The organism is Variovorax sp. UC122_21, from assembly GCF_044056785.1.
Classification (GTDB): Bacteria; Pseudomonadota; Gammaproteobacteria; order Burkholderiales; family Burkholderiaceae_C; genus Variovorax.
On sequence record NZ_CP172004.1, the window covers coordinates 5,508,266 to 5,620,812 of the forward strand.

Annotated in this window: 96 protein-coding genes, 13 pseudogenes and 1 riboswitch (2 of these 110 running past the window's edge); of the genes and pseudogenes, 47 read left to right on the forward strand and 62 right to left on the reverse strand. The window is 68.6% G+C overall.

The annotated features are described in order from the left end of the window. The 17 genes from ACHMXE_RS38680 to ACHMXE_RS38760 form a co-directional block, all read right to left on the reverse strand. Window positions 1-545: the 5' portion of a cysteine hydrolase family protein gene (locus ACHMXE_RS38680; RefSeq protein WP_395348961.1), read on the reverse strand. It extends 70 nt beyond the left edge of the window; only the first 545 of its 615 coding nucleotides appear in the window; it begins with the start codon at window positions 543-545; its stop codon lies off the left edge, out of view. After that, window positions 542-2,596, reverse strand: a complete 2,055-nt coding sequence (locus tag ACHMXE_RS38685; protein ID WP_395348962.1) for a hydantoinase/oxoprolinase family protein — start codon at window positions 2,594-2,596, stop codon at window positions 542-544. The genes ACHMXE_RS38680 and ACHMXE_RS38685 overlap by 4 nt, the downstream gene beginning before the upstream one ends. Beyond that, complete coding sequence (locus tag ACHMXE_RS38690; RefSeq protein ID WP_395348963.1) at window positions 2,593-4,287, reverse strand: hydantoinase B/oxoprolinase family protein; 1,695 nt, start codon at window positions 4,285-4,287, stop codon at window positions 2,593-2,595. The genes ACHMXE_RS38685 and ACHMXE_RS38690 overlap by 4 nt, the downstream gene beginning before the upstream one ends. A 200-nt stretch (window positions 4,288-4,487) precedes the next feature. Continuing rightward, complete coding sequence (locus ACHMXE_RS38695; RefSeq protein ID WP_395348964.1) at window positions 4,488-5,456, reverse strand: Bug family tripartite tricarboxylate transporter substrate binding protein; 969 nt, start codon at window positions 5,454-5,456, stop codon at window positions 4,488-4,490. Between the two features lie 37 nt (window positions 5,457-5,493). Then, window positions 5,494-6,819: an MmgE/PrpD family protein gene (locus tag ACHMXE_RS38700; RefSeq protein ID WP_395348965.1), complete on the reverse strand. Its 1,326-nt coding sequence runs from the start codon at window positions 6,817-6,819 to the stop codon at window positions 5,494-5,496. After that, window positions 6,809-7,330 (reverse strand): 3-isopropylmalate dehydratase, encoded by a 522-nt coding sequence (locus tag ACHMXE_RS38705; protein WP_395348966.1) that lies wholly within the window; start codon window positions 7,328-7,330, stop codon window positions 6,809-6,811. The genes ACHMXE_RS38700 and ACHMXE_RS38705 overlap by 11 nt, the downstream gene beginning before the upstream one ends. After that, window positions 7,327-8,601, reverse strand: a complete 1,275-nt coding sequence (locus ACHMXE_RS38710; RefSeq protein ID WP_093353990.1) for a 3-isopropylmalate dehydratase large subunit — start codon at window positions 8,599-8,601, stop codon at window positions 7,327-7,329. Before ACHMXE_RS38710 ends, ACHMXE_RS38705 begins: the two co-directional genes overlap by 4 nt. Continuing rightward, window positions 8,598-9,554 carry a tripartite tricarboxylate transporter substrate binding protein gene (locus ACHMXE_RS38715; RefSeq protein ID WP_093353988.1) on the reverse strand — a complete coding sequence of 319 codons (957 nt, stop codon included), beginning with the start codon at window positions 9,552-9,554 and terminating at the stop codon, window positions 8,598-8,600. The genes ACHMXE_RS38710 and ACHMXE_RS38715 overlap by 4 nt, the downstream gene beginning before the upstream one ends. A gap of 37 nt (window positions 9,555-9,591) precedes the next feature. Next, window positions 9,592-10,302 (reverse strand): ABC transporter ATP-binding protein, encoded by a 711-nt coding sequence (locus ACHMXE_RS38720; RefSeq protein WP_208509324.1) that lies wholly within the window; start codon window positions 10,300-10,302, stop codon window positions 9,592-9,594. Continuing rightward, a complete protein-coding gene (locus ACHMXE_RS38725; protein WP_395348967.1) occupies window positions 10,299-11,063 on the reverse strand; it encodes an ABC transporter ATP-binding protein in 765 nt (254 codons plus the stop codon). The genes ACHMXE_RS38720 and ACHMXE_RS38725 overlap by 4 nt, the downstream gene beginning before the upstream one ends. Then, a complete protein-coding gene (locus ACHMXE_RS38730) occupies window positions 11,056-12,033 on the reverse strand; it encodes a branched-chain amino acid ABC transporter permease (protein ID WP_395348968.1) in 978 nt (325 codons plus the stop codon). Before ACHMXE_RS38730 ends, ACHMXE_RS38725 begins: the two co-directional genes overlap by 8 nt. Next, a complete protein-coding gene (locus ACHMXE_RS38735) occupies window positions 12,030-12,902 on the reverse strand; it encodes a branched-chain amino acid ABC transporter permease (protein WP_203204273.1) in 873 nt (290 codons plus the stop codon). Before ACHMXE_RS38735 ends, ACHMXE_RS38730 begins: the two co-directional genes overlap by 4 nt. A gap of 268 nt (window positions 12,903-13,170) precedes the next feature. Then, on the reverse strand, window positions 13,171-14,373 hold the full coding sequence (locus ACHMXE_RS38740; RefSeq protein WP_395348969.1) for an ABC transporter substrate-binding protein: 1,203 nt from the start codon (window positions 14,371-14,373) through the stop codon (window positions 13,171-13,173). A 23-nt stretch (window positions 14,374-14,396) separates the two neighbouring features. Beyond that, complete coding sequence (locus ACHMXE_RS38745; protein ID WP_209542615.1) at window positions 14,397-15,179, reverse strand: GntR family transcriptional regulator; 783 nt, start codon at window positions 15,177-15,179, stop codon at window positions 14,397-14,399. Between the two features lie 132 nt (window positions 15,180-15,311). Beyond that, window positions 15,312-16,160, reverse strand: coding sequence for a fumarylacetoacetate hydrolase family protein (locus ACHMXE_RS38750; protein ID WP_395348970.1), 849 nt, complete (start codon window positions 16,158-16,160; stop codon window positions 15,312-15,314). Between the two features lie 46 nt (window positions 16,161-16,206). Next, entirely contained in the window at window positions 16,207-16,959 is a 753-nt protein-coding gene (locus ACHMXE_RS38755; protein ID WP_203204270.1) for an SDR family NAD(P)-dependent oxidoreductase, read from the reverse strand. After that, window positions 16,956-17,690, reverse strand: coding sequence for an SDR family oxidoreductase (locus ACHMXE_RS38760; RefSeq protein WP_395348971.1), 735 nt, complete (start codon window positions 17,688-17,690; stop codon window positions 16,956-16,958). Before ACHMXE_RS38760 ends, ACHMXE_RS38755 begins: the two co-directional genes overlap by 4 nt. A gap of 122 nt (window positions 17,691-17,812) precedes the next feature. Here ACHMXE_RS38760 and ACHMXE_RS38765 point away from each other — a divergent pair, with 122 nt between their 5' ends. From ACHMXE_RS38765 to ACHMXE_RS38795, 7 genes and pseudogenes are all read left to right on the forward strand, one after another. Further along, window positions 17,813-18,520 carry a FadR/GntR family transcriptional regulator gene (locus ACHMXE_RS38765; protein WP_203204268.1) on the forward strand — a complete coding sequence of 236 codons (708 nt, stop codon included), beginning with the start codon at window positions 17,813-17,815 and terminating at the stop codon, window positions 18,518-18,520. 55 nt (window positions 18,521-18,575) lie between these two features. Next, window positions 18,576-19,586, forward strand: coding sequence for a sialic acid TRAP transporter substrate-binding protein SiaP (locus tag ACHMXE_RS38770; protein WP_395348972.1), 1,011 nt, complete (start codon window positions 18,576-18,578; stop codon window positions 19,584-19,586). 58 nt (window positions 19,587-19,644) lie between these two features. Then, a complete protein-coding gene (locus ACHMXE_RS38775) occupies window positions 19,645-20,202 on the forward strand; it encodes a TRAP transporter small permease (RefSeq protein ID WP_203204266.1) in 558 nt (185 codons plus the stop codon). Window positions 20,203-20,223: 21 nt separating this feature from the next. Next, a complete protein-coding gene (locus ACHMXE_RS38780; protein WP_209542479.1) occupies window positions 20,224-21,618 on the forward strand; it encodes a TRAP transporter large permease in 1,395 nt (464 codons plus the stop codon). A gap of 34 nt (window positions 21,619-21,652) precedes the next feature. Then, window positions 21,653-23,180, forward strand: a pseudogene (locus ACHMXE_RS38785) (UxaA family hydrolase). A 13-nt stretch (window positions 23,181-23,193) separates the two neighbouring features. Then, a complete protein-coding gene (locus ACHMXE_RS38790) occupies window positions 23,194-24,126 on the forward strand; it encodes an SMP-30/gluconolactonase/LRE family protein (protein ID WP_395348973.1) in 933 nt (310 codons plus the stop codon). A gap of 3 nt (window positions 24,127-24,129) precedes the next feature. Continuing rightward, window positions 24,130-25,191 (forward strand): malate/lactate/ureidoglycolate dehydrogenase, encoded by a 1,062-nt coding sequence (locus ACHMXE_RS38795; protein WP_395348974.1) that lies wholly within the window; start codon window positions 24,130-24,132, stop codon window positions 25,189-25,191. Between the two features lie 5 nt (window positions 25,192-25,196). On the opposite strand, the gene ACHMXE_RS38800 is transcribed toward ACHMXE_RS38795, so the two are convergent. The 4 genes from ACHMXE_RS38800 to ACHMXE_RS38815 form a co-directional block, all read right to left on the reverse strand. Continuing rightward, window positions 25,197-26,720, reverse strand: coding sequence for a catalase (locus tag ACHMXE_RS38800; protein WP_395348975.1), 1,524 nt, complete (start codon window positions 26,718-26,720; stop codon window positions 25,197-25,199). A 122-nt stretch (window positions 26,721-26,842) separates the two neighbouring features. Beyond that, window positions 26,843-27,490, reverse strand: coding sequence for a nucleoid occlusion factor SlmA (slmA, locus tag ACHMXE_RS38805; protein ID WP_057590933.1), 648 nt, complete (start codon window positions 27,488-27,490; stop codon window positions 26,843-26,845). Between the two features lie 119 nt (window positions 27,491-27,609). Continuing rightward, window positions 27,610-28,503: an acetylglutamate kinase gene (gene argB, locus ACHMXE_RS38810; RefSeq protein WP_203204260.1), complete on the reverse strand. Its 894-nt coding sequence runs from the start codon at window positions 28,501-28,503 to the stop codon at window positions 27,610-27,612. A gap of 58 nt (window positions 28,504-28,561) precedes the next feature. Then, a complete protein-coding gene (locus tag ACHMXE_RS38815) occupies window positions 28,562-29,659 on the reverse strand; it encodes a glycosyltransferase (RefSeq protein WP_209542474.1) in 1,098 nt (365 codons plus the stop codon). A 43-nt stretch (window positions 29,660-29,702) separates the two neighbouring features. Here ACHMXE_RS38815 and ACHMXE_RS38820 point away from each other — a divergent pair, with 43 nt between their 5' ends. From ACHMXE_RS38820 to ACHMXE_RS38830, 3 genes and pseudogenes are all read left to right on the forward strand, one after another. Continuing rightward, a complete protein-coding gene (locus tag ACHMXE_RS38820) occupies window positions 29,703-30,461 on the forward strand; it encodes a glycosyltransferase family 2 protein (RefSeq protein ID WP_395348976.1) in 759 nt (252 codons plus the stop codon). A 66-nt stretch (window positions 30,462-30,527) separates the two neighbouring features. Further along, window positions 30,528-31,151, forward strand: a pseudogene (locus tag ACHMXE_RS38825) (acyltransferase family protein); the annotation flags it as partial. Between the two features lie 88 nt (window positions 31,152-31,239). Beyond that, a complete protein-coding gene (locus ACHMXE_RS38830) occupies window positions 31,240-32,553 on the forward strand; it encodes an acyltransferase family protein (protein ID WP_395348977.1) in 1,314 nt (437 codons plus the stop codon). Window positions 32,554-32,605: 52 nt separating this feature from the next. On the opposite strand, the gene ACHMXE_RS38835 is transcribed toward ACHMXE_RS38830, so the two are convergent. Further along, on the reverse strand, window positions 32,606-33,661 hold the full coding sequence (locus ACHMXE_RS38835; RefSeq protein WP_281081079.1) for a glycosyltransferase family A protein: 1,056 nt from the start codon (window positions 33,659-33,661) through the stop codon (window positions 32,606-32,608). A 37-nt stretch (window positions 33,662-33,698) separates the two neighbouring features. Beyond that, the gene (locus tag ACHMXE_RS38840) at window positions 33,699-34,826 is read right to left on the reverse strand and encodes a glycosyltransferase family 2 protein (RefSeq protein ID WP_395348978.1); all 1,128 of its coding nucleotides are present in this window, start codon (window positions 34,824-34,826) and stop codon (window positions 33,699-33,701) included. A 261-nt stretch (window positions 34,827-35,087) separates the two neighbouring features. Here ACHMXE_RS38840 and ACHMXE_RS38845 point away from each other — a divergent pair, with 261 nt between their 5' ends. Next, window positions 35,088-35,843: an ABC transporter permease gene (locus ACHMXE_RS38845; RefSeq protein WP_395348979.1), complete on the forward strand. Its 756-nt coding sequence runs from the start codon at window positions 35,088-35,090 to the stop codon at window positions 35,841-35,843. Between the two features lie 3 nt (window positions 35,844-35,846). Continuing rightward, window positions 35,847-36,548, forward strand: coding sequence for an ABC transporter ATP-binding protein (locus ACHMXE_RS38850; protein ID WP_395348980.1), 702 nt, complete (start codon window positions 35,847-35,849; stop codon window positions 36,546-36,548). 73 nt (window positions 36,549-36,621) lie between these two features. Here ACHMXE_RS38850 and ACHMXE_RS38855 read toward each other — a convergent pair whose 3' ends face one another. Further along, window positions 36,622-37,377 carry an N-acetyltransferase gene (locus ACHMXE_RS38855; protein WP_395348981.1) on the reverse strand — a complete coding sequence of 252 codons (756 nt, stop codon included), beginning with the start codon at window positions 37,375-37,377 and terminating at the stop codon, window positions 36,622-36,624. 181 nt (window positions 37,378-37,558) lie between these two features. After that, entirely contained in the window at window positions 37,559-38,038 is a 480-nt protein-coding gene (locus ACHMXE_RS38860) for a DapH/DapD/GlmU-related protein (protein WP_395348982.1), read from the reverse strand. Between the two features lie 63 nt (window positions 38,039-38,101). Here ACHMXE_RS38860 and ACHMXE_RS38865 point away from each other — a divergent pair, with 63 nt between their 5' ends. Continuing rightward, the gene (locus tag ACHMXE_RS38865; RefSeq protein ID WP_395348983.1) at window positions 38,102-39,787 is read left to right on the forward strand and encodes a glycosyltransferase family 61 protein; all 1,686 of its coding nucleotides are present in this window, start codon (window positions 38,102-38,104) and stop codon (window positions 39,785-39,787) included. Between the two features lie 2 nt (window positions 39,788-39,789). Here the strand turns inward: ACHMXE_RS38865 and ACHMXE_RS38870 are convergent, their stop codons facing one another. The 20 genes and pseudogenes from ACHMXE_RS38870 to rfbB form a co-directional block, all read right to left on the reverse strand. Beyond that, window positions 39,790-41,538 (reverse strand): hypothetical protein, encoded by a 1,749-nt coding sequence (locus tag ACHMXE_RS38870; protein WP_395348984.1) that lies wholly within the window; start codon window positions 41,536-41,538, stop codon window positions 39,790-39,792. Then, a complete protein-coding gene (locus ACHMXE_RS38875; protein ID WP_203204249.1) occupies window positions 41,535-41,948 on the reverse strand; it encodes a GtrA family protein in 414 nt (137 codons plus the stop codon). The genes ACHMXE_RS38870 and ACHMXE_RS38875 overlap by 4 nt, the downstream gene beginning before the upstream one ends. A 10-nt stretch (window positions 41,949-41,958) precedes the next feature. After that, a complete protein-coding gene (locus ACHMXE_RS38880; RefSeq protein ID WP_203204248.1) occupies window positions 41,959-42,876 on the reverse strand; it encodes a glycosyltransferase family 2 protein in 918 nt (305 codons plus the stop codon). Beyond that, window positions 42,873-43,622, reverse strand: coding sequence for a bifunctional 2-polyprenyl-6-hydroxyphenol methylase/3-demethylubiquinol 3-O-methyltransferase UbiG (locus ACHMXE_RS38885; protein WP_203204247.1), 750 nt, complete (start codon window positions 43,620-43,622; stop codon window positions 42,873-42,875). Before ACHMXE_RS38885 ends, ACHMXE_RS38880 begins: the two co-directional genes overlap by 4 nt. Then, window positions 43,619-44,083, reverse strand: coding sequence for a GNAT family N-acetyltransferase (locus ACHMXE_RS38890; RefSeq protein ID WP_395348985.1), 465 nt, complete (start codon window positions 44,081-44,083; stop codon window positions 43,619-43,621). The genes ACHMXE_RS38885 and ACHMXE_RS38890 overlap by 4 nt, the downstream gene beginning before the upstream one ends. Window positions 44,084-44,094: 11 nt before the next feature. Next, on the reverse strand, window positions 44,095-45,051 hold the full coding sequence (locus tag ACHMXE_RS38895) for a hypothetical protein (protein WP_395348986.1): 957 nt from the start codon (window positions 45,049-45,051) through the stop codon (window positions 44,095-44,097). A gap of 10 nt (window positions 45,052-45,061) precedes the next feature. Beyond that, on the reverse strand, window positions 45,062-46,015 hold the full coding sequence (locus tag ACHMXE_RS38900; protein ID WP_395348987.1) for a hypothetical protein: 954 nt from the start codon (window positions 46,013-46,015) through the stop codon (window positions 45,062-45,064). A gap of 10 nt (window positions 46,016-46,025) precedes the next feature. Continuing rightward, window positions 46,026-46,376: a WbqC family protein gene (locus tag ACHMXE_RS38905; protein WP_395352992.1), complete on the reverse strand. Its 351-nt coding sequence runs from the start codon at window positions 46,374-46,376 to the stop codon at window positions 46,026-46,028. Then, window positions 46,258-46,743: pseudogene (locus tag ACHMXE_RS38910) on the reverse strand (WbqC family protein); the annotation flags it as partial. The gene ACHMXE_RS38905 and the pseudogene ACHMXE_RS38910, both read right to left, overlap by 119 nt. A gap of 13 nt (window positions 46,744-46,756) precedes the next feature. After that, entirely contained in the window at window positions 46,757-47,869 is a 1,113-nt protein-coding gene (locus tag ACHMXE_RS38915; protein ID WP_281081074.1) for a DegT/DnrJ/EryC1/StrS family aminotransferase, read from the reverse strand. Between the two features lie 14 nt (window positions 47,870-47,883). Continuing rightward, a complete protein-coding gene (locus ACHMXE_RS38920; RefSeq protein ID WP_395348988.1) occupies window positions 47,884-49,659 on the reverse strand; it encodes a glycosyltransferase 61 family protein in 1,776 nt (591 codons plus the stop codon). Between the two features lie 70 nt (window positions 49,660-49,729). After that, a pseudogene (locus ACHMXE_RS38925) lies at window positions 49,730-50,673 on the reverse strand (glycosyltransferase family 2 protein). Between the two features lie 14 nt (window positions 50,674-50,687). Then, the gene (locus ACHMXE_RS38930; RefSeq protein ID WP_395348989.1) at window positions 50,688-51,788 is read right to left on the reverse strand and encodes a DegT/DnrJ/EryC1/StrS family aminotransferase; all 1,101 of its coding nucleotides are present in this window, start codon (window positions 51,786-51,788) and stop codon (window positions 50,688-50,690) included. A gap of 3 nt (window positions 51,789-51,791) precedes the next feature. Continuing rightward, window positions 51,792-52,228: pseudogene (locus tag ACHMXE_RS38935) on the reverse strand (sugar 3,4-ketoisomerase). 19 nt (window positions 52,229-52,247) lie between these two features. Next, window positions 52,248-53,153 (reverse strand): glycosyltransferase family 61 protein, encoded by a 906-nt coding sequence (locus tag ACHMXE_RS38940; RefSeq protein ID WP_395348990.1) that lies wholly within the window; start codon window positions 53,151-53,153, stop codon window positions 52,248-52,250. Then, window positions 53,146-53,781 carry a hypothetical protein gene (locus ACHMXE_RS38945; RefSeq protein ID WP_395348991.1) on the reverse strand — a complete coding sequence of 212 codons (636 nt, stop codon included), beginning with the start codon at window positions 53,779-53,781 and terminating at the stop codon, window positions 53,146-53,148. The genes ACHMXE_RS38940 and ACHMXE_RS38945 overlap by 8 nt, the downstream gene beginning before the upstream one ends. Before the next feature lie 281 nt (window positions 53,782-54,062). Further along, window positions 54,063-54,611, reverse strand: a complete 549-nt coding sequence (rfbC, locus tag ACHMXE_RS38950) for a dTDP-4-dehydrorhamnose 3,5-epimerase (protein WP_395348992.1) — start codon at window positions 54,609-54,611, stop codon at window positions 54,063-54,065. Further along, window positions 54,608-55,495 (reverse strand): glucose-1-phosphate thymidylyltransferase RfbA, encoded by an 888-nt coding sequence (rfbA, locus tag ACHMXE_RS38955; RefSeq protein WP_395348993.1) that lies wholly within the window; start codon window positions 55,493-55,495, stop codon window positions 54,608-54,610. The genes rfbC and rfbA overlap by 4 nt, the downstream gene beginning before the upstream one ends. A gap of 22 nt (window positions 55,496-55,517) precedes the next feature. Then, window positions 55,518-56,409 (reverse strand): annotated as a pseudogene (gene rfbD, locus ACHMXE_RS38960) (dTDP-4-dehydrorhamnose reductase). Then, window positions 56,406-57,476 carry a dTDP-glucose 4,6-dehydratase gene (gene rfbB, locus ACHMXE_RS38965; RefSeq protein WP_203204233.1) on the reverse strand — a complete coding sequence of 357 codons (1,071 nt, stop codon included), beginning with the start codon at window positions 57,474-57,476 and terminating at the stop codon, window positions 56,406-56,408. The pseudogene rfbD and the gene rfbB overlap by 4 nt, the downstream one beginning before the upstream one ends. Before the next feature lie 252 nt (window positions 57,477-57,728). Then, window positions 57,729-57,847: riboswitch (glycine riboswitch) on the forward strand. 88 nt (window positions 57,848-57,935) lie between these two features. On the opposite strand from rfbB, the gene ACHMXE_RS38970 reads away from it, so the two are divergent. Further along, entirely contained in the window at window positions 57,936-59,243 is a 1,308-nt protein-coding gene (locus ACHMXE_RS38970; RefSeq protein ID WP_395348994.1) for a D-amino acid dehydrogenase, read from the forward strand. A gap of 149 nt (window positions 59,244-59,392) precedes the next feature. Here ACHMXE_RS38970 and ACHMXE_RS38975 read toward each other — a convergent pair whose 3' ends face one another. The 3 genes and pseudogenes from ACHMXE_RS38975 to ACHMXE_RS38985 form a co-directional block, all read right to left on the reverse strand. Then, window positions 59,393-60,673, reverse strand: a complete 1,281-nt coding sequence (locus tag ACHMXE_RS38975; RefSeq protein WP_395348995.1) for an FIST N-terminal domain-containing protein — start codon at window positions 60,671-60,673, stop codon at window positions 59,393-59,395. Between the two features lie 40 nt (window positions 60,674-60,713). Next, entirely contained in the window at window positions 60,714-61,484 is a 771-nt protein-coding gene (locus tag ACHMXE_RS38980) for a PhaM family polyhydroxyalkanoate granule multifunctional regulatory protein (RefSeq protein WP_395348996.1), read from the reverse strand. Between the two features lie 69 nt (window positions 61,485-61,553). Continuing rightward, window positions 61,554-62,997: pseudogene (locus tag ACHMXE_RS38985) on the reverse strand (PLP-dependent aminotransferase family protein). Window positions 62,998-63,097: 100 nt separating this feature from the next. Here ACHMXE_RS38985 and ACHMXE_RS38990 point away from each other — a divergent pair. The 10 genes and pseudogenes from ACHMXE_RS38990 to ACHMXE_RS39035 all read left to right on the forward strand — a co-directional run bounded on the left by ACHMXE_RS38990 (window position 63,098) and on the right by ACHMXE_RS39035 (window position 71,380). Next, window positions 63,098-63,697 carry a LysE family translocator gene (locus tag ACHMXE_RS38990; protein ID WP_395348997.1) on the forward strand — a complete coding sequence of 200 codons (600 nt, stop codon included), beginning with the start codon at window positions 63,098-63,100 and terminating at the stop codon, window positions 63,695-63,697. 7 nt (window positions 63,698-63,704) lie between these two features. Further along, a complete protein-coding gene (locus ACHMXE_RS38995; RefSeq protein ID WP_395348998.1) occupies window positions 63,705-64,649 on the forward strand; it encodes a DMT family transporter in 945 nt (314 codons plus the stop codon). A gap of 76 nt (window positions 64,650-64,725) precedes the next feature. After that, window positions 64,726-65,928, forward strand: a complete 1,203-nt coding sequence (locus ACHMXE_RS39000; RefSeq protein WP_203204226.1) for a PLP-dependent aminotransferase family protein — start codon at window positions 64,726-64,728, stop codon at window positions 65,926-65,928. A gap of 25 nt (window positions 65,929-65,953) precedes the next feature. Then, window positions 65,954-66,592: a LysE family translocator gene (locus ACHMXE_RS39005; RefSeq protein WP_395348999.1), complete on the forward strand. Its 639-nt coding sequence runs from the start codon at window positions 65,954-65,956 to the stop codon at window positions 66,590-66,592. A 10-nt stretch (window positions 66,593-66,602) separates the two neighbouring features. Further along, a pseudogene (locus tag ACHMXE_RS39010) lies at window positions 66,603-67,437 on the forward strand (PhzF family phenazine biosynthesis protein). 40 nt (window positions 67,438-67,477) lie between these two features. Continuing rightward, window positions 67,478-68,119, forward strand: coding sequence for a glutathione S-transferase family protein (locus ACHMXE_RS39015; RefSeq protein ID WP_395349000.1), 642 nt, complete (start codon window positions 67,478-67,480; stop codon window positions 68,117-68,119). Window positions 68,120-68,122: 3 nt separating this feature from the next. After that, complete coding sequence (locus tag ACHMXE_RS39020) at window positions 68,123-69,067, forward strand: PhzF family phenazine biosynthesis protein (RefSeq protein WP_395349001.1); 945 nt, start codon at window positions 68,123-68,125, stop codon at window positions 69,065-69,067. Between the two features lie 14 nt (window positions 69,068-69,081). Next, a pseudogene (locus ACHMXE_RS39025) lies at window positions 69,082-69,775 on the forward strand (VOC family protein). A gap of 1 nt (window position 69,776) precedes the next feature. Beyond that, window positions 69,777-70,409, forward strand: coding sequence for a LysE family translocator (locus ACHMXE_RS39030; RefSeq protein WP_395349002.1), 633 nt, complete (start codon window positions 69,777-69,779; stop codon window positions 70,407-70,409). A 5-nt stretch (window positions 70,410-70,414) separates the two neighbouring features. Beyond that, window positions 70,415-71,380: a threonine dehydratase gene (locus tag ACHMXE_RS39035; protein WP_395349003.1), complete on the forward strand. Its 966-nt coding sequence runs from the start codon at window positions 70,415-70,417 to the stop codon at window positions 71,378-71,380. 16 nt (window positions 71,381-71,396) lie between these two features. On the opposite strand, the pseudogene ACHMXE_RS39040 reads toward ACHMXE_RS39035, so the two are convergent. Then, a pseudogene (locus tag ACHMXE_RS39040) lies at window positions 71,397-72,224 on the reverse strand (creatininase family protein). A gap of 63 nt (window positions 72,225-72,287) precedes the next feature. On the opposite strand from ACHMXE_RS39040, the gene ACHMXE_RS39045 reads away from it, so the two are divergent. Next, window positions 72,288-73,085: an SDR family oxidoreductase gene (locus ACHMXE_RS39045; RefSeq protein WP_395349004.1), complete on the forward strand. Its 798-nt coding sequence runs from the start codon at window positions 72,288-72,290 to the stop codon at window positions 73,083-73,085. Between the two features lie 167 nt (window positions 73,086-73,252). On the opposite strand, the gene ACHMXE_RS39050 is transcribed toward ACHMXE_RS39045, so the two are convergent. Together ACHMXE_RS39050 and ACHMXE_RS39055 are read right to left on the reverse strand one after the other, a co-directional pair. Further along, window positions 73,253-74,383 (reverse strand): IS481 family transposase, encoded by a 1,131-nt coding sequence (locus tag ACHMXE_RS39050; protein WP_395346795.1) that lies wholly within the window; start codon window positions 74,381-74,383, stop codon window positions 73,253-73,255. 703 nt (window positions 74,384-75,086) lie between these two features. Continuing rightward, window positions 75,087-75,995, reverse strand: coding sequence for a LysR family transcriptional regulator (locus tag ACHMXE_RS39055; RefSeq protein WP_395349005.1), 909 nt, complete (start codon window positions 75,993-75,995; stop codon window positions 75,087-75,089). Window positions 75,996-76,086: 91 nt separating this feature from the next. Here ACHMXE_RS39055 and ACHMXE_RS39060 point away from each other — a divergent pair, with 91 nt between their 5' ends. After that, on the forward strand, window positions 76,087-77,097 hold the full coding sequence (locus ACHMXE_RS39060) for a zinc-binding alcohol dehydrogenase family protein (protein WP_395349006.1): 1,011 nt from the start codon (window positions 76,087-76,089) through the stop codon (window positions 77,095-77,097). Window positions 77,098-77,104: 7 nt separating this feature from the next. On the opposite strand, the gene ACHMXE_RS39065 is transcribed toward ACHMXE_RS39060, so the two are convergent. Further along, window positions 77,105-78,847 (reverse strand): chloride channel protein, encoded by a 1,743-nt coding sequence (locus ACHMXE_RS39065; protein ID WP_395349007.1) that lies wholly within the window; start codon window positions 78,845-78,847, stop codon window positions 77,105-77,107. 99 nt (window positions 78,848-78,946) lie between these two features. On the opposite strand from ACHMXE_RS39065, the gene ACHMXE_RS39070 reads away from it, so the two are divergent. Further along, entirely contained in the window at window positions 78,947-79,519 is a 573-nt protein-coding gene (locus ACHMXE_RS39070) for a GNAT family N-acetyltransferase (RefSeq protein WP_395349008.1), read from the forward strand. A 2-nt stretch (window positions 79,520-79,521) separates the two neighbouring features. Here the strand turns inward: ACHMXE_RS39070 and ACHMXE_RS39075 are convergent, their stop codons facing one another. From ACHMXE_RS39075 to ACHMXE_RS39090, 4 genes and pseudogenes are all read right to left on the reverse strand, one after another. Beyond that, the gene (locus ACHMXE_RS39075) at window positions 79,522-80,235 is read right to left on the reverse strand and encodes a sulfite exporter TauE/SafE family protein (protein WP_296795525.1); all 714 of its coding nucleotides are present in this window, start codon (window positions 80,233-80,235) and stop codon (window positions 79,522-79,524) included. After that, on the reverse strand, window positions 80,232-80,660 hold the full coding sequence (locus tag ACHMXE_RS39080) for an amidohydrolase family protein (protein ID WP_395352994.1): 429 nt from the start codon (window positions 80,658-80,660) through the stop codon (window positions 80,232-80,234). Before ACHMXE_RS39080 ends, ACHMXE_RS39075 begins: the two co-directional genes overlap by 4 nt. 88 nt (window positions 80,661-80,748) lie before the next feature. Beyond that, a pseudogene (locus ACHMXE_RS39085) lies at window positions 80,749-81,633 on the reverse strand (amidohydrolase family protein); the annotation flags it as partial. Between the two features lie 39 nt (window positions 81,634-81,672). Then, window positions 81,673-83,025, reverse strand: a complete 1,353-nt coding sequence (locus ACHMXE_RS39090; protein ID WP_395349009.1) for a uracil-xanthine permease family protein — start codon at window positions 83,023-83,025, stop codon at window positions 81,673-81,675. A gap of 148 nt (window positions 83,026-83,173) precedes the next feature. Here ACHMXE_RS39090 and ACHMXE_RS39095 point away from each other — a divergent pair, with 148 nt between their 5' ends. Further along, window positions 83,174-84,199 carry a LacI family DNA-binding transcriptional regulator gene (locus ACHMXE_RS39095; protein WP_395349010.1) on the forward strand — a complete coding sequence of 342 codons (1,026 nt, stop codon included), beginning with the start codon at window positions 83,174-83,176 and terminating at the stop codon, window positions 84,197-84,199. Window positions 84,200-84,205: 6 nt separating this feature from the next. On the opposite strand, the gene ACHMXE_RS39100 is transcribed toward ACHMXE_RS39095, so the two are convergent. After that, entirely contained in the window at window positions 84,206-85,576 is a 1,371-nt protein-coding gene (locus ACHMXE_RS39100; RefSeq protein WP_395349011.1) for a PQQ-dependent sugar dehydrogenase, read from the reverse strand. Between the two features lie 143 nt (window positions 85,577-85,719). Here ACHMXE_RS39100 and ACHMXE_RS39105 point away from each other — a divergent pair, with 143 nt between their 5' ends. The 6 genes from ACHMXE_RS39105 (at window position 85,720) to ACHMXE_RS39130 (ending at window position 94,785) form a co-directional block, all read left to right on the forward strand. Further along, window positions 85,720-86,475, forward strand: a complete 756-nt coding sequence (locus ACHMXE_RS39105) for an alanyl-tRNA editing protein (RefSeq protein ID WP_395349012.1) — start codon at window positions 85,720-85,722, stop codon at window positions 86,473-86,475. A gap of 44 nt (window positions 86,476-86,519) precedes the next feature. Beyond that, on the forward strand, window positions 86,520-88,760 hold the full coding sequence (locus tag ACHMXE_RS39110) for a protein-disulfide reductase DsbD family protein (protein ID WP_395349013.1): 2,241 nt from the start codon (window positions 86,520-86,522) through the stop codon (window positions 88,758-88,760). Window positions 88,761-88,855: 95 nt separating this feature from the next. Beyond that, window positions 88,856-89,560, forward strand: coding sequence for a redoxin domain-containing protein (locus tag ACHMXE_RS39115; protein ID WP_281081071.1), 705 nt, complete (start codon window positions 88,856-88,858; stop codon window positions 89,558-89,560). A gap of 165 nt (window positions 89,561-89,725) precedes the next feature. Continuing rightward, window positions 89,726-91,042 (forward strand): MFS transporter, encoded by a 1,317-nt coding sequence (locus tag ACHMXE_RS39120; protein ID WP_209542433.1) that lies wholly within the window; start codon window positions 89,726-89,728, stop codon window positions 91,040-91,042. A gap of 35 nt (window positions 91,043-91,077) precedes the next feature. Continuing rightward, window positions 91,078-92,193, forward strand: coding sequence for a uroporphyrinogen decarboxylase (hemE, locus tag ACHMXE_RS39125; RefSeq protein ID WP_395349014.1), 1,116 nt, complete (start codon window positions 91,078-91,080; stop codon window positions 92,191-92,193). Between the two features lie 510 nt (window positions 92,194-92,703). Beyond that, entirely contained in the window at window positions 92,704-94,785 is a 2,082-nt protein-coding gene (locus ACHMXE_RS39130) for a primosomal protein N' (RefSeq protein WP_395352996.1), read from the forward strand. A gap of 23 nt (window positions 94,786-94,808) precedes the next feature. Here ACHMXE_RS39130 and ACHMXE_RS39135 read toward each other — a convergent pair whose 3' ends face one another. After that, a complete protein-coding gene (locus ACHMXE_RS39135) occupies window positions 94,809-95,027 on the reverse strand; it encodes a hypothetical protein (protein ID WP_281077749.1) in 219 nt (72 codons plus the stop codon). Window positions 95,028-95,342: 315 nt separating this feature from the next. Here ACHMXE_RS39135 and ACHMXE_RS39140 point away from each other — a divergent pair, with 315 nt between their 5' ends. Then, window positions 95,343-95,963 (forward strand): hypothetical protein, encoded by a 621-nt coding sequence (locus ACHMXE_RS39140; protein ID WP_203206076.1) that lies wholly within the window; start codon window positions 95,343-95,345, stop codon window positions 95,961-95,963. A gap of 6 nt (window positions 95,964-95,969) precedes the next feature. Here ACHMXE_RS39140 and ACHMXE_RS39145 read toward each other — a convergent pair whose 3' ends face one another. Continuing rightward, window positions 95,970-96,992 (reverse strand): AEC family transporter, encoded by a 1,023-nt coding sequence (locus ACHMXE_RS39145; RefSeq protein ID WP_395349015.1) that lies wholly within the window; start codon window positions 96,990-96,992, stop codon window positions 95,970-95,972. Window positions 96,993-97,175: 183 nt separating this feature from the next. Here ACHMXE_RS39145 and ACHMXE_RS39150 point away from each other — a divergent pair, with 183 nt between their 5' ends. The 4 genes and pseudogenes from ACHMXE_RS39150 (at window position 97,176) to nadE (ending at window position 101,745) form a co-directional block, all read left to right on the forward strand. Next, window positions 97,176-99,257, forward strand: coding sequence for an ATP-dependent helicase (locus ACHMXE_RS39150; RefSeq protein ID WP_093353807.1), 2,082 nt, complete (start codon window positions 97,176-97,178; stop codon window positions 99,255-99,257). After that, window positions 99,254-99,706: a hypothetical protein gene (locus ACHMXE_RS39155; protein ID WP_203204201.1), complete on the forward strand. Its 453-nt coding sequence runs from the start codon at window positions 99,254-99,256 to the stop codon at window positions 99,704-99,706. The genes ACHMXE_RS39150 and ACHMXE_RS39155 overlap by 4 nt, the downstream gene beginning before the upstream one ends. A gap of 8 nt (window positions 99,707-99,714) precedes the next feature. Further along, window positions 99,715-100,871 (forward strand): annotated as a pseudogene (locus ACHMXE_RS39160) (phospholipase A). A 28-nt stretch (window positions 100,872-100,899) separates the two neighbouring features. Next, window positions 100,900-101,745, forward strand: a complete 846-nt coding sequence (nadE, locus tag ACHMXE_RS39165; protein ID WP_395349016.1) for an ammonia-dependent NAD(+) synthetase — start codon at window positions 100,900-100,902, stop codon at window positions 101,743-101,745. A gap of 75 nt (window positions 101,746-101,820) precedes the next feature. Here the strand turns inward: nadE and ACHMXE_RS39170 are convergent, their stop codons facing one another. Beyond that, on the reverse strand, window positions 101,821-102,729 hold the full coding sequence (locus tag ACHMXE_RS39170; RefSeq protein WP_395352998.1) for an AraC family transcriptional regulator: 909 nt from the start codon (window positions 102,727-102,729) through the stop codon (window positions 101,821-101,823). Between the two features lie 156 nt (window positions 102,730-102,885). Here ACHMXE_RS39170 and ACHMXE_RS39175 point away from each other — a divergent pair, with 156 nt between their 5' ends. Both ACHMXE_RS39175 and ACHMXE_RS39180 read left to right on the forward strand, forming a co-directional pair. Next, window positions 102,886-103,677: a fumarylacetoacetate hydrolase family protein gene (locus ACHMXE_RS39175; RefSeq protein ID WP_395349017.1), complete on the forward strand. Its 792-nt coding sequence runs from the start codon at window positions 102,886-102,888 to the stop codon at window positions 103,675-103,677. Between the two features lie 4 nt (window positions 103,678-103,681). After that, window positions 103,682-104,227 (forward strand): YbhB/YbcL family Raf kinase inhibitor-like protein, encoded by a 546-nt coding sequence (locus tag ACHMXE_RS39180; RefSeq protein WP_395349018.1) that lies wholly within the window; start codon window positions 103,682-103,684, stop codon window positions 104,225-104,227. Window positions 104,228-104,242: 15 nt separating this feature from the next. Here the strand turns inward: ACHMXE_RS39180 and ACHMXE_RS39185 are convergent. Then, window positions 104,243-105,281, reverse strand: a pseudogene (locus ACHMXE_RS39185) (LacI family DNA-binding transcriptional regulator). A 185-nt stretch (window positions 105,282-105,466) separates the two neighbouring features. Between ACHMXE_RS39185 and ACHMXE_RS39190 the strand changes: the two are divergent. From ACHMXE_RS39190 to ACHMXE_RS39205, 4 genes are all read left to right on the forward strand, one after another. Next, window positions 105,467-106,819, forward strand: coding sequence for a GntP family permease (locus tag ACHMXE_RS39190; RefSeq protein WP_395349019.1), 1,353 nt, complete (start codon window positions 105,467-105,469; stop codon window positions 106,817-106,819). A gap of 13 nt (window positions 106,820-106,832) precedes the next feature. Beyond that, a complete protein-coding gene (gene gntK, locus ACHMXE_RS39195) occupies window positions 106,833-108,392 on the forward strand; it encodes a gluconokinase (protein ID WP_395349020.1) in 1,560 nt (519 codons plus the stop codon). 35 nt (window positions 108,393-108,427) lie between these two features. Next, complete coding sequence (locus tag ACHMXE_RS39200; RefSeq protein ID WP_281081066.1) at window positions 108,428-109,441, forward strand: AraC family transcriptional regulator; 1,014 nt, start codon at window positions 108,428-108,430, stop codon at window positions 109,439-109,441. Between the two features lie 61 nt (window positions 109,442-109,502). Next, window positions 109,503-109,706, forward strand: coding sequence for a hypothetical protein (locus ACHMXE_RS39205; RefSeq protein WP_209542426.1), 204 nt, complete (start codon window positions 109,503-109,505; stop codon window positions 109,704-109,706). A gap of 21 nt (window positions 109,707-109,727) precedes the next feature. On the opposite strand, the gene ACHMXE_RS39210 is transcribed toward ACHMXE_RS39205, so the two are convergent. Continuing rightward, window positions 109,728-110,021 (reverse strand): hypothetical protein, encoded by a 294-nt coding sequence (locus ACHMXE_RS39210; RefSeq protein ID WP_395349021.1) that lies wholly within the window; start codon window positions 110,019-110,021, stop codon window positions 109,728-109,730. Window positions 110,022-110,291: 270 nt separating this feature from the next. Here ACHMXE_RS39210 and ACHMXE_RS39215 point away from each other — a divergent pair, with 270 nt between their 5' ends. Together ACHMXE_RS39215 and ACHMXE_RS39220 are read left to right on the forward strand one after the other, a co-directional pair. Further along, window positions 110,292-110,792 (forward strand): pyridoxamine 5'-phosphate oxidase family protein, encoded by a 501-nt coding sequence (locus ACHMXE_RS39215; RefSeq protein WP_395349022.1) that lies wholly within the window; start codon window positions 110,292-110,294, stop codon window positions 110,790-110,792. Window positions 110,793-110,806: 14 nt separating this feature from the next. Next, window positions 110,807-112,547 carry the 5' portion of a hypothetical protein gene (locus ACHMXE_RS39220; protein WP_395349023.1) on the forward strand. The gene runs 503 nt beyond the window's last position, so the window shows 1,741 of its 2,244 coding nt (coding positions 1-1,741); it begins with the start codon at window positions 110,807-110,809; its stop codon lies off the right edge, out of view.

Here is a 112,547-nt window from a genome sequence, read left to right on the forward strand (position 1 = left end):
GTCTGGTGGCGCTCCTCGCCGAAGGCCGCGCAGCCGTCGGCCAGCACCAGCGTGCGGTAGTCGCGCATGTGCGCATCGCGCACCGTGCTCGCGACGCCGCCGTTGGTGACGATGCCGCAGACCGCCACCGTGTCGATGCCCGCACGGCGCAGCACCCAGTCGAGCTGGGTGTTGAAGAAGGCCGAGTACGCGACCTTGCTCACGTTCACGTCGACCAGCCCGGCCAGCGCGTCGACGTTGGCCTGGCCCCAGCTGCCGGGCGCGAAGTCGCCCTTGGCGAGGTACGGGCGCAGCGCCTTCAGGTGCGGCGACACCATCGGCTCGCCCGCTGCATCGGGCCACAGCGTGAACTGGCTCGCCACCACCATGCCGCCCGCGGCCTTGAGCGCGCGCGCCACCGCGGCCACGCGCGCCGGCAACAGCAGCGCCGGCGGGTTGGTGTCGCCGCCGCGCGCATAGGCGCCCCTCGGGTCGAGGAAGTCGTTCTGCAGGTCGATGACGACCAGCGCGGTGCGTGCCGCGATCGGTTGCCTGCTTTCGCTCATGACAGCCTCACGAGAAGGTTGCCGTGCGCATCGACCTCGGCATGGAAGCCGGGTTCGAGCCACACGGTGGTGTCGGCCTGCTCGAGGATCGCGGGCCCCTCGATGCGCGCGGCCACCGGCAGCTCCAGGCGCGCATAGCGTTGCGCCTCGTGCCAGCGGCCGTCGTGGAACACGCGCTGCGTGCCCAGCGGCGCGGTGCCGCCCTGCCCCTCGGGCGCGAGCACCTTGAGGTCGAACTTGGGCCGCACGCCGATGCGCGCATAGCGCAGGTTCATCACGCGGATCGCGATGCCCTCGAGCACGCGGCCGAAGGCAGCCGTGTAGCTGGCCTCGAAGGCGGCGCGGATGGCCGCGGCCGTGAGCGGCGCGCTGCCGAGCACCACGGGCAGCGTGTGCGTCTGGCCCGCGTAGAGCATGTCGAGCGCGATCACCTCGCGCACCTCCTCGAAGCGCACGCCCGAGGAATCGAGGCGCTGCTGGCAGCTCGCGGCCAGCTCGTCGATGCGGCGCTGGACCTCCGCCACGTCGAGTTCGGCCAGCGGCTTGTTGAGGGTCTGCACCGCGTCGTGGCGCATGTCGGCGATCACGCAGCCCAGCGCCGAGGTCACGCCGGGATAGCGCGGCACGATGCCGGTGGCCACGCCGACCTCGCGCATCATCGCGCACACGTGGAGCGCGCCGCCGCCGCCGAAGGGCATGTAGGCGAAGCGGCGTGGGTCGTGGCCGCGCTCGATCGACACCAGGCGAATGGCGCCGGCCATGCGTGCGTTGGCGACCGTGAGGATGGCCTCGGCGGCCGCATGCACCTCCAGGCCCAGCGGGCGCGCGACGTGTTCCTCGATGGCCTGGCGCGACTTCTCGCCGTCGAGCGCCGCGAGCAGGCCGCCGCCCAGTGGCCGGTCCGCCGCGATGCGGCCCAGCAGCACGTTGGCGTCGGTCACGGTCGGGCGCATGTTGCCGCGCCCGTAGCAGGCCGGACCCGGCACGCTGCCGGCCGACTCGGGGCCCACCTGCAGCATGCCGCTCGCATCCACCGAGGCGATCGAGCCGCCGCCCGCGCCGATGGTCTCGATCTGGATCATCGGCGAGCGGATCACCATGCCGAACTCGATCGCGGTCTGCGCGGCCAGCGCGGCCTCGCCGTTGGCCACCAGCGAGACATCGAACGAGGTGCCGCCCATGTCGCCGGTGATCGCGTTCGGGAAGCCGGCCGCGCGCGCGATGGCCGCGCAGGCGATCACACCGGCCGCCGGGCCCGACAGCGCGGTGCGCACCGGCAGGTCGCTCGCGGTCTGGCGCGACATCACGCCGCCGTTGCTCTGCACCACCAGCAGCTCGCCCGCGAAGCCCTGCGCGCGCAGGTCCGACTCGAGCCGGCCGAGGTAGCTGCCCACCACCGGCTGCAGCGCGGCATTGAGCGTGGCGGTCGAGCAGCGCTCGAACTCGCGGATCTCGGGCAGCACCTCGCTGGCCGAGGTGACGTGCGGATTCGGCCAGAGCTCGCGCACCGCCGCGACCGCGAGGCGTTCGTTCGCCGGGTTGGCGTAGGTGTTGATGAAGAACACGCAGACCGCCTCGCAGCCGGCCTCGAGCAGCGCGCGCGCCTCGGCGCGCACCTGGTCGAGATCGACCGCGGTGTGCAGGGTGCCGTCGGCCAGCACGCGCTCGTCGACCTCGCGGCGCAGGTCGCGCGGCACCACGGGCAGGAAGCTGCCGCGCAGGCCCCAGGTCTGGGGCCGGTCGCGGCGGCGCATCTCGAGCACGTCGCGGAAGCCGCGCGTGGTGATGATGCCGGTGCGCGCCACCTTGCGCTCGAGCAGCGCATTGGTGCCGACGGTGGTGCCGTGCACGATGGTGGCGATGGCCACGGCCGAATCGGCCACGCGTGCCACGCCGTTCATGAAGCCGCGCGCTTCCTCGCCGCGCGTGGACGGCACCTTGACGATGCGCGCCGTGCCCTTCGCCTCGTCGAGCACGAACAGGTCGGTGAAGGTGCCGCCGACGTCGACGCCGACGACCAGGGAATTGCGGGAGTTGCCAGGGGAGCTCATTCGGATGCCTCGTCCTTGTCGTTCTTGTCGTTGCCGGTCGTCACATAGCCCATCGCGCGGTCGGCCGCGCGCTGCGCCGCGGGCCGCTCGGCGGCCTCGCCCCAGCCGCCGCCGCCCGGCGTCTCGAGCCGCACGCGCTCGCCGCGCTCCAGCCGGATGCCGCGCATCTTCGAGACCATCGGCGGCACGTGCCATTCGCCCGCGTTCTCGTAGCGGAACACGTTGACCGCGCCTGCGCCGCCGCCCGCGATGCCCTTGGGCGGCGAGGTGCCGCGCTCGCCGAACACGAAGACCTCGGCGTCCTGCTCGAGCAGCTCGATCTCGTAGACGGCGCCGAGGCCGCCGCGGTGCCGGCCGTCGCCGCCCGAATCGGCGCGCAGCGACCATTCGGTGAAGCGCACCGGATAGGCCGCCTCGAGGATCTCCAGCGGCGGAATGGTCGCGGTCGAGATCGGCGCGTTGCCGTGCGAGAGCCCGTCGCCGCCCGAGTGGCCGCCATGGCCGCCGCCGAAGAAGCTGAACATCACCCAGCGCTGGCCCTCGCGGCCCTTGTCGCTGCGGTGGCCCGCGATCGACAGCGCATTGATGGTGCCGTAGGCCTGCGCGACGGCGCGCGTGGGATCGGCCTGCGCGGCGGCGCTGAAGATCACGTCGATCATGCGCAGGATGGTCTCGGTGTAGCCGCCGACCGGGCGCGGGCGCTCGGCGCTGATCACCAGCCGGTCGGGGATATCGAAGTCCACCGCGTCGAGCACGCCGGCATTGGCGGGCACGTCGGGGAACAGGTGCTTGAGCGCGACGTAGCAGGCCGCCACGGCGGTGGCGCGCGAGATGTTGACCGGCCCCGCGCATTGCGCCGAGGTGCGCGAGAAGTCGAGCAGCAGCCGGTCGCCGGCCACCGTCATGTCGAGCGCGATGGTCAGCGGCTCGTTCACGATGCCGTCGTTGTCGAGCAGGTCCTCGAAGCTGTAGCGGCCGTCGGGCAGCGAGGCGATGTGCGAGCGCATCAGCCGCAGCGCGCGGCCGCGCAGCTCGCCGAGCGCGGCCAGCACCAGGTCGTCGCCGTACTCGTCGAGCAGGCCGTTCAGCCGCTTGGCGCCGAGCTCGAGCGCCGCGAGCTGGCCGTTGAGGTCACCCCAGAGGCTGTCGGGCAGGCGCGTGTTGGCCTGCAGGATCGCGAGCACGTCGGCATCGAGCTTGCCGTCGCGCACGATGCGCACGGGCGGGATCTGCACCGCCTCCTGCCAGCACTCGGTGGCCGCGGGGTTGTAGTTGCCGGGCACCGCGCCGCCCACGTCGTGCCAGTGCGCGGCCGAGGCCATGTGGCAGTAGAGCTTGCCGTGGCGGAAGAAGGGCTTGACCAGCTTGAAGTCGTTGGCGTGCGTGCCGCCGTCGTAGGCATCGTTGCTGATCCAGATGTCGCCGTCCTTCATGCCGCCGCGCGGCTCGGCCGCGGCGACGGTGGCGCGCACCGCGAAGGCCATGGCGCCCACGAACACCGGCAGGCCCGACTTGCCCTGCACCAGCGTGTCGCCGCTGGTCGCGTCGTAGAGGCCGTGGCAGGCGTCGTGCGCCTCGGCGATGATGGGATTGAACGCGCTGCGGTAGAGCGTGGCGTCCATCTCGTCGGCCACCTGCTCGAGGCGGCCGCGCAGCACGGCGAGCGTGACGGGGTCGAGTGTGTCGTTCATGTCAGTTTTCCATTGCACTGAGTGCCACCCGCATCGCACGAGGCGACGGATGGGCACGAAACGGGATCGGACTTCCGGACGCAGAGGACGCGAAGGTTCCGCGAAGGTCGCGAAAGAAAACCTCGAAAGTTTTCCTGAATCCCTTTTGCGTTCTTCGCGAAACCTTCGCGTCCTCCGCGTCCGGCTGTTCGTGTTTCATTTCAATCCACCTTGGCGCCGCTGGTCTTCACGACCTTGGCCCACTTGTCGATTTCCTTTTTCACGTGGGCGGCGAATTCCGCCTGCGTGGAACCCACCGGCTCGGCGCCGAGCGCGGCCAGCTTCTCGCGCACCTCGGGCAGCTTGAGAATGCGCTGCACCTCGGCCGAGAGCTTGTCGACCACCGGCTGCGGCGTGCCCTTGGGCGCGAACAGGCCCGACCAGGCATCGGCATAGAAGCCCGGGTAGCTCTCGGCGATGGTCGGCAGATCGGGCAGCGAGGGCGAGCGGCGCAGGCTGGTGAGCGCGATCGCGCGCAGCTTGCCGGCCTTGACGTGCGGCAGCGCCGAGGGCAGCCCGTCGACCATCATCTGAACCTGGCCGGCCAGCAGGTCGGACACCGCGGGCGCGCTGCCCTTGTAGGGCACGTGCGTGATGTCGACGCCGGCCTCGGCCTTGAGCATCTCCATGCCCAGGTGCGCGGCCGTGCCGTTGCCCAGCGACGCGTAGTTGAGCTTGCCGGGCTCCTTCTTCGCGAGCGCGACCAGCTCGGCCAGGTTCTTCGCAGGCACCGAGGGATGCACCACCAGAACGTTGGGCACCACGGCCACCTGGCTGATGGCGACGAAGTCGGCCACCGGGTCGTAGGGCATCCGGCTGTAGAGCGAGGTGTTGATGGCATGCGAGCCGGTCACGCCCATCACCAGCGTGTAGCCGTCGGCCGGCGCCTTGGCCACGAGGTCCGAGCCCACGTTGCCGCCCGCGCCCGCGCGGTTGTCGACCACCACGGGCTGGTCCCAGTGCTCGCTCATCTTCACCGCGACCAGCCGCGCCGCGGCATCGGTGGCGCCGCCCGGCGGGAAGGGCACGACGATGCGGATCGCCTTGTCGGGAAAGCCGCCGGCCTGGGCGGCGGCGACGAGCGGCAGGCACACGAGCAGCGTGCTGGCGAGGTAGCGCAGGAGTTTCATGGTGGGTGGGGCGTGAAGGTGGTGAAGAGGAATCGGGTCAGAGCCGTTGCCACAGCGCGCCGAGCGCGGTGCCGGCGGGCGCGTCGAGCACGCCGTCGCAGAAGGCCTGGGCGCGCGCGGGTGCGACGGGCTGCGCGGCGTAGTGCGCGAACTTGGCGATCAGGGCCGCGCGGTCCAGCGGGTTCTGGGCGTCGCCCGCGATGGTGGTCACGGTCTCTTCGTGCGTGACGCCGTCGTGCGTCAGCGCGAGCGTGGCGCCGCGCTGGCGGCGCGCCGTGAGGTCGGCATCGACCTCGAGCTCGACCAGTGCCTCGAGCCGGCGCAGCTCGGCGTCGTCGAAGCGCGGCGCGGCATAGACCGAGGGATCGACGTCGCCGAAGCGCAGCATCGCCGCGAGGCCGAAGCTCAGGCTGAACTGCGCCTGGATCGGCGTGCGCGGCGCGCGATTTCCGCAGTAGACGATCGCCTCCTCGTAGACCGTGAGCACGATCCGGCGGATGCCCGTGGTGTCGCCGGCCAGCCGTTCGCGCAGGGCGCGCGCGGCGGTCGCGCCGTAGTGCACGTGGCGCACGGCCGCGAAGGGCTTGAGGTAGGCGTCGCGCAGCAGCAGCGTCGACGCGTCGAGCAAAGGCTGCGCGCCGGCCGCCGCATGATTCGCCGCGTAGTGCGCCAGCGCGCCCTCGGGCGCGTCGATGCCGGCCGCGCTCGCGAAGGCCGCCTGCAGCCCCAGCGAGGCGCTGTGGCCCAGGTAGGTGTTGCGGGCGGTGCGCCCCTGCGCCACCGGCAGGTAGAGGCTGGTGGCGAGCTGGCAGGCCGCGATGTCGATGGCCTGCACGATGGCCTCGGGCGCCAGGCCCAGCAGCCGGGCCGCGCCCGCCGCCACGCCGAGCGCGGGCCAGTTGGCATCGACGTGCATGCCGGGGCGGATGCGCAGCCAGGCGCCGCAGCGCGCGCCGACCTCGTAGCCGAGCACGAAGGCATCGACGAACTCGCCGAGGCTGGCGTCGCGCCGCAATGCGAGCGGCAGCAGCGCCGCCACCAGCGGCACGCCGGGCCGGCCGTGCGCGAGCGCGTGGCCTTCGCAGGCCTCGTCCCAGGTCGCGGCCATGGCGATGACCTGCGCGGCCGCCTGCACGGCCAGCGACGGGCCGGCGGGAAAGGCGAAGCCACCGGGTTCGCAGGCGGCGAGCGCGGCCTCGAGCCGGCGCACCTCATCCGCCTGCCGGCCCGCGAGCGCGCAGCCGACGGTGTCGACCAGCAGCCGGCGCGCCTGCGAGGCGCCTTCGGCATCGGCCGGCCGCGCCGCATGCAGCGCCACCACGGCCTGCAGCCCCGCGCGTTGCGCATCGATGTCAGACGGCATCGGCTTCCTTCTTCGCCGCCATGCGACGGCGCAGCAGCGGCAGCAGGCCACCGGCCTCGACCATCTCGGTCAGGAAGCCCGGCACGGGCTCGCAGGCCAGCGTGCGCCCGTCGGCGCCGCGCAGCGCGGGCGTGCCGATGTCGAGCGCGATGCGCTCGCCGTCGTGCAGCGATTCGGCCTCGGCGCAGGTCAGCAGCAGCAGGCCGACATTGAAGGCATTGCGGAAGAAGAGCCCGCTGTACGAGGGCGCGATCACCGCGGCCACGCCCAGTTGCACGAGCACGGCCGCGGCCTGCTCGCGCGAGGAGCCGATGCCGAAGTTGGGGCCGGCCACGATCACGTCGCCCGCCTGGACCTCGCGCGCGAACTCGGGGCGGATGGCTTCGAGGCAGTGTTGCGCGATGCGGTCGATGCCATGCTTCATCGCATGACCGGGCGCGAGCGCGTCGGTGTCGATGTCGGCGCCCAGGCGCCATACCCGGTGCAGGCGGTGCAGCTCCTGATCACTCATGCCAGCACCTCGCGCGGATCGGTCACGCAGCCGCGCAGCGCGGCGGCCGCCACCGTGTAGGGCGAGCCCAGGTAGACCTGCGCGGTCGGCGAGCCCATGCGGCCCTTGAAGTTGCGCGCGGTGGTCGAGATGACGGTGATGTCGTCGCCCATCGGATCGCCATAGCCCGAGCAGGCGCCGCAGGCGGTGGGGAACAGCTCGGCGCCGGCCTCCATCAGCACCTGCAGCACGCCCTCCTCGCGCGCCTGTTCCTGGTCGCGCAGGCTCGCGGGCGCCACGATCAGGCGGATGCCGTTCGCGACCTTGTGGCCGCGCAGCACCTGCGCGGCGGCGCGCAGGTCGTCGAGCTTGGCGCCGGTGCAGGCGCCGATGTAGGCCACGTCGACCGGCGTGCCGACGAAGCGGCTCACGCCATGCGCATTGGCCGGGCTGTGCGGCGCGGCCACGTGGGGTTCGAGCGTGGCGGCATCGAAGCGGTGATCCGTGAGCGCGGCATCGGCGTCGGTGAACCACGGCGCCATGTCGACCGGCGGCGCGCCGGCACCGGCCAGGAACGCGGCCGTGGTGGCATCGGGCGCGATCAGCCCGGCCTGCGCGCCGAGTTCGGCGCTCATGTTCGAGAGCGTCATGCGCTCCTGCATCGACAGCGCGACCACCGCCGGCCCCGCGAACTCCACGGCCTGGTAGCGGCCGCCGTTCATGCCGAAGCGGCCGATCATGTGCAGCATCATGTCCTTGGCGGTCACGCCCGCGGGCAGCGCGCCGTCCCACCACATGCGCAGGGTCTCGGGCACGCGCAGCCAGATCTCGCCCGTGACCACCACGCCGAGCATCTCGGTGCTGCCGACGCCGAACATGTAGGCACCGAAGGCGCCGCCCGTGGGCGAGTGCGAGTCGCCGCCCACGCACAGCATGCCGGGGCGGATGTGGCCGTGCTGCGGCACCACCACGTGGCAGATGCCCTGGCTGTCGTAGACGTGCGGCAGCTTCTGGTCGCGCGCCCAGTCGCGCGCGATGCGCACGATGCGGCGCGAGTCGTCGTCGCGCTCGGGCACGTAGTGGTCCATCACGAGCACCACGCGCGAGCGGTCCCAGATCTGCGCGCCGAGCTCCTCGAGCATGGGCTGCAGGCGGCGCGGTCCCGAGGAGTCGTGGAACATCGCGAGGTCGACGCCGCAGGTCACGATCTCGCCCACCGCCACCCGCTCGCGGCCGCTGGCGCGCGCGATGAGCTTCTGCGCCAGGGTCTGTGCTGAAGCCGTCGCGCTCATTCGGGCTTGGCTCCCGAGAACTTGACCACCTTGGCCCAGCGCACGATCTCGCTCTGCACGAAGGCCGAGAACTGCTCGCTCGAATTGCCGACGGGGATCGCGCCCTCGATCTCGAGGCGCTGGCGCATGTCGGCCTGCTGCAGCGCATGGCGTGCGGCATCGCCGATCTGTTTGATGCGCTCGGCCGGCATGCGCGCCGGGCCGAACAGGCCGAACCAGGCGCTCGATTCGTAGCCGGGCAACGCCTCGGCGATGGCCGGCACCTCGGGGAAGGCCGGCAGCCGCTTCGCCGTGGTCACGCCCAGCGCCTTGAGCTTGCCGGCCTGGATGTGGGCCTTGACGTTGCCCACGGCCGCGAACATCAGCTGCACCTGGCCCGCGAGCACGTCCTGCACCGCGGGCGAGGTGCCCTTGTAGGGGATGTTCACGATGTCCACGCCCGACTGCATCTTGAAGGCCTCGCCCGCCATGTGCAGCGACGAGCCCACGGCGCCGATCGCGAAGTTGAGCTGGCCCGGCTTGGCCTTGGCGAGCGCGATCAGCTCGCGCACGTCCTTCGCGGGCAGCGAGGGATGGGCCACGAGGATCGAGGGCGAGGTCGCGACGCAGGTCAGCGCGGTGAAGTCCTTGACCGGATCGAAGGGCAGGCTCGGATAGAGCGTGGCATTGATCGCATGGCTGGTGAAGCTCATCAGCAGCGTGTTGCCGTCGGGCGCGGCCTTGGCCACGGCATCGGCCGCGATGTTGCCGCCCGCGCCGGGCTTGTTCTCGACGATGACGTTACGGCCCAGCGCCGGGCCCATGCTCACGGCCAGCGAGCGCGCCAGCGTGTCGGTGGAGCCGCCCGCGGGCGCGCCGACCAGGATGCGCACCGGCGCGCCGCCGATCTGCGCCAGGCTGTTGCCGGCCCATGCCGCGGCCAGCGACGAGAGAAGGATGTCGCGTCTTTTCATGTGTTGTTCTCCGGAAGGGATCGTGGGGAAGAGCGCCTCAAAGCCCCAGGTAGGCACGCCGCAATTCGTCGCTCACGAGCAGCTCGCCGGGCAGGCCCGAGAAGCGCACGCTGCCGTTCTCGAGCACGTAGGCGCGGTCGGCGATCTCGAGCGACTGGCCGACGTTCTGCTCGACCAGCAGCACGGCCAGGCCGCCGTCGCGCAGTTCGCGGATCAGCGTGAACATCTCCTCGACCAGCAGCGGCGAGAGGCCCAGCGAAGGCTCGTCGAGGATCAGCAGCACGGGCTCGGCCATGAGGCCGCGCGCGATGGCCAGCATCTGCTGCTCGCCGCCGCTCATGGTGCCGGCATGCTGGTCCATGCGTTCGCGCAGGCGCGGGAACAGCGCGAACGACTTCTCGAGGTTCCGCGCCCGGCGCTCGCGTGCCCGCGTGAACGAGCCGAGCTCGAGGTTCTCGCGCACGCTGAGGTTGGGAAACACCTTGCGGCCCTCGGGCACCTGGATCAGGCCGGCCTTGACGACGTCGCGGTAGTGCGCGCCGCTCAGGTCCTTGCCGTCGAAACGCACCGTGCCGCCCCAGGCCGGGCAGAGGCCGCAGACCATCTTGTTGAGGGTGGACTTGCCCGCGCCGTTGCTGCCGAGCAGCGCGACCATCTCGCCGGCGTTCACCTTCAGGTCGACGCCGCGCAGCACCTCGACGCGGCCATAGCCGCCGCGCAGGCCTTCGATTTCAAGCAATGCGCTCATGCTGCGGCTCCCGTTGCGGCCTTGCGCAGCCGCGCCGCGGTGCCATGGCCCAGGTAGGCCTCGACCACCCGGTCGTCGGAGGTCACCTGCGCCGGGCTGCCCTCGGCGATCAGCTGGCCCTGCGCCAGCACCCAGACATGCTCGGCGAGGTTCATCACGGCCTGCATCACGTGTTCGATCATCAGCACGGTCACGCCGCTCGCGGCGATGCCGCGCACCACCGGCATCATCTCGGCGATCTCCTGCGGGTTGAGGCCGGCGAGCACTTCGTCGAGCAGCATCAGGCGCGGCCTCGTGGCCAGCGCGCGCGCGAGCTCGAGGCGCTTGCGGCCGGCCACGGTGAGGTCGGAAGCGGGCTTGTCGAGCTGCGGCGCGAGGCCCACGCGCTGCGCCACGGCCTCGGCCTCGCGCAGTGCCTCGGTGCGGCCGCGCAGGTGCAGGTGCGCGCCGACCGCGATGTTCTCGCGCACGGTCTGCGCCGCGAAGGGCTTCACGATCTGGAAGGTGCGGGTCATGCCGAGCGCGGCATTGCGGTGCGGCTCGCGGCCGGTGATGTCCTGGCCCGCGAAGCGCACGCTGCCGGCGTCGGGCTTGAGGAAGCCCGACATCAGCGCGAACAGCGTGGTCTTGCCCGCGCCGTTCGGCCCGATCAGCGCGCTGAGGCTGCCCTCGCGCACGGAGAGACTGACGTTCTGCACCGCCTTGAGCCCGCCGAAGGAACGCGAGACGCCCTCGAGCACCAGCAGGGACGATTCACTCATCGCGGCCTCCCTTCGCGCTCCAGAGCTGCCGCACCGATTGGCCGATGCCCGCGATGCCGCGCGGCACGAAGATCACGATCAGCACGAGCACGGTGCCGTAGATCACCATGTTGATGCCCGGCAGCTCGCCGAACAGGTTGCGCGTGAAGTCCGACAGCAGGTGCAGCACGACCGCGCCGAGCACCGGGCCCCACACGGTGCCCATGCCGCCGACGATGGCCGCCACCAGCGCCTCGACCGACACGCCCGCGCCGTAGGCGATGCCGGCATCGATGTACTGGAACACCTGCACGTAGAAGGCACCGGCCGCGCCCATGAAGGCGGCCGACAGGCCAATGGCCGCGAGCTTGACGCGGAAGGGGTTGACGCCGACGGCGCGCGCCGCGTCCTCGTTGTCGCGCACCGCCTGCAGGTAGGCGCCGAAGCGGCCGTTGCGCAGCCAGCAGGTGACGAGCAGCGCCACCACGACCATCGCGAGCACCACCCACAGGAAGCCGGCGCGCGTGGCGAACTGCAGGTTGGCGACCGATTCGCGCAGCGGCACCATCAGGCCGACGCCGCCGCCCGTGAAGTCGACCGACAGCGCGAGGATGCGGAACACCTCGGCGAAGGCCAGCGTGACCAGCGCGAAGTACGAGCCCTTGAGGCCGTAGCGGAAGCTCAGCGCGCCGATGAACAGGCCCACCAGCGCGGCACCGGCGATGGCCAGCGGCAGCGCGATCCAGGCATTGATGCCGCCCTGCAGCTGCGCGATGGCCTGGATGTAGGCACCGGTGCCGAAGAACAGCGCATGACCGAACGAGAACTGGCCGCCGAAGCCGCCGAGGATGTTCCAGGCCTGCGCGATCAGCGTGGCATAGAGCGCCATCATCACGAAGTTGAGCGTGACGCCCGAGGTCGTGACCAGCGGCACGCACGCCACCAATGCCGCGAACATCGCGATGCCAGCGAGTTGCTTCGCGGCGCTCATGCCTTGGCTCCGAACATGCCCTGCGGCCGGAACAGCACCACGCCGATGAAGATCGCGAAGATGCCGATCTGCCCCAGCGATTCGCCGAGGTAGAGGCCGCCGAGCGACTCCACCACGCCGACCAGGAAGCCGCCGATCAGCGCGCCGACGAAGCTGCCCATGCCGCCGAGCACGACGATGGTGAAGGCCACGAGCACGAAGCCGCCGCCGACCTGCGGGTTGACGTAATAGGCCGGCAGCAGGAAGCAGGCGGCCGCGCCGAGGCAGGCCAGGCCGATGCCGAAGCTCATGGCGTAGACGTGGTCGACGTCGATGCCCATGAGCTTGGCGCCCTCCTTCTCCTTGGCAACGGCGCGGATGGCGCGGCCGAGGTCGGTGCGGCCCATGATCCAGAACAGGATGCCCGAGACCACGAGCGCGCCCGCGAAGGCCACCAGCTTGGGCACGGCGATCATCGCGGGGCCGATGGCCACGGTGCTCAGCGAATAGGCGGTGTCGATGTTGCGCGTGTCGGACTTGAAGAACAGCAGCGCGAGGTTCTCCATCACGATCGCGATGCCGAGCGTGGCGAGCAGGATGTTCTCGTCCTTGCCGTGGCCCGCGCGGTTGATGACCACGCGCTGCAGCGCATAGCCGAGCGCGAACATGCCCAGCACGACCACGGGCAGCGCGAGGTAGGGATCGATGCCCAGCCGCTCCTTGAGGAAGTACACCGCGTACAGCGCCACCATCAGGCAGGCGCCGTGCGCGAAGTTGATGATGTGCAGCACGCCGTAGATCAGCGTGAGGCCCAAGGCGATCAGTGCGTAGACGGCGCCTGTCGTCAGGCCGTTGAGCACCGACGGAAAAAGGATGCTGGGGTCTAGCATTTTGGGAACGTGCTCTCGTTTTGGAGGCCGCCCGGCATGCGGTGCGGGTCGAGCGACCCCACTGCGCCGGCCGCTTCGCGGCTGCCCTGCGGTGCTCGCGTTTCGCGGGGTCTCGCAGAACTCGCTTCGCTCAGACAGCTGCGAGCCCTGATCCGCGAAACGCTGCGCTCCTCGGCGGCGCAGAGGGGATCGCCCGCCCCGCACCGCACGCCGGGCTTCGCGCCTGATCGACGGCTGCCTGAATACCGTGACATGGTGCGTCGCACGCTCATGCCTTCAGCGGGAACAGCGGCTCCACCTCGCGGTAGTCGCGCGGGATGATGACCTTGATGTCGTTCTTCACCACCTGCGTCATCAGCGGCTGCGCGCCCTCGTTCTGGCCGTTGACGAACTTGGTGGGGCCATAGGGCATGAAGTGGTTCGAGAAGGTGCTCTTCTCGAGCGCGTCGACGATCGCGGCGCGCTCGCCCGACCTGGCGCGCTCCAGTGCATCGGCCAGCAGCCACATCGAGGCATAGGTCATGAAGACCTCGTAGCTGAAGAACTGGCCCTTGGCCTCGACGCGCTTGCGCAGGTCCTGCGCGCGCTTGTCCTTGGGGTTGAACCAGTGGTTGCAGTCGATGATGCCGTTGGCCGCGTCGGGAAACTCCTTCACGAACTTGTAGCTCGAGGCCGCGCCGCCGAGCACCGAGAAGATCGCCTTGGGCACCACCTTCTGCTGCTGCATGGTGCGCACCAGCAGCGCGTACTCGTTGTAGTAGTTGGCCGGGATCACGATGTCGGGGTTGATCGACTTCATGCGCAGCACGATGTTGTTGAAGTCGCGCGTGGGGTTGGCGTGCTTCACCACCTCCTTCACCTCGAAGCCGTAGCCGGGCAGCTCGCGCGACAGCAGCTGCGCGGTGCCGGCGCCGAACAGCGACTCCTCGTGGATCACCATCACCGTCTTGGCCGGGTTGCCCGCGGCCTTGTTGAGCACCAGCAGGTTGGCCATCGCGACCTCGGTCGACTTGCGGTAGCCGGGGCCGAAGCGGAAGGTGTTCTTCAGGCCGCGCTCGACGATCTGGTCGGCCACGCCGACGTCGACCACGTGCGGCAGGTTGTACTTGGCCGCGGCCTGCGTGGTGGCCAGGCAGATCGCCGAGGCGAAGGCGCCGACGATGGCGCTGACGCCGGCCTCGTTCATCTTCTCGACCTCGGCCGCGCCCGCCTGCGGCTGCGACTGCGCGTCGCCCAGCAGGGCCTCGAGCTTCGCGCCGCCGAGCGACTTGATACCGCCCGCGGCGTTGATGTCCTCGATCGCGAGCTGCGCGCCGAGCCGGCACTGCTGGCCCGAGTAGGCGAGCGCGCCCGTCACCGGGTGCAGCACGCCCACCTTCAGCGGCTTGGGTTGGGCCCCGCCGATCAGCGGGAAGGCGAGCGCGGAGGCCAGGGTGGCGGACTGCGAAACGAAGCGGCGACGGGTCTGCATGGGGCGTTTCCTTTTCTTTGTCTTCAGTTGAACTTGGCCGACACGTCCCGGCTGACCCAGACCTTGGCGTCGATGCTGCCGACACGGGACAGTTGCATCTCGTAGGTGTAGCGGTCGGGACGGTAGAAGCCGTGCAGCCACTGCACCGGGCGCTCGTCTTCGTCGTAGATCAGGCGGCGCACCGCGAGCAGGGCCGAGCCGACCGAGACGTCGAGGTGCTGCGCGAGCACGTTGTCGGCCAGGCGCGCGGAGAGGGTCTGGTGGGCCCGGCCCACCTTCACGCCCGACTCCTCGAGCAGCACCAGGATCGGTTTCTTCGAGAGCTCGCGGCGGCCGAAGCGGCGCGCGATCGTGTCGGGCACGTAGGTGGTGATGTGCGAGAGCGGGCCTTCGCGCGTGGCGCGCACGCGCACCGCCTTCTGCACCGGGTCGCCGAGCTGCAACTGCAGCGCCTCGGCCACCTGCGAGGAGGCCGTGATGGTCGCGACCTCGAGCACCTTGACCGAGGTGTGCAGGCCCATGGTCACGAGGTTCTCGAGCAGGCCGCGCAGGTTGGCGCGCTCGGTGGCCGGCGCGCTCGGCGCCTCGCCCGCGACCGGGCCGATGGGCCGCGTGCGGCGGCCCGGCGTGCGCGAGATCAGCCCTTCGGCGGCGAGCTGCTCGAGCGCGCGCCGCACGGTGACGCGCGCCACGCCGAACTGCTGCATGAGCGCGAGCTCGCCCGGCAGCCCGTCGGCGGCGAAGCGGCCCTCATGCAACTGCTCCCGCAGCACCAGGTAGATCTGGTGGTACTTGGGCAAGGGCATCTGCGACATGCAGGCGATGTTTTTGCAGTTTCAATGTTCTGTCAATGGGACATTTGAATGCGCGCGGAAACGAAAACGGCCCCCGAAGGGGCCGTCGATGGCAGGAAGCGAGAGGCTCGGCTGCCGCCGGACTCAGAGCTTGAAGGGCAGCACTTCCTGGCGCTGCTCGCCAAGGCCCTCGATGCCGAGCGCCATCACGTCGCCCTTCTTGAGGAACAGCGGCGGCTTCATGCCCATGCCCACGCCGGGCGGGGTGCCGGTGGTGATCACGTCGCCGGGTTCCAGCGTCATGAACTGGCTCACGTAGCTCACGATCTTCGCCACGCTGAAGATCATGGTCTTGGTGCTGCCGGTCTGCACGCGCTGGCCGTTGAGGTCGAGCCACATCGCGAGCTTCTGCGGGTTCTCGACCTCGTCGCGCGTCACCAGCCAGGGGCCGATGGGGCCGAAGGTGTCGCAGCCCTTGCCCTTGTCCCAGGTGCCGCCGCGCTCGATCTGGAACTCGCGTTCGCTGACGTCGTTGATGACGCAGTAGCCGGCCACGTGGTCGAGCGCGCTCTTCTGCGAGACGTAGCGCGCGCGCGTGCCGATGACCACGCCGAGCTCGACCTCCCAGTCGCTCTTGACCGAGCCCTTGGGCAGCATCACGGGATCGTTCGGTCCCTGGATGCAGCTCGTGGCCTTCATGAACACCACGGGTTCCTTGGGCACCGGCAGGCCGGACTCGGCCGCATGGTCGGCGTAGTTGAGGCCGATGGCGATGAACTTGCCGACGCGGGCCACGGGGCTGCCGTAGCGCGGCTTGCCCTTGACCAGCGGCAGCTTGTCGGTCTTGAGCTTGCGCAGCTTGGCGATGGCGGCATCGCCGAGCTGCTCGGGACCGATGTCCTTGACGACGGCGCTCAGGTCGCGCAGCTGGCCGTTGGCGTCGACGAGGCCCGGCTTCTCCTTGCCGGGGTTGCCGTAGCGGACGAGTTTCATGCTTGCTTTTCCTTGGGTGGTTGGATGGTTCTGTGGGAAGGGGCGATCAGTAGGTCGAGCGGCCGCCCGAGAGGTCGAACACCGCGCCGGTCGAGAACGAGCAGTCGTCGGTGCACAGCCAGCCTACCAGCGCCGCGACCTCCTCGACGGTGCCGAAGCGGCCCTGCGGGATCTTCGACAGCATGAAGGCGATGTGGTCGGGCGTCATCTGGTCGAAGATCGCGGTCTTGACCGCGGCCGGCGTCACGCAGTTGACGCGGATGCCGGTGTCGGCGAGCTCCTTGCCGAGCGACTTGGTGAGGCCGATCACCGCGGCCTTGCTGGCGCTGTAGGCGCTGGCGTTGGGATTGCCGTCCTTGCCGGCCACCGAGGCGATGTTGACGATGCGGCCCTGGCCTCCCTGCGCGCGCATCTGCGCCACCACCTCGCGGCAGCACAGGAACACGCCGTTGACGTTGACCTCCATCACCTGGCGCCAGTCGTCCACCGGGTAGTCCCAGAGCTTGGCGTTGGGGCCGGTGATGCCGGCGCTGTTGACCAGCGCATCGATGCGCGGTGCCTGCGCGAGCGTGGCCGCCACCGCCTTGGCCACCGAGGGCTGCTGCGAGACATCGACCTTGAGCGCGCGCGCCTTGCCCGGTCCCAGCGACTCGGCGGCGCGCGCGGCCGCGGCCTCGTCGCGGTCCCACAGCGTGACCGTGCCGCCCGAGGCGACCAGCCGCTGCGCGATGCCGAAGCCCAGCCCGGTGGCGCCGCCGGTGACCACCGCGTGGCGGCCGGCGAAGTCGAGCTGGTTCATATGGTGATGCCGCCGTCGACCGTGAAGGCCTGGCCGGTCGCGAAGATGGATTCGTCGCTGGCGAGGAACACGACCACGGGCGCGATCTCCTCGGCGCGCGCGAGCCGGCCCATGGGCTGGCGCGCGACGAAGGCCTTGCGCGCGGCCTCGGGGTCGGCGTTGGCGTTGATGCGGTCGCCGAGCGAGGGCGTGTCGACCGTGCCGGGGCACACCGCATTGCAGCGGATGCCGCGCGTGACGTAGTCGGCCGCCACGCTCTTGGTGAGGCCCAGCACCGCGGCCTTGGTGGTGCCGTAGACGAAGCGGTTGGGCAGGCCCTTCATGCTCGAGCACACGCTCGCCATGTTGATGATGCTGCCGCGGCCCGCCGCGAGCATGCCGGGCAGCACGGCCTGGATGGTCCACATCTGGGCGCGCACGTTGAGCGCGAAGGCGAAAGCGAGGTCGTCGTCGCTGGCCTGCTCGATGGTGCCGTTGTGCACCACGCCCGCGCAGTTGAACAGCACGTCGAGCGGCGGCAGGGTCGACACCAGCGCGCCGATGGCGGCCTTGTCGAGCACGTCGAGCTTGGCGGCCGTGACGTTCGGCACGCCGGCGTAGCGCTCGAGCAGTTGCGCATTGACGTCGGTGGCCCAGACCTGCGCGCCCTCGGCCGCGAGCGCGAGCACGCTCGCATGGCCGATGCCCTGGCCGGCCGCGGTGACGAGCGCGGTCTTTCCCTTCAATCTCATGGTGTCTCCGATTCGGGTTTGGCCCGATGGGTGGCACGGGCCGCGCATCGTATTCTGAATTGGCCTTACCACTTGTCCAATTCAGGACAACCCTTAAACCCGCTCGCCTTCTTCTCTTACCTGTGCCCCTGCAGACCGTCGAACCCCAACGCCTCTATCGCCAGATCGCCGACCAGCTGCGTGCACTGATCGGCCAGGGCGAGTTCGCCGTGGGCGCGCGCCTGCCGGCCGAACGCGACCTGGCCAAGCAGCTCGGCGTGAGCCGCCCCTCGGTGCGCGAGGCGCTGATCGCGCTCGAGGTCGAGGGCTGGGTCGAGGTGCGCACCGGCTCGGGCGTCTACGTGCTCGACCGCTCGCACCGCGCGAGCGCGCCGGTGGCGCCCACCGAATGGGGACCGCTCGAGCTGATCCGCGCGCGCCGCGTGATCGAGGGCGAGACCGCGGCCATCGCGGCGCAGACGGGCAAGCGCAAGGACGTCGACGCGATGACGCGCGCCATCGAGGTCATGCGCGAACTGGCCGACCGCACGGTGATGCCGCTCGAGGGCGACCGTGCCTTCCACCTCGCGATCGTCGGCGCCAGCGGCAACGCGGTGCTGATCGAGACGGTGCAGAACTTCTGGGACTCGCGCAAGGGCCCGATCTTCACGCGCCTGGGCGGCTACTTCGAGACGGTGTCCTCGTGGCGCTCGGCCATCGCCGAGCACGAGGCGATCCGCGACGCGGTGGCCGCGCGCGACGCCGAGGCCGCGCGCGCCGCGATGCACGAACACATGGACAAGTCCCATCAGCGATTCAGCGCGAGCTGGCGACGCGCGAAGCCTTCCTGACACCTCGCCAGCATTCCTGCCAACTGCCCCAACGAATACAACGGAGACAAGCCACATGATCAGAGACAGCAAGAACAGCAAGCGCACCGCCCTCAAGGCCCTGGCCGCCTGCGCCCTCGCGGCCGGCGCGCTCGGCGTGTCGGGCCTCGCCTCGGCCCAGACCAAGCTCAAGTGGGCCCACGTCTACGAGACCTCGGAGCCCTTCCACAAGTACTCGGTGTGGGCCGCCGAGGAGATCAAGAAGCGCAGCAACGGCAAGTACGACATCCAGGTCTTCCCGGCCTCCAGCCTCGGCAAGGAAGCCGACATCAACCAGGGCCTGACGCTCGGCACGGTCGACATCGTGCTGACCGGCGCGAGCTTCGCGGGCAACAGCTACAAGCCGCTGGCCATCACCTACTTCCCGTTCATCTTCCGCGACGCCGAGCACCAGCTCAAGTACGCCAAGAGCGACGTGTTCAAGGAGCTCGCCAAGGGCTATGACGACAAGACCGGCAACCACATCACGGCGCTCAACTACTACGGCGCGCGCCACGTGACCTCGAGCGCGGCGCGGCCGGTGGCCAAGCCGGAAGACATGAAGGGCCTGAAGATCCGCGTGCCCGACGCGCCGGCCTACCTGGCCTTCCCCAAGTCGCTGGGCGCGAACGCCACGCCGATCGCCTTCGCCGAGGTCTACCTCGCGCTGCAGAGCGGCACGGTGGACGCGCAGGAGAACCCGCTGCCCACCATCGAGGCGAAGAAGTTCTTCGAGGTGCAGAAGAACATCTCGCTGACCGGCCACATCGTCGACTCGCTGCTGACCGTGGTCTCGGGCCAACTCTGGGGCAAGCTCAGCGCCGACGAGAAGAAGATGTTCAGCGACGTGATGCAGGAAGCGGCCGAGAAGACCGGCCGCGAGATCATCGCCTCCGAGGCCCGGCTGGTGGAGGAGTTCAAGAAGAAGGGCAACAACGTGATCGTGGTCGACAAGAACGCGTTCCGCGAGGCCGTGCTCAAGAACACCAAGCCGACCGACCACGGCTACCGCCAGCAGGACTACGACCGGATCATCGCCATCCAGTGAAGCCGCGCGCGGCCGGCCGTCATGGCCGGCTGCCCTTGCACGACAACGAGGAGACACGATGAGCGATGAAAAGCTGCTGGGCGACGACGGCGAGTTCCACGTCACCGACGAGGCCGTCGACCTGTCCGGCACCACGATCGAGGGCTGGGTCGCGCTGGGCCTGTTCTGGGTGCTGGGACTGACCGTCCTCTACCAGTTCATCACGCGCTACGTGCTGAACGACTCGGCCTCCTGGACCGAGGAGATCGCGCGCTACCTGCTCGTGGGCACGGTGTTCGTCGGCGCCGCGATCGGCGTGGCGCGCAACAACCACATCCAGGTCGACTTCTTCTACCGCCACCTGCCGCTCAAGGTGGGCCGCGCGCTGGGCCTGCTGGTCGACGTGCTGCGCACCGCCTTCTTCGCGGCCGCGGTGGTGATGACGGTGCAGATGATGATCAAGATCGGCAACAACGCCAGCATGACCATCGTCGACCTGCCGATGAACATCGTCTACGGCGTCTGCCTGCTGGGCTTCGCCGCCATGCTGGTCCGCTCGGTGCAGGTCAGCGTGGTGCACTGGCGCCGCGGCTACTGCGTGCTGGAACGGCCCGAATCCACGATCGACGACCGCTGAGGTCAGAACCATTCCCACGACATGCTGAAGATCGTCTTTCTGCTGTTCATGAGCGCCGGTATTCCGGTCGCCGTGGCCATGGCCGGCGCCTCGCTGGTCTACATCCTCTGGAGCGGCAACCTGCCGGGCTTCGTCGTCATCCACCGCATGGTGAGCGGCGTCGACAGTTTCCCGCTCTTGGCCGTTCCCTTCTTCATCCTCGCCGGCAACCTGATGAACAACGCCGGCATCACCAATCGCATCTACAACTTCGCGCTCGCGCTGGTGGGCTGGCTCAAGGGCGGGCTGGGCCACGTCAACATCCTCGGCTCGGTGATCTTCTCGGGCATGAGCGGCACCGCGATCGCGGACGCTGCAGGCCTGGGCACGATCGAGATCAAGGCCATGAAGGAACACGGCTACTCGACCGAGTTCGCGGTCGGCGTGACCGCGGCCTCGGCCACGCTGGGCCCGATCATTCCGCCGAGCCTGCCCTTCGTGATCTACGGGATGATGGCCAACGTGTCGGTGGGCGCGCTGTTCATCGCGGGCCTGATGCCGGGCCTGATCATGACCCTGCTGATGATGCTCACGGTGGCCTACTACGCGCACAAGAACGGCTGGGGCGCCGACGTGAAGTTCCAGTGGCCGCGGCTCATGAAGGCGCTGGTCGAGCTGCTGGTGGTGTGCCTGTGGCCCACGCTGCTGTGGTTCGCGGTCGACAGGTTCGGCGCGCCGGCGCAGCCCGCGGTGCTGATCGCGCTGGCGATCCTGTTCGTGGCCGACAAGGTCTTCAGGTTCGAGGCGGTGCTTCCGATCATGACGCCGGTGCTGCTGATCGGCGGCATGGCGACCGGCCTGTTCACCGCCACCGAGGGCGCGATCGCGGCCTGCGTGTGGGCGATGGTGCTGGGCTTCTTCTGGTATCGCACGCTCAAGTGGAAGATGTTCGTCAAGGTCTGCCTCGAGACGGTGGAATCGACCTCGACCGTGCTCTTCATCGTGGCGGCGGCCTCGATCTTCGGCTGGATGCTGACCGCCACCGGCGTCACGGCCGACATCGCGAGCTGGGTGCTCAACTTCACGAAGGAGGCCTGGGTCTTCCTGCTGCTCGCGAACCTGCTGATGCTGTTCGTCGGCTGCTTCCTCGAGACCACGGCCGCGATCACGATCCTGGTGCCGATCCTGCTGCCGATCTCGAACCAGCTCGGCATCGACCCGGTGCACTTCGGCGTGGTGATGGTGCTCAACCTCATGATCGGCGTGCTGCATCCGCCGATGGGCATGGTGCTGTTCGTGCTCGCGCGCATCGCCAACCTCAGCATCGAGCGCACGACGATGGCGATCCTGCCCTGGCTGGTGCCGCTGCTGCTGAGCCTGGGCATCATCACCTACTGGCCCGCCACGGTGCTGTGGCTGCCGAAGATCATGCAATGACCCCGACCGGCGATCCCGCGCCGGCCCCCACACGATGAATCCCTACATAAGACTCCACCCCGCCGACGACGTCGTCATCGCGCGCTCGCAACTGCTCGGCGGCACCGTCGTCGAGGACGTCAAGGTCCATGGCCTGATACCGCCGGGCCACAAGGTCGCGATGCGCGCCATCGCGGCCGGCGAACCGGTGCGCCGCTACAACCAGATCATCGGCTTCGCGAGCAAGCCGATCGCGCCCGGCGAGCACGTGCACGTGCACAACCTCGACATGGGGCCCGACAAGGGCGACTTCGAGCGCGACTACGCCTTCGGCGCCGACGTGAAGCCCGCGCCCGCGAAACGCGAGGCCACCTTCATGGGCATCAAGCGCGCCGACGGCCGCGTGGCCACGCGCAACTACATCGGCGTGCTGACCAGCGTGAACTGCTCGGCCACGGCCGCGCGCGCGATCGCCGACCACTTCTCGCGCAAGACCAACCCGGCGGCGCTCGCGGCCTTCCCCAACGTCGACGGCGTGATCGCGCTGACGCACGGCACCGGCTGCGGCATGGACACGCAGGGCACGGGCATGCAGATCCTCGAGCGCACGCTGACCGGCTATGCCACGCATGCCAACTTCGCGGCGGTGCTGGTGGTGGGCCTGGGCTGCGAGGCCAACCAGATCAACGCCTGGCTCGCGACCGGCAACCTCGCCGAGGGCGAGAACCTGCGCGTCTTCAACATCCAGGACACGGGCGGCACGCGCAAGACGGTCGACAAGGGCGTGGCGCTGATCGAGGAGATGCTGCCACGCGCCAATGCCGTGACGCGCGAACCCTGCAGCGCGGCCCACATCACGATCGGGCTGCAGTGCGGCGGCTCCGACGGCTACTCGGGCATCAGCGCCAACCCCGCGCTGGGCGTGGCCGTCGACCTGCTGGTGGCGCACGGCGGCACCGCGATCCTCAGCGAGACGCCCGAGGTCTACGGCGCCGAGCACCTGCTGACGCGGCGCGCGGTACGGCGCGAGGTGGGCCAGAAGCTGGTGGACCGCATCAAGTGGTGGGAGCACTACACGGCCATCAACGAGGGCGAGATGAACAGACAACCCTTCGCCGGGCAACAAGGCCGGCGGCCTCACCACCATCCTCGAGAAGTCGCTGGGCGCGGTGGCCAAGGGCGGCACCAGCAACCTCGAGGCGGTCTACGAATACGCCGAGCCGGTGACGGCGCACGGCTTCGTCTACATGGACACGCCGGGCTACGACCCGGTGAGTGCCACGGGCCAGGTGGCCGGCGGCGCCAACCTGATCTGCTTCACCACCGGCCGCGGCTCGGCCTACGGCTGCGCGCCCTCGCCTTCGCTCAAGCTCGCGACCAACTCGGCGCTGTGGAAGCGGCAGGAAGAGGACATGGACATCAACTGCGGCGAGATCGTCGACGGCACGGCCTCGATCCAGGAGATGGGCCAGCGCATCTTCGAGCTGGTGCTGGCCACGGCCTCGGGCACGCCCTCGAAGAGCGAGCAGCACGGCTACGGGCAGAACGAGTTCGTGCCCTGGCAGGTCGGCGCGGTGATGTAGGAGCGCACGGCCGATGACGACGCTTCCCTTCGGTGCGCTGGAAGGCACCGGCTTCGAGACGCTGGATCCGCGCTTCACGGGCCTGGTGCCCAAGCCCGAGCGGCTCGAGCGGCTGTGGACCGGCGGGCGCTGGTGCGAGGGCCCGGCCTGGTTCGGCGCGCTGCGCACGCTGGTGTGGTCCGACATTCCGAACGACCGCCTGCTGCGCTGGGACGAGCGCAACGGCCAGGCCGCGGTGCTGCGCGAACCCGCGAACAACACCAACGGCAACACCGTCGACCGCCAGGGCCGGCTCGTGAGCTGCGAGCACCTGGCGCGCCGCGTGGTGCGCACCGAGCACGACGGCTCGATCACGGTGCTGGCCTCGCACTGGCAGGGCCGGCGGCTCAACTCGCCGAACGACGTGGTGGTGCATTCGGACGGCGGCGTGTGGTTCACCGACCCGAGCTACGGCATCCTGTCGGACTACGAGGGCCTGCGCGCCGAGAGCGAGATCGGGGCCTGCCATGTCTATCGCATCGACCCGGCCAACGGCGCGGTCGAGCGCGTGGCCGACGACTTCGTGAAGCCCAACGGGCTGGCCTTCTCGCCCGATGAGCACATGCTCTACATCGCCGACACCGGCGCGAGCCATGATGCGAACGGGCCGCGGCACATCCGCCGCTTTCTCGTCAACCCCGACAACAAGAGCCTGCGTGGCGGCGAGGTGTTCGCCGAATGCACCGCGGGCCTGTTCGACGGCTTCCGGCTCGACACCGAAGGCCGCATCTGGACCAGCGCCGCCGACGGCGTGCATGTCTACCACCCCGACGGCACGCTGCTGGGCAAGCTGCTCGTGCCCGAGCGCGTGGCCAACGTCTGCTTCGGCGGGCCCAGGCGCAACCGCCTGTTCGTCTGCGCCACCAGCTCGCTCTACGCCATCACCGTGAACGCCAAAGGAATCTGAACCATGCCGAGAACACTGCAGGCCGACAGCCTGCAATCCACCGTCGCGAGCATCCTGCGCGCGGCGGGCAGCCAGCAGGCCGAGGCCGAACAGGTCGCGGCCAACCTCGTGATGGCCAACCTCAGCGGCCACGACTCCCACGGCGTGGGCATGCTGCCGCGCTACATCGACGCGGTGGCCGAAGGCGGCCTGCATCCCAACGCGGCGGTGCGCATCAACCTCGACATCGGCACCATGCTGTCGCTCGACGGCCAGCACGGCTACGGGCAGGTGGTGGGCGTGCAGGCGATGGAGCTCGGCATCGAGCGCGCGCGCCGCCACGGCAGCTGCATCCTCACGCTCGCGCATGCGCACCACCTGGGCCGCATCGGCCACTTCGCCGAGATGGCGACCTCGCACGGGCTGGTGTCGATGCACTTCGTCAACGTGCTCTCGCGCCCGGTGGTCGCGCCCTGGGGCGGCGGCGACGGGCGCTTCGGCACCAACCCCTGCTGCATCGGCATACCGCTCGCGGGGGCCGAGCCCTTCGTGCTCGACTACGCCACCAGCCGCGTGGCGCAGGGAAAGATGCGCGTGGCCCACAACAAGGGCGAGCGCGTGCCGCCGGGCTACCTCATCGACGAGAAGGGCGCGCCCACCGACGACCCCGGCGTGGTGGTGGTGCCGCAGGGCAACGGCCTGTTCGGCGCGCTCATGACCTTCGGCGAGCACAAGGGCTACGGCATGGCGCTGGCCTGCGAGCTGCTGGGCGGCGCGCTGACCGGCGGCGGCACCTGGCACCGGCCGGCCGACACCAGCCGCAGCGTGATCAACGGCATGCTCACTGTGCTGATCGATCCCGAGCGCCTGGGCACCCAGGCCAGCTTCGACCAGGAGGCGCGCGAGTTCGTCGAGTGGCTGCGCCGCAGCCCGCCGGGGCAGGGCTTCGACGCGGTGCAGATCGCGGGCGAGCCCGAGCGCCAGGCGCGCGCGGCGCGGCGGCGCGACGGGATCTGGGTCGACGATGCGACCTGGGGCGAGATCGTGGCGGCGGGCGCGAAGGTGGGGGTCGCGGTCGCCGGCTGAGTTCGCTAGCTCTTGCTGGCCTCGTGCGCGGGCTGGCCGACCTGCACGCTGTTGTCGTCGCCCTTGATCCTGGCCTGCACCGCCTTGATCGCCTTCTCGAGCCGCGCGCCGTAGTCGGCATCGGCCTGGCGGAAATAGCTCACCGAGCGGTCGATGATGTCCTGCCGCCGGACCGCGCCCAGGCCACCCGCGATGTTGTTCACCAGGCGCTCCTTCGCGGCCTCGTCCATCAGACGGTAGAGGTCGCCGGCCTGCGCGAAGTCGGTGTCGGCCTCGTGCTGCTGCCACTGGTGGCTGCCGGTCCAGCCGTGGATCTGCAGCGGCGCATACACCGGCTCGTTGCTCTGCTTGGGCGCATCGCTGAAGCTGTTGGGCTCGTAGTTCGGGCCGCGGCCGCCGTTGCCGTCGCCACGCATCGCGCCGTCGCGGCCGTAGTTCCGTGCCGTGGTCGCGTGCGGCCGGTTCACGGGCAGCTGCGTGTGGTTGATGCCCAGACGGTAGCGCTGCGTGTCGCCGTAGCTGAACAGGCGACCCTGCAGCATCTTGTCGGGCGAGGGGCCGATGCCGGGCACGAAGTTGGCCGGGTTGAACGCGGCCTGCTCGATCTCGGCGAAGTAGTTGTCGGGGTTGCGGTTGAGCGTGAGGATGCCGATGTCGATCTTCGGGTAGTCCTTGTGCGACCAGACCTTGGTCAGGTCGAAGGGATTGAAGCGGTAGCTCTGCGCCTCGGCCACCGGCATGATCTGCACCTGCACGCGCCAGCTCGGGAACTCGCCGCGCTCGATCGAGTGCAGCAGGTCGAGATGGTGGTGGTTCGGGTTCTCGCCGCCCACGCGCTGCGCTTCTTCCGCGACGAAGATCTCGATGCCCTGGTTGGTCTTGAAGTGGTACTTGACCCAGAAGGCCTCGCCCTGCGCGTTCACCCACTGGAAGGTGTGCGAGCCGAAGCCGTCCATGTGGCGGTAGCTCTTCGGAATGCCGCGGTCGCCGAACAGCCAGGTGAACTGGTGCGTGGCCTCGGGCGAGTGCGAGAAGAAGTCCCAGGCGTTGTCGGGCTCCTGCACGTGGCTGTAGGGGTCGCGCTTCTGCGAATGGATGAAGTCGGGGAACTTGAGCGGATCGCGGATGAAGAAGATCGGCGTGTTGTTGCCCACCAGGTCGTAGTTGCCTTCCTCGGTGTAGAACTTGAGCGCGAAGCCGCGCGGATCGCGCACCGTGTCGGCCGAGCCGAGCTCGAGCGCGACGGTCGAGAAGCGCGCGAGCACCTCCGTCTTCTTGCCGACCTGGCCGAGGAACTTCGCCTTGGTCCATTTCGTGACGTCGGCCGTCACCTCGAAGGTACCGAAGGCACCCGAGCCACGCGCATGCACCACGCGCTCGGGGATGCGCTCGCGGTCGAAGCGCGCGAGCTTCTCGATCAGGTGGTGGTCCTGCATCAGCACGGGGCCGTTCACGCCCGCGGTCTGCGACTGCTGGTTGTTCTCGACGGGCGCGCCGTTCTCGGTGGTGAGCGTGCGGGATTCGGTCATTGGGCTTTTCCTATCGGTTATGGGAGCCCGTTTATTTTCAACAATCGAATGACCAGCTTCGATTGCGATTGCCTATGTCGACGATAAGCCGGGGCCGCGGCGCGGCCCCGTGCCTCAGCGGCTCAGAGCACCAGCGCGAGCAATGCGTCGAGGTGTTCGGAAGGTTCGCGGCGAAAGCCCGAGCGCGCGAAGCGCTGCAGGCGGCCGACCGCGAGCGAGGTCAGCGCCGAGGCGCGCACCTGCGCATCGACGCTCGGCGTGGCCGAGCCTTCGGCGGCGCGGTCTTCGCGCAGCGCCTGGCGGATGCTGGCTTCGATCTTGTCGAAGAACTGGTTCATGCGCTGCTGCAGCCGCTCGTTCTCGTAGACCAGCGCATCGCCGACCATGACGCGCGTCATGCCGGGGTTGCGCTCGGCGAACTGCACCAGCATCGCGATGATGCGGGCCGCCTGTTCCTTGCCCGTGGATTCGCGCTCGAGGATCTGGTTGACCAGGGTGAACACGCTCTGCTCGATGAAGTCGATCAGGCCCTCGAACATCTGCGCCTTGCTCGCGAAGTGGCGGTAGAGCGCGGCCTCGCTGACTTCGAGGCGGGCGGCCAGCGCCGCGGTGGTCACGCGCTCGGCGCCGGGCTGCTCGAGCATCGCGGCCAGGGCCTGCAGGATCTGCACGCGCCGCTCGCCGGGCTTGGGACGCTTGCGCGCCGGAGCGGCCGGCGCGGTCTCGGCCTGGGTCTCTGCACCGGGGACGACTGTCTCTTCGTTTTGCATGGGAGGCGCGTGCGGAAGATGTAAACAATTGATTCTCGCACAGCAGTGAGCGCGCGCCTCCCCGCGCGCCCGCTGGCCGCCGGCCCGCCTCGGTACCGGCCTTCGAGGGTGCAACGCGCTCAGCGCGCGCGGATCATCGTGCCGTAAGCCTGGTCGGTCAGGATCTCGAGCAGCATCGCGTGCGGCACGCGGCCGTCGATGATGTGCACGGCGTTGACGCCGCTCTTGGCCGCGTCGAGCGCGCCCTCGATCTTCGGCAGCATGCCGCCCGAGATCGTGCCGTCGGCGAACAGGTCGTCGATCTCGCGCGCGCTCAGATTGGTGAGCAGCTTGCCGTTCTTGTCGAGCACGCCGGGGGTGTTGGTCAGCAGCATCAGCTTCTCGGCCTTGAGCACGGTGGCCAGCTTGCCGGCCACCACGTCGGCGTTGATGTTGTAGCTCTCGTTCTCCTCGCCGAAGCCGATCGGGCTCACGACCGGGATGAAGGCATCGTCCTGCAGCGCCTTGACCACGCTCGGGTCGATCGAGACGATGTCGCCGACCTGGCCCACGTCGTGGTGCACGCTGGGATCGGCGCGGTCGGCCAGCTTGAGCTTCTGCGCGCGGATCAGGCCGCCGTCGCGACCGGTCAGGCCCACGGCCTTGCCGCCGGCCTGGTTGATCAGGCCCACGATGTCCTGCTGCACCTCGCCGGCCAGCACCCATTCGACGACTTCCATGGTCTCGGCGTCGGTCACGCGCATGCCCTGGATGAAGCTGCCCTTCTTGCCCAGGCGGTTGAGCGCGGCCTCGATCTGCGGGCCGCCGCCGTGCACCACCACCGGATTCATGCCGACCAGCTTGAGCAGCACCACGTCTTCCGCGAAGTCGGCCTGCAGCGCCGGGTCGGTCATGGCGTTGCCGCCGTACTTGATGACGATGGTCTTGCCGTGGAACTTGCGGATGTACGGCAGCGCCTGGGCCAGGATCTCGGCCTTGTCGCGCGGGGGAATGTTGAGGACGGGGTCGGTCATGGGCGGTCAGGCTCCGGGACGGTGAACGATGGGACGGGATTCTCGCAAAGAGAAACGATCAGGGGCGCAGCCAGCGCGGCACCTTGAATCGCACGATCATGAGGTAGGCGCCGACGTAGGTCGTGACGAACAGAAGACAGAAGAACATCAGCACCCAGGTGTTGTTCCAGAACAGCACCGCGGGCACCACCGACATCGCGGCGAAGATCCACAGGTAGGGCGAGGTGCGGTTGTTGCGCGCGAGCAGCTGGCGCGCCTCGTCGTCGGCGAAGGCCACGCGCACGATGCGGCGGAAGATCAGCTGGTGGAAGTGCAGCGCGTCGGCCGTGCCCGGCGACTGGCCGCGCGCGAGCTTGCGGTAGATGGAGAACAGGGTCTCCCACACCGGATAGATGAGCAGCAGCATCGGGAACCAGGGCGAGACCACGCGGTGGCGCTGCACCAGCGTCACGCAGGCCACCGCGATCACCATGCCCCAGACGTAGGCGCCGCCGTCGCCCGCGAAGATCTTGCCGCGCGGATAGTTCCAGATCAGGAAGCCGAAGGTCGCGCCGACCAGGCAGACCATCATGGCCGCGAGCTGGCGGTCGCCGAGCTGCAGCGCCACATGCGAGATCGCGAGGCAGACCAGCACCGCCACCGTGCCCGCGAGGCCGTTGTAGCCGTCGATGATGTTGAAGGCATGCGGCAGGCCGCCGATGGCGAGCGCGGCGAACAGCACCGAGGCGTAGGGCACGGCCGCGAGCCAGCCGTCGAGCAGCGGGATGCCGGTGCGCGCGAGGCTCAGGCCATGCACCCAGCACACCAGCAGCGCCGCGCCCAGGGTGAGCATCAGCCGCCAGCGTACCTGCACGCGCTGCGTGACGTCCTCGACGATGCCGCCGAGCACGGCCGGCAGGATGCAGACCAGCATCAGCATCGAGGCCGACACGGGCCACGAGACATTGAACGGATCGGTGCCCGTGATGCCGGCCGCGAGCCAGGCCACGCCCATGCCGAGGATGATGCCCGCGCCCCCGAGCCGCGGCACGTGGCCCTTGTGGAAGCGCTGCGGCATGTCGGCGCCGTACAGCCGCGCATGGCGGCGCGCGCGGCGCATGAAGATCTGGACCGCGAAGGCGGAGACGAAGAAGCTGATGACGATCAGGGCAATCATGGGTGGTAACGGGGCCCCTAGAATCCCCGGGCGAAATTAGACCATGGCCATCCCCGCTACGACCTCCCCCGCCGTCACGATTTCGATCGTGAGCCATGGGCAGCTCGAGCTCGTGCGACCGCTGCTCGACCAGATCGACCGCTTCAGCCGCGCGCAGGTGGCCAAGGTGGTGCTGACGCTGAACATCCCCGAGTCCGACGCGCCGCTGGCCGGCGCCGCCTGGGGCTTCGCGCTCGAACGCATCGAGAACGCGCAGCCCAAGGGCTTCGGCGCCAACCACAACCAGGCCTTCGAGCGCTGCGCCACGCCATGGTTCCTGGTGCTCAACCCCGACATCCGCTTCGATGCCGACGTGCTGGCGCCGTTGATGGCGCTGGCCGCGCCCGAGGCGGGGCTGCTCACACCGCGCATCATGGAGCCCGGCAAGCGCGAGCCCGAGCAGCACCGCGACATCCTGACGCCGCTGGAGATCCTCACGCGCAAGAAGCCCGGCTATGCGCGCCCGGCCGTGCCGGCCTGGGTGCCGGGCCTGTTCATGCTGTTCCGCGCCGAGGCCTATGCCGCCATCCACGGCTTCGACGAGCGCTTCTTCATGTACGGCGAGGACTTCGACATCTGCGCGCGGATGCGATTGGCCGGCTGGCGGCTGCAGGTCGGCGAGCAGCTGCGCGCGCGCCACGACGCGCAGCGCGCGAGCCATCGCAGCAGCAAGTACCTCTATTGGCATGTCACCAGCCTGCTGAAGATCTGGAGCTCGGGCGCGTTCTGGCGCTATCGCCGGCTGCGTCGCTCCGGCGCCTGAGCGGGGCGAAAAGCGTTTGCGGGGACAATGGGGAACGAAAAAAGCAAGCGCGCCTTCACAGCAACGATGACGACGACAACGACGAGCCCCACGCCCCACGACGCCCACCTGGTCCACCCCAAATACCGCCCGGACATCGACGGGCTGCGCGCCGTGGCGGTGCTCTCGGTCCTGGGCTACCACGCGTTCCCGCAGTGGATCAAGGGCGGCTTCATCGGCGTCGACATCTTCTTCGTCATCTCGGGCTTCCTGATCACCACGATCATCCTGGGCAGCTTCGAGGGCGACGGCTTCAGCTACCGCGAGTTCTACGCCCGGCGCGTCAAGCGGATCTTTCCGGCGCTCGCGCTGGTGCTGGCGGCGTCGCTGGCCTTCGGCTGGTACACGCTGCTGCCGCACGAATGGGAGCAGCTCGGCAAGCACGTGGCCGCGGGCGCGGGTTTCGTGTCGAACTTCGCCTTCTGGAGCGAGGCCGGCTACTTCGACAATGCCGCCGAAACCAAGCCGCTGCTGCACCTGTGGTCGCTGGCCATCGAAGAACAGTTCTACATCTTCTGGCCCGTGCTGCTGGGCCTGGCGTGGAAGCGCAAGTGGCGCGTGCTGACGGTGCTGGGCATCGTGGCGGGCCTCTCGTTCCTGCTCAACGTCGGAACGATCCACAGCCACCGCACCGCGGCGTTCTACTCCCCGCTGTCGCGCTTCTGGGAGCTGATGCTCGGCGGCATGCTCGCCTACGCACGGCTGCACCGGCCAGCGCCGAAGCCCGGCTGGGGCCGCCATGCCCAGTCGATCGCGGGGGGTGGCGCTGATCGTGCTGGGCCTGTGCTTCATCCGCGGGGGCAAGGCCTTCCCGGGCTTCTGGGCGATCCTGCCGACGCTGGGCGCCTTCTTCTGCATCGCGGCCGGTCCGAGCGGCGTGCTGAACCGCTACGTGCTGGCCTCGCGGCCGATGGTGTGGGTGGGGCTGATCAGCTATCCGCTGTACCTCTGGCACTGGCCGCTCCTGAGCTACGCGCGCATCATCGAGGGCGACCTGCCCTCCGAAGGCATGCGCGCGCTGATGCTTGCCATCGCGTTCGTGCTCGCCTGGCTGACCTATCGCTTCGCCGAGCGCCATGCGCGCCGCAGCGAGAACCCGGCGGTCACCGCCGCCCTGACGGCCGTGATGGTGGGCTTCGTGCTGCTGGGCCTGCTGGCCACCACGCGCTACTACGTGGGCCGCCACAGCGATCCCTACTTCGTCAAGACCGCGGCCGCGGCCAAGGACTGGGCCTATCCCGACGGCCTGAACCCGATCAAGGTCGATGGCGAAGTGGTCATGCAGATCGGCCACGGCAAGCGCAGGGTGCTGCTCTTCGGCGACAGCCACATCGAGCAGTACGGGCCGCGCGCCGTCGAGTTGTCGAAGACCTCGCCGGACACGCTGGACTCGCTCTCGTTCGCGACCTGGGGGGCCTGCCCGCCCATCCCCAATGTGGTCGACGAAGGGAACAGCGTGTGCGCCGAGCGCAGGGATGGCGGCATGCGCCTCGCGGTGAGCGACAAGTTCGATGCCGTGGTCTTCGGCGGCTGCTGGAACTGCTACTTCACCGAAACCGGCAAGCCCGACGCGAAGACCGCCAAGGCGGATCGCTACTACTTCTTCGATGGCAAGAACAAGCACCGCTTCATGGGGGGCGGCGGCGTCGACATGGCGCTCGCGATGCTCGAGACGGTGCTGACCAATCTCGCCAAGCACAAGCAGGTCTACCTGGTGCTGGACCACCCGACCAGCAACGGTTTCGGCCCCGAGGAGTTCGTCAAGGGCGGGCGCCTCGGCGACATGACGGTGGGCCGCATGTCGCCAACGGCGCCGTGGGACGCGAAGCAGAAGGCACTGCACGAGCGCATGCGGCAGATCGCCGAGCGCAGCGGCGCCATCGTGATCGACCCGATCCCCACGCTGTGCGACAAGGACTGGTGCAGGCGCGCCGACGCCGACGCCACGCCGATCTACAAGGACGCCGGCCACCTGCGCGCCGGGTACGTGCGCAAGTTCGCGACCTTCATGGACCCCGCCATGACCTCCGTGCCGGCCGCGGCACCCCGTTAGCCGAGGCCTGCGACTCCCGGCGAAGGCCCGCCGCAGGACGCGCGGGCCTCGCTCAGGACTTGTAGACCTTGCGCAGGTTGCGAATGATCGGCAGCCGCGTGAGCGCGCCGATGAAGCGGATGATTCCCGGCGTGCTGTGGCGCAGCAGGAAGACCGTGATCCACAGCCGCAGCTTCTTCTTGCGCCCCACGTAGGGATTCGCGAACACGACCGCCGCGTACTCGTCGAGCACGGCACTCATCTCGTCGCGGTATTGGTCGTCCTTCTTGATGGCCTCGATCACCTCGTTCACGAAGAAAACCTGGAAGCGGGGCATCAGGTATTCGCGCAGGTAGTAGCGTCCGCGCTGATGCTCGTCGGGGAACATCTGCAGCAGCTTCTTGAAGTACTTGAAGCGGCTGCGCAGCATGCGGATGCTGAACGAGGTGCTCGCGGTGTGGATGCACCACACCGTGACCGCCTTGTCGACGAAGTGATTGCTGTAGCCCTTGCGGAAGATGCGCAGGAACAGGTCATCGTCCTCGTAGCCCATGAACTGGGGATCGAAGCCACCGACCGCGTCGAAGGCCTTGCGGCTCACCAGCGCGGCGGAAGGCAGCACGAACATGTCGTTGCGCAGCAGATCGAAGATGCTGCGCTTCGGATGCGTCGAGTGCTCCTTGATGACGCCGGTGCGGATCACGTTGCCGTCGCCGTCGGCCTCGTAGAGGTCGGCATAGATGTAGCCGAACAGCCGGTCATCCGCCGGGATCGAGGTCACCAGGGTCTCGATGTGGTTGGGAAGATAGAAGTCGTCCTGGTCGAGGAAGCAGATGAAGGGCGCGCTCGAGGCCGCCACGCCGGCATTGCGCGCCGAGCCCTGACCGCCGTTTTCCTTGTCGAGGATGCGGAACGGGTACCGGAGCGCCAGGGCATCGAGCGCGGCCCGCTCCTCGGGGCGCGAACCGTCGTTGACCACGATCACTTCGCTGGCGGGCATGGATTGCTCGAACACGCTGCGCACGGAACGCTCGATGAAATCGGCGCCGTTGTAGAACGGGATGATAACCACGACATCCGGTGGGATGCCGCTCGGGTCGGCAGGATTGGGGACCAGGGAAGCGTTCATGGTGGTCATCTGTTGTAGTTGTCGGTTCAACCCGGATCTAGACGGATTCGAAGAGGTCGCGGACCACGCCGCGAAAGCCCCGGCCGAACTTGTCGTAGCGGCCCGTCATGGCTTCGCGCAGGATCGGCAGGCAGCGCGCGATCCGGGACGCCGGCAGCGCAGCCCTGAAGCGCTGGTGTTCGATCTTGCCACGCACCTTGTCGATGGCGACCGGATCGACGCGCCCGCCCAGTTCGAGCAGCTTGGCCAGGAGCAGATCGGCCTTGGCGCCGCGCTCCGCGTGGATGGTGCCGCGCGAGGCCAGCGCCTTGCGCACCTTGCCCATGAAGCTGTCGCGCCGCGCGCCGATCTGGTTGGACTCGTGCTGCCGGTACTCGATCAGCGCATCCTGGAGCAGGTCGACCCGTCCGATCGCCGAGGCGACGATCGCCAGCCACTCGTCGTGCACCCATTCCACGGGAAGCGGTACCGCGGCGTCGACCAGCGAACGCCGGAAGATGGCCGTCGCGCCCGTGACGAGGTTGCGCCGCAGGAACACGTCGAATGCCGCGCCCGCATGCACGCGCTCGATCTCGGCGGGGGTCACCTCCAGCGCGTAGAACAGCGATTGCCCGAGATCCTTTCGCTGCGCATCCACCAGCCGCGCGTCCGTGTGCAGCAGCAGCAGCTTCGGGTCCTGTTCGAAGAGCGGAACCATCCTGGCCAGCCGGTCGGGCATCCACACGTCGTCCTGGTCGCTGAGCGCGATCAGCTCGTGGCTGCAGGCCCGGATGGCCTGTTCGAAGTTCTTGACGACACGCAGCGCCACCGCGTTCTCGAACACGCGCAACGGTATCGCGCGGCCCGATTCGGCCGCGCATTCGGCCACCGTGGCCCGCACCACCTCGACCGAGCCGTCGCTCGACGCGTCGTCGGACAGGACGATTTCCGCCGGCGGCACGGTCTGCAGGCAGATGCTGCGCACCTGCTCGCGCAGGAAGCGCGCGCCGTTGTGCGTGCACAGCGCAACGGAAACCTGGATAGGATGGAGATTGCTCATGGGTTGCTCGCTCTTCGAAGCGCTGCCCGTCGATTCGTTATTCGCGGACGCTTTTTTGTTCTGCCAGCCACCGGCGGCTGGGGTCTGGCGTGCAGCCTGATCAGCGCCGGTAAAATTATCGCCCACTTCACTCCCAACCCAGTGGACCCTGACCCCGGGACGCGGCTTTCGCGTCCCGGCCTGCGTTTGCCAAAGACGATCGCCGACCGGGCCATTCACGGAAAGAGAAACCTCGCTTGACTACCATAGGCGATCAGAAGCTGGCGGCCATCGCTGCCCAGCCCCCCCTCCCAATCAGCCGCAACACCGGTGCCTCAGCGGCCGGCGGCTCCCTGCACACATGAGCCAAGTCCATTCCAACCTCCACCGTGGCGCCTGGGCCGACTGGTGGGACGGCACCGAAGACCCGACATCTGGTGGACCCTCGCGTGGTTCGACATCGTCCTGCGCTACCGCCGCTCCCTGCTCGGCCCGCTGTGGCTGACCCTGAGCATGGGCATCATGATCGGCGGCATGGGGCCGCTCTACAGCGGCCTGTTCGGCACCGAGCTCTCGCGCTTCTTCCCGCACCTGGCACTGGGCGTCATCTTCTGGGGGTTTTTCTCCAACATCGTGACGGATGCGTGCCATTCCTTCGTGAATTCGGCCCACTACCTCAAGCAGGGCTACTTTCCGATCACGCTGTTCGTCTGGCGCGGCCTGTCGCGCAACATCATCCAGTTCGGTCACCAGATCGTGCTTTATGTGCCGGTCGCGCTGTGGGCCGGCATCTCGCTGTCCTGGCATGCGCTGCTGTTCGTGCCGGCCTTCCTGCTCCTGATCATCAATGCGCACGCCGTCGGGCTGGTGCTCGGGCTGGTGTGCACGCGTTTTCGCGACGTGACGCAGATCGTCACGAGCATGATGCAGATGCTGATGTTCCTCACCCCGGTCTTCTGGCTGCCCGAGAACCTGCCGGGACGTGCCCGCTACGTGCTCTGGAACCCGCTGGCGCAGATGCTCGACCTGCTGCGCACGCCGCTGATGGGTGGCATACCGGACCTGCACCACTGGCTGGCAATCGCGGGCTGGACCGTCGTCAGCGTGGTCTGCGCCAGTCTGCTGTTCATCAAGTACCGCCGCCGCGTCGTCTACTGGCTCTGACCCATGGCTCTGATTTCCCTCAAGAACGTTTCGGTCAACTTCCCCATCTACGGGGCCGGCGCGAGTTCGCTGCGCAAGACCCTGGCTGCCTCCGTGACGGGCGGGCGGCTCGGCAAGGAGACGGGCGTGACCGTCGTGCAGGCGCTCAGCGACATCAGCATCGAGCTCAACAGTGGCGACCGGCTGGGCCTGATCGGCCACAACGGCGCCGGCAAGTCGACGCTCCTGCGTACGCTGGCCGGCGTCTACGAGCCCTCCTCGGGCGAGTTCACGCGGCAAGGCACCGTCGCCAGCCTGATCGACCCGGTGCTGGGCATCGAAGTCGATGCCAGCGGCCTGGAGAACATCATGCTGCGCGGCCTGGTCATGGGCATGAGCCGCAAGCGGGTGGAACAGCTCACGCAGGACATCTGCGAATTCAGCGGCCTGGGCGAGTACGTGAACATGCCCGTGCGCACCTACTCCACCGGCATGCTGATGCGCCTGGCTTTCTCGATCTCGACCAGCATCGAGGCCGACATCCTGCTCATGGACGAATGGCTGTCGGTCGGTGACGCCGAGTTCACCGAAAAGGCCGAGCGGCGCATGCGCGAAGTGGTGGCCAAGTCCGGCATCCTGGTGCTGGCGTCGCACTCCCCCGACCTGATTTCCAAGGAGTGCAACCGCGTGATCCGCCTGGAGCACGGGCGGATCGTGGAGTGCTAGCAGTCAGGCCTCCCGCCTCTCGCGGCTGAAGGAATGGTGGCCCGGTGCGAAGGGCCGAGCTCGAACTACGGCGTCACGCCGTGGCTCGGGTGGCAGCCTCCGCCAGCCACTGCGATACGACCTCCTCTGGGTACCCGCGGTGAAAATGGGTGGTCCACGGATAGGCATTACGGCCAGTGCCATCGCGCAGCTTGATCTTCTCGGTCTTGCACAGGAACTTCGCGGGCGAACCACCGACAACCGTGTGCGGTTCGACATCCCTTCCGACGCAGCTGAGTGCCGCAATCAACGAGTGTTCGCCAACCTTGACGCCTGGCAACACCACCGACATGGTCGCGATGGCGGCATAGTCACCGATCTCGCAGCCAATGCAGGTCTCGCTCGGCGGGTGAGGATCATTGGTCAGGACGACATACGGGAAGATCCATACGAAGCTTCCGACCTTCGATGCGTGCCCGATGTGAACGTTGCTGTGGGTTCGTACATAGTCGCCAATTTCGCAATGGCCTTGTATGTCGCCCAATGTCCCGATCTGGAAATTCTTCCCAGCTTTTGTCAATTCGCGAACGGTAACGCGGTGGCCGGTCACCAATTTTTCCCCGAAGGTGGAGCCAGCGTAAAAAACGCTGTGCGAGCGAATCAAGGAGTCCTGGCCAATCGTGAGCAGCTCTCCGTTCGCCAACTTGGAGGGATGCGCGATTTCACAGTGGCTCTCGATGACAGTCCTGTCGCCGATGATTGCCTCGCGATGGACGATCGAGAATGCTCCGATGGAAACGCCCTCTCCTAGCTGTGCGCCCTTTTCGATGTGCGCGGTGGGATGAATCATCTGCTTCTCCTGATTTCTTTAGGTTCACGAAGTTTACCGTGGTGCCCCAGACCGGCCTTCCCGCCAGAGCGCGAAGTCACGCGGACCGGACGCCAAATTGATCCAAGTAGATATTTATGTAGAGCCGGATAAAAATGCGAGCTTTCGAACAATCGATTCCCGGGATTTTTATATCTTCAACTCAAACATCAATGAATCTCACATGCCGGGCCGGCACTCCTCTTACGAGAGAAAAAGGTTCGACATCCCTCTTCACCACTGCACCTGCCGCTATCATGGCATGCCGTCCTATGGTGATACCAGGCGTCAAGACGGCTCCCGCACCGATCGACGCACCCTCGCAAACCGTGGTTCGCAAAAAGGACTCAGGATAGACCTTGGACCGAGGAAACATGTCGTTGGTGAACAAGGCTCCCGGGCCCACGAAAACATCGGATTCGAGCGTAATTCCATCCCATAGATAGACACCGCATTTCAATGTGACGTTGTCGCCGACCACCGCTCCGCCCTCTATGAAACAATGCGCCGAGATATTGCAATTCTTTCCTATGCGAGCTCCCGCCGCCACGACATTGAATTGCCAGATCTTCGTTCCCGCTCCGATTTCGGTTGCCTGAACATCCGCCAGAGGGTGAATGAATATTGAATTATCAAAATTCATCTAATCAAGAAGTTTAAAAGCCGAACAATTGCTCGCCTTTACCGGAACACACAGCACCATAAAATGAACCGACTCAACGCCTTGGCATTAAAAATCCTGTCCAAGACCAGGATTGTCGACGACGAGTATTATAAGAATAAATATCGTGACGTGGCAAGATCCGGCCTCGACACGAACTATCATTATTTCCACTACGGATTTTCCGAGGGAAGGCATCCCAACCTCGGGATGGAAAAGTTTTCAATTTGGCATTTCGAAAAAACCACCAGTTTTCTGATCAGGTTTTTTCTCGACGAAAAATTCTACCTGAAATACTACCCGGATGTCGCCGGCAAAGGGCTTTCTCCCGCTGAACACTACGCCAGCATTGGGCGCAAGGAAAACAGGAAGATCAACGAGGCTTCGGCAACGCTCGCTACATGGGTCTTTTTCTTGAAGCTGAAAATCAGGGACTTCAAGAAAATCCCACCCACCGAGACTGTCCTGGAAAGTTACAGGCGCATGCTTTTCGAAGATGCTCAAAAGGGGATTTTCACGAGTTTCGTGGCAAACGAAATCTCTCGCCAATTGAACCTGCACGAAAATCAGATTTTGCTGGGTAAGTTCAAAACGATTTCATATACGGAACTGGTCGACGCAGGCCATGAGATTCAAATCCTCGAACCGTCCTACCCAATGACATTTCGAGAGCCGGAGGTCGTCGACTCGACCGCAGAGCGGCCACCTCGAACGGTCGAAGTCCCTGAACAATGGATCGCGACGATCAAGGACGCGAAAGTCGTCGGCGGATTTCAGGTATTGTCCGGCGATCAATTTGTTATTTACGAACCGGCGGCAAATCCTCACGAGGGCTTTGTCGCGGGAATCTGGCAATACGTTGTATCGCTGAACCATAAACGCGATATTTTCCTCTGGTTTCGCCATGAGAAGACGATCACGCTTCCGGCAGCCATCTTGCTCGGTGGCCGATGCAGCCCCAATTACTATCATTGGCTGATCGAGTATCTGGGGAAGGCCTACCTGTTGTCGGGGCAACCCCAATTGGAAAAAATCCCGTTGCTCGTGGCCGACGGCATGTTCGAACAGGAATTCGAATCGCTACAGGCTCTTCTACCCGATTGGCCGATATATCGCCTCGACAACTCAACGCTGCTGAATGTCGACAATCTCTACGTGCCGTCGTCGTGTACCAATTTGGCCGACAACCTGCGCGAGCCCATGTGGAAAACCTCCGCGGTCTGCTTCAAGACACTTCAGCATATGCAGACCAGGGTTTTCTCGAAATTCGGCATCGACCCGTCCGTCAGGGGAGTGCGCAAGGTATTCCTGGCGCGTCGCAGCGGGCGCAACATCGCCAACGCTTCGGAAATCGAAGCACTCGTCGCATCGTTCGGGTACGAGGTCGTCGATACCGGGACTCTTTCCTTCGAGCAACAGGTGCGCCTGTTTTCCGAAGCGAGAACGATCATCGGCGCGATGGGCGCGGCCTTCACCAACCTGATCTTCTGCAAGCCGGAGACGGAAGTACTCGCGCTTGCATCGCCTTATGCGCAGCTCTTCTGCTCGCAATCCAACATGGCATTGTTCGCAGGCTGTCGCTACCGAGTTCTTGCGGGGAGTCATCCGCTGTTTCGACCGGGCGACGAACTCACCATTGCAGACCCCGGCCTCTTTCAGGACAGCTACACGATAGATCCGGATCGGCTGGCCATCGAGCTCGATGAGATCGAGCGGCGAACGGCCGCTTGAGCTTATCTGCGCGAAAGACCGCTCCAAATCTGGATCTTCTGCTGCTCGTGAGGAAACACCGCATCCCCACAGTGCTCGAAATTCGCTGAAAACCCCTTCAGCGCGACGGGGAGCGGCGGTAGGCTCGCGTCGGCGTTCAGCCGGATGGCAAGCACGGCGTTGCCGACAATGGCTTCGTTCGACGAGAGCACCGCATCGGCCTGGGCGACGTTGTTCAGCCAGGGCGTATCGATGGGCACCGCGTTCAGCGCCAGCGCGAGGCCAGGAACGTTGTAGAGCCCCAGGAACGGCGCGCCCGGCGCAATGCGGCATTTCGCGACCGCCGCGTCGACCTGCTGCATGAACCGCACGGTTTCCGCATCCACCTTCACCCGCCCCAACGGGCCGATCGTGACGGGAAACGACTGCCGGTCCATGCGCTCGTTCAGGTTGTAGGGGATCTTGGCCTTGTAGACGAGGATCTGGGCGCTCGTCAGTGCGACGAACCCGACGAGGATGGCCATCGGCACCGCCGCATCCCTGCTCGCCGACGGCCTGGCATAGGCGGCGAGCGCCATCAAGGCGCCCCAGGAGGCCAGAGAAATGATCACCTGCCCGAAGAGCGCGTTGCCGGTTCCCATGGCCACGGTGTAGGGCAACATGGCCAGCACGGCGATGAGCCCTCTGAAGCGCACAGGCATGGCCTGCCACAGGACCGCGAGCATGAGCGCCAGGAAAACCAGTGCCCGTTGCATGTACTCGATGTACTGCGGCATTCCGTACTCGAAGTACCGAGTGGCGAGAAGCGTGTGGCCGACCGCGGCGATCACAAGTGCGATCGTCACCCGACTTGTCCTGATCAGGTACACGAGCACCGCGACGATCAGGAATACGTTCGCGCGCATCGCATCGGCTGCGTAGCCCCCGAACTCGATGGCATAGCGAGCCAGCCGCGTGAAGATGGGCTCGGACTGGACCATCCTGAAGAGCGCCATACCGCCACTGAAGGCCTGCACGGCTTCGCCTGGCGTGGTTTGCGAGAAGAGCAGCGCGGCAAGCCCGAGCGATCCGCCGGCGACCACGGTTGCCAATGCCACCGTCTTGCGACCGCCCGACCGGTCCAGCCACAGCACGGCGACTGCCACGAGCACGAAGGTGGCCACGCCCGACGATGGCTTGCAGACGAACTCCACCGCAAGCGCGACGCCGGCCACGCCGAAAAGCGCGGTGCGCGAGACCGTCGATGTCTTGCCGCCAGCCAGCAACACCAGTCCCAGAGCCAGATAGGCACCCGCGGAAGCCAGCAGGTTGTAGCTCGGCGACACGTTGATGGTGATCGCATACAGCAGCGCGCAAACGACCGCGCCGCCGATCACGGCCACACGCCCCGACATCGGCGGCCGGCCAGGCGTGGCAAGCCCGCGCGCCGCAGCCAGCGCGCCCATGCCGAGCACCGCCGCGCTGCCCGCCAGCAGCACGAGGCCGGCCATCCGGAACGATGCAAGGCTGCCGGTGAGCTGCCAGATCGGCGCCGTCGCCCATTGCTGGGCGCTGATATAGAACCGGGTCTCGGCGGGATGGATCGCGAGCAGGAGGTAGTAGGCCTCGTCCGTGATCTCGAAGCCGCGGTTGCGCGACCAGACCGCATAGACGATCACCGCGCATGCGGCGACCAGCACGAACGCGGCGACCGCCGCTTCCAGCGCGCGCCACGGGGCTGTTGCACTGCCACCCGCCTCGTCGACGGGCGTGCCCTCGTCCACGGATCTCATGGCGTCGAGGGCTGCTCGACCCGCAACGACCAGAGCTTCGCGGAAAGAAAATTGAACAGCACGACGAACGGGATCAGCAGCAGTTGCCCATAGAACGGCGCGATGTGCGTGTTCGAGGTGAGCAGATGCAGCAACAGCACGTTCAGCGCCACCGAGACCAGGCCCGCGCCGATGTACTTGGCCAGCCGTGAGCCGAAGGTGATCTTCTCGCTCGGCTTGAAGACCCAGTAGTAGTTGAGCGTGTAGGTGAGCAGCATCCCGATCAGCGAGACCAGCACCAACGCGATCAGGTGGTTGATGCGCAGCACGACCACGGCCAGATAGAAAAGCACCAGCGTGAAAAAAAAGTTCACCCCCCCGACGACGGTGAACTTGGAGAACTGCGCGGCGAGGGACTTGAGACGAATCACGCGCCGGATTTCAGAAGCGGTCCCTGACGATATAGTTCGGCCGCTTGCGCACTTCCTCGTTGATACGCCACACGTATTCACCGACCACGCCCAGCATCACCATGATGAGTCCGCCGATCAGCAGGACGGCGATCATGAGCGGCGCCCAGCCGTCGAAGGGCGTCTCCCCCCGTGCCCATGCAACTACGATGCTGATGCTGTAGAGCACACCCAGACTGGAAGTCAGCAACCCCACCAGGGAGATGAAACGGATGGGCAGATAGGACGCATCCAGCATCGCATCGAGGAAATTCTTCAGCTTCTTGCCGAAGTTGTACTGCGACTTGCCGATGGTGCGCTTCTGCCTCTCGTAGGGGATCAGGCTGGTCCGGTAGCCGGTCCACAACAGGTCGCCCTGGAAGAACCGGTGACGCACGTCGATGGCGTTGAATTCGTCCATGACCTTGCGGTCCATCAGCACGAAGTCGAAGCCGCCCGACGGCATCTGCGGAATGGCCATGCGCAGCATGCCGTAGGCCAGGCTCGAGTACGTCTTGGCCAGCCAGGTGTCCGCACGGTCCGTGCGGTGGCAGATGACGATCTCCGATCCCGCGATCCACTTGTCGACCATCTCGGGGATCAGGTCCACCGGGTCTTGCAGGTCCGCCGAGATATTGATGACGGCGTCGCCTGTCGCCTCCTTGAAGCCCGCCAGCATCGCGGCCATCTGGCCGAAGTTGCGCGTGAAGGTCAGGCCCTTCACGTTGGGATCGATCGCGCGCAAGCTGCGGATCTCCTCCAGCGAGCCATCGGTCGAACCGTCGTCGATGAAGACCACCTCGTACTCGTGCGCCTTGAGTCGGTCCGCGAAGACGCCCGCGATCTTCTCGTGCGTCTTGGAGATCGCGCCCTCGTTCTGATAGACGGCGACGACAAAGGAAATCTTCATTTTCCGGGCCCGCGTTCGCACATGAGAAAGATGCTGGAGCACAGGTCCGGATAGACCTGTCCGAGCTGGTAGCAGCCTTCCAGGTACTCCTTGGAAATGATGTCGGTCTTCAACAGGCGGTCCCACTGGAAGTTCGCCAGCGCCTTGAAGAAGATCCCGCTGCGGTGCACCACCCGCAGCCCCGCCGCCACCGCATCGCGCTCCAGCGTGTCCAGCGAGTAGGTGCACCGGTGCCCGTGCTGCGCCTCGGCCGGCGTGACCGCGGCGTTGTGCGTGATCAGGCCCATCTTCACCGCGATCTGCCGCGAGGGCGCATTCGCGTTCGGGCACACCAGGAAGAAGCGCCCGTCGTCGCTCAGCCACTCCTCGTTGATCCGCTTGAGCACCTTGACCGGATCGTCCAGGTGTTCGAGCACATGGGTGAGCACGATGTTGTCGTAGCGGTGCGGCAGCGTCGCATCCTCGAAGCGCGAATGGATGAACTGCGCCTTGTCGCCCAGCCGCCTCCTGGCTTCGCCCAGCGCCACCTCGGAGGCCTCGACGCAGGTCACGTCGTCGAACCGTTCCACCAGGCGCCGCGTGAAGTCGCCCTTGAAGCTGCCCAGCTCCAGCACCTTTCCCGGCCGGATGAAGGGCTCGAACGACCTCAGCATGTACGGATGCATGACGTCGAAGTCAAAACCATACGCGTACTGGTGGTCCGCCGCGTCCGAGATCTCTTGGTCGTAGTTGCGTTCTGTGCTCATTCCTTGTCCCCACCCGTCGCCGGGCGCTCCATGCTGATCATTTCTCCCACCTGCGATACCGGGACGAAGCCCATGCGGGTGTACAGGCGGACCGCCGCCTCGCTGCGCGGATCGACCTCGAGCCTGTAGCGCCTGGCATGAGGAATGTCCATCCGATCGAAGCAACCCTGCAGCAGGCGCCGGGCCAGACCCGCGCCGCGGCAGGAAGGCGCCACACTGACGTTGGTCACGAAGACCTCGAGTTGCGGATTGTCATACACCGCGACCAGTCCCACGAGCCCCGATGTCGCCTCCCAGGCCTCGAAACGCGTCGCCCTGCGCGCGATCTTCTCGGCGTAGGCGGCGATGTCCACGCGCCCGGCGAGCGGCGGCGTGAAGCTCTCGCTGCACTCCCGCAGGTGCCCGGCGATCTGGTCGGCCGAGGCCCGGTCGACCGCCAACTCGAAGCGCTCTGGCTGCATCGTTTTCCGTATCACTCGAGCACGGCAAGCCCGAAGCCGTGGCGTCCGAACTCGTTGCCGTTGTAGAGCAGGTAGACCTTGTCCCGGAAGGCAAAGGCATGCGGGTAGCACTGCATGTCCGAATCCCAGTCCGCCTCGGGGATGTCAAGCCGCGGGTTGTCGTCGTCGCGCGTCCAGTTGGAGAGGTCGTCCGACCAGGCGTGGCCGATGCGGTAGCCGCGGCCCTTGGTCGTGCGGAAATCGAACGACTGGCGAAAGCAGAAGAACATGTGGAAGCGGCTGCCGATCCTGACGACCGTGGGCAGCGCCTGGCTCTCGTCCGGCCCGAGGCTGTCGGAGACGATCTGCCGTGCCTCCTCCTTGCTCCAGTGGATCCGGTCGGTCGAGGTCGCGTGGCCGATCTTGTAGGTACGGTCGGGCGCCGCGCCATCGGCGTACTGCTTCCAGCCGGTGCCGAAGATGTACCACATATGAAACACGCCATCGACCGGCAGCACGAAGGCATCGCCCACCAGGCAGGGCTCGTGCAACGATGCGCCCATGACCGGCCCATGGCCCAGCTTGGTGAAGGTGAGGCCGTCGTCATGGCTCTCGGCCAGGCCAACCGCGGTATCGACCGACACCGACACGCGCCGGTTCCAGCCGCAGGTGAAGGCCGAGATCTTTCCGTCGTGGCGCACCACGTTGATCGGGAAGATGCCGTGCTCATCGAAGCAGCCCAGTTCGCCCAACGGGATGACCGGCTTGTCGGCCACGCGGATCACGGTCCGCATGTCGGCGGCGACGTCGACGAAGGCGATGTGGCTCAGGAACTTGCCGTTCTTCGGATCGACGGCGCGCGTCGAAAAGTAGATCCGCACGAAGTCGTCGAAGACCAGCGTCTGCGGCGACTGCGCGAACTGCGCGCATCCGTTGGGGAGCGCGTGCGCCGTCGGGTCGAATATCTTGCCCAGCCTCTTCCACTTCATCGCCATGTCCTTACTCCAGCTTTCCGTCGAGCACCGCGAGGCCGAAGCCCTCGCGACCGACCTGGTTGCCCAGGTAGGCCATGTGGACCTGCCCGTCCACCTCGAAGACGTGCGGATAGCTGATCATTTCCGAATCCCAGCCCTCGTCGGCGATGTCGATGCCGGCCTTGTCGTCGTCGCGCGTCCAGTGCAGCAGGTCGGTGCTGGAGGCATAGCCGATGCGATAGCCGAAGGTCTTGCCACGGTAGCCGGCGCTGTAGCGGTAGCAGAAGAACATGTGGTACTTGCCGTTCGCGAAGAACACGTCGGGACTGGCCTGCGCCTCGTCCTCCTCGATGCGGCTCTCGACGAGGTCGCGGTTCTCCTTGTGCCAGGTGACGCCGTCGTCCGACGTGGCCATGCGGATCTTGTAGACCGGCTCGGCGCGCCCGTCGACCACCTTCCATTTGCGCCCGGCGATGTACCAGAGGTACCAGCGATCGTTGAAGCGACGGATCTTCGGGCCGCTCATCACGAACGGCTCGTCGGGTGAATATCCGATCACCGGCCCGAGGCCGAGCTTGGTGAAGGTTTCCCCGTTGTCGTGACTGATCGCGCTGCCGATGGCCACGTTGAACGGCACCGATTCGCAGCGCGTCCATCCCGCGTAGTACGCGCGAACGTCCGCGCCGTCGCGCGCCACCGACACGGGATAGATGCCGAACTCGTCGAAGGCACCCAGCGGCCCCAGCGGCAGGATCGGGTCCGCGCTGATGTTCACCACCTTGAAAAGGTCGCGGCGGTCCAGGTCGAGAAAGGCCGAATAGCTCACGTACTGGCCCTTGGCATCGGCCTTGGGCCGGCATGAAAAATACACGCGCACGAAGTCGTCGAACAGCAGCGTCGCGGGCGCCTGCGCGAACTCGTTGAGCCATTCACGGCCATGTTGCGGGCCGGGTTGAAGACCTTGCCCAGTTTTTTCCACTTGAACATGTTCAGACCAATTCGAATTTCGTCAGCAACGAGTCCCTGATCTCGTCGGCCGGATTGAACATCATGACGTCGACCATCGACAGCCACGGCACGAAGGGGGCCTTGCCGAACTGCCGGTACTCGACGGGCAAGGACCGGATGAACTGCAGCACGATGCCTTCCCGCGCGAAGCGTTCGCGCGAAATAGAGCTCCAGGCCGCCGATGGTGTTGATGTAGGTGTCTGCGTGGCAGGCCGCGCAGATGGAGAGAACGCGGTCTTCGCCCTTTTGCGCATGGTCGGCCGGCACGTCGGAAGATATCTCGATGCGCGTGGAAATGCCGAGGTACTTGCAGGTCTGGACGATCGAGGCATGGAGGTAGCGAAAGAGGTTCGCCTCCTCGTTCATGACGAGCGAGCGCAGCAGCTCGATGCAAGGCTCGAAATACGGCGCCCCGCGGTAGGCGCCGATGAACTGGTTCAGCAGCTTCTGCCGGTTGAAATCGGCCGCCAGCTCGCGCTCGACGACGTCCAGCGCATCGGAGTCCTTCTTCAGCGGCAGCGAGAAGATACCGTCGGTGTCGCCCTGCAGCAGCCGGTTGCGGTTGATCCAGCCCTTCTTCGTGTACTTGATGTTGTCGTACACCACGAAGAGATCCACCGCCGCGATCAGCTGGAAATAGCCGATGTAGGGCAGAAAGTACGGCTGCATGATCCCGACCTTCATCGCGTCTCCATCCATTGCATGAATGCGCTCACAACGCCGCGATCAGGTCGACGATGCGCTCGACCTGATCGAGACCGAGGTCCGGATAGATCGGCAGGCAGAGAATGCGATCGGCCGCACGGCTCGCGTTCGGCAGCTGATCGCGGCTCGCCGTCGGAAGGCCGCGGTACATCGGGAATTCGGAGATCAGCGGATAGAAGTAGCGGCGCGGATGGACGCCGTGCTCCTTCAGGTGGGCGTAGAGCTCGTCGCGCGACAGTCGGTACTCGGGCCCCACGAGGATCGGGAAGTACGCGAAGTTCGCCACCGACTCGCCGGCGTCGGGCAGGCACACGATGCCCGGTACATCCGCGAGCAGGCGCCTGTACGCGACGTCGATGGCTCGGCGCAGATCCAGTGCGGTGTGCAGGTGCTTCAGCTGAAGCAGGCCCAGCGCGGCATTGAACTCGCTCATCTTGCCGTTGATGCCGGGCGCCACCACGGTGACCTCGCCCACGTGGCCGAAGTTCTTCAGCTGGTCGATACGGGTCTTGGTGGTTGCATCCTTGCAGACGATGGCGCCGCCCTCGAAGGTGTTGAAGACCTTCGTCGCGTGAAAGCTCAGCACGGACATGTCTCCGTGCCGCAGGATGCTGCCGCCCTCGTCCTGCACACCGAAGGCATGGGCCGCGTCGTAGATCACGCGCAGGTTGTAGGTGTCGGCGATCGTCTGGATGGCCTTGGTATCGCAGGGATGACCGTAGCAGTGCACCGGCATGATCGCCGTGGTCTGCGGCGTGATCAGCGCCTCGATGCACGCCGGATCGAGGTTCAGCGTGCGCGGATCGACGTCGGCGAAGACCGGTTTGATGCCGTTCCACAGCAGCGAGTGCGACGTGGCAACGAACGAGTACGGCGTGGTGATGACTTCGCCGGTGATGCGCATCGACTGAAGTGCGGTGACCAGCGCGATCGTGCCGTTGGTAAAGAGCGCGATGTGCTCCACGCCCAGGTACTCGCACAGCGCCTTTTCCAACTGCTGGTGGAAAGGACCGCCGTTGGTGAGGATCTTCTTGTCCCAGATCTGCTGCAGGTAGGGCAGGAACTCGTCCAGCGGCGGCAAGTAGGGCTGGGTCACGTAGACAGGGTTGGTCATGGGCATTTTTCTTTGGATATTCACGAGCCCAGCATGGCAAGCACTTTCGCGCGCACCCTGTCCGCCGGGACGACATAGTCGGAATGCTTGAAGCTGGTGCTCTCGGTGGCTTCGCCTTCCATGAACTGCGGCTCGAACCCGAGGTCCAGCATCGGGCCCAGCCAACCGCCCCAGTTGAAGCTGTTCTGCTGGCCAAGAATGAGGGTCTTCACGTCGGTGGCCGCAAAGATGAGGCTATTGAGCGCGGACCCGTTGGGCGCGACGATGAACTCGGCCTCGCCGAAGGTGCGCACCTGGCGCGCGAAGTCGTACTCCTCCAGGAAGATCGTTTCGAAGCCCAGGTCCCGCAGGCCCTCGATGATCTCGCCTTCGTTGCGCAGGATTCGCCAGGCGCTGTTCTTGCGCGACAGGAACAGCCTGCGCGTGCGCTCGGGCGCAAGCGCGTGGCTCCTGGCAACGCCCTCCTTGATGTAGCGCATGGCCTCCGCCGTCCATGACGCCTGGTCCTCGGGCGGCACGGTGTGGTCCTTGAAGAGCTCCACGGGAAAGAAGGTGGTCGTCGGCGCCAGATGAAGGCAGCCGACCTTCAGTGCGGCACCACGCTCCAGGCGATGCACGGGGTTGCGCACGAGCGTCGCAAGGAAATCGAAATGGGATGCCGGCATGTCGGCGTCGACGACGATCGGCAGCTCCTCGAAGCGAGGATGTTTTTCGAAGTGGCGCAGCTTCGGCAGGAACTCAGCGAACCAGTGCCCGTAGGCATTGCTCGCAAGGCCCGAGAGCATGATCCCTTCGACCAGGTGCGCAGGGGCTGGCAAGGGGGCGAGCAGCAGGGCATCGGAGCGCTGGGCCAACACGGTCTTGTCGTAGTCCAGGCTCACCTGGATGCCGTATTGGGGATGCGCGAGCACGTCGGACACGATGTCGTGGTCGCCGAGATAGACGAGGCTCGAGTTGCCGACGATCGTCGCGTCCCGCACCTCGGCGATGTAAGGCTCGCTTGCCAGCACGTGCTTCTCCTGCGGATCGCCGGCATAGTCCTCCGTCGGCGCGACGAGGCGGATCGAGGCCGGTTCTCCGAGACGCACATAGGGCTGGCCTTCTTCGCGCGTCCAGGCCGCCACGGAACGGATGCGCCTGAATGACGGCTTCGTCTCTCCCTTGCCATCGGCTGCGTGCGCGAGCCTTCGAGCCAGGTCGGCATCGCGCCGCCAGTAGAACAAGAACTTCAGCGTCAACAGCTCGGGAAGCCTGTCCCGCGCCGACAGCTCGTCGAAGAGCGCGGAGAGCGCGTTGCCGTCCGCGCTGTCGACCTGCGCTTTCGCCAGCGTCATCGCCGCCTCGAAAGGCTCGACGACGGAGTCGACCGGCAGCCCGCAGCAGTGCATGTAGTACACGATCGCCTCGTGGCGGTTGCCCAGCGCGCTTTCCACGTTCGCGAGGAGCAGGTTCGCGTAGTAGTCGCCCGGATTCAGCTTCCTCGCCGTGCGCAGGTGCGGCCGCGCGTCGGCCGGCCGGCCCGTCTGCGCGGCGGCGTAGCCGAGGAACAGCGAGGCCATGAAGCTCGTGTCCGGCGATGCGATCGTGGCCCGGCACAGATCGATCGCCTCGTCGAAGCGACGCTCCGCGGCCAATGCCATCCACCTGGCGTTCTCGGCGTAGATGTCGATCTCGGGCGCGGCCGGGCGGGCCTCGGTCGCCGGTTCGATCGCCGGCGGGGCCACCGGCGCGGGCGCCTCGGGCGAAGATCCGAAAAGCCTGTGTGCAGCCGCCTTCAGTCTTGTTCGAATGGTCATCGTTGAGTGTTTTCGGGCAGCACGGGACGGGATTGTTCCTGATCGATCGCCGGCGCTCGCGCCGGTCGACTCACAGGGCGTTCTGGACGAATCGGGGAAGGTTGAGTCCGAAGCTCTCGGCTTTGGCGAGGAAAGCCGGGTCTTCGGACAGCGCCACCAGATATTCGACGCCGATCATGCGCATCTCGTCCCGGGGGTGGGACAGCAGGAACAGCGCCTTGTCGAAGCGGGTCAACGGCGTGGCGGGATCGGCCACGGGCTCGAAGAGGTAGGGAAACGCGCGCCGGAATTCGGCGGCACCGCCGGTGTCCAGGACCGACTTGAAGATCGGGATCGACTCCGCGGTCGACGCGAAACTCGCGCGCGGCGAAGAGAGATTGGCCGAGTGCCTGCGGTACTTGACGACACGCGGACCGGTTTCCGCCAGGCTCAACCCCGCCGCCGCGGCGCGCAGCCAGTAGTCGTAGTCCTGCAGCTGGATCAGGCCGGGGCGGAACCATCCGACCTTCTGCACGGCCTCGCGGCGCATGAACGCGGTCGGTGCGCAGAGAAAGTTGCCTTCGAGCAGCAAGGTGCGCAGCAACGGCTGGTCGGGCCGCTCGTCGAAGAACACCGGGAACGAGGCGTCATCCAGCGGTTGGCCGGAACCGTCGATCAGCAGCGGCTTCGAGAACACGATGTCGTGCGACGTCGTCCGCATGATCTCCAGCTGGATGTCCATGCGGTCGTCGACGCACACGTCGTCGCCGCCCAGCAGCGCGATGAACGATCCGGTGGCCGCCGCGATGCCGGCATTGATCGCCGCCGACGGCCCCCGTTCTTCTGCCGCAGCAGCACGATGCGATCACCGAATTCGGCGGCGAGCCGATCGGCGCTCCCATCGGTCGAGCCATCGTCCACGACCACGATCTGCAGGTCTCGGCAGGTCTGCCGGACCGCACTGCCCACCGTTTCGACGACGAACTCCGCCTGGTTGAAGATGGGGATGACGACAGTGACCAGCGTGGAAGGCATGAAGCGAACCCGGCTCAGGCGAAGAAGCCGCGGATGTGGCCCACCACCGTATCGACCTGCTCGGGCTTCATTTGCGGCCAGATGGGAAGCGACAGGGTCTCGTTGGCGGCGGCGGTGCCCAGCGGCAGGCTGTCGGCCGGCAGACCGAGCTCGGCGTAAGCGCCCTGCATGTGCGGTGCAATGGGATAGTGAACCAGCGTCTGCACACCCGCCGCCGTGAGGTGGGCCGACAGCTCGGCGCGGCGCTGGGTGCTGACCACGTAGAGGTGGAACACGTGCGTGCTGTCCGCGGGCACGAAGGGGACGCGCAAGTCGCCCACGCCCTTCAGGCCCTCGGAATATCGCGCGGCCAAGGCTCGGCGCTTGTCGTTCCACGCATCGAGCCGCCCGATCTTCGTGCGCAACAAGGCGGCCTGCAGTTCGTCCAGGCGTGAGTTCACGCCGGCGACTTCATGGATGTACTTCTGGGTGGAGCCGTAGTTGCGCAGCATGCGCAGGTCGGCGGCCAGCTGGTCGTCGTCGGTCACCACCGCGCCCGCATCGCCCATGGCGCCCAGGTTCTTGGTGGGATAGAAGCTGAAGGCGGCCGCATTTCCCAGCGTGCCGGTCCGCTTACCGTGATGGGTCGCACCGTGCGCCTGTGCCGCATCTTCGAGAACGAAGATGCCCAGTGGGCGGGCGATCTCGTTGATCTTGTCCATCGCGGCGGGAAGGCCGTACAGATGGACCGGCATGATGGCCTTGGTCTTGCTCGTCAGCTTTTCCTTGATTCGCGCCGGGTCGATCAGGTACGTGGCCGGATCGATCTCGACCGGCACGGGCGTTGCGCCCACCATGGAGACGCCCAGCCACGAGGCGATGAAGGTCTGCGAGGGCACCAGCACCTCGTCGCCGGGTCCGATGCCGCGCGCACGCAGCGTCAACGCCAACGCGTCAAGGCCGTTGCCCACGCCAATGCAATGCTTGGCGCCGCAATAGGTGGCAAATTCCTTTTCAAAGGCGCTGACTTCCGGCCCCATGATGACGTGACCACTGGTCATGACCCTCGAAAAAGCCTCGGTGAATTCGTTCGCCAATTCGGCATGGCCGGCATGAATATCGAAAAACGGAATCATAATTTACCCTTTGCGCGCCACAGAAATAAAATCTTCGTAATTTCGGATGTAATCCGATTCCTCGTATCGCATGGAAGCAAGAACCAGACAAACGGCGCCGGAAGAAAAATTCTCCAACTCCCGCCACACCAGGGATTTCATGAAAATCCCCTGGAACGGCCGATTGCAGGTGATCGTCTTTCTTTCAAATCCGTTGTCCAGGACGACGTCGAAACTTCCGGCTACCGCAATGATCAATTGCTGCAATTCGTGGTGGGCGTGGCCGCCTCGAGACTCCCGGCGGGCACGTCGTAAAGGTAATAGACCCGCTTGACGTCGAAGGGAATGTGCCGGCCGCCTTCAATGAAGGTCAGATTGCCTCGAGGGTCGCTCAATCGCTCCAGATCAAGCAGTTCGACGGCATTGCTCAACGAATGCCGAGGGTTTATTACTTCTTTCATGGTAGGCCCTTTTGTTTTTTTATGTCATGTTCAAAGCCGCGGCAATGACCGCATCTTCATCAACATGATAGTCATCGTGCACGCTGTAAAGATCGTCTCGTGCGTAGGCCCTCGGGCCTTGCAAAATCGTCACCGTAGCACCGGAAACCCTGCCGAGCAGTTGCCAGAAATAAAGCTGGTGACTCGGATGGTCGGAGGCTAGAACGATGACGTGGACACCCGGGCGACACCAGACCAGATTGGTCATCTGCGCACCCGTGGGTCCCACGATGATTTCCGCTTCCTGGAATATTCGAATTTGCGACTCGACATCCAGTTTCTCCGCCCGAAGGACTTCGAACCCGATATCCGAGATACGCTGCTCGATGCTTTCCTGGTTCAGCAGCCTGCGGTAGTTGCCATCACGGGCCGCGAAGATCTTTCGTTTTCCGGCGGAGGTTTCGGCAGGAAAGGCGCTCCGCAAGCGATCTACGCCCTTTCGGATGCGCCCGACGTCCAGCCCGGTCTGGCGCGCCATCCAGCCGCCCTTGTACGCATCGACGACAGATGTCAAGTCCGATGGGTAATACATCCGCTTGACCCGGTACAAGGTACCTTTTTCCAATTCGATGATAGGTCGCCCTGCCACATTGGCAAGCTCGAAAAGCTTCTTGATATTTGGATGAAGGCCGTCGGTCGAGAGAAACGGGATATTCGGAGGGACACCAGCCTCCTCCGCAAGAATCATCCTAGGAATTGTTTCTGCGATGAAATGAAAATAATTGTTTTCATATTCATGCATGATATTGAGCCCAGACGCGAGCCATGCCGACTGACGCGCAGTGATTTCGATATTCAAGTGGCCAGGAACCGGAGATCGCGTTGCCTTAGAATATTTGATGGCGGCATCTTCTTTTTCGAGGAAATGCGCGTTTTCGTCATGCAACACATCTTCGCCAGGCCCGATCAGATAACGCGTTTCCCGCAATCGCGATCGAATCATCGATTTCGGCGACGAATGCATTTTTCGGATACTCGGGTGCGCCGTCGACGCCTTCGCAAAAATTTCCAGGCGCCTCGTGAAAAATACGGGCAGCACCTATTCCCGCCGATGCAAGCGAATAAACCGAACTGACCTGCAGATCCACGGAGCAGGGTCGCGACAAAAAAGAAGGCGGCAGGCCTGCCAAGAACCCAGACAGCGCCATCACGGAGTCGAAATGCGCGAGCCGCTGCGGGAGGCGCCCTTCAGTCGCGCCGAATTTCAGGTAGTGCAACAAGGGGCTCAAATTGGCGGCAGCCACGTCCGGATACTCATCCAGATACCATTGCGGATCGAATCGCTCACTGGGTGGCTCGCCCGCCCGTTCTCCGATTTCCAGGTAGTGCTGCAGCGGATTGCTCCGCGTGGCACGCAGCTCCGGATGGCGGTCCAGATACCAGCTGGTATCGAACATTCGGTTGGGATTGCCCTTCAGAAAGCCGCCGTCGAGGAAATGCTCCCAGGGGTTGCCGATCACCTCATTCGCTTGAAATCCCTTGCGGTACCAATCGGCGTCGAAAAGCTCGGACAAGGACGGCCGCTTGCGCGGAATCCGCCTGCGGATGGCCCCCTGGCGGCCGCAAGCAGAGTAGCTTTCTTTTCCTGAGTCGAAGTGCTTCTCACGACTTTGCAGCCTTCACGCTGCCGAATTCATTTGCGAATATCTCCGTACACAATCCCGCGCATGCGGCCGAGTCCGCAAGGTCGATAGGTGGTCTCATCGTTGCTTGGCTTTTTTTATTGGAAATGCCTGGTGCGCCGCCGAACCCGATTCGGCAACCCCTGGAAATCGAAAACTCCGTCTGCCGACGCCTATCCCGGCAGTTCGGCCATGGCAAAACTGGGCGCCGCCGCATCCTTGGCGGACAGCAAGGGCGCCATGCCGATCTCTGGCCATCCGATGGCCAGGGTTTCATCGTTCCATGCAATGCAACGCTCATGCGTCGGCGCGTAGTAGTCGGTGGTCTTGTAGAGAAAATCGGCGGAATCGCTCAACACCAGAAACCCGTGCGCGAGGCCCGCAGGCACCCACAGCTGCGTCTGGTTTTCTTCCGAAAGTACGCTGCCCACCCATTGGCCGAATGTCGGCGAAGAACGACGAATGTCGACAGCGACATCGAACACCGCGCCGCGCGCCACGCGCACGAGCTTGCCTTGCGGCTGTCGGACCTGGTAGTGAAGCCCGCGCAGGACGCCCTTCGCCGATCGCGAGTGATTGTCCTGAACGAACTCGACATGCTGGCCTACAGCCTCGTCGAACGCCTTTTGATTGAAGCTTTCGAAGAAGAACCCGCGCGCATCGCCGAACACCTTCGGCTCGATCAGCAAAACGTCCTTGATGGCCGTCTCGGTCACCTTCATGGTTGCGCTCCTTCGGTCAGCAGGCGACTGAGGTACTTGCCGTACCCGTTCTTCTGCAGCGGCGCTGCCAGCTTTGCCAATTGCTCGTCGTCGATGAAGCCGTGGCGCCATGAGATCTCTTCGGGACATGCGATCTTCAGCCCCTGGCGATGCTCGAGCGTTGCGATGAACTGTCCCGCCTCGAGCAGGCTTTCGTGGGTACCGGTGTCCAGCCACGCGTAGCCGCGCTGCATGATCTGCACGTTGAGCTGGCCGAGGTCGAGGTAGGCCTGGTTGACCGCGGTGATCTCTAGTTCGCCGCGCGCGCTGGGCTTGACGGCCTTGGCGATGTCGACGACCTGGTTGTCGTAGAAATAGAGACCCGTGACCGCGTAGTTGCTCTTGGGCTTGGCCGGCTTTTCCTCGATGTCGCTGGCCTTTCCCTGGGCATCGAATGCGACCACGCCATAGCGCTCCGGATCCTGCACGTGGTACGCGAAGACCGTCGCACCGGTCGCATGCGCATCGGCATTTCCAAGCAACTGTGCGAAATCGTGCCCGTAAAAGATGTTGTCGCCCAGCACGAGAGCGCTCGACGCGTTGCCCAGGAACTTCTCTCCGATGATGAAGGCCTGCGCCAACCCATCGGGACTCGGCTGCACCGCGTACTGCAGGTTGATGCCCCACTGGCTGCCGTCGCCCAGCAATTGCTGAAAGCGCGGCGTGTCCTGCGGCGTGCTGATGATGAGAATTTCTCGCATGCCACCGAGCATCAACGTGCTGAGCGGGTAATAGATCATCGGCTTGTCGTACACCGGCAGCAGTTGCTTGCTCATGGCGAGCGTTGCCGGGTGCAACCGGGTGCCGGAACCGCCGGCGAGGATGATGCCTTTGCGTTGCGTCATGGGGGTTCTGCTTTCCTGTGAATCAGAGAATTTCGCGCAGCATGCGCGCGACGCCGTTCTGCCACGGCGGAAGCACCAGGCCAAAGGCGGCCTGCAGCTTGCTCGTATCGAGGCGCGAGTTGTGCGGCCGCGTGGCCGGCGTGGGAAAGGCGCTGGTAGGCACCGCCTCGACCTGCTGCGGCCCGGCCTTGAGCTCGACGCCGGCCTGCTGCGCGAGTTCGAGCACGTAGCGCGCGTAGTCGTACCAGTTGGTCTCGCCGCCCGCGATCGCGTGATAGAGCCCGACCTTGGAAGGGTCCTGCAAGGTGGCGCGAATGGCATGGGCCGTGATGTCGGCCAGCAGCTCGGCACCGGTGGGGGGCGCCGAACTGGTCGTCGATGACGGTCAGCTTGTCGCGCTCCTTGGCCAGCCGCAGCATGGTCTTGGCGAAGTTGCCGCCGCGCGCCGCATAGACCCAGCTGGTGCGAAAGATCAGGTGCTTCGCGCAGTGCCGCGCCACCAGCTGCTCGCCCTCGAGCTTGGTGCTGCCGTAGACGCTCAGCGGCCCGGTCGCATCGTCTTCCTTCCAGGGCTTGCTGCCGCTGCCGTCGAAGACGTAGTCGGTCGAGTAGTGGACCATCAGCGCGCCGATCTCCTGCGCGGCCTGCGCCACCACGCCGGGCGAGGTGGCGTTGAGCTTGCGCGCGAACTCGGGCTCGCTCTCCGCCTTGTCGACGGCGGTGTGGGCGGCGGCATTGACGATCACGTCGGGGCGCACCTGCCGCACGGTATCGGCCAGTTGCTCGGGCCGGCTGAAGTCGGCGTGGAAATCGGTGCTGTCGAAATCGAGCGCGACCAACTCGCCCAGCGGCGCGAGGCTGCGCTGCAGTTCCCAGCCGACCTGTCCGCCCTTGCCCAGCAGCAGCAGCTTCATGCGGGGGCCTTCGCGTCGTACTGCTTCTCGACCCAGGCGCGGTAGGCGCCGCTTTGCACGTTACGCACCCAGTCGCCGTTGGCGAGGTACCACTCGACCGTCTTGCGGATGCCGGTGTCGAAGGTCTCGGCCGGCTTCCAGCCGAGCTCGCGCTCGAGCTTGCGCGCGTCGATGGCGTAACGGCGGTCGTGGCCGGGGCGGTCGGTCACGTAGGCGATCTGCTCGGCGTAGCCCTTGCCGTCGGCGCGCGGGCGCAGTTCGTCGAGCAGCGCGCAGACGGTCTTCACGATCTCGATGTTCGGCTTCTCGTTCCAGCCGCCCACGTTGTAGGTCTCGCCGAGCCGGCCGGCCTCGAGCACGCGGCGGATGGCGCTGCAGTGGTCCTTGACGTAGAGCCAGTCGCGCACCTGCATGCCGTCGCCATACACGGGCAGCGGCTTGCCGGCCAGCGCGTTGACGATCATCAGCGGGATCAGCTTCTCGGGGAAATGGAAGGGGCCGTAGTTGTTCGAGCAGTTGGTGGTGAGCACCGGCAGGCCATAGGTGTGGTGCCAGGCGCGCACGAGGTGGTCGCTGGCGGCCTTGCTGGCCGAGTACGGGCTGTTGGGCTCGTACTTGTTCTCCTCGGTGAAGGCCGGGTCGGTCTTCGAGAGCGAGCCGTAGACCTCGTCGGTCGACACGTGCAGGAAGCGGAAGGCCGCCTTCTGGTCGGCCGGCAGGGCGTTCCAGTGGCCGCGCACCGACTCGAGCAGGCGGAAGGTGCCGAGCACGTTGGTCTGCACGAAATCCTCGGGGCCGTGGATCGAGCGGTCCACGTGCGATTCGGCCGCGAAATTGACCACCGCGCGCGGCTTGTGCTCGGCCAGCAGGCGGTCGAGCAGCGCGCTGTCGCCGATGTCGCCCTGGACGAAGATGTGGCGCGGATCGTCCTTGAGCGAGGCCAGGGTCTCGAGATTGCCGGCGTAGGTGAGCTTGTCGAGGTTGACGACCGGTTCGTCGCCTTGGGCGATCCAGTCGAGGACGAAATTGGCGCCGATGAAGCCGGCGCCGCCGGTAACCAGGATCATGGGGTCCCCTGTGCTGTGTGATTGCTGAGTTGTTGGGTCGAAGCCGCGCGGGCGCGGCCGGGCGTGAATTATCCCACCCGTGCGCAAGGCCGAATCCTCCGGTTGGCGGGTGTGTGCGGCGCGCCTACAATCGCCACCCATTGCAGGAGAGCGGGCCGCATGCATCGCGCAGGCAGCCCCACCGAAGGCGCAAACTCCCATAAACGCTCAGGTCGGCTCCACGCTTCGCGCGGGGCCTGTACTGCAACCACTGAAACGCCGTCTGGAGAGCCAGCACCAACGCCCATCGCGGTCGTGCTGCGCCGAAGGAGCAAGTCCGTTGCGAGGTGCAACGGATGAAACTCTCAGGTACCGAGGACAGGGGGAGCGGCAATTGGACGGCCGTCCGGTTGCGCGCTATCTATTCAGTAGCACGACCTTCACGCCGTTCAAGCGCTTCGACCTCGAAAGGTACTTGAAATGCGCGTGATCGTATTGGGCGCCGGCCTGCTCGGCGTGACCTCGGCCTACTACCTCCAGCAACTCGGCCACGACGTGACCGTGATCGACCGCCAGGCCACCCCGGCAGCCGAAACCAGCTTCGCCAACGGCGGCCAGATCTCGGTGAGCCATGCCGAGCCCTGGGCCAATCCCAGCGCGCCGCTCAAGGTGCTGCAATGGCTGGGCAAGGAAGACGCCCCGCTGCTGTTCCGCATCCGCGCCGACATGCGCCAGTGGCTCTGGGGCCTGCAGTTCCTGCGCGAGTGCACGCCCGCGCGCACGCGCCACAACATCGAGCAGATCGTGCGCCTGGGCACCTACAGCCGCGACACCTTGCAGCAGCTGCGCCGCGACGCCGGCATCCGCTACGACGAGCGCACGCAGGGCATCCTGCACTTCTACACGACGCAAAAGGAGTTCGACGGCGCCCTCGCGCCCGCCGAGCAGATGCGCGCGCTGGGCTGCGAGCGCCAGGTGATCTCGGCGGACGAGGCCGTGAAGCTCGAGCCCGCGCTGGCCCACATCCGCCCGCAACTGGCCGGCGCCACCTACACGGCCGAGGACGAATCGGGCGACGCCAACCGCTTCGCGCGCGAACTCGCGAAGCGCGCGGCCGAGGCCGGCGTGAAGTTCCTGATGAGCCACACCATCACCGCGCTGCGCGAAGTGGGCGGCGCGATCGACCATGTCGAGGCCACCGACGCCGAGGGCCGCTTCCAGCGCATCCGCGGCGATGCCTTCGTGATGGCGATGGGTTCGCTGAGCCCGCTGCTGGCGGCGCCGCTGGGCATCCGGCTGCCGATCTATCCGGCCAAGGGCTATTCGGTCACGCTGCCGGTGAAGGACGCGAGCAAGGCCTACCAGGTCTCGCTGACCGACGACGAATACAAGCTGGTGTTCTCGCGCTACACCTCGGAATCGGGCGACCGCATGCGCATCGCCGGCACGGCCGAGCTCAACGGCTACGACCGCGACCTCAACCGCGTGCGCTGCGAAGCCATCGTACGCCGCGTCGAGCAGCTGTTCCCCGGCGCCGGCGACACCGCCCAGGCCCAGTTCTGGACCGGCCTGCGCCCGGCCACGCCGAGCAACGTGCCGCTGATCGGCCGCACGAAACTCGCGAACCTCTACCTCAACACCGGACACGGCACGCTCGGCTGGACCCATGCCTGCGGCTCGGGCAAGTCGATCGCGCGCATCGTGAGCGGGCTGGCGCCGGAGGTGGATTTCGCGTTCACGGGGCTGCCCAGGCCCGTGACCGGAATGGCACGGCCCGCATTGAGCTAAGGCCCGGAAAGCGGACTGCCGCACGCAGAGGACGCGAAGGTTTCGCGAAGGACGCGGAAGAAACCGTCAAGAAGAATTTCTTGATGGTTTTCTTCGCGACTTCCGCGCTGCTTGGTCTTCCTTCCGCGTTCGGCTGTCCGATCCCGATTTCAGTCGTCCGCCGTGAACACCGTCAGCACCCCCGTGTAGCCATACACGTGGTGCCGCGCGATCTCGCCCGCGGCGAAGAAGCCGACCAGCGGCACGTCGCCCAGCGCGTGGCGCACGATCTGCAGTTCGGCGCCGGGTGCGCCGAAATGCGGGCCGCCACGGCCCGAGCAGCTCACGTAGACGGCGCCGGCGATGCGCCGCGCGGGATGCGGCGCCGCCTCGGCCTCGCCGGCGGCGACGGCGCGCGCGGTGGCCAGGGTCTGTTCCTCGGGCTCGAGCTCCTCGCGGATCTCGGCGCAGATGCGCATCAGGTCGGCGCGCGCGGCCTGGGCGTTGCGGCGGCAGAAGCTCAGGCGCATGCCGGCCTCGGCCACGTCGGCGATCGCGATTCCGCGGCGCGTGGGGTCGAGGCCGATGATGTGGCGCACCAGCACGTCGGCGCCGAGGTCGCCGGTGCGGCGGATGCCGTCGCTGCCGGCATCGACCAGGCCCACCAGGGTGGCGCGCACGGCCTCGATGGCTTCCTGCGGCCGCTCGAGCGAGACCTGCAGGTCGGCCAGCAGCACGTCGAGCGCGGGCTCGCCGTCGAGCTGCAGCACGAGGTTGCCGTCGGCCTCGGTGATCGCGCGCTCGCGCGCGCTGCCCGAGCGCAGCGGCTGGCAGCCCTGCGTGACGCGCGACACCAGCCGCACGCCCTCGCCGAACACCACGCCCGACAGGCCGCCCGAGAACACGCCGCCGGCCGCGCCCTGGCCGCGGATGTTGCCGTTGCCGCCGACCGCGAACTGCAGCGCGCCGCCGCGGCCCGAGGAGAGGCCGCCGAACAGGTAGCCGGTGTCGGTACGCCCGGCCATCTCGCCGATGAGCTCGGTCAGGTCGGGGGTGGCGGGATCGGCATGCACCAGCGCCGTGTGGGCCTCGAAGCCGCTCATCTCGGAACTGGCGAGCGGCGCCACGCCCGAGAACACGCGGTACTGGTCGCTCGGCAGGGCGCAGAGCATCAGGCTCAGGCCGGGCTCGTCGAAGTACTCGGCATTGTTGGCCGACACGCCGACGCCCACGGTGCCGGCCCAGTCGGTCACCTCGGGCAGCTCGGCGCTCAGGTGGTCGAGGATCTCCCGCGCGTCGACCGCATAGTGGTCGGTGATGTAGAGCAGCCCGAGGGTGGGTGCCGAGGCGTAGTCGGGCAACGCCATCTGCGCGCGCAGCTGGGCCAGCACGAGGCCGGCCGCCATGCGCCATTGCGGATGGGTGGCGTGACCGGAGGGAAACAACTTCATCGTGCCAACCTGCTTCGTTCGATGTTCAGGACAAGGCGGCTCAGCGTCGGCCGCCCGTTCGCTTGCGGGCCGCGGGCGCCGCGGCCGGCTTCTTCGCCGCCGGTCGCTTGGCGGCCGTGGAGGCCTTGCGGGGGGTGGACTTGCGCGAGGCGCTCGGGGTTCCCATGGCCTTGCCGACGGCGTCGGCCAGCGGCTGGGTCACGGCGGGCATCTTGAGCTGGGCCGCGTCCTGCAGCGCGGTGCTCGCGATCTGCTGGAACTGTTCGGTCAGCGAACCCCACCACTTGAGCGGGTCGACCGCGCCGCCGGCGGCGGCATCCGAGGAGGCCTTGGCGGCCGGCCTAGCCTTGCGGCGCGGCGGCGGTGCCTCCTCCTCTTCTTCCTCCTCCGTGTCGAGTTCCTCTTCGTCCTCGAGTTCGACCTCGGGTTCGGGCGCCGCGGCCGGCGGGGCCGCCGGCGCCGGGCCGACCGCCGCGGCCGCCGCGTTCGCCTGCCGCGTGAACGCGCCCGCGAGGTCCTCCATGCGCACGTTCATGCCGCGCAGGGTGGACAGCGTCATCTTCTGCACCTCGAGCGCCTGGATCGTGGCCTTGAGCGCATGGCCGTTCTGCTCGAGCCAGTACTGCACCGTCTTGAGTTCCTGGATGCGCTTGTCGACCTCCTCGACGCTCATGGTGGGCGCCACCCAGCTCGCCAGGCTCGGGATGCCGGACACGGAACCGGCGCCGGTCGCGCCGGCCGCGAGGTTCTTGAGGAAGTCGAAGCCGGGTACGAACTGGCTGAAATCGAAGGGTTGGCTGGCTTTGTTCATGCGGCGGTCTCCGGTCGGGCGGGTGTTGTGCTGCCAGCTTACTCCAAGGCAGGGCCCGCCTCGCCCGGCTCAAAGCTCGTCGCGCGTCCTGGCGAAGACCTTCCAGAAGCTCGCGTCCTGCGAGCTCGCGAAGTTGATGCGCATCAGCGTGGTCGGCGGCCGGCGCGCATGGAACAGCGAGCCCGGCGCCAGCAGGTAGCCCTGGTCGAGCATGCGCTGGGTCAGCATGTCGGTGTCGACGCCGGTATCGACCCAGCCGAACAGCCCCGCGGGCTCGGACGCGAAGGTGCAGCCGTGCGCCAGCACCAGCTTGGCGGCACGCGCCCGTGCGCCCTCGAGGCGGATGCGCACGCGCTCGGCGTGGCGCCGCAGCTGCCCCTGGTCGATGCACCACGAGAGCGCCCGTTCGAACAGCGCGGGCGAGGTCAGGGTGGCGAGCAGCTTGGTCTCGAGCAGCCGCTCCTTGAGCGCGGGCGAGGCGGCCAGGAAGCCGATGCGCCAGTTGGGCGCGAGGATCTTCGCGAAGCCGCTGACGTAGATGGTGCGCTGCAGCCCGTCGAGCGCGCTGAGCCGCGTGGCGTGCTCGGGCGCGAGGTGGCTGTAGGTGTCGTCCTCGACGATGTGGAAGTCGTGCTCGTTGGCCAGCTTGAGCACGCGGTGCGCACTGTTCGGGCGACAGGCTGTAGCCGGTCGGGTTGTGCAGCACGCTCACGCTGACGAACAGCTTGGGGCTGTGCAGCGCGCAGTACTGCGCCATCACGTCGAGGTCGGGCCCGTCGGCGCGCCGCGGCACCGGCAGGATGCGCATGCCCAGCGCCTCGAGCCGCGCGAACTCCAGGGCCCAGCCGGGCTCCTCGACCATCACCGGATCGCCGGCGCGCAGCATGGTGCGGCTCACGATGTCCAGCGCATGGGTGGCGCCGATGGTGGTCACGATCTGGTCGGGCGCGGCCGGCACGTTGATGCCCACCAGCTTCTGCGACAGGCTGCGCCGCAGCGCCGCGTCGCCCGCGGGCTCGCCGTACTGCAGCGACAGTTCCTGCAGCATCGCGGTGCTGGTCATGCGCCGCACCGCCGTCGGCATGAACGAGGAATCGAGCCAGTCGGGCGGGAACACGCCCATGCCGGGCTGCGGCTTGTCGCTCGGGCGGTGGAACATGCTGCGGATCAGCGAGCTGGCGTCGGCCGGCGTGCGCGAGGCCATCATCTGCGTGACCATCGACATCGCGCTGACCTGCAGCGGGTCGCCGGGCGGCTGGGCCGGGTCGCGCGCAGGATCGCGGCCCGAATCGCGCACGAAGAAGCCGCGCTGGCGCCGCGCCTCCACCAGCCCGAGCGCCAGCAGCTGGTCGTAGGCCGCCACCACGGTGTAGGGGCTCACCCCCTGCTGGCGCGCGCATTCGCGCACCGAGGGCAGCCGCGCGCCCGGCAGCAGCAGCCGGTTGCGGATGCGTTCGGCCAGGCGATCGGCCAGTTGGGCGGTCAGCGACTGGGACGAGGTTCGTGTCAGCATCGGCGTTCGATCTGTGTTGTACGCAAGCCCGATACAGATTGGCTGTGTGTACGGCCATCTGTACTGGAACTGTAATGGTCCAAAGTTTAGAGTGTGTGTCATGAACTGGCAAGAATTCACCGCGCTGCTGGTGCTGGCCACGGCGATGAGCTTCTCGCCCGGCCCCAATACCACGCTGTCGACCACCCTCGCGGCCAACGGCGGCCTGCCGCGCGCGATGCGCTTCGTGGTCGCGGTGCCCGTGGGCTGGACCCTGCTGCTCGCGCTGTGCGCGGCCGGCCTCGGCGCGCTGGTGATGGCAGCGCCCGCGCTGCGCTGGGCGATCAAGGCGCTGGGCATCGCCTACCTGCTGTACCTCGCGTTCAAGCTCGCCACCAGCACCACGCTGGGCCGCGCCGACGATGCCAATCTGTCGGTCGGCTTCGTGCAGGGCGTGGCACTGCAGTTCCTCAACATCAAGGCCTGGCTGCTGGCGCTCACGCTGGTGGCCGGCTGGATCGCGGGCCAGGCCGAGCCGCTGCACCGCTTCGCCATCGTCGCGCCGGTGATGCTGATCTACGCCTTCGCGAGCAACTTCACCTATGCGCTGGCCGGCGCGCTGCTGCGTGACTGGCTGTCGAAGGGCCAGCGCCTCGCCTGGTTCAACCGTGCGATGGCCGCCGTGCTGGTGCTCACCGCCTGGTGGATGCTGCGCGTCTAGGTCCGCCATGAAGATCAAGGACGAAACCCTCGGCATGTGGCTCGGCGTGATCGGCGTGGCGCTGTTCGCGGTCACGCTGCCGATGACGCGCCTGGCCACCGGCACGCAGGCGCAGCCGCAGCTCTCGCCGTGGTTCGTCACGCTCGGCCGGGCCGCGCTCGCGGGCCTGCTGTCGGCCGTGTTCCTGCTGGTCACGCGCTCGCCGCGGCCCGCGCCCCACCAGTGGCGGCCGCTGGGCATCGCGGTGCTCGGCAACTGCATCGGCTTTCCGCTGCTGCTGGCCTATGCGCTGCGCGTGGTCACGGCCAGCCATGCGGCGGTGGTGACGGCGCTGCTGCCGCTGGTCACGGCCGCGGTCGCGGCCTGGGTGCTGCACCAGCGCGCGCGGCTCGGCTTCTGGCTCTGCGCCGTCGCGGGCAGCCTGCTGGTGGTGGTGTTCTCGCTGGTGCGCGCGAGCCAGAACGGCCACGGCTTCGGTTTCGAATGGGCCGACCTGCTGTTGGTCGGCGCCGTGATCGCCGCCTCCTTCGGCTACATCTACGGCGCGCAGGTCACGCCCGCGCTCGGCGCCGAGCGCGTGATCTGCTGGGTCTGCGTGATGGCGCTGCCGCTCACCCTGCCGGCCACGCTCGCGCTGTGGCCCACGCAGCCGATCGCCACCGCCTCCTGGCTGGGCTTCGTCTACGTCGGCATGTTCTCGATGTGGATCGGCTTCTTCGCCTGGTACCGCGGCCTGGCCCTCGGCGGCGCGCTGCGCGTGAGCCAGACGCAGCTGCTGCAGCCCTTCCTCTCGATCCTGGTGTCGATCCCGCTCCTGGGCGAGCCGCTCGACGTGGTCACGCTGGGCTTCGCGGCCGCGGTGGTGGCCACGGTGGTGGTCGGCAAGCGGCTGTCGCAGCCGGCGGCGCCCGCCGCCCCGGTCCTGCGCGCGCCGGTCGGCGCCGTGGACTGATCGCGCCCGCCGTCTTACCCTCGCATCCGCACCCCGTTCGTTCGCATCGCCCCTCACCGTCAGAAAGAAGACTCCCATGAACTGGAAACTCGCCGCCCGCGCCGCCAAGATGAACCCGTCGGTGCTGCGTGAAATCCTCAAGGTCACCGAGCGCCCCGGCATCATCAGCCTGGCCGGCGGCCTGCCCTCGCCCAAGACCTTCCCGATCCAGGCCTTCGCCGACGCCTGCGCCGAGGTGCTGCACAACGACGGCCAGGCCGCGCTGCAGTACGCCGCCAGCGAGGGCTTCGCGCCGCTGCGCCAGGCCGTGGCCGACATGCTGCCGTGGAACGTCGATCCCTCGCAGGTGCTGATCACCACCGGCTCGCAGCAGGGCCTCGACCTGGTCGCCAAGGTGCTGATCGACCCGGGCAGCAAGGTGCTGGTCGAGACGCCGACCTACCTCGGCGCGCTGCAGGCCTTCGGCCCGATGGAGCCCAATCCCGTGGGCGTGGCCAGCGACGACGACGGTGTGATCGTCGAGGACCTGGTCGCCAAGGCCAAGGACGCGCGCTTCATCTACCTGCTGCCCAACTTCCAGAATCCCACCGGCCGCACCATGACCGAGGAGCGCCGCGCCGCCGTGTCGGCCGCCGCCGCCGAGGCCGGCCTGCCGATCGTCGAGGACAACCCCTACGGCGAGCTCTGGTTCGACGAAGCCCCGCCGCTGCCGCTGGCCGCGCGCAACCCCGAGGGCGTGATCTACCTGGGCTCGTTCTCGAAGGTGCTGGCGCCGGGCCTGCGCCTGGGCTTCCTGGTGGCGCCCAAGTCCATCTACCCGAAGCTGCTGCAGGCTAAGCAGGCGGTCGACCTGCACACGCCGATCTTCACGCAGCGCATGGTGTCGGCCGTGATGAAGGACAACTTCCTCGAGCGCCACGTGCCCACCATCCGCGCGCTCTACAAGCGCCAGCGCGATGCGATGAGCGCCGCGCTCACGCGCGAGATGGCCGGCCTGGACGTGAAGTTCAACGCGCCCAAGGGCGGCATGTTCCTGTGGGCGCGCCTGCCCGAGGGCATCGACACCGTGACCCTGCTGCCCAAGGCGGTCGAGCGCAACGTGGCCTTCGTGCCCGGCGCGCCCTTCTATGCCGGCGAAGGCGACGCGCGCACGCTGCGGCTGTCGTTCGTGACCGCGAGCGTCGAGGAGATCGACACCGCGATCGCCGCGCTGGCGCAGACCGTGCGCGAGGAGCTCGCGCTGGCCGGCGACAAGCAGCTCGCGGCCGCGCAGATCTGAGCGCGCGCAGCCAACGGAGCCAGCCTTGATCGGCCTCGCGACCCTCTCGCTGTTCCTGCTCGCGGTGCTGGCGCTGTTCCTGTCGCCGGGCCCGAACATGGCTTTCGTGCTCTCGCACGGCGTGGCCCATGGCCCGCGCGGCGGCTTCGCGGCGGCGCTCGGGATCTCGGCCGCCGACCTGGTGCACACGCTGTTCGCCGCCACCGGCGTGACCGCGCTGGTGGCCGCCTGGCCGCCGTCCTTCGACCTGCTGCGCTATGCCGGCGCGCTGTACCTGCTGTGGCTCGCCGTGCAGGCGCTGCGCAGCGGCGGCGGCCTGCGCCCGGGCGTGCAGGCGCGGCCTGCCAGCTTCGGCCGCATCGTGCGCATGGCCCTGCTGAACAACCTGGTCAATCCGAAGGCGCTGCTGTTCTTCATGGTGTTCCTGCCCCAGTTCGTCGATCCCGCGCGCGGCAGCGTGCCGCTGCAACTCGTGCAGCTCGGCATCGTGCTGTCGCTGGCGGCGCTGGGCTTCAACACCCTGCTGGGCGCCTGCAGCGGACAGGTCGGCCGCTGGCTGCAACGCCGCCCCGGCGCCGAGAAATTCCAGCGCGGCCTGCTCGCCACCGTGATGCTGGCGCTCGCGGTGCGCCTGCTGTTCCTCGACCGGCCCGTGCCGCGCTGAAGAGGTCCCCATGAATGTCCTGAAGATCGCGGCCTTCTCCGATGGCGAGCAAGGCGGCAACCCAGCCGGCGTCGTCATCGCCGAGGCCCTGCCGCCCGAGGCGCAGATGCAGCGCATCGCCGCCGACGTGGGCTTCTCCGAGACCGCCTTCGCCGCGCGCACCGGCGACGGCTGGCGCGTGCGCTACTTCGCGCCGCAGTCCGAAGTGCCGTTCTGCGGCCACGCGACGATCGCGCTCGGCGCGGCGCTCGCGCTGCAGCACGGCGACGGCGTGTTTCCGCTCACGCTGAACCAGGCGCGGATCACGGTCGAGGGCCGCCGCAACGGCGCCACCGTCGAGGCCGCGCTGCAGTCGCCGCCCACGCGCAGCGCCGCCGCCGTGCCGGCCCTGCTGTCGGCCGCGCTGGATCTGTTCGGCCTCGACGCGGCCGCGCTCGATCGCGCGCATCCCGCCGGCCGTGGCCCATGCGGGCGCCGATCACCTGGTGCTGGCGCTCGAGAGCCGCGCGGCGCTGGCGGCGATGCACTACGAGCTCGAGGCCGGCCGCGCGCTGATGGCCCGCTTCGATCTCACGACCATCGTGCTGCTGCATGCCGAGAGCGCACAGCGCTTCCACACACGCAACCCCTTCGCCTCGGGCGGCGTCTACGAAGACCCCGCGACCGGCGCCGCCACCGCCGCGCTGGCCGGCTACCTGCGCGATATCGGCTGGCCGCACGGCGGCGCGATCGACGTGGTGCAGGGCGAGGACATGGGCATGCTGTCGCGCCTGCATGCCGACATCCCGGCCGCGCCCGGCAGCTCGATCCGCGTTTCGGGCACCGCGCGCATCATGCGGGACTGACCCGAACACGAACACACAAGCTTCAAGGAAAGACGACGACATGCTCAACATCTGGGGCCGCATCAGCTCGATCAACGTGCGCAAGGTGGTGTGGTGCGCACAGGAACTCGGGCTGGACTTCCAGCGCACCGAGGCCGGCGGCCGCTTCGGCGTGGTGCAGACCGAGGAATACCTGGCACTGAATCCCAACGCCATGGTGCCCACCATCGACGACGGCGAGGGCGCGGAGCGCGTGGTGCTCTGGGAATCGAACGTGATCGTGCGCTACCTCTGCGCCAAGTACTCGCACGGCGCCTTCTACCCGGCCGACCTGCCCGCGCGCTTCGACGCCGAGCGCTGGATGGACTGGCAGCAGACCACGCTCAACCGCGCGAGCCGCGATGCCTTCGTGCAATGGGTGCGCACGCCGCCGGCGGAACGCCAGCCGGCGCTGATCGACGCCTCGGTGCGCGAGAGCGAGGCGCTGTTCGGCCTGCTCGACGCCCATCTCGCGCGCCATCCCTACATCGCCGGCGAGCGCTTCACCATGGCCGACATCCCGATCGGCTGCGAGGCGCACCGCTGGTTCAACCTGCCGGCCGCCGAATACCGCCGGCCCGGCTGGCCGAATGTCGAGCGCTGGTTCAACGACCTGCTCATCCGTCCGGGCGCGCGCGGCGTGCTCGATCTCCCTCTCGAGTAAGAAATGAAAACCCCCCTTCGACAAGCTCAGGACAGGCTTTTCAAGCAAGTCGACGTCTTCACCGCCCATCCCTACTTCGGCAACCCGCTGGCCGTGGTGATCGATGGCAGCGAGCTCGACGATGCGGCCATGCTGCGCTTCGCGCAGTGGACCAACCTGTCCGAAACCACCTTCCTGCTGCCGCCCACCGACCCCGCGGCCGACTACCGGGTGCGCATCTTCACGCCCGGCGGCGAGCTGCCGTTCGCGGGCCATCCCACCATCGGCAGCTGCCATGCCTGGCTGCAGGCCGGCGGCAAGCCCAAGGCCCCCGGCCAGGTGGTGCAGCAGTGCGGCGCCGGCCTGGTGCCGCTGCGGCGCGAGGGCACGCGGCTGGCCTTCGCGGCGCCGCCGCTCAAGCGCAGCGCGCCCAGTCCCGCGCTGCTGGCCAAGGTGGCCGGCGCGCTGGGCCTGAAGGCGCAGCAGGTGATCGCCGCGCAGGTGCTCGACAACGGCCCGGTCTGGTTCGGCCTGCTGCTCGAGGATGCCGACGCAGTGCTCGCGCTCACGCCCGACCATCGCGCACTCAAGGAACTGGGCGTGAAGGCCGGCGTGGCCGGCGTGCCCTCGGTGCACGACACCTCGCTCCTGATCGGCCGCTCGAACCGCGAGGCGCGCGCCTTCGGCAACCGCCCCGCCGTGCCGCTGGACGACGGCGCGAAGATCGACCTCGAGGTGCGCGCCTTCGCCGAGCCGATCGGCGTGCAGGAAGACCCGGTCACCGGCAGCCTCAACGCGGGCCTGGCCGAATGGCTGATCGCCGACGGCCACATGCCCGCGCGCTACCTGGCCGCGCAGGGCCAGTGCCTGGGCCGCGCGGGTCGCGTCCATATCGAGCGCGACGCCGAGGGCCGGATCTGGGTCGGCGGCGATGCCGTGACCTGCGTCGACGGCCGCGTCGCGCTCTGAACGGAGACACCGCGATGCATGCCGAAGTCGACCACCTCGTGATCGCCGCCGCCTCGCTGGCCGAGGGCGTGGCCTGGTGCGAGGCCACGCTGGGCGTGGTGCCCGCGCCCGGCGGCGCGCATCCGCTGATGGGCACGCACAACCGGCTGCTGAACGTCGCGAGCGAGGCCTATCCGCGCGCCTACGCCGAGATCATCGCGATCGAACCGGGCCAGGCGCCGTCGCGCCCGAACACGCGCCGCTGGTTCGACCTCGACGATGCCGAACTGCAGGCCGGGCTCGCGCAGCACGGCCCGCGGCTGATCCACTTCGTGGCGCGCGTGCCCGATGCGCGCGCCGCCATCCAGGCCCTGGCGCGCGAGGAGCATGCGCACATCGACCGCGGCCAGTTGCTCGAAGCCTCGCGCGACACCGCGGCCGGCCGGCTCGAATGGCAGATCGCGGTGCGCGACGACGGCCAGCGGCTGTTCTACGGCGCGCTGCCCACGCTGATCCAGTCGGGGCCCGGTGCATCCGGTCGACGCCATGCCGGCCTCGGGCCTCGCACTGCGCTCGCTGCATGCCACGCATCCGCGCGCGCCGGCGCTGTCGGCCGCGCTCTCGGCCATCGGCCTGCGCGCACTGCAGGTCGATGCCGGCCCACCGAACCTCGTGGCCGTGTTCGACACGCCGCGCGGCCCCGTCACCCTGGAATCCCGAGGACTCTGACATGCTGACCCTGACCGAGATCGCCTGGTTCGCCCTCGCCTCGCTGCTGCTCGCGCTCACACCCGGGCCGAACATGATCTATTGCGTGTCGCGCACCCTGATCCAGGGCCGCCGTGCCGGGCTGATCTCGCTGGGCGGCGTGCTGATGGCCTTCCTGGTGCACCTGTGCGCCGCCGCGCTCGGGCTCACGGCGCTGCTGCTCGCGGTGCCGCTGGCCTTCGACGCGATCCGCTTCGCGGGCGCGGCCTACCTGCTGTGGCTCGCGTGGCAGGCGGTGCGCCCCGGTGGCGCCGCGCCCTTCGAGGCCCGCGCGCTGCCGGCCGACCCGCCGGGCAAGCTGTTCCGCATGGGCTTCCTCACCAACCTGCTGAACCCGAAGGTGGCGATGTTCTACCTCTCGTTCTTTCCGCAGTTCATCCATCCCGAGCGCGGCTCGGTGCTGCTGCAGAGCCTGCAGCTCGGCGCCGCGCAGATGGCCAGCAGCGCCGTGGTCAACACCACGATGATCGTCGGCGCCGCGAGCATCACGGCCGTGCTGTCGAAGAGCGAAGGCTGGCTGCGCGCGCAGCGCTACGTGATGGGCAGCGTGCTGGCCGCGCTGGCGGTGCGCGTGGCGCTGACCGAAAGAAGGTGACCCCCATGCGATTCACCCGCGAAGAAATGGAAGCCGCGCTCGCCACCGTGCACGCAGCGATGCCGCCCACGCCGCAGTACGCTTGGCCGCTGCTCGAGCGGCGCCTGGGCGCGAAGCTCTGGGCCAAGCACGAGAACCACACGCCGGTCGGCGCCTTCAAGATCCGCGGCGGCCTGACCTACTTCGAGACGCTGGCGCGCGAACGGCCCGAGGCGCGCCACGTGATCAGCGCCACGCGCGGCAACCACGGCCAGTCGCTGGGCTTCGCGGCGCGCCGCCACGGCCTGGCCGCGACCATCGTGGTGCCGCATGGCAACTCGGTCGAGAAGAACGCCGCCATGCGCGCGCTCGGCGTCGAGCTGGTCGAGCACGGCGAGGACTTCCAGGCCGCGTCGGAGCATGCGGCCGTGCTGGCCGAGCGCGACGGATTGCACCGCGTGCCCTCGTTCCATCGCGAGCTGGTGCGCGGCGTGTCGACCGCGTACGTCGAGTTCTTCGCGGCGTTGAAGCACGCGCCGCCCGACGTGCTGTTCGTGCCCATCGGCCTGGGCTCGGGCTTCGCGGGCGCGGCCGCGGCGCGCGCGCACTGCGGCGTCGCCACCAAGATCGTCGGCGTGGTGTCGGCCCATGCCACGGCCTACCTCGATTCGTTCCGCGCGCGCCATCCGGTCGAGTCGCCGGTCAGCACGCGCCTGGCCGACGGCATGGCCTGCCGCGTGCCCGTGCCCGAGTCGCTCGAGGTGCTGCTGCGCGAGGCCGACGACGTGATCGCGGTCAGCGACGAGGAGGTCGGCGAGGCGATGCGCATCCTCTTCAGCGACACCCACAACGTGGCCGAGGGCGCGGGCGCCGCCGCGCTCGCCGGGGCGCTTCAGCAGCGGGAGCGCTGGCGCGGCAAGACGGTGGGCATCAGCCTGACGGGCGGCAACGTCGACTCGGGCATGTTCGCCGAGGTGCTGGCGAAGGCCTGAGCGGCCGCCGCTCGCTTCAGGGCAGCGGACCGGTGTTCGCGGTGCTCAAGGGCAGGCGCGATACCTCGGCCAGCAGCAGCGCGAGCTGCGCCGCCGCGGCATCGACGACCGCCTGGCCCGCCGGCGCCGTGGCCGCCGCCGCATTGCCCGCCGCGCCCTGCGCGTTGTAGTCCTCGATCGCCCAGCCCAGCTTCGCGCTCCTGCCGTTGCCGAGGATCGCGTAGTCGGCCGCGCGCTGCTCCGAGCTGGAGCGGAAATCCCGGTGCCGCGTCCATGCGCACCAGCTGCGGCGCGAGCGCCAGCATCATCGAGGTCTCGATCTCGCCCGCATGCACGCCGAAGCGGTGCTCGTGCGCGCTGAACCGGGCGCCCGCCTCGCCCAGCGGCAGGTTGAACCAGCTCGCGGAATAGACGATCAGCCCGTGCGCGGCGCGCAGCTCGCGCGCCACGATGTCCATCGCGCCCACGTGGCCGCCATGCGCGTTGAACAGCACCAGCTTCTTCACCCCGGCGCGCGCCACCCCGGCACCGATCTCGCTCCACATGCGGATCAGCGTCTCGGCCGACAGCGTGAGCGTGCCCGCGAAGCGCGCGTGCTCGGGCTCAGGCCGATCTGCTGGGTCGGCAGGAACAGCACCGGCAGCTCGGCCGGCAGCAGCGGCAGCGCCGCCGCGACGATGCCGTCGGCCAGCACCGTGTCGACCCCGAGCGGCAGGTGCGGCCCGTGCTGCTCGGTGGCGCCCAGCGGCAGCACCGCCACCGTGGCTGCCACATCGAGCGCGGCGAAGTCGCGCGTGGACAGCTGTGACCAGAAGCGGGGCAGGGATACCGTGGGAGCGTTCATCCGGCGATCTTAGAGCGGTGATTCAATCCACGCGACTTCGCCAACCAACCCAAGGACACCTTCATGGACCTCGAACTCCAGGACCGCCACGTACTCATCACCGGCGGCAGCAAGGGCATCGGCCTGGCCTGCGCGCTCGGCTTCCTGCGCGAGGGCGCGCGCGTGAGCCTGGTGTCGCGCGATCCGGCCAACCTGGAGCAGGGCCGCCAGGAGCTGCTCGCGGCCCACGCGCAGGCCGAGGGCCGCGTCTCGCTGCACGCCGCCGACCTCAAGGACCCGGCGGCGGCCCTCGCCGCCCTCAACGCCGCCGAACAGGCCTTCGGCCCCGTCGACGTGCTCGTCAACTCGGCCGGCGCCGCGCGCCGCACCCCGCCCGACGACCTCACGCCCGCCGCCTGGCACGACGCGATGGACGCGAAGTACTTCAGCTACATCCACATGATCGACCCCGTGGTCAAGCGCATGGGGCAGCGCGGCAGGGGGGCCATCGTCAATGTCATCGGGCAGGGCGGCAAGGTCGCGAGCCCTGTGCACATGGCCGGTGGTGCCGCCAATGCGGCGCTGATGCTGGTCAGTGCGGGGATGGCTGCGGCTTATGCCGCCAAGGGGGTGCGCGTGAATGCGGTGAATCCTGGACTTACGCTGACTGCGCGGCTGGCTGAAGGGATGAAGGCGGATGCGAAGTTGCAGGGTATCGATACCGACGAGGCGCTGAAGCGGGCTACTGCGCGGCTGCCGCTGGGGCGGATTGCTACGCCGGAAGAAGTGGCGAATACGGTGCTGTTTCTGGCTTCGGGGAAGGCTAGTTATGTGACGGGGGCGATTGTGGCGATGGATGGGGCGGTTACGCCGATGATTTGAGTGGCGTTTTATTTGGGCTGAGGTTTTTCTTGGCTCTGCTCTTCTTCTTGAGGCTGTTGACCGGGTCTCGCCCCGGCGGGCGACTTACTTTTCTTGTCTCGCTGTATGGACCGGAGACATGGGTGACACATGTGCGAGGACATGGTGGACACATTCTGCATGGTGGTTCAGGCCTCGCGCAGGTCGATCTCGCGCAGCTTGTGGTGCACGAAGTAGACGTCATAGCAGCCCTGTCTGCCGGGCTGCTCGCGCAGCGCGATCTCGTGGTCCTTGAGTGCTGCAGACACCTTGAAGCGCTTGCTCTTGAAGCGCACCTCCCCCAGCCAGCCGACCTTCACCACCGTGTCGTTCGGGCCGTACTCGAGCGGCGGCAGCGTTCTCGGATAGGCCCTCTCGCTAGCGCGATACCGGCTCGCCGGGGTGTTCATGCCCAGCGCCTGGTGCGGGCGCTCATGGTTGTAGACATGCCTCCAGCGATCGAACTGCTGCTGCGCCTGCGCCAGATCCTGGAAGCTGCGCCCGGCCAGCAACTCCGCCTTCAGGCTGCGATGGAAGCGCTCGTCCTTGCCATTGGTCTGCGGGTGATAGGGGCTGCTGAAGCTCACCCGCACGCCCAGGCGGATGAGCCACAGCGCGAGTTCGCTGAGTTGGCCCGGCTCGCGCGGACTGCCCCAGGGCGCGCCGTTGTCCGCATTGATTCGCACCGGCAAGCCGTAGCGGGAGAAGACATCCTGCAGTTGCTCCTTCACGCTGGCCGTTTGCTGACGGGCACAGGCGCGCAGGGCCAGGTTGTAGCGGGAATGGTCGTCCAGCAGCGTCAGCGGGTGGCAGCGCCCTGCTGCGGTGGACACGTAGCCCTTGAAGTCGATCTGCCAAAGGCTGTTGGGCGCCTCGTGCTCGAAGCGCTGCCAAGCGGTGGCCGCACTGCTGGCCTGGGCGCTGATGAGGCCGTGGCGCTTGAGGATGGAGTTGACGGTGCTCGGAGCCACGCAACCCTGTCCGAGGTCACTCAGTCGCCGTGCGAGCTTGCGTGCGCCCCAGGCGGGGTGCTGCTGGCGCAGCGAGACGATGGATTGTTGAAGCTCGGGCGAGGTCTCGCCAGGACTGTGGTGCGGGCGTCGACTGGCATCGCCCAGGCCGGCGGCACCCAACGTGGCGCTGCGTGCGAGCCATTTGTAGCCGGTCTGCGGGCTGATGCCGAAGCGCCGACACAGCTCGCGCCGGTTGGCACCTTCCTGGCGTGCCAGGGCAACGAACTCTTCTCTCAGGCTCATGGTGTCTCGGGTGCTCCAGGGCATGGTCGTCTTCCGATCGGGCGATATACCCAATGGTGTCCACCATGTCCTCGCACACCTGTCCACCATGTGCCCGGTCCATACATCTCGCCAAGAAAAGTAAGCAAAAGAAGGCGACCCCACTGTCTGTGTCCCTTCGCTTCGCTACGGGCAACCTGCGGTGCTCGGGGAAGCGGGGTCCGCAGAACTCGCTTCGCTCAGACAGCTGCGGCCCTTATCCCGCTTTCCCCTGCGCTCCTCGGCACAGCCAGAGGGGGCGTTCGGGCCTTTGCTTCGCTCGGCCTGGCATACCCAACGGGCCTTCGCTGCGCTCGGCGGTATTGCTCCCTCTCCCTCTGGGAGAGGGCTGGGGTGAGGGCACTGGGCGGTGGATACCGTCGCAACATCGGTAAGGCCCCGGTGCCCTCACCTAACCCTCTCCCAGAGGGAGAGGGGACAAGAGGCCGAGCGCAGCGATGGCCCGACCCACCCCCTCTGGCTGCGCCGAGGAGCGCAGCGTTTCGCGGATCAGGGCTCGCAGCTGTTTGAGCGAAGCGAGTTCTGCGAGACCCCGCGAAACGCGAGCACCGCAGGTTGCCCGCAGCGAAGCGGAGGGACGCAGACAGTGGGTCGCCTTTTCTTTGGTTACTTTCTTTTGGCGAAGCAAAAGAAAGTGACTCGCCCGCCGGGGCGAGACCCGGCCAACAGCCTCAGTAAAACAAACACATCAACCCCCACCCCCCAACCTCTCGAATTTCAAAGCCAAAAAATCAACCAAAGCCCGAACCCGAGCCGGCACAAACCGCCCACTAGGCAACAACGCATGCAACGGATAAGGCTCCGTCTCCCAATCCGTCATCAGGTGCACCAGCCGCCCGGCTTCGATGTCACCGCGCACATCGAGCGCCGACTTCAAGGTCACCCCATGCCCCGCCACCGCCCACTCCCGCGCCAGCGAAGCATCGTCCACGCTGCGATTCCCATCGACCCGCACCTGCGTCCACTGCCCGTTCTGCGCAAAGCGCCAGACCCGGTGCAGCCGCCCCCCGCGATTGAAGATCAGGCAGTTGTGATGCACCAGGTCCTGCGGCACCCTCGGCGCCGGATGCCGCCGCAGGTAGTCCGGCGAGGCGGTCAACAAGGGGTTGGTCATCGCGAACGGCCGCGCCACCAGCCGCGAATCGGCCAGCGCGCCGTAGCGCAGCGCCACGTCGACCTCGTCGCGCATCACGTCCAGCGGCCGGTCGCCCACCGACAGCGACAGCTGCACGCCCGTGTGCAGCGCGAGGAACTCGTCGAACCAGGGCAAGAGGGTGCTGCGCGTGAGGTCCGAGGGCGCGGCCACGCGCAGCGTGCCGACCAGCTCGCCGCGGTCGGCCGTGACCAGCGATTCGCCCTCGGCCAGCAGCTCGAAGGCGCGCACCGCGTAGTCGAGCAGCGTCTGGCCCTGCGGTGTCAGGCGCATGGCGCGCGTGGAGCGCTCGAACAGCCGCGCGCCGAGCTGCGTCTCGAGCCGCTTGAGCGTCGCGCTGGCGGCCGCGGGCGTGATGCCCAACGCATGGGCCGCGGCCGTCAGCGTGCCTGCGCGCGCGGTCTGCACCAGCACCTGCAGGTCCGAGGTATTTTCAATCTTCATTTGAAAGTGTTGCTCGCGAAGCCGGTCTTATCAAATTGAGATTGTCTCCCTACATTCGATCCATCTCCAGATCCTCCACAAAGGAACCGCCATGAAAGCCGTCGGCTACTACCAGCCCCTCCCCATCGACAACCCCGAAGCGCTGCAGGACATCGAGCTGCCCGCGCCCCAACCCGGCGCGCGCGACCTGCTGGTGCGCGTGAAGGCGGTGTCGGTCAATCCGGTCGACACCAAGGTGCGCAGGAACGCCGCGCCCGAGGCTGGCCAGGCCAAGGTGCTGGGCTGGGACGCGGTCGGCACGGTCGAAGCCATCGGCGCGGGCGTGACGGGCTTCAAGGTCGGCGACCGCGTCTACTACGCGGGCTCGATCGTGCGCCCCGGCGCCAACTCGGAACTGCACGCGGTCGACGAGCGCATCGCCGCGATCGCACCGGGCACGCTCGACGATGCCCAGGCCGCCGCGCTGCCGCTGACCACCATCACCGCCTACGAGCTGCTGTTCGACCGCCTGCGCGTGCCCAAGGGCGGCGGCGCGGGCCAGACCCTGCTGATCACCGGCGGCGCCGGCGGCGTGGGCTCGATCCTGATCCAGCTCGCGCGCCAGCTCACGCAGCTGCGCGTGGTCGCCACCGCCTCGCGCGCCGAGACCCGCGCCTGGTGCCTGCAACTGGGCGCGCACCTCGTCATCGACCATTCGAAGCCGCTCGCGGCCGAGCTCAAGGCAGCGGGCATCGCCGAGGTCGACATGGTCGCGAGCCTCACGCAGACCGAACAGCACTACGCGCAGATCATCGAGAGCCTCAAGCCCCAGGGCCAGCTCGCGGTGATCGACGACATGAAGACGCTCGACGCGATGCCGCTGAAGACCAAGAGCCTGTCGCTGCACTGGGAAATGATGTTCGCGCGCTCGCGCTTCGAGACGCCCGACATCGCCGAGCAGGGCGCGCTGCTGGCCGAGGTGGCCGCGCTGGTCGATGCCGGCCGCGTGCGCACCACCGCGAACGCGAGCTTCGGCACCATCAACGCCGCCAACCTGCGCCGCGCCCATGCGCTGATCGAGAGCGGCAAGGCGCAGGGCAAGGTGGTGCTGGCCGGGTTCTGAACGAAGCTCAGCTTCTCCATCGCAGGCTGCGCACCCGCTCGCGCTGCTCTTCCTCGTGGAAGTGCGCGAGCGAGGGCTTGATGAGGTCGCTGCGCGCCACGATGCCGACCAGCAGGCGCGAATCGGCATCGCGCACCACCGGCAGCCGCTCGAGGCCGTGGCGCGCGAGCCGCGTAGCGACCGCGCGGCAGTTCTCGCCGGGCAGCGCGACCACCGGCGGCGTGCCGGCCACGGCATCGCCGACGGTGCCGTTGCTCCAGGCGGCGAGCACGGCACGGTCGGCGACGCCGATCACCTCGCGCCCGCGCAGCACCGGGAAGGCGCGGTGCGCCTGCCCTTCGCCGAAGTACACGGCCAGCGCCTCGGCCACCGGCAGGGCGGCGTCGATGCTGCGCACCTCGTGCGTCATCACCTCTTCCACGAACTGGCGCTCGAGCGGATCGATGCCGTACTCGCGGTAGATGTGATGGCCGCGGCGCGCGATCTTCTCGGTGAGGATCGAACGCCGCATGGTGAGCACGGTGAAGCCGTAGGCGGTGGCCGAGGTGGCGAGCAGCGGCAGCAGCGCATTGCTGTCGTGCGTGAGCCCGAAGGCGAACACGGTGGCCATCAGCGGCGCGCGCATGGTGCCGCCGAGCGTGGCGGCCATGCAGACCAGCGGCCACAGCATCGGGTCGCCGCCCGGCAGCAGGTGCGAGAGCACCGCGCCGAGCGCCGCGCCCATCATCAGGAGCGGCGCCAGCACGCCGCCCGAGGTGCCCGAGCCGAGCGCGATCACCCAGATGATCGCCTTGACCGCGATCAGCGCCAGCACCGCCTGCCAGGCCAGCTGGTTGTGCAGCAGGTCGCCGATCACGTCGTAGCCCACGCCGAGCGCGCGCGGCTCGAAATAACCGCCGATGCCCACCGCGAGGCCGCCGAGCGCCGGCCACCACATCCAGTGCAGCGGCAGCTTGCCGAACAGGTCCTCGACCTTGTAGAGCGACAGCGAGAGGCTGGCCGAGAGCGCGCCGCACAGCAGTCCGGCCACCACGCACGACAGCAGCGCGAGCGGGCCCGGCGCCGCGGTCTGCAACGGGAACAGCGGCCCGGCCTCCATCAGCAGCGGCCGCGTGAAGCCCGCGACCGCGCAGGCGATCGCCACCGGCAGCAGGCTGCGCGGACGCAGCTCGAACAGCAGCAGCTCGACCGCCAGCAGCACCGCGGCCACCGGCGTGCCGAACACCGCCGTCATGCCCGCGGTGGCGCCGGCCACCAGCAGCGCCTTGCGCTCGGCCGCCGACAGGTGGAAGTGCTGAGCGATCAGCGAGCCGATGGCGCCGCCGGTCATGATGATCGGCCCCTCGGCGCCGAAGGGCCCGCCGCTGCCGATAGCGATGCCCGAGGACAGCGGCTTGAGCACGGCGACCTTCGGCGACATCTTGCTGCGGCCGAACAGGATCGCCTCGATGGCCTCGGGAATGCCGTGGCCGCGGATCTTCTCGGAGCCGTAGCGCGCGATCAGCCCGATCACCAGCCCGCCGACCACCGGCACCGCGATCACCCAGGCGCCCATCGTGTGGCCCGCCGGCGAGCGGTCGGCCAGCGAGAAGCTCTGGAAGAAGAACAGGTTGGTGAAGAAGCGGATCAGGTCGAGCAGCACGCGCGCGGCCACGGTGCTCGCGGCGCCGATGATGGCGGCCAGGGTGGCGATGCGCAGCAGGCGCGCGTCGAGCGCGAAGTCGCCGCGGCGATGGGTGGAAGTGGACATGGAGGGGCCGGAAGCCGGTGGCGCGAAAGCGCGCAAAATATCACTCCGTGACATAAATGGGCGATCGGCGCCGCCCTGCCCCTGCGCCAGAATCGCCCGATGGACCGCACGCTCATCGAACCCGAAACGCCCCGTCTCCGCCTGCGCCAGTGGCGCGAGAGCGACCTCGCGCCCTTCGCCGCGCTGGTCGCCGATCCAAAGGTGATGGAGTTCTTTCCCGCCACGCTGTCGCGCGCGGAGAGCGACGCGCTGGTCGCGCGCTTCGTCGAGCGCATCGCGCAGAACGGCTGGGGCTTCTGGGCCGCCGAGCACAAGGAGTCGGGCGAGCTGATCGGCTTCACCGGCCTCAATGCGCCGGCCTATCCCCTGCCCTTCTCGCCTTGCGTGGAGATCGGCTGGCGGCTCGCGCGCCAGTGGTGGGGCCAGGGCCTCGCGAGCGAGGCGGCGCGCGCCTCGTTGGCCGTGGGCTTCGAGCGGCTCGGGCTGGACGAGATCGTGTCCTTCACCGCGCTGCCCAACCGGCGCTCGAGCGCGGTGATGCAGCGCCTGGGCATGCGCGAGGACCCGGCCGGCGCGTTCGACCATCCGCTGCTGGCCGAGGGCCATCCGCTGCGCCGCCATTGCCTCTACCGGCTCGACCGCGCGGCCTGGCAGGCGCAACGAGGCGCCTGAGGTCAGAAGGCCTTCACCAGCAGCACCAGCCCCGAGACGATCGCGAACAGCTGCACGAAGATGCGCAGCAGCCGCCCGTTCACGCGGCGATGAACGAGGCGGCTGAGCACCGCGCCCACGACCAGCGCCGGCAGCAGCAGCGCCGCGGCCTGCAGCTGCGGCAGGCCGACGCGGCCGGTGGCCAGCAGCACGGCCAGCGAGACCAGCTCGCCGAGCAGGAAACACAGCGCGATGGTCGAGCGCATGGTGGGCGCCGGCTGGTGCTGGTAGACCAGCGCCAGCGGCGGGCCGCCGATGCCGGTGGCGGTCTCGGTGATGCCCGTGACCAGCCCGGCGCCGACGAAGGCGCCGCGCCCCGGCGAGAAGGCCGGCATCAGCAGCGTGACCAGCGCGGCCGCGACGGTCGAGGCGCCGACGAACAGCGAGAGCTGGCCCGCGCTGAGCGCAGCGAGCACCCACAGGCCGCCCGCGGTGCCCGCGACGCGCCCGCCGGTGATCCAGCGCGCGCCGGTGCCGTCGATCGCGCCGCGCTCGCGCCAGGCCACGTAGAGGTTCAGCGGCAGCATCAGCACCAGCACGCACACCGGCAGCAGCTCGGGGCGCACGAGGCCGATCACCGGCGCGGCGATGAGCGCGAAGCCGACGCCGGTCGCGCCCTGCACGAAGGCGGCCACCAGCACGGCCAGCGACATCAGCACGAGATGCTGCGCGCTCATCGGGCGACCTGCCGCCGGTGCTCGGCGGCCGTGGGATGCAGCCGCACGATCGGCGCGCGCGCGATCGCGGCCTGGGCGGTGCGCGAGAGCTGCCGCTGCAGCGCGCGTGCGTCCCAGTCGGTGGGCCAGCCCTTCCACAGCCGCAGTTGGCCGGCTACGAACACCGCCTCGACCTGGTCGCGGTTGCCCAGGCGCACCAGGTCCCAGGTCAGGTCGACCGAGGTGCACATCTCGGGCGTGTCGACGTCCACCAGCAGGAAATCGGCGGCCTTGCCCACGGCGATCTCGCCGGTACGCGCGCCCAGGCCCGCGGCGCGCGCGCCCTCGTGCGTCGCATGGTCGAACCAGGTCCAGCCGCCGCCGCTGGAGGCATCGCCCACGGCCAGGCCGAAGGCGATCTTCTGCGCGGCCTCGGCCGTATCCATCAGGCGGAAGCCGTCGCTGCGCGTGGCATCGGTGCCCCAGGCCGAAGCGGATGCCCAGCGCGGCCATGAGATGGGCCGGCGCCACCGCGTTGCCCTTCCACTGGCTCGCGACCGGGTTGTAGCTGACGGCGGTGTCGGTGTCGCGCAGCAGCATGAGTTCCGGTGGCGTCACCAGCGTGCCGTGCGCGATCAGCACCTGCGGGCCGAGCGCGCCCAGCTGCGCGAGCAGTTCCAGCGGACGCCGGCCGCGCGCGACCACCGAGCGCTCGACCGAAGCCAGGTGCTCGTTGACGTGGGTCTGGAACACGGTGCCGGCCTCGGCGCACAGCGCGGAGACGGTCGTCAGCATCTCGTCGGAGGCCGCCTCGGGCACCGAGATCGCGAGCGAGGGATGCACCAGCGCATCGCCCTGCCAGCGCGCGAGGAAGCGTTCTGCCTGCGCCTTCAGCGCGCGGCGCTCGGCATCGCTGCTCTCGTTGCCGCCGTCGTTGCAGATCAGCCCGAGCACGCAGCGCAGGCCGGTCTCGTGCAGCGCGCGCGCCATCGCGCCGATGTCGCCCGGTGCGCGGGTGCCGGCGTCGCACACGGTGGTGAAGCCGCCGCGCAGCGACTCGAGCGCCGCGAGCTTGGTCGCGAGGTAGACGAACTCGTCGTCGAGGCTGGATTCGAGCGGCACCCACACGCGCCGGAAGATCTCGGACGGCTCGCCGTAGGCCAGCGACTTGCCGAAGGACTGCGTGAGATGGTGGTGCGCGTCGATCATGCCGGGCATCAGCAGCCGGCCCGGCAGGCGCTGCGGCACCAGTTGCGGATGCCGCGCGGCCAGCAGCTCGGCGGGGCCGATATCGGCGAAGCGGCCGTCGGCGATGTGCACGGCGTGGCCGGTGGCCGGGCCGTCGCGCAGCATCAGGTGGTCGGGCACGAGCAGCAGCTCGCGGGCCGCGAAGGGCGCGGCCTCGTGGTCAGGGGACATGTCTGGATCCGGGAGAAAAGAAGAAGAGAAAGGAAAAGCTCACTGCGGCGAGACCGGCGGCGGCACCGCCGACGGCAGGGGCGCCGCGCGTTCGGCCAGTGGCCGGTTGAACAGCAGGTTGAGCACCACCGCGGTGATCGAGCCCATCGCGAGGCCGTTGCCCAGCACCAGCTGCAGCGTGTCGGGAAAGCGGCTGTAGAGCCCGGGCACCAGGATCGGCAGCAGGCCCATGGTCAGCGCGCCCGCCAGCACGAACATGTTGCCGCGCTCGTGCAGGTCGGTGCGGCGCAGCATGTCGATGCCCATGGTGCCGATGATCGCGAACACCACCATCGCGGTGCCGCCCACCACGGCGACGGGAATCGCGCTGGCGAGCCGGCCCAGCGGCGCCGACAGCGCGATCAGCACCAGGATCGCGCCGGCCATGGCCGTCACGTAGCGCGAGCGCACGTTGGTGGCGCGCACGATGCCGATGTTCTCGCCGCTGGTGATGATCATCGAGGTGCCGAACAGGCCGCCGAGCAGCGACACCAGCGCATCGCCGCGCACGGTGCGCGGCACCGCGTCGCGCGGGTCGATGGACCGGCCCACCACCTCGGCCACGGCCACCGTCTGCCCCGTGGCCTCGACCATCGAGATCACGCTGAAGATCAGGAGCGGCACCGCGGCCACGAGGTCGAAATGCGGCAGGCCGAAGGGCAGCAGGGTCGGGGTGCTCCACACCGGGCCGGCGGCCACGGGCGAGAAGTCCATCAGCCCGAAGGCGGCCGCCAAGAGCGTGCCGGCGAGCAGGCCCAGCAGCACCGCGAGCTGGCCCAGCATGCCCTTGAACAGGCGCGCGAACAGCAGCGTGAAGCCGATGGTGGCGAGCGCCAGCCCGATGTTCACCGGGTCGCCGAAGGTCGGCGTGCCGGCCTTGCCGGCGATGATGCCGCCGTAGACCTTCACCAGGTTGATCGACACCAGCAGCAGCAGCGTGCCGATGACGATCTTCGGGAAGAAGCGCAGGCAGCGCGCGAACACCGGCAGGATCAGGAAATAGAACAGCGCCGTGAGGATCACCGCGCCCGAGGCGGTCTGCAGGTCGCGCTGCTGGGCGATGGTCACGAACATCACGATCGGCGCGCCGCCCGGCACCATCACGAAGGGCAGCCGCGCGCCGAACTTCCACGGCCCGAAAGACTGCAGCAGGGTGCCGAGCCCGCACAGCAGGAAGGTGGCGCTGATCAGGTTGACGGTGAGCGCGGCCGACAGGCCCAGCGCCTTGGCCACCAGGAACACCGAGGTGATCGGCACCGCGGCCATCACCAGCACATGCTGCAGGCCGAACAGCAGCAATTGGGAAAAGGGCAGCACGGCATCGACGGGCGCAACCTCGTTCGCACGGGACATGATCGTTTTTCCTTGGATCGGTCCGCGCCCGAAATCGATTTGGGCGCACTGGCAAAAAAATCCGCCGCAGCGGGTGAAGTACATTCCGGGCAGACGCCCAAAACGATTTGGGAATTGAAGCACCGCTTTCGTGGAAGGTCAATACGGGATGAACACCGAGCGAACGCCACGGGCGAACATCAAGGACGTGGCGCGCGAGGCCGGCGTGTCGCCGACCACCGTGTCGCACGCCCTGAACGCGCGCGGGCAGGTCGATGCCGAGACCCGCGCGCGCGTCGAGCGCGCGGCCGCCAAGCTGGGCTACCGGCCGAACCGCAATGCGCAGCGGCTGCGCACCGGGCAGGCGCACATGATCGCCCTTCTGTCCTCGATGCCGCTCGCGGTGGCGGGCGGGCCCTCGCGGCTGGGCTTCCTGATGGAGGTGGCGGCGGTGGCCGCGGCGGCGGCGCTCGACCGCGGCCTCGCGCTGGTGCTGGCGCCCGCGATGGAGAACGGCCTGGTGCCGATGGAGCTGCTCGACGTCGACGGCGCGCTGGTCATCGAGCCTTCGGCCGGCGACCCCAACCTCGCGAACCTGCTGCGTCGCGGCCTGCCGGTGGTGGCCATCGGCAAGCCGGCCGAGGGGCCGGTGATGCCGCCCTATGTCGACATCCATTCGGGCCGCACCACGCGGCTGCTGCTCGAGCACCTGCACGCCCAGGGCGCGCGCCAGGTCGCGATGATCCTGGGCGCGGCGCAGCGCAACTCCTACCTCGAGGCGCGCACGGCCTATGAGGAAGCGATGGCCGCGCGCGGCCAGCCGCCGCTGCTGTCGCTGGTCGAGGAGGTGCGCGGCGAGGCCGGCGGCCACGAGGCGGCGCAGGCGCTGCTCGCGGCCCATCCCGGCATCGACGCCTTCTGCGTGCCGGTCGATGCCTTCGCGGCCGGCGCGCTGGCCGCGATCGTCCAGAGCGGGCGCCGCGTGCCCGACGACGTGATGGTCGCGACCCGCTACGACGGCCTGCGCGCGCGCACCAGCGTGCCGCCGCTCACCGCGGTCGACCTGCACCTGGAGGAGGTGGCGCAGCAGGCGATCGCGCTGCTGTTCGACCACCTGCGCGGCGACGTCTCGCGCCACCGGGTCGAGGGCCCGGCCGCGCAGTTGGTGGCGCGGCCCTCGTCGGTGCGCGGCTGAGCTTCTTCAGTTTTGCTTCGCGCGCGACACCCGCCACACGACGTTGCCCACGTCGTCGGCCACCAGCAGCGCGCCGCTCTTGTCGAGCGCCACGCCCACCGGCCGGCCCTGGGCCTTCTCCTGGGCATCGAGGAAGCCCGTGAGCACGTCGACCGGCGGGCCGCTGGGCTTGCCGCCGATGAAGGGCACGAACACCACTTTGTAGCCCGACTTGGGCTTGCGGTTCCACGAGCCGTGCTCGCCGATGAAGACGCCGCTGGCGAACTGCTCGGGCATGCCGCCCGGGCGCGAGAACGCGAGACCCAGCGGCGCGACGTGCGAGCCCAGCGCGTAGTCGGGCGCGATCGACTTGGCCACCATCTCGGGGTTCTGCGGCTGCACGCGCACGTCGACCACGCCGCCGTAATAGCTCCAGGGCCAGCCGTAGAAGGCGCCGTCCTTCACCGAGGTCAGGTAGTCGGGCACGAGGTCGCTGCCGATCTCGTCGCGCTCGTTGACCACGGTCCACAGCGCCTGGGTGTCGGGGTCCCAGCCCAGGCCGTTGGGGTTGCGCAGGCCGCTCGCGAACAGGCGCTTCTCGCCGCTCTTGGTGTCGACCTCCCAGATGGCGGCGCGGCCCTCCTCGGCTGCAAGGCCGTTCTCGCCGATGTTGCTGTTCGAACCCACGGTCACGTAGAGCTTGCTGCCGTCGGCGTTGGCGATCACGTTCTTGGTCCAGTGGTGGTTGATGCCCGCGGGCAGCGCAGTCACCACGGTGGGCTTGGCATCGATGGAGGTCTGGCCCTCGGTGTAGGGCACCTTCACGAGCGCATCGGCGTTGGCGATGAAGAGCTCGTTGCCCACCAAGGCCATGCCGTAGGGCGAGGTGAGGCTGGAGAGGAACACCTGCTTGACCTCGGCCGCGCCGTCGCCGTCGGCATCGCGCAGCAGGGTGATGCGGTTGGCGCTGGGCACGCCGGCGCCGGCGCGCGCCATCAGCTTGTTCATCACGAAGTTGCGCGCCTTGGCCATCAGGCCGCTGCCGCCGTCGGTCGTGCCCTCGGGCTTGGGCGGCTTGTTGCTCTCGGCCACCAGCACGTCGCCGTTGGGCAGGGTGTAGACCCAGCGCGGATGGTCGAGCCCGCGCGCCAGCGCCGCCACCTTGAGGCCGTCGGCCGGCGTGGGCGCGGCGGTGTCGTTCCAGCCGACCACGGGCGCGACGTTGACGGTGGGGATCAGGGTCTTGTTGGGCTCGACCAGCTGCGGCCGCGGGCCGGTGGTCAGTTCGGGCGTGAGCTTGGCCGCCTCGCCGCAGCCCGCCAGCACCAGCGGGACCAGGACCGCCGCCAGCAAGGCCGCGGCCATCTTGGGGGTGGGTGCTTGCTGCCGTGTCTTCATGCGCCATCCTTCATGCGTTGCGGCGCGGCCGGACGCCGCGCATCAAGCGATCTTCGAGCGGGCGGCGGCCCCGGGGCTGTCGGTCGTGGGCGCTTTCCGGCGTGGGCGCACCCCGTTCGCGCATCGCCGCTACCATCGCCGGGATGACCCACGACCTGTTCCGTGCCGACGCCTATCTGCGCTCCTGCGAAGCGCGCGTCGAGCGCATCGACGAGACCGGCATCGTGCTGGACCGCAGCGTGTTCTACCCACTGGGCGGCGGACAGGCCGGAGACAGCGGCGTGCTGGCGCTGGCCGGCGGCGGCGAGATCGCGATCGCCGACACGCGCAAGGGCAAGGACGCCGAGGGCCGCGCCACCGACGAGATCGTGCACGTGCCCGCGCCGGGCCAGGAGGCCCTGCTGGCCGCGCTGAAGCCCGGCGACACCGTCACCGCGACCATCGACTGGGAGCGCCGCCACCGGCTGATGCGCTTCCACACCGCCACCCACCTGCTCTGCCACCTGGTGCCGCAGCCGGTCAACGGCTGCTCGATCACGCCCGACTACGCGCGGCTCGACTTCCACATGACCGACCCGCTCGACAAGGAAGCGCTGACCCAGGGACTCGCGGCGCTGGTGGGCGCGGCCCATCCCCTGACCGTGGGCGCCATCACCGACGCCGAGCTCGACGCCAACCCGGCGCTGGTCAAGAGCATGAGCGTGCAGCCGCCGCGCGGCACGGGCACGGTGCGCACCATCCGCATCGGCGGCGAGGGCGAGGCGCAGATCGACTTCCAGCCCTGCGGCGGCACGCACGTGGCCAACACCGCCGAGATCGGCGCCGTGGTGGTCACCAAGATCGAGAAGAAGAGCGCCAACAGCCGGCGCGTGGTGCTGGGCTGGGCCGCCGCCGCCTGATCCCGCCCGGAACTTCGCCTCCCCTGAACGCTCCGACTGTCGGCATGACCTTCACGCGCCTCCGATTCGCTACGCTTCTCATAGCAGCATCCGCAGCCTGGATGCCGGCTCTGGCCCAATTGACTCCAGCCAAGGCGGGCGCGGTCGTGACCACCCCGCATGTGCGCGCCGAACTGGTGGCGCACGCGCCCGACGGCGTGACGCCCGGCGCGCCGGTCTGGGTCGGCCTGCAGATCGCGCACCAGCCCGAGTGGCACACCTACTGGAAGAACGCCGGCGACTCCGGCCTGCCCACCGAGCTCAGCTGGACCTTGCCACCCGGCGTGGCCGCCGGCGACATCGCCTGGCCGGTGCCGAAGAAGATCCCGGTCGGCAACCTCGCCAACTACGGCTACGAGAACACGGTGCTGCTGCCGGTGCCGCTCGAGGTGGCGAGCACCTTCAAGCCGCCGCTGGCCCTCACGGGCGCCGGCGGGCCGGCCGAACTCCAGGTGCGGCTCAAGGCCTCGTGGCTGGTCTGCCGCAAGGAATGCATTCCCGAGGAAGGCGAGTTCTCGCTGGCGCTGCCGGTGCAGGGCTCGACCGCGCTGCACAAGGCCGAGTTCGACGCCGCCCAGGCCGCGCAGCCGGCGCAGCTCGCCGCGCCGGGCGCGATCGAGGTGCAGGGCAACAACCTGCAGGTGCGCCTCGAGGGCCTGCCGGCCGCCGCCCAGGGCAAGACGCTGGCCTTCTTCCCCGAGACCCCCGAGGTGATCCGCACCGCGGCCGTCTCCGGCAAGGACTGGACCCAATCCTGGCAGGGCGGCACCTGGACCGCCACGCTGCCGCTGGCCGAGCAGCGCAGCGCGAGCCCCACGGCGATGCCGGTGGTGGTGGCGCTGGCCGAGGCCGACCGCCAGCCCGGCCAGCCGATCGCCTGGCGCGCCGAGCCGCCCGTGAGCGGCAGCTGGCCCGCGGCGGCCGCCGCGCCCGCGGCCCAGGTCTCGCCCGCGCTGCAGGCGGCACTGGCGGCCAACGCGGCCGATGCCGTGAAGACCGCCGCCGCCTCGAACGAGATCGCGCCCCAGCCCATGGGCACGCTGCTGGCCGCGCTGCTCGGCGCCTTCCTGGGCGGCCTGCTGCTCAACCTCATGCCCTGCGTGTTCCCGATCCTCGCGATCAAGGTGCTGGGCTTCGCGCGCCAGGCCGGCAACCGCAGCGCGCACCGGCAGGCCGGGCTGGCCTACACGGCCGGCGTGATCCTGTCCTTCCTCGCGCTCGGCGGCGCCATGCTCGCGCTGCGCGCGGCCGGCGCCGGCCTGGGCTGGGGCTTCCAGCTGCAGTCGCCCGCGGTGGTGGCGGTGCTGGCCGCGCTGTTCACGCTGATCGGCCTGAACCTGGTGGGCGTGTTCGAGTTCATGCGCACCGTGCCCTCGTCGGTGTGCAGCGCGCAGGCCAAGCACCCCATCGCCAACGACTTCCTCTCGGGCGTGCTCGCGGTGGTCATCGCCTCGCCCTGCACCGCGCCGTTCATGGGCGCCTCGCTGGGCTTCGCGATCGGCCTGCCGGCCGGCCAGGCGCTGCTGCTGTTCGCGGCGCTGGGCTTCGGCCTCGCGCTGCCCTACCTGGTGGCGGGCTTCGTGCCGGCCATCGCCTGGCTGCTGCCCAAGCCCGGCCCGTGGATCAGCACGCTGCGCAAGCTGCTGGCCTTCCCGATGTTCGCCACCGTCGCCTGGCTGGTCTGGGTGCTGGGCCAGCAGACCGGCATCGACGGCGCCGGCACCCTGCTGGCGCTGCTGGTGTGCCTGTCGGCGATCGTCTGGGCGCTCACGCTGCGCGGCCGCTCGCGGCTGGTGATCGCCACCGTGCTGATCGGCTTCACCGTGGTGCTCACCAGCGCCATCGGCCGCAACGTGCTGACCACCATCGAGCCCGCGAAGCTCGCGGGCGCCCCGGGCTCGAAGGAAGCCCGCTGGCAGCCCTGGTCGGCCGAGCGCGTGGCCGAGCTGGCCGGCGACGGCCGCCCGGTGTTCATCGATTTCACCGCCGCCTGGTGCGTGACCTGCCAATACAACAAGAAGACCACGCTGTCCGACACCGAGCTCTTGGCCGCCTTCGACGACAAGAAGGTCGCGATGCTGCGCGCCGACTGGACCCGCCGCGATCCCGCGATCACCGCCGCGCTGACCGCGCTCGGCCGCAGCGGCGTGCCGGTCTACGTGCTGCAGGCCCCGGGCAAGCCGCCCGTGGTGCTGACCGAGATCCTCGGCAAGGACGAGGTCCGCGCGGCGCTCGCGGCACTTTGACCACGGCTGCGGCATGGGTTGTCACAGGCACATGAAAAAACCGCTCTAAGCTGTCGCCGTCATTCGGAAATATTCCCATGGAGTTCGATCAGCCCATGTCCCTTCCCCCCTCCACCGAGCTGCGCCCCGACTCGCGCTCGGTGCGCGCCGCGCGCCGAGCCCGCGCCGCCCTCAGCCGTGCCTCGCGCCGTGCCGTCATGGCCGCCGCCGTCGCGCTGGGCGCCACCTTCCTCGTGAGCAACAACGCCGTCGCCGCGCCCGCCGTGGGCCAGCAGGCGCCCGACTTCGTCGCCGTCGACACCAGCGGTGCCAAGCACAAGCTGTCCGACTTCGCGGGCAAGTTCGTGGTGCTCGAATGGACCAACCCCGGCTGCCCCTTCGTGCGCAAGCACTACGGCAGCGGCAACATGCCCGCCACCCAGAAGGCCGCCACCGACAAGGGCGTGGTCTGGCTGGCCATCAACTCCACCGAGCGCGCCGCCAGCGACTACCTGAAGCCGGCCGCGCTGGCCGACTGGATGAAGTCGCAATCGGCCGCGCCCACGGCGGTGCTGATGGACGAGGACGGCATGATCGGCCAGGCCTACGGCGCGCGCACCACGCCGCACATCTTCATCATCGACCCCAAGGGCACGCTGGTGTACGCGGGCGGCATCGACTCCATCGCCTCGGCACGCGTGGACGACATCAAGACCGCCGTCAACTACGTGAACCAGGCACTCGGCGAGGCCTTCGGCAACAAGCCGATCACGGCGGCCAGCACGCGGCCCTACGGCTGCTCGATCAAGTACAAGACCTGAGCCCGTCCCCGGGCCCGTCATCCAGCAAGAGGCGCCGCGGCGCCTCTTTTCTTTGGGGCCGGCTTTGACAGGTACCTGACCACGCGCGTCAGCTTGCCGTCGGGCAAGGCTTCCTACCCTCGGGGGTGCACACATCGCGCACGCACAACCCAGGGGACTCCACACATGACCACAGCGTCCAAAGGCGCGGCCAGCACCGCCTCCAGTTCCAAGTTCGCCACCGTCCTGCGCGTGACCGGCGGCAACTTCATGGAGATGTTCGACTTCTTCCTGTTCGGCTTCTACGCCACGCAGATCTCGAAGGCCTTCTTCCCGGCCGGCGACGAGTTCGCCTCGCTGATGCTGACCTTCATGACCTTCGGCGCCGGCTTCCTGATGCGGCCGCTGGGCGCGATCTTCCTCGGCGCCTACGTCGACCGCGTGGGCCGCCGCAAGGGCCTGATCGTCACGCTCGCGCTGATGGCGCTGGGCACGCTGCTGATCGCCTGCGTGCCCTCCTACGCCACCATCGGCTTCGCGGCGCCGCTGCTGGTGCTGATCGGGCGGCTGCTGCAGGGCTTCTCGGCCGGCGTGGAACTCGGCGGCGTGTCGGTCTACCTGTCGGAGATGGCCACGCCGGGCCGCAAGGGCTTCTACGTGAGCTGGCAGTCGGCCAGCCAGCAGGTCGCCATCGTGGTGGCGGCCGCGCTCGGCTACTGGCTCAACGTGACTTTCAGCGCGCAGGAGATCGGCGACTTCTACTGGCGCGTGCCCTTCTTCGTCGGCTGCCTGATCGTGCCGGTGCTGTTCGTGATCCGCCGCTCGCTGCAGGAGACCGAGGAATTCATGGCGCGCAAGCACCGCCCCGACGCGCGCGAGATCTTCCGCTCGATGGTCGCCAACTGGGGCCTGGTCATCGCCGGGATGATGCTGGTGTCGATGACCACCGTGTCCTTCTACCTGATCACGGTCTACACGCCGACCTTCGGCAAGGCCGTGCTGCACCTGAGCACCACCGACGCGCTGGTCGTCACGCTGTGCGTGGCGGTCTCCAACTTCATCTGGCTGCCGATCATGGGCGCGCTGTCGGACCGCGTGGGCCGCAAGCCGCTGTTGATCGCGTTCACCGTGCTGACCATCCTCACGGCCTACCCCTCGCTCAAGTGGCTGGTCGGCGCGCCGAGCTTCGCGCGCATGCTCGAGGTCGAGCTGTGGCTCTCGTTCCTCTACGCGAGCTACAACGGCGCGATGGTGGTCGCGCTGACCGAGGTGATGCCCGTCAGCGTGCGCACCGCCGGCTTCTCGCTGGCCTACAGCCTCGCGACCGCGCTGTTCGGCGGCTTCACGCCGGCCGTGGCCACCGGCCTGATCGAGATGACCGGCGACAAGGGCGCGCCGGGCCTGTGGATGACGGCGGCCGCGGTCTGCGGGCTGGTGGCGACGCTGGTGCTCTACCGGCGCAACGTGAATCCGGCCGACGCGCGGCGCGTGCCGGCGGTCTGACGCCGTCACGGCGGGGGCCCTGCGACAATCGCCCGATGCCCTTCGCCCCCCTGCAAAACGACACCTTCCTGCGAGCCTGCTGGCGCCAGGCCACCGACCACACGCCCGTCTGGCTGATGCGCCAGGCCGGCCGCTACCTGCCCGAGTACGTCGCCACCCGCGCGCGGGCCGGCAGCTTCATGGGACTGGCCACCAACGTCGACTACGCGACCGAGGTCACGCTGCAGCCGCTGGCGCGCTATCCGCTCGACGCGGCGATCCTGTTCTCCGACATCCTCACCGTGCCCGACGCGATGGGCCTGGGCCTCTCGTTCGAGGCCGGCGAGGGTCCGCGTTTCGCGCGCCCGCTGCGCGACGAAGCCGCCGTGGCCGCGCTCGAGGTGCCCGACATGGACAAGCTGCGCTACGTCTTCGACGCCGTGGCCTCGATCCGCAAGGCGCTCGATGGCCGCGTGCCGCTGATCGGCTTCTCGGGCAGCCCGTGGACCCTGGCCTGCTACATGGTCGAGGGCGCGGGCTCGAGCGACTACCGGCTCGTGAAGGGCATGCTCTACGGCCGCCCCGACCTGATGCACCGCGTGCTCGCGATCAATGCCGACGCCGTGGCCGCCTACCTCAACGCCCAGATCGACGCCGGCGCGCAGGCCGTGATGGTGTTCGACAGCTGGGGCGGCGTGCTGGCCGACGGCGCGTTCCAGGAATTCAGCCTGGCCTATACCGCGCGCGTGCTCGCCGGCCTCAAGCGCCACGGCCCCGACGGCCAGCCGGTGCCGCGCATCGTCTTCACCAAGGGCGGCGGGCTCTGGCTCGAGGACATGCGCGCGCTCGACTGCCAGGTGCTGGGCGTGGACTGGACCGTGAACCTCGGCGCCGCGCGCCGCCGCGTGGCCGAGGGCGACGACGGCCAGGCCAAGGCGCTGCAGGGCAACATCGACCCCAACGTGCTGTTCGCGCCGCCCGCGCGCATCGAGGCCGAGGTGGCGAAGGTGCTGCAGGCCTTCGGCGCGCCGCACGCCGACCGCGCGACGGCCGGGCCGACCCACATCTTCAACCTCGGCCACGGCATCAGCCAGTTCACGCCGCCCGAGCACGTGTCGGCGCTGGTGCAGGCGGTGCACGCGCAATCGCGCCAGTTGCGGCAGTCCGCCTGACACGGCCGGCGCGCCGCCGGCCGCGGCCGCCACGTCCGCAGGGCGGATGTGGAAAAGAAGATGGCCAGAGTGCGGCGCGGCGGCTTTGTCAAGGCCCAAAACGGGCTTCGGCGACCGACTTATGCACAAAACGCGTGTTGCACTGCGCAAGATTGCGTTAGGCGGGTGCGGCCCCGCTACCAAAGCAATAGCGAAGCTAAGTCGTTGATTTATATGGAGTTTGAACTTTGCCCTTTTTGCGGGCATTCCAGCCGGAGCCTTGATTTTCAAGGCTTGGCGGCGAGTCCAGCCCGGTTTTCAACAAAGTTATCCACAGAAACTCTGGACGGGTCGCAAAGCACTGAAAAATCAACGACTTAAGTGACTTTGCTCAACACTGCTTTAACAAACCCTGCCAACGAGGACACCATCCCAACCCGCCCCATTCCCAGCGAAGACCTGCTCGGCGAGCCGACGAACGGCACTCCGGGAACGTCCGGCGCCGCGTTTCCCTGGCGCATCGACGTGGCGGTGCAGACGCCCGCGCACAGCGCGCTGGGCGACGTGCTGAGCTATGGCGGCGACGCGCCACTGCCGGCCGGCACGCTGGTGCGGGTGCCGCTGGGCCGGCGCGAGGTGCTCGGGGTGGTCTGGCATGCCGAGGCGCGCACGGCCGAGGAACTGGCCGCGCCCGACCTGGCGCTCAAGCCGGTGGCCGCCGCGCTCGATGCGCTCGCGCCGCTGGGCCCGGCCTGGCGCGACCTGGTGGCCTTCGCCGGGCGCTACTACCAGCGCTCGATCGGCGAGATCGCGCTGGCGGCGCTGCCGCCGCAGCTGCGCGACCTGAGCACGGTGCAGCTCGCGCGCCGGCTCAAGCGCAAGGGAGCCGACGACGAGGCCGCGGCCGACACCGGCACGCCCTCCCCGGTCGAGCCCAGCCCCGAGCAGGCGGCCGCGCTGGCGCGCATCGAGGCCGAGGACGGCCCGTTCCTGCTGGCCGGCAGCACCGGCAGCGGCAAGACCGAGGTCTACCTGCGCTGCGTGGCCGCGCTGCTGGCGCGCTCGCCCGAGGCCCAGGCGCTGGTGATGGTGCCCGAGATCAACCTCACGCCGCAGCTCGAGGCCCGCTTCAAGGCGCGCTTCGGCGCGCAGGCGGTGGTATCGCTGCACAGCGGCATGACCAACCCGCAGCGCCTCGCGAGCTGGCTGGCCGCGCATGCGGGCGCCGCGCGCATCGTGCTGGGCACGCGCATGGCGGTGTTCGCCTCGATGCCGGGCCTGGCGCTGATCGTGGTCGACGAGGAGCACGACCCGAGCTACAAGCAGCAGGAAGGCGCGCGCTATTCGGCGCGCGACCTCGCCGTGTGGCGCGGCCACCGCGAGAAGGCCAAGGTGATCCTGGGCTCGGCCACGCCCTCGCTCGAGAGCTGGCACCAGAGCCGCCCGCCCGCCGACGGCGACCCCGGCGGGCGTTACGTGCGGCTGGCCATGCCCTCGCGTATCGGCGCGGGCGAGCTGCCCACGGTGCGGCTGGTCGACATGACGCTGCAGCCCGCGAAGACCGTGCTCTCGGCCAAGCTGCTCGACGCCATCGGCCAGCGCATCGCGCGCGGCGAGCAGAGCATGATCTTCCTCAACCGGCGCGGCTATGCGCCGGTGCTGGCCTGCGGCGACTGCGGCTGGAAGAGCGAATGCCCGCACTGCAGCGCCTACCGCGTGTTCCACAAGATCGACCGCACGCTGCGTTGCCACCACTGCGGCCACACCGAACGCGTGCCGCGCGCCTGCCCGGTCTGCGGCAACCTCGACATCGCGCCCGTGGGCCGCGGCACCGAGCGGCTCGAGGAGCACCTGGCCGAACTGTTCTCGGCCGTGAAGCGGCCCGACGGCAGCGCGGTGAGCATCGCGCGCATCGACGCCGACAGCACGAAGAAGCAGGGCGCGCTCGAATCGCAGCTCGCGGCCGTGCACGCGGGCGAGGTCGACGTGCTGGTCGGCACGCAGATGATCGCCAAGGGCCACGACTTCCGCCGCATCACGCTGGTGGCCGCGGTGAACCCCGACGGCGCGCTGTTCTCGAGCGACTTCCGCGCGCCCGAGCGGCTGTTCAGCCTGCTGATGCAGTCGGCCGGCCGCGCGGGCCGCGATGCCGCCTACTTGGCCACGCAGGGCAGCACGGCCGAGATGTGGATCCAGACGCACCACGCGGAACATCCGCTGTTCCAGGCGCTGCGCCGGCACGACTACCCGGCCTTCGCGGCGCAGCAGCTCGAGGAGCGGCAGGCCGCCGCGATGCCGCCCTTCGCCTACCAGGCGCTGGTGCGCGCCGATGCGCGCACGCAGGAGGCGGCGCAGGCCTTCCTCAACGCGGCGAGCGCCGCGGCCGATGGACTCGAGGGGGCGGCGCAGGTGATGCGCTATCCGGCGGTGCCGCTGGCGATCCAGCGCGTGGCCAACGTGGAGCGCGCGCAGATGCTGCTGGAGAGCCATTCGCGCGCCGCGCTGCAGCGCATGCTCGCGCTGTGGCAGCCGCAGCTGCATGCGTTGCGGCGCACGCCCGAGGGCAAGGGCGTGATCCGCTGGCTGATCGACGTCGATCCGCAGGGGATCTGAACCTCGTCGCCATGGGCCCGCGCTCAGTGCAGGCTCATCGGCTCCTTGCCCATCTCGACATAGCGCAGTTCGCGGTCCGCATGGCGCCGCCGCGCGACGCTGCCGGGCCAGGCGAACACCACCAGGCTCAGCGCGCCGAGCGCCAGCGCTGAGGCGGTGCCGAGCTTGCCGGCCTGCCAGAGCCAGGCCGCGCCGGCGAGCCAGGCCAGCCACAAGAGAATTCGAAACAGTGTTGCCATCATCGTGCGAGCTCCCATGCCATCTTCCGGTCTGCGGCCCACTTTAGCAGCGCAAATGCGAACTCAAGCATTCATCCGAAGTGGTATCGGATAGCTATGTCTTACGGCCGGCATATCGGACGGAAAAACTCTGAAAAAAGAGTTGACGCCGCGCGCGCGCCGCTGCAAAAGACTCCGTGGAGGGGTCCGCAACGACGCGCTCCTCCGGGCCCCGGGCGCCCATCGAGCCCGCTCTCCTGAAGGCAAAGGTCGCTCGTGAAACCGCTCCATTTCGCAAGTGGGATTCTGTCTGTCGCGGCCTCCGCTTGGGCCTGCTTCCTGGTGCTCGCACCCGTCACCGCGCACGCCGCCGAGATCGAACGCCAGGGCCGGCTGCTGCTGGTCTCGGGCATGCTCGACGGCAGCGAGCTCGCCAGCTTCATCGACCATCTCAACAGCGGCACGGTGCGCACCGTGGTGCTGGAGGACTCCTTCGGCGGCACCGCCGAGGCGGCCGGCGCCTTCGCCGACGCGATCCGCGCGAGCGGCGTCGAGACCGAGGTGCGCGGCCAGTGCATGGCGGCCTGCGCCTACGCCTTCCTCGCGGGCAAGACGCACCGCTTCAGCGACGGCTTCCAGGTCACCGGCCTGATGCTGCCGGTGGCGGCGCGGCCCACGGCGGCCGAGCTCGCGGTGCGCTGGCGCGACGATGCGCACAGGACACCGGCCGATTTCACGACGGGCGCCAGCGCGCCCAAGGTGATCGAGGCCTCGGCCGACGGCCGCGGCGCGAACGACCACTGGCAGCCCGAGCATGGCGTGCTGTTCACCGCCAGCCCTTCGCTGTTCGGCCGCATCTACAACGCCTTCTATTGCGACGGCACGCAGGGCCGCGATTTCTCGAAGTGCGAGCGCCTGCCCGATGCCGATCCGTTCAAGCTCGGCGTGCTGACGCCGTAGCCCGCGTCACTTCAGCAGCCCCACCGCCAGCGGAAAGCTGAAGAAGGCCGCCACCGTCGTCCACAGGATGATGCGCGCGATGCGCCCGTTGTCGGCGCCGAAACGCTCGGCCAGCATCGACACGTTGCTCGCGCTCGGCAGCGCCGCCACCAGCACGATCGCCACCAGCGCCGGCCACGACAGCGGCAGGCCCAGCGCGATCGCCGCGAGCCCCAGTCCCCACACCAGCAGCGGGTGCGCGAGCAGCTTCACCAGCACCACCGGCAGCACGTCGGCCAGCGGCGCCTTCGGCAGGGGCCGCGCGCCGCTGCCCATGGCCTGGGCCACGGCCGCGCTCGCGCCGTGCTCGCGCGCCACCAGCGCCGAGCGCGCGAGCACCGCGCCGATGGTGAACAGGGCCACCGGCGAGGCGGCGTCGGCCAGCATCGCCGCCGTGCGCTCCACCGGGCCCGGCAGCTTCCAGCGCGCGGCCGACAGCAGCACGCCGAGCAGGATCGACCAGGGCATCGGATTGACCAGGATGCCGCGCAGCGCCTGGCGCGCGGCCTGCCGCGGACCGTGGTGCGCGCCACCCGGGCCTGCGCCGTCGAGCCGCGACAGCGCGATGCACAGCGAGGAGGTGACCACGAGGTCGAAGGCGATGGTGATGATCATCGGCCCGGCCGCCTGCGCCCCGAGGATGGCCACCAGCAGCGGCACGCCCATGAAGCCGGTGTTCGGGAAGGCCGCCACCAGCGCGCCGAAGGCGGCGTCGTTCCAGCCGATGCGCGCATTGCGCGTGAACGCCACCACGCCGCCCACCACGGCCAGCGCGCTCAGGCCCCAGACCAGCGCGACGCTGCCGTCGAGCAGTTGCCCGATCGGCGTGCCGGCGCCGAAGCGCAGCAGCATGCAGGGCAGCGCGAAGTAGAGGACGAAGCTGTTGAGGCCGGGGATCGCATCGAGCGGGAGGATGCGGGCACGGGCGGCGCCGTAGCCGGCGGCGATCAACGCGAAGAAGGGAAAGGTAACGAGAAAGACGGGCAGCACGGCGCGATTGTCGCCGCCGGCCCCGGCCCTCGCCGAAGGCCGCCGATGCCCCTTCACGGTGCGTTTACCGCGCTTCCCACATCGCGGTATCGGCCGACGCCGCGGCCCCTGCGGCCCCCGTATCATTGCCCGCTTTCGCGCCCGCCGCGCCCTGCGGCCCCTGCCGGCTCCCCTCCCCTTTCCATGTCCCACGGTCTCAATCTCGCGCAACAAGAAGCGGTCAACTACATGCACGGCCCCTGCCTCGTGCTCGCGGGCGCGGGCTCGGGCAAGACGCGGGTGATCACGCACAAGATCGCGCGCCTGATCCAGGCCGGGCTCGAGCCCAAGCGGATCGCGGCCATCACCTTCACCAACAAGGCCGCCGCCGAGATGCGCGAGCGCGCCAAGGGGCTGATCGGGCGCGATGCCAAGAAGGTGGTGATCTGCACCTTCCACGCGCTGGGCGTGCGCATGATGCGCGAGGACGGCGCGGTGCTGGGCCTGAAGTCGCAGTTCAGCATCCTCGATGCCGACGACGTGACCAAGATCCTCAAGGACGCGGGCGGCACCAGCGACCTGGCGACCGCGCGCATCTGGCAGTGGACCATCAGCAAGTGGAAGAACATGGGCCTGAACGCGGCCCAGGCCGAGGCCATCGCGGCCGACGACAACGAGCGCATCACGGCCACCATCATGGCGCGCTACGAGGAACGCCTGACCGCCTACCAGAGCGTGGACTTCGACGACCTGATCGGCATGCCGCTCAAGCTGCTGCGCGACTTCGAGGAAGTGCGCAGCAAGTGGCAGTCCACGCTGGGCCACATCCTGGTCGACGAATACCAGGACACCAACGCCACCCAGTACGAGGTGCTCAAGGCGCTGTCGGGCACGCGCGGCCACTTCACCGCGGTGGGCGACGACGACCAGTCGATCTACGGCTGGCGCGGTGCCACGCTCGACAACCTGCGCAAGCTGCCGGTCGACTACCCCACGCTCAAGGTCATCAAGCTCGAGCAGAACTACCGCTCGACCAGCGCCATCCTGCGCGCGGCCAACAACGTGATCGGCCCCAACCCCAAGCTGTTCCCGAAGACGCTGTTCTCCGAGCTCGGCGAGGGCGAGCCGGTGCGCGTGGTCGACTGCGACAGCGAGATGCACGAGGCCGAGCGCACGGTGGCGCGCCTCGTGAGCCTGCGCGAGACCTCGAGCCACAAGGAGTTCCGCGACTTCGCGATCCTCTACCGCGCCAACCATCAGGCGCGCGTGTTCGAGCAGGCGCTGCGGCGCGCGCAGGTGCCCTACAAGGTCTCGGGCGGCCAGAGCTTCTTCGACCGCGCCGAGATCAAGGACCTCTGCGGCTGGTTCCGCCTGTGGGTCAACAACGACGACGACCCCGCGTTCCTGCGCGCCATCACCACGCCCAAGCGCGGCATCGGCCACACCACGCTGGCGGCGCTGGGCACCTTCGGCAGCCAGTACAAGCTGAGCCTGTTCGAGGCGCTGTTCTCCTCCTCGCTGCCCAGCGTGATGCCCAAGCGCGCGCTCGAAAGCCTGCACGAGTTCGGCCGCTACATCAACGACCTCGAATACCGCGCGCGCCAGACCATGGGCGCCGAGAACGCACGCGCCTTCCTCGACACCTGGCTCAAGGAGATCGAGTACGAGAAGCACATCTACGACGGCGAGGACAGCGAGCAGGCCGCGGCCTCGCGCTGGACCAACGTGATGGAGTTCTGCGACTGGATGGCGCAGCGCTGCGGCGGCGAACTCGACGACGCGGCCGGCGTCAACAACACCAGCGAGCCCAAGAGCCTGCTCGAGGTGGCGCAGACGATCTCGCTGCTGTCGACCATCAGCGAGCGCGAGCAGGACCAGAACGTGGTCACGCTCTCGACGCTGCACGCCTCCAAGGGCCTCGAGTGGCCGCACGTGATGCTGATCGGCTGCAACGAGGGCCTGCTGCCCTTCAAGCTCGACGACGACGACGGCCGCCAGCAGCAGGTCAGCGAGAGCACGCTCGAGCGGCTGCAGGAAGAGCGCCGGCTGATGTACGTGGGCATCACGCGCGCGCAGCGCAGCCTCGCGGTGAGCTGGACCAAGCGCCGCAAGAAGGGCCGCGAGATGGTGCTCGCGCAACCGAGCCGCTTCATCGCCGAGATGGCGCTCGACAAGAGCACCACGCGCGAGGACCCGCGCGAGAAGCTCAAGGCCCTGCGCGCCGAGTTCGCGCGCAAGGCCCAGGAGGGCGCGGCCGCCGCGGCGGCTTCGTCGGCCGCGCCATGAAGCGCCGCGTTCGAGGCCTGGCCCTCGCGACCCTCGCCCTGCTGGCCTCGGCCGGCGCGCTCGCTCAGGCCAGCAGTTGCCCCGACAGCGTGCAGGACCTGCCGCCCGAGGCACTCTACGGCCGCTGGGAGGCGCGCTTCGACGGCCTGCCGGCCGTGGCCGTCGTGCAGCTGGCCCGCCATCCCGAATACGCCGGCGTGCGCGGCACCATCGCCCGCCCCGCCGTCACCGGCCGGCCGGCCGCGGTAGCGCAACTGGCGGGCGACATCGGCGACGACGGCACGCTGGCCATCGACGAATCGCTCGACGGCCGCAGCATCAGCGGCGTCTGGGTCGGCGCGATGGCGCCCGGCGGCTGCGGCCGCGAATTCCGCGGAACCTGGCGCGACGCCACCGATGAGAGCACGCATCCCTTCGTGCTGACGAAAAAGGAAGGGTCAGGGAAATGAACACCACCATGCAAGGCCGCCCGCGCGCGGTGCTGGCCACCGCGGCGCTGCTGCTGACCGGCGCCGCGCAGGCGCAGGCCGTCGACCAGCCCAAGAGCCCGCTGGCCGACAACCAGCTCACCTGGCAGAGCTGCGCCGCGCTCGGCGCCGACAACGCGGCGCGGCTGGCCTGCTACGACCGCTGGTCGCAGCAGCAGACGCTGCCCTCGGTGTCGGTACCGGTCGCGCCGCCGGTGCTGGCCAACACCCAGCCCGCGCCGCCGGTCGACGGCTCGATCCCGGCCACGCGCGTGGTCTCGGTCGCCACCACCGAGGGCTGCCGCGACCGCCAGTACTCGGCGCTGTCGCGCTTCTGGAACTCGAGAACGCCACCGACTGCGGCACCTTCGGCTTTCGCGGCTACCGGCCGCTCAACGTCTCGGTCTCGGCCGCGGGCAGCAAGCCCGACACGCCCACCTCGCCCTCGGCCGGCCACACCGGCGAGCCGGTGGCCTACCAGGCCAACGAGATGCGCATCGGCCTGTCGGTGCGCACCAAGCTCGCGCAGGGCCTGCTGACGCAGAACGACCCGGTCAAGAAGGACTCGCTGTGGTTCGCCTACACGCAGCAGTCGACCTGGCAGCTGTTCAACGGCGCGATCTCGCGGCCCTTCCGCACCACCGACCACGAACCCGAGCTGATGTATGTCTACCCGACCGACTTCAAGCTGCCGGGCGGCTGGCGCTGGCGCTACACCGGGCTGGGCATCGTGCACCAGTCGAACGGCCAGAGCCTGCCGCTGTCGCGCAGCTGGAACCGCGTCTACCTGATGGGCGGCGCCGAGCTCGACGACCGCTTCAGCATCACGGGCCGGATCTGGAAGCGCATCTCGGAGGACCCGGCCAAGGACGACAACCCCGACATCGCCGACTACATCGGCCGCGCCGAAGTCACCGGCCGCTGGAACCTCGACCGCAACAACACGCTGGGCATCACCGTGCGCAACAACCTGCGCGACAGCGGACGCGGCTCGGTGCGGCTCGAATGGCTCAAGGCGATCGGCGACCCGACGAAGAGCAACCTGCGCTTCCACACGCAGCTGTTCTACGGCTACGGCGACACGCTGGTGGACTACAACCGCAAGCGCACGGTGTTGAGCATCGGCCTGAGCCTGGTCGACTTCTGATGTCCGCGAACCCACGGAGACCTTGTCCATGAGCACCGAACTGTCCCCCGTCGACGCCACCCAGCGCGAGATCATCGCGGCGCTGGCCGTCGCGCCCGTGTTCGACGCCGCCGCCGAGCTCGAGCGGCGCGTCGAGTTCCTCGCCGCCTACCTGCGCCGCACCGGTCTGTCGACCTACGTGCTGGGCATCAGCGGCGGCGTGGATTCGCTGACCGCCGGCTGCCTCGCGCAGCGCGCGGTCGAGCGGCTGCGCGCCGAGGGCCGCGAGGCCACCTTCATCGCGATGCGGCTGCCCTACGGCGTGCAGAAGGACGAGGCCGAGGCGCAGGCCTCGCTGGCCGTGATCCGTCCCGACCGCCTGCTGACGGTGGACGTGCGGCCCGCGGCCGACGCGATGCTCGCGGCGCTCAAGGCCGGCGACCTGGTCTTCCGCGACGCGGCGCACGAGGACTTCGTGCTCGGCAACATCAAGGCGCGCCAGCGCATGATCGCGCAGTTCGCGGTGGCGGGCGCGCACAACGGCATCGTGATCGGCACCGACCACGCGGCCGAGGCGCTGATGGGCTTCTTCACCAAGTTCGGCGACGGCGCGGCCGACATCACGCCGCTGACCGGCCTCAACAAGCGCCGCGTGCGCGCGGTGGCGCAGCTGCTCGGCGCGCCCGATGCGCTGGTCTACAAGGTACCCACGGCCGACCTCGAGTCGCTGGTGCCGGGCAAGCCCGACGAGGACGCCTTCGGCGTGACCTACGAGCAGATCGACGACTTCCTCGAGGGCAAGCCGGTGTCGGCCGCGGCGCGCGAGGTCATCCTGTCGACGCACCGCAAGAGCGCGCACAAGCGCGCGCTGCCGGTCGAGCCGCCGGCGGTCTGAGGCGGAGTGCCCCGGCTTCGACAAGCTCAGCCTGAACGGCTGGAAATGATCGAGGCACGGTGCCACCCCACCCGTTCACGCCGAGTCCTGAGCCGGTCGAAGGATCGAAGCGCCGCCCCCGGCCATCGACTGCGCACGGAACTCGCGCGGCGTCAGCCCCATGTGCTGCCGGAAGCGCCGGCTGAAATACACCGCGTCGGCGAAGCCGCATTGCCGCGCGATGTCGGCGATGCGGCCGTCCGAGGCCAGCAGCAGTTCGCGCGCGCGTTCCAGCCGCCTTTCGGTCACCAGTTCGGTGAAGGTGCGCTGGGTCTGCTTCTTCAGCAGGTGCGCGAGGTAGTTCGGCGACAGCATCGCGGCCGCGGCCGCGTCGTTGAGCGACATCTCCTCGCCCAGGTGCTCGCGCACGTAGTGCAGCACGCGCTGCAGCGCATCGCGCCGCGAGCTGTGGCCGCGGTGGCGCGCCGCCTGTTCGCGCAGCACCGCCTCGTGCCTTCGGCAGGCCAGCGAGAGCAGCTGCAGCAGGATGCCGCGGATCGCGCCGCCGGCCGCGAAGCGCCCTTCGCGGTTGAGCGCCGAGAGCTCCTCGAGCCAGCCGAGGATGCGCGCGAAGTCCTCGGCCTCGAAGCGGAAGTCCACGTACTCCTGGAACAGGAAGGGCGCGAGCTCGGGATGGCGCGCGATCGGCACCTCCTCGAGATCGAGCGGCTCGACCGCCAGTTCGGGCCAGAGGAAGGACTGGTCGAAGTTGACGATGGCGTAGCGCGCGCCCGGCGGATGCGGCACCACGTGCAGCCGGTACGGCAGCACGAAGCTCAGGTGGCCCGCGCCGAAGGGCCGCGCGGCGCCGCCGATCAGTTGCCGCGAGTCGCCCTCGATGCCGACCTGGATCTGGAAGTACTCGTGGCGGTGCGGGCGCGCGAGCACGTCGCGCGCGCCCTCGAAGCGGATGTCGAAATCGAGGTGGTCGGCGCGCTCCTGCATGCCGTAGAGGCGATGGCTCGAGGTCGAAGCGGGCATCGCGCGATGGTACGCCCGGGCCCCGGGTGTTGCCTGCGTGCTGCTTTTGCGTAGATGCGTGCGCAAGCGCGCGCACCCGGGCTCCCAGAATCGTCTCGCTACTACCGAAGGAGACCACTCATGAGCAATTCCTCCCGCCGCGGCCTGCTGGCCGGCGCCGCCATGGCCACCGGCGCCATCGCCGGCTGCGCGCTGCCCGCGGGCGCCGCGCGCCACGCGAAGACGCCGTTCGACGTGCCCGCCGCGACCATCCCGATCGCCGGCAGCGACCAGGTGTTCCCGGTGCGCCGCATCTACTGCATCGGCCGCAACTACGCCGCGCATGCGCGCGAGATGGGCTCCGACCCGACGCGCGAACCGCCCTTCTTCTTCCAGAAGCCGGCCGACGCGGTGCAGGTGGTGCTGCCCGGCACCGTGGCCGACCACCCCTATCCCACGCTGACGAAGAACTACCACTACGAGGCCGAGCTCGTGGTGGCGCTCGGCAAGGGCGGGCGCGACGTGCCGATCGACGATGCGCTGGGCCTGGTCTACGGCTACTCGCTGGGCCTGGACATGACGCGGCGCGACCTGCAGCGCGGCATGGGCGACCAGAAGAAGCCCTGGGAGATCGGCAAGAGCTTCGACCATTCGGCGCCCGTGGGCCCGATCCATCCGGTGGCGCGGGTCGGCCACTTCAGCGACGGCGCGATCTGGCTCAAGGTCAACGGCGAGACGAAGCAGAGCGCCACGCTCAAGCACATGATCTGGTCGGTGGCCGAGCAGATCAGCCGGCTGTCGCAGGCCTTCGAGCTGCAGCCCGGCGATGTCATCTACGCGGGCACGCCCGAGAACGTGGGCCCGGTGGTGCGCGGCGACCTGATCGAGATCCACATCGACGGGCTGCCGAACCTGTCGGTGAAGGTGGTCTGAAGCCATGAGGAACACGACACGACTCCTCGGCACGGCCCTGCTGGCCGGCCTCGCGCTCGGCGCCCAGGCCGCGGGCATGAAGGTCACGTCGAGCGCCTTCGCCGACGGCGCGACCATTCCGAAGATCCACGCGGGCGACGCGCCGGGCTGCGGCGGCCAGGGCGTGTCGCCGCCCGTGGCCTGGAGCGACCTGCCCGCGGGCACGCGCTCGGTCGCGGTGCTGATGAGCGATCCCGATGGCGGCAAGGGCCTCGGCGTCTCGCACTGGGTGGCTTACAACATCCCGGCCGCCAGGGGCCAATTGCGGCAGGGCGAGGGCCAGGCGGCGAACGCCGAGTTCAGCGTCGGCAAGAACGTGGCCGGCGCCCTCGCCTACCGCGGCATGTGCCCGCCGGCCGGCGACCTGCCGCACCACTACGTGCTGACGGTGATCGCCACCGAGGCCGAGCCGGGCTCGCTGCCCGAGGGCCTGACGCGCGACGAACTGCTGGCGGCGCTCAAGGGCCGCACGCTGATGGGCCAGAGCGTGGTGGGCCTCTACGGCCAGTGAGCGACGGGGCGCGGCTCAGCTGCTCTGCCGCACCACCAGTTCGAAGCCCAGGTCCACGGTGCGCCGCGCGTCCGCCACGGGCTCGTCGCGCATCAACGCGAGCAGCATGCCGGCCGCGCGCTCGCCGATCTCGCGGCGCGGCGTGCGCACGGTGGTCAGCGGCGGCAGCATCTGGTCGCTGCCGCCGAGGTCGTTCGAAGCCCGCGATCGCCACGCGTTGCGGCACCGGCACGCCGGTGCGCAGCGCGGCCAGCAGACCGCCCTGGGCCAGGTCGTCGTTGCAATAGAAGATCGCGTCGAGGTCGGGATGGCGCGCCAGCAGCTCCTCGAACTGGCGCCCGCCGAGCGCGAGCGAGGTGGGCCCGGGCGTCAGCAGCTCGAGCGCCGGATCGTGGCAGCCGGCCGCGCGCAGCGCCTCGCGGTAGCCGGCCAGGCGCTGCAGCACGCGCGGATCGAGCTGGCCCGCGGCATAGGCGATGCGGCGGCGGCCGCGCGCGAGCAGGTGCTCGACGATGGCGCGGCCCGCGTCCTGCTGCGAGAAGCCCACGCTGTGGATGCCGGGCGCCTCCGAGGTCTCCATCAGGTGCACGCAGGGCGCGTCGCTGGCCTCGAGCAGGCGCGTGGCACCCGCGCTGCGGTCGAAGCCGGTCAGCAAGAGGCCCGCGGGCCGCTGCGAGAGATAGCTGCGCAGCAGCGCCTCCTCCTGCGCGGGGTCGTAGTGGGTCACGCCGATCAGCGACTGGAAGCCATGCGGCGCCAGCGTGTCCTGCACCGCCTCGAGCAGCTCCACGAACAGCTGGTTGGTCAGCGACGGGATCAGCACCGCCACGTGCGAGCTGCGCGCCGAGGCCAGCGCGCGCGCCGCCACGTTGGGCACGTAGCCGAGCTCGTCGACCGCGGCCTGCACGCGCGCCTTCAGGTCGGGCGCGACGTTGCGCGCGCCGCGCAGCGCGCGCGAGACGGTGATCGGGCTCACGCCCGAGACGCGCGCCACGTCGTCGAGGGTCACGCGGCTGGAAGAACGGGAGCGCGGGCGCTCGGGAACATCGGCCATGGCGAAATCTAGGGTTACTACCGATCCGGGATTGGACAGCGCCGTCCTAGGATAGCGCTGTCCCGGCCCTTGCCGCCTCGGAAAAACCCGAGGATGCTTCAGAGGCTGGTTTTTTTGGGTTGTGCAGGATAGCGCTATCCGACCCCGCCGGCCGCCCTTGCAGCGCCCGGCTTCAGGAGACAGACATGTTCGGAATGAGCAAAGAGGTGTTCCTGCTCGTCGACGCCCTGGTGGCGATCCTCGGGCTCATCCTTCTGATCACGCGCTGGCGCGTGCACCCCTTCATCGCGCTGACCCTGGCCGCGGGCTTCCTCGGCCTGACCTCGGGCATGCCCGTGGACCTGGTGATGAAGTCCTTCCAGGACGGCTTCGGCGGCGTGCTGGGCTTCGTGGGCATCGTGCTCGGCCTGGGCACCATGCTCGGCAAGATGATGGCCGAGTCGGGCGGCGCCGACCGCATCGCGCGTACGCTGATCGACGCCTTCGGCAAGGAGCGCGTGCACTGGGCGATGATGTTCGCGGCCTTCCTGGTCGGCATCCCGCTGTTCTTCGAGATCGGCTTCGTGCTGCTGATCCCGCTGGTGTTCATCGTGGCGCGGCGCACCGGCGTGTCGCTGATCCGCATCGGCATTCCGCTCCTGGCGGGCCTGTCGGTGGTGCACGGCCTGGTGCCGCCGCATCCGGGGCCGCTGCTGGCCATCGGCGTGTTCGGCGCCGACATCGGCAAGACCATCTTCTACGGCCTGATCGTCGGCCTGCCCACTGCGATGATCGCGGGCCCGATCTTCGGCAAGTTCATCTCGAAGTACGTGCCCGGCGAGGCCTCGCCCGAGCTGCTCGAGCAGCTGGCGCGCGAGCCCGAGGCGCGCGAGCTGCCGGGCTTCGGCGTCACGCTCTTGACGGTGCTGCTGCCCGTGGGGCTGATGCTGCTGAAGACCTTCGCCGACGTGGCGCTCGACGAGAAGAACATCGTGCGCCAGTGGATGGACTTCATCGGCCACCCGATCACCGCGCTGCTGGCGGCGCTCTTGCTGTCGCTCTACACCTTCGGCTATGCGCGCGGCTTCACGAGCAAGCAGATCATGAAGTTCGTCGACGACAGCCTGGCGCCCACGGCGGCCATCGTGCTGATCATCGGCGCGGGCGGCGGCTTCAAGCAGATGCTGGTGGCCAGCGGCGTGGGCAACGCGATCGGCCACATGGCGCTGAACGCGCAGGTCTCGCCGATCCTGCTGGCCTGGCTGGTCGCGGGCCTGATCCGCATCGCCACCGGCTCGGCCACGGTCGCCACCATCACGGGCGCGGGCATCGTCGCGCCGCTGGCCACCATGGTGCCGGGCGTGAACCGCGAGCTGCTGGTGCTGGCCACGGGCGCGGGCTCGCTGATCCTGTCGCACGTCAACGACGCGGGCTTCTGGCTGGTCAAGCAGTACTTCAACATGACGGTGGCCGAGACCTTCAAGACCTGGACCATGATGGAAACGCTGATCTCGGTCGTCGGCATCGTCTTCATCATGCTGCTGAGCATGGTGGTCTGAGGAGGAAGCACCCATGGGCCGCACCGTCATCGGCGTCGACATCGGAACCACCAGCACCAAGGCCGTGGCCTTCACGCCCGCGGGGCGCGTGCTGGCCCATCAAACGGTCGGCTACCCGCTGCTCGCGCCCGAGGCGGGCGCCGCCGAGCAGGATCCCGAGCAGATCTTCCAGGCCGTGCTCGCGGCCATCGCGGGCTGCGTGCAGGAGAGCAAGGCCGCGCCCGCCGACGTGCTCGCCGTGTCCTTCAGCGCGGCCATGCACAGCCTGATCCTGGTCGACGGCGCGGGCGCGCCGCTCACGCCCAGCATCACCTGGGCCGACCAGCGCGCCGCGCCCTGGGCCGAGCGCATCCGCGACGAATGGGACGGGCTCGCGATCTACCGCCGCACCGGCACGCCGATCCATCCGATGTCGCCGCTGGCCAAGCTGGTGTGGCTGCGCCACGAGCGCGCCGAGCTGTTCGCGCGCGCCGAGCGCTTCGTCGGCATCAAGGAGTACGTGTTCTTCCGGCTGTTCGGCCAGTGGCAGGTCGACCATTCGATCGCCTCGGCCACGGGCCTGTTCGACATCGAGCGGCTGGCCTGGGACGAGGGCGCGCTCGCGCTCGCCGGCGTGCGCGCCGAGCAGCTCTCGCGGCCGGTGCCCACCACCTGGCACATCGAGGGCCTGGCGGCCGACGTCGCGGCCAAACTCGGCCTGGCCGAGCACACGCCCTTCGTGATCGGCGCCAACGACGGCGTGCTGTCGAACCTCGGCGTCAACGCGGTCTCGCCCGGCGAGGTGGCCGTGACCATCGGCACCAGCGGCGCGATGCGCACCGTGGTCGACCATCCGATGACCGACCCCGAGGGCCGCACCTTCTGCTATGCGCTGGCCGAACGGCGCTGGGTGGTGGGCGGTCCGGTGAACAACGGCGGCATCATCCTGCGCTGGGTGCGCGACGAGTTCGCCGCGGCCGAGGCCGAGACCGCCAAGCGCCTGGGCATCGACACCTACGAGGTGCTCACGCGCATCGCCGAGCGCGTGTCGGCCGGCAGCGAGGGGCTGGTGTTCCATCCCTTCCTCACCGGCGAGCGCGCGCCCTACTGGAACGCCAACCTGCGCGGCTCCTTCTTCGGCCTGGGCATCCACCACCGCAAGGAGCACATGATCCGCGCGGTGCTCGAGGGCGTGATCTTCAACCTGCACAGCATCCTGCCGGCGGTCGAGGCGATCGCGGGCCGCAGCGCCCACATCAAGGCCACGGGCGGCTTCGCGCGCTCGGGCATGTGGCGCCAGATGATGGCCGACGTGTTCGACCGCGAGGTGGTGGTGCCCGAGAGCTTCGAGAGCTCCTGCCTCGGCGCCGCGGTGCTGGGCCTCTATGCGCTGGGCCATGTCGATTCGCTCGACGTGGTGGCGGGCATGGTGGGCGCCACGCACCGTCACACACCCAATGCGAAGAACGCCGCGCTCTACCGGCAGCTGCTGCCGGTGTACCTCTCGCTGCCGCGCAAGCTCGGCGAGGAATACCGGCTGCTGGCCGCGTTCCAGCAGCAGACGGCCGCCCCGCCGCCGCCGCGCCGCAGTTGAGGCGTTCTTCCCCTTCGTCCGTTGGAGATTCGGTCTTGCTGAACACGATCCCCCCGGCCTCCGCCTCCCGGCCCCACACGCCCAGCGCGCCGCGCCCCAAGCTGCCGCTGCCCGCGGTGGCGCCGCGCCCGCGCGGCGGTGCGCGCGCCCGCGCGCTCGATGCGCGGCGCAACGCGGCCGCGGCCACGCCCGAGCCGGCCGACACGCGCGTCACCATTCACTGCGAAAGCTCGCCCGCCTCGTCGGCACGCGGCCAGGAAACGAACTGCCTGCACGAGCACGAGCTGCACCTGATCGGCGCCGCGCCCGCACGCCTGCGCGTGGGCCAGGGCCTCGACGAGGAAACCCATCGCTTCGCGCCCGGCAGCCTGGTGCTGCTGGGGCCGCGGCTGCCGCACAGCCTCGCGTTCGAGCACCATCCGCTGCACGGCGGCGGCAATGCCGGCGGCCTGGTGCTGCGCTTCGGCGACGAGCCGCTGCGCCGCGGCATGGAGCTGTTTCCCGAACTGCGCGACGCCGCGCCGCTGCTGGCGCGCGCGCGGCAGGGCGTGCATTTCGTGGGCCTGGGCGAAGGCATCGTCTCGCGGCTGCGGCGCATCGAGATGCTGCAGGGCCTGGCGCGCTTCGCCGAGTTCACGGTGCTGCTCAACGAACTCTCGCAATGGTCCGAGTACCGGCTGCTGGCCGACGCCGCCTTCACCGACGATTCGCTCGGCGAGCATGGCGCCGCGCTGCGCATCCACAAGGCGCTCGACCACATCCGCGACAACTATGCCGAGGGGCTGTCGCTGGCCGAGGTCGGCGCCATCGTCGGCATGCGCGAGAACGCCTTCTCGCGCAGCTTCCGCCGCGCCACCGGCCAGACCTTCACCGACTTCGTGATCGGCCTGCGCGTGGCGCGCGCCTGCCGCCTGCTGGCCTCCACGCGCCAGCACGTGAGCAGCATCTGCTACGAGGTGGGCTTCAACAACATCTCGAACTTCAACCGCCACTTCCGGCGCATCAAGGGCATGACGCCCGGCGAGTTCCGCGCCGCGGCGCGCGGCTGAGGAAGACTTTCGTCGCCCACGGCCTACAGACAGGGCGGGCCGATCGGATCAAGGTCGATCCATGACACATCCGATCGAACTCATCGTGGACGAGCCGGCACCCGGATCCTTTGTCTGGCGCCTGCTCGAGACCGACGACGGCGGGGGCCATCCCCGCGTGCTGCGCAGCGCCTTCGACCCTGCCGACAGCTACGAAGTGGCGCTTGCCAGCGGCGAGCGCGCGCTGCACAGCGAGATACGACAGCGGGCCGTCGCGCCCGCCTGAGCGCATCGGGGCGCTCGCCCCTCAGGGCTCGCCCTTGCCGTTGCGGTGCTCGGTCGGCCCATTGCGATCCGACAGCTGCTCCGCGGGTGTGCCCAGCAGGCCACTGTCGGCGCCACTTTGCTGCGTGCCGCCGTCGCGGGCGCGGCCACGCCCCGAATAGATCTCGTCGTCGTCGAAATCGAGTGGCGGCTCGCCGGGACCGCCACCGGTCTCCACGCGTGCGCGCGTGGGCGGCTTGTCGCCGTGCGGACCGATCGCGTCGGGCAAGCCGGTGTCGTCGCTCGGGATCTCGTCCTTGGATTTGCTCAGTGCCATGGGAAGCTCCTTCTTGATGAATGAAGGCCATGCTTGGTCGGCCCCCGCGCGCCCGCTGTGGGAAGGACGCGGCCGCGCGTGTAGGCCATGCCGTGGGCATGGACGCCGACATCGCGCTGCGCACCAGGCCCGCGGCCTGCGTTGCGTTGTCGGTATCGGATGACACGCCCGTGCGCCGCGTGACCGCGCGGCGGGGCGCTGACGCCTCTTAGGGTCGAACGGCCCCTACCCCTTCCACCCTTCGTTTTTCGCTTTCGCAAGGAGATCTCCATGACCGCCACCACCACCGACCAAAGCAAGCTCTGGGACCTGATCAAGGACACGCGCTTCGGCATGCTCACGCACCGCCACGGCGACGGCCAGTTGCACAGCCACCCGCTGACCACGCAGAACAAGGACGGCGACGAGGCCGGCACGCTCTATTTCTTCGTGCCGAAGGATGGCGACATCGCGCGCCATGTCGCGAGCGATCCGGTCGTGAACATCGCCTACGCCAACACCGACAGCGACAGCTACGTGTCGATCTCGGGCCGCGCCGAACTGCGCGAGGACGCCGCCAAGAAGCGCGCCCTGTTCAGCAAGATGATCGAGGCCTGGTTCCCCAAGGGCGTGGACGATCCCAACCTCGGCCTGCTGGCCGTGGACGTGGTCGAGGCCGAGTACTGGGACGTCGACGACAGCAAGATGGTCCAGCTCTACAAGATGGCCAAGGCCGCCCTCACCGGCGAGCCGCCGAAGAACCTCGGCGAGCACAAGAAGGTCGCCGTCTGAGGGCAGCACGACCGATGACGGAGGCAACGACCGCACAAGCCGCCGGCACGCCCGGCTCCGCAGGCCCCGCGGCGACGCCGCACCGCTGGCAGTTCATGCGTGCCGGCGGCGTCGACCAGGTGGTGTTCCGCAGCGGCGAGGACATCGCGCGCATCGCCGAGCTCGACCAGAAGCTCTGGGTCGCGCTGGCCTGCCCCACGCGCGGCATCGACTTCGATCCGCGCACGCTGGACCTGATCGACACCGACCGTGACGCTCGCGTGCGCCCGCCCGAGGTGATCGCGGCCTGCCAGTGGGCCTGCGAGCGGCTGCGCAGCGCCGACGTGCTGCTCTCGGGCGGCGGCACGCTGTCGCTCGACGACCTCGACGGCGCGAAGGCACCCGGCGCCGAACTCGCGAAGGAGGGCCGGCGCATCCTCGACCTGCTCGGCAAGGAAGGCACCAACACCCTCACGCTGGCCGACATCTCCGACCGCGGCGAATGGCTGGCCTCGATGCGCTTCAACGGCGACGGCGTGGTGACGCCCGAGACCGCCGAGGACGAGGCGCTGCGCGCCACCATCGCCGAAGCGATGCGCAGCCACGGCAGCACGCCCGACCGCCACAAGCAAACCGCCGGCATCGACCGCGCGCGCGCCGAGGCCTTCATGGCCGACGCGGCCGCGATGCGCGACTGGTACGCCAAGGGCACCGACGCCGCGCTGCTGGCGCTCGGCGATCGCACGCTGGCCGCGGCCGAGGCGATGCGCAAGGTGGCGGCCAAGATCGACGATTTCTTCGCGCGCTGCCGCGTGGCCGCCTACGACGTGCAGGCCGTGACGGCGCTCAACCCCTCGCCCGAGGCCTACGACGCGCTCGCGGGCCACACGCTCGATGCCAACGCGCACCCGATCGCCGAGCTGCCGCTGGCACCGATCACGCCGCACCGCTCGCTGCCGCTGCGCGGCACCAGCCTCAACCCGGCCTGGGCCGAGGCCATCGCGGCCTTCGCGCGCGACGCGGTCGCGCCGCTGCTCGGCGCGCGCGACAGCCTCGAGGACGACGAATGGCAGGCGCTGCGCCAGCAGCTCGGCGCCTGCGAGGGCTGGATCGCGTCGCGGCCGGCCAACGCGCTCGCGAGCCTGTCGCACGAACGCATCGAGGCGCTGCTCGCCACGCGCGAGGCGCTGCTCGCGCTGATCGCCGAGGACGAGGCGGCCGAGACCCACAACAAGCTGCTGGTCGATCTCGAGAAGCTGCTGCGGCTGCAGCGCGACCTCAAGCTGCTGCTCGACAACTTCGTCTCGTTCAAGGCCTTCTACCGGCGCGAGGGCGCGATCTTCCAGGCCGGCACGCTCTACCTCGACGGGCGCAGCTGCGAGCTCACGGTGCAGGTGCAGGACACGGCCAAGCACGCGGTGCTCGCGGGCCTCGCGAAGACCTGCCTGGCCTATTGCGACTGCACGCGGCAGGGGCAGAAGATGAGCATCGTGGCGGCCTTCACCGCGGGCGACGTGGACTTCCTGTTCGTCGGGCGCAACGGCGTGTTCTACGACCGCCAGGGCCGCGACTGGGACGCCACCATCACCAAGCTGATCGAGAACCCGACCAGCGTGGCCCAGGCCTTCTTCGCGCCCTACAAGAAGTTCGTGCGCATGATCGAGGAGCAGGTGGCCAAGCGCGCGGCCGCGAGCGAGGCCGGCTCGCAGACCGCGCTGCAGTCGCTGGCCGGCAAGGTCGCGACCGCCGACCAGGCCACGGGCGCCGATCCCGCGA

Coding starts and splice junctions, on each gene's coding strand:
- ACHMXE_RS39115 (WP_281081071.1), top strand. CDS start 88,856: ATGTCCCTTCCCCCCTCCACCGAGCTGCGCCCCGACTCGCGCTCGGTG.
- rfbC (WP_395348992.1), bottom strand. CDS start 54,611: ATGAAGGTGACCGAGACGGCCATCAAGGACGTTTTGCTGATCGAGCCG.
- ACHMXE_RS38735 (WP_203204273.1), bottom strand. CDS start 12,902: ATGCTAGACCCCAGCATCCTTTTTCCGTCGGTGCTCAACGGCCTGACG.
- ACHMXE_RS38725 (WP_395348967.1), bottom strand. CDS start 11,063: ATGAGTGAATCGTCCCTGCTGGTGCTCGAGGGCGTCTCGCGTTCCTTC.
- ACHMXE_RS39175 (WP_395349017.1), top strand. CDS start 102,886: ATGAGCAATTCCTCCCGCCGCGGCCTGCTGGCCGGCGCCGCCATGGCC.
- ACHMXE_RS39030 (WP_395349002.1), top strand. CDS start 69,777: ATGCTGACCCTGACCGAGATCGCCTGGTTCGCCCTCGCCTCGCTGCTG.
- ACHMXE_RS38865 (WP_395348983.1), top strand. CDS start 38,102: ATGAACCGACTCAACGCCTTGGCATTAAAAATCCTGTCCAAGACCAGG.
- ACHMXE_RS39070 (WP_395349008.1), top strand. CDS start 78,947: ATGGACCGCACGCTCATCGAACCCGAAACGCCCCGTCTCCGCCTGCGC.
- ACHMXE_RS38980 (WP_395348996.1), bottom strand. CDS start 61,484: ATGAACAAAGCCAGCCAACCCTTCGATTTCAGCCAGTTCGTACCCGGC.
- ACHMXE_RS39110 (WP_395349013.1), top strand. CDS start 86,520: ATGACCTTCACGCGCCTCCGATTCGCTACGCTTCTCATAGCAGCATCC.
- slmA (WP_057590933.1), bottom strand. CDS start 27,490: ATGCAAAACGAAGAGACAGTCGTCCCCGGTGCAGAGACCCAGGCCGAG.
- ACHMXE_RS38795 (WP_395348974.1), top strand. CDS start 24,130: ATGCCGAGAACACTGCAGGCCGACAGCCTGCAATCCACCGTCGCGAGC.
- ACHMXE_RS38930 (WP_395348989.1), bottom strand. CDS start 51,788: ATGATTCCGTTTTTCGATATTCATGCCGGCCATGCCGAATTGGCGAAC.
- ACHMXE_RS38775 (WP_203204266.1), top strand. CDS start 19,645: ATGAGCGATGAAAAGCTGCTGGGCGACGACGGCGAGTTCCACGTCACC.
- ACHMXE_RS39080 (WP_395352994.1), bottom strand. CDS start 80,660: ATGGATACGGCCGAGGCCGCGCAGAAGATCGCCTTCGGCCTGGCCGTG.
- ACHMXE_RS38800 (WP_395348975.1), bottom strand. CDS start 26,720: ATGACCGAATCCCGCACGCTCACCACCGAGAACGGCGCGCCCGTCGAG.
- ACHMXE_RS39190 (WP_395349019.1), top strand. CDS start 105,467: ATGTTCGGAATGAGCAAAGAGGTGTTCCTGCTCGTCGACGCCCTGGTG.
- ACHMXE_RS38885 (WP_203204247.1), bottom strand. CDS start 43,622: ATGAGCACAGAACGCAACTACGACCAAGAGATCTCGGACGCGGCGGAC.
- ACHMXE_RS39060 (WP_395349006.1), top strand. CDS start 76,087: ATGAAAGCCGTCGGCTACTACCAGCCCCTCCCCATCGACAACCCCGAA.
- ACHMXE_RS39155 (WP_203204201.1), top strand. CDS start 99,254: ATGAAGCGCCGCGTTCGAGGCCTGGCCCTCGCGACCCTCGCCCTGCTG.
- rfbB (WP_203204233.1), bottom strand. CDS start 57,476: ATGATCCTGGTTACCGGCGGCGCCGGCTTCATCGGCGCCAATTTCGTC.
- ACHMXE_RS39090 (WP_395349009.1), bottom strand. CDS start 83,025: ATGTCCCGTGCGAACGAGGTTGCGCCCGTCGATGCCGTGCTGCCCTTT.
- gntK (WP_395349020.1), top strand. CDS start 106,833: ATGGGCCGCACCGTCATCGGCGTCGACATCGGAACCACCAGCACCAAG.
- ACHMXE_RS39135 (WP_281077749.1), bottom strand. CDS start 95,027: ATGATGGCAACACTGTTTCGAATTCTCTTGTGGCTGGCCTGGCTCGCC.
- ACHMXE_RS38890 (WP_395348985.1), bottom strand. CDS start 44,083: ATGCAGCCAGAGCGCTTCGAGTTGGCGGTCGACCGGGCCTCGGCCGAC.
- ACHMXE_RS38755 (WP_203204270.1), bottom strand. CDS start 16,959: ATGAACCAGCTCGACTTCGCCGGCCGCCACGCGGTGGTCACCGGCGGC.
- ACHMXE_RS39215 (WP_395349022.1), top strand. CDS start 110,292: ATGACCGCCACCACCACCGACCAAAGCAAGCTCTGGGACCTGATCAAG.
- ACHMXE_RS38720 (WP_208509324.1), bottom strand. CDS start 10,302: ATGAGCGCATTGCTTGAAATCGAAGGCCTGCGCGGCGGCTATGGCCGC.
- ACHMXE_RS39045 (WP_395349004.1), top strand. CDS start 72,288: ATGGACCTCGAACTCCAGGACCGCCACGTACTCATCACCGGCGGCAGC.
- ACHMXE_RS38970 (WP_395348994.1), top strand. CDS start 57,936: ATGCGCGTGATCGTATTGGGCGCCGGCCTGCTCGGCGTGACCTCGGCC.
- ACHMXE_RS38830 (WP_395348977.1), top strand. CDS start 31,240: ATGCCCAGTCGATCGCGGGGGGTGGCGCTGATCGTGCTGGGCCTGTGC.
- ACHMXE_RS39050 (WP_395346795.1), bottom strand. CDS start 74,383: ATGCCCTGGAGCACCCGAGACACCATGAGCCTGAGAGAAGAGTTCGTT.
- ACHMXE_RS39180 (WP_395349018.1), top strand. CDS start 103,682: ATGAGGAACACGACACGACTCCTCGGCACGGCCCTGCTGGCCGGCCTC.
- ACHMXE_RS38880 (WP_203204248.1), bottom strand. CDS start 42,876: ATGAAGATTTCCTTTGTCGTCGCCGTCTATCAGAACGAGGGCGCGATC.
- ACHMXE_RS39065 (WP_395349007.1), bottom strand. CDS start 78,847: ATGTCCACTTCCACCCATCGCCGCGGCGACTTCGCGCTCGACGCGCGC.
- ACHMXE_RS38860 (WP_395348982.1), bottom strand. CDS start 38,038: ATGAATTTTGATAATTCAATATTCATTCACCCTCTGGCGGATGTTCAG.
- ACHMXE_RS38850 (WP_395348980.1), top strand. CDS start 35,847: ATGGCTCTGATTTCCCTCAAGAACGTTTCGGTCAACTTCCCCATCTAC.
- ACHMXE_RS38750 (WP_395348970.1), bottom strand. CDS start 16,160: ATGAAACTCGTCCGCTACGGCAACCCCGGCAAGGAGAAGCCGGGCCTC.
- ACHMXE_RS38700 (WP_395348965.1), bottom strand. CDS start 6,819: ATGCCGTCTGACATCGATGCGCAACGCGCGGGGCTGCAGGCCGTGGTG.
- hemE (WP_395349014.1), top strand. CDS start 91,078: ATGCCCTTCGCCCCCCTGCAAAACGACACCTTCCTGCGAGCCTGCTGG.
- ACHMXE_RS39095 (WP_395349010.1), top strand. CDS start 83,174: ATGAACACCGAGCGAACGCCACGGGCGAACATCAAGGACGTGGCGCGC.
- ACHMXE_RS38915 (WP_281081074.1), bottom strand. CDS start 47,869: ATGCCCATGACCAACCCTGTCTACGTGACCCAGCCCTACTTGCCGCCG.
- ACHMXE_RS38835 (WP_281081079.1), bottom strand. CDS start 33,661: ATGAACGCTTCCCTGGTCCCCAATCCTGCCGACCCGAGCGGCATCCCA.
- ACHMXE_RS38995 (WP_395348998.1), top strand. CDS start 63,705: ATGAAGATCAAGGACGAAACCCTCGGCATGTGGCTCGGCGTGATCGGC.
- ACHMXE_RS39100 (WP_395349011.1), bottom strand. CDS start 85,576: ATGAAGACACGGCAGCAAGCACCCACCCCCAAGATGGCCGCGGCCTTG.
- ACHMXE_RS39105 (WP_395349012.1), top strand. CDS start 85,720: ATGACCCACGACCTGTTCCGTGCCGACGCCTATCTGCGCTCCTGCGAA.
- ACHMXE_RS38695 (WP_395348964.1), bottom strand. CDS start 5,456: ATGAAACTCCTGCGCTACCTCGCCAGCACGCTGCTCGTGTGCCTGCCG.
- ACHMXE_RS38730 (WP_395348968.1), bottom strand. CDS start 12,033: ATGAGCGCCGCGAAGCAACTCGCTGGCATCGCGATGTTCGCGGCATTG.
- ACHMXE_RS39015 (WP_395349000.1), top strand. CDS start 67,478: ATGCTCAACATCTGGGGCCGCATCAGCTCGATCAACGTGCGCAAGGTG.
- ACHMXE_RS39000 (WP_203204226.1), top strand. CDS start 64,726: ATGAACTGGAAACTCGCCGCCCGCGCCGCCAAGATGAACCCGTCGGTG.
- ACHMXE_RS38760 (WP_395348971.1), bottom strand. CDS start 17,690: ATGAGATTGAAGGGAAAGACCGCGCTCGTCACCGCGGCCGGCCAGGGC.
- argB (WP_203204260.1), bottom strand. CDS start 28,503: ATGACCGACCCCGTCCTCAACATTCCCCCGCGCGACAAGGCCGAGATC.
- ACHMXE_RS39035 (WP_395349003.1), top strand. CDS start 70,415: ATGCGATTCACCCGCGAAGAAATGGAAGCCGCGCTCGCCACCGTGCAC.
- ACHMXE_RS39075 (WP_296795525.1), bottom strand. CDS start 80,235: ATGAGCGCGCAGCATCTCGTGCTGATGTCGCTGGCCGTGCTGGTGGCC.
- ACHMXE_RS38710 (WP_093353990.1), bottom strand. CDS start 8,601: ATGAGCGCGACGGCTTCAGCACAGACCCTGGCGCAGAAGCTCATCGCG.
- ACHMXE_RS38745 (WP_209542615.1), bottom strand. CDS start 15,179: ATGCCCTTGCCCAAGTACCACCAGATCTACCTGGTGCTGCGGGAGCAG.
- ACHMXE_RS38690 (WP_395348963.1), bottom strand. CDS start 4,287: ATGAACGACACACTCGACCCCGTCACGCTCGCCGTGCTGCGCGGCCGC.
- ACHMXE_RS38715 (WP_093353988.1), bottom strand. CDS start 9,554: ATGAAAAGACGCGACATCCTTCTCTCGTCGCTGGCCGCGGCATGGGCC.
- rfbA (WP_395348993.1), bottom strand. CDS start 55,495: ATGACGCAACGCAAAGGCATCATCCTCGCCGGCGGTTCCGGCACCCGG.
- ACHMXE_RS39055 (WP_395349005.1), bottom strand. CDS start 75,995: ATGAAGATTGAAAATACCTCGGACCTGCAGGTGCTGGTGCAGACCGCG.
- ACHMXE_RS38920 (WP_395348988.1), bottom strand. CDS start 49,659: ATGACCATTCGAACAAGACTGAAGGCGGCTGCACACAGGCTTTTCGGA.
- ACHMXE_RS38705 (WP_395348966.1), bottom strand. CDS start 7,330: ATGAGTGATCAGGAGCTGCACCGCCTGCACCGGGTATGGCGCCTGGGC.
- ACHMXE_RS38770 (WP_395348972.1), top strand. CDS start 18,576: ATGATCAGAGACAGCAAGAACAGCAAGCGCACCGCCCTCAAGGCCCTG.
- ACHMXE_RS38790 (WP_395348973.1), top strand. CDS start 23,194: ATGACGACGCTTCCCTTCGGTGCGCTGGAAGGCACCGGCTTCGAGACG.
- nadE (WP_395349016.1), top strand. CDS start 100,900: ATGAGCACCGAACTGTCCCCCGTCGACGCCACCCAGCGCGAGATCATC.
- ACHMXE_RS39170 (WP_395352998.1), bottom strand. CDS start 102,729: ATGCAGGAGCGCGCCGACCACCTCGATTTCGACATCCGCTTCGAGGGC.
- ACHMXE_RS38975 (WP_395348995.1), bottom strand. CDS start 60,673: ATGAAGTTGTTTCCCTCCGGTCACGCCACCCATCCGCAATGGCGCATG.
- ACHMXE_RS38905 (WP_395352992.1), bottom strand. CDS start 46,376: ATGCCTCGATCGTCCAGACCTGCAAGTACCTCGGCATTTCCACGCGCA.
- ACHMXE_RS39020 (WP_395349001.1), top strand. CDS start 68,123: ATGAAAACCCCCCTTCGACAAGCTCAGGACAGGCTTTTCAAGCAAGTC.
- ACHMXE_RS38855 (WP_395348981.1), bottom strand. CDS start 37,377: ATGATTCATCCCACCGCGCACATCGAAAAGGGCGCACAGCTAGGAGAG.
- ACHMXE_RS39210 (WP_395349021.1), bottom strand. CDS start 110,021: ATGGCACTGAGCAAATCCAAGGACGAGATCCCGAGCGACGACACCGGC.
- ACHMXE_RS38815 (WP_209542474.1), bottom strand. CDS start 29,659: ATGATTGCCCTGATCGTCATCAGCTTCTTCGTCTCCGCCTTCGCGGTC.
- ACHMXE_RS39120 (WP_209542433.1), top strand. CDS start 89,726: ATGACCACAGCGTCCAAAGGCGCGGCCAGCACCGCCTCCAGTTCCAAG.
- ACHMXE_RS38820 (WP_395348976.1), top strand. CDS start 29,703: ATGGCCATCCCCGCTACGACCTCCCCCGCCGTCACGATTTCGATCGTG.
- ACHMXE_RS39205 (WP_209542426.1), top strand. CDS start 109,503: ATGACACATCCGATCGAACTCATCGTGGACGAGCCGGCACCCGGATCC.
- ACHMXE_RS38740 (WP_395348969.1), bottom strand. CDS start 14,373: ATGCAGACCCGTCGCCGCTTCGTTTCGCAGTCCGCCACCCTGGCCTCC.
- ACHMXE_RS38895 (WP_395348986.1), bottom strand. CDS start 45,051: ATGAAGTGGAAGAGGCTGGGCAAGATATTCGACCCGACGGCGCACGCG.
- ACHMXE_RS39150 (WP_093353807.1), top strand. CDS start 97,176: ATGTCCCACGGTCTCAATCTCGCGCAACAAGAAGCGGTCAACTACATG.
- ACHMXE_RS38780 (WP_209542479.1), top strand. CDS start 20,224: ATGCTGAAGATCGTCTTTCTGCTGTTCATGAGCGCCGGTATTCCGGTC.
- ACHMXE_RS38685 (WP_395348962.1), bottom strand. CDS start 2,596: ATGAGCTCCCCTGGCAACTCCCGCAATTCCCTGGTCGTCGGCGTCGAC.
- ACHMXE_RS38870 (WP_395348984.1), bottom strand. CDS start 41,538: ATGAGATCCGTGGACGAGGGCACGCCCGTCGACGAGGCGGGTGGCAGT.
- ACHMXE_RS38990 (WP_395348997.1), top strand. CDS start 63,098: ATGAACTGGCAAGAATTCACCGCGCTGCTGGTGCTGGCCACGGCGATG.